General features: G+C 64.4%; 88 protein-coding genes. 51 read left to right on the top strand and 37 right to left on the bottom strand.

Going from position 1 to position 89,309, the window contains the following annotated elements; translation table 11 throughout:
* Window positions 1–222: 222 nt before the first annotated feature.
* Entirely contained in the window at window positions 223–612 is a 390-nt protein-coding gene (locus tag NR187_RS33130; RefSeq protein WP_211387114.1) for a hypothetical protein, read from the bottom strand.
* A gap of 289 nt (window positions 613–901) precedes the next feature.
* On the opposite strand from NR187_RS33130, the gene NR187_RS33125 reads away from it, so the two are divergent.
* A complete protein-coding gene (locus tag NR187_RS33125; protein WP_211387113.1) occupies window positions 902–1,159 on the top strand; it encodes a DUF2798 domain-containing protein in 258 nt (85 codons plus the stop codon).
* A gap of 53 nt (window positions 1,160–1,212) precedes the next feature.
* Here the strand turns inward: NR187_RS33125 and NR187_RS33120 are convergent, their stop codons facing one another.
* From NR187_RS33120 to NR187_RS33110, 3 genes are all read right to left on the bottom strand, one after another.
* Entirely contained in the window at window positions 1,213–3,000 is a 1,788-nt protein-coding gene (locus tag NR187_RS33120) for a chloride channel protein (RefSeq protein WP_211387112.1), read from the bottom strand.
* Window positions 3,001–3,011: 11 nt separating this feature from the next.
* Window positions 3,012–3,665: a class II aldolase/adducin family protein gene (locus NR187_RS33115; protein WP_211387111.1), complete on the bottom strand. Its 654-nt coding sequence runs from the start codon at window positions 3,663–3,665 to the stop codon at window positions 3,012–3,014.
* Between the two features lie 170 nt (window positions 3,666–3,835).
* A complete protein-coding gene (locus NR187_RS33110; protein WP_211387109.1) occupies window positions 3,836–4,462 on the bottom strand; it encodes a MarC family protein in 627 nt (208 codons plus the stop codon).
* A 143-nt stretch (window positions 4,463–4,605) separates the two neighbouring features.
* On the opposite strand from NR187_RS33110, the gene NR187_RS33105 reads away from it, so the two are divergent.
* From NR187_RS33105 to NR187_RS33090, 4 genes are all read left to right on the top strand, one after another.
* Entirely contained in the window at window positions 4,606–5,175 is a 570-nt protein-coding gene (locus NR187_RS33105; protein ID WP_256809224.1) for a ferritin-like domain-containing protein, read from the top strand.
* Between the two features lie 186 nt (window positions 5,176–5,361).
* A complete protein-coding gene (locus NR187_RS33100) occupies window positions 5,362–5,745 on the top strand; it encodes an Hsp20/alpha crystallin family protein (RefSeq protein ID WP_211387107.1) in 384 nt (127 codons plus the stop codon).
* Between the two features lie 8 nt (window positions 5,746–5,753).
* On the top strand, window positions 5,754–8,144 hold the full coding sequence (gene lon, locus NR187_RS33095; protein ID WP_256809222.1) for an endopeptidase La: 2,391 nt from the start codon (window positions 5,754–5,756) through the stop codon (window positions 8,142–8,144).
* Window positions 8,145–8,149: 5 nt separating this feature from the next.
* Complete coding sequence (locus NR187_RS33090; protein ID WP_211387105.1) at window positions 8,150–8,305, top strand: hypothetical protein; 156 nt, start codon at window positions 8,150–8,152, stop codon at window positions 8,303–8,305.
* A gap of 71 nt (window positions 8,306–8,376) precedes the next feature.
* Here NR187_RS33090 and NR187_RS33085 read toward each other — a convergent pair whose 3' ends face one another.
* From NR187_RS33085 to NR187_RS33055, 7 genes are all read right to left on the bottom strand, one after another.
* On the bottom strand, window positions 8,377–8,679 hold the full coding sequence (locus NR187_RS33085; RefSeq protein ID WP_200512102.1) for an HU family DNA-binding protein: 303 nt from the start codon (window positions 8,677–8,679) through the stop codon (window positions 8,377–8,379).
* A gap of 391 nt (window positions 8,680–9,070) precedes the next feature.
* The gene (locus NR187_RS33080; protein ID WP_256809218.1) at window positions 9,071–10,303 is read right to left on the bottom strand and encodes an acetyl-CoA C-acetyltransferase; all 1,233 of its coding nucleotides are present in this window, start codon (window positions 10,301–10,303) and stop codon (window positions 9,071–9,073) included.
* A gap of 124 nt (window positions 10,304–10,427) precedes the next feature.
* The gene (locus NR187_RS33075; RefSeq protein ID WP_211387103.1) at window positions 10,428–11,891 is read right to left on the bottom strand and encodes a GH1 family beta-glucosidase; all 1,464 of its coding nucleotides are present in this window, start codon (window positions 11,889–11,891) and stop codon (window positions 10,428–10,430) included.
* Window positions 11,892–12,016: 125 nt separating this feature from the next.
* On the bottom strand, window positions 12,017–12,994 hold the full coding sequence (locus NR187_RS33070) for a tripartite tricarboxylate transporter substrate binding protein (RefSeq protein ID WP_211387102.1): 978 nt from the start codon (window positions 12,992–12,994) through the stop codon (window positions 12,017–12,019).
* Between the two features lie 84 nt (window positions 12,995–13,078).
* The gene (locus tag NR187_RS33065) at window positions 13,079–13,924 is read right to left on the bottom strand and encodes a fumarylacetoacetate hydrolase family protein (protein ID WP_256809215.1); all 846 of its coding nucleotides are present in this window, start codon (window positions 13,922–13,924) and stop codon (window positions 13,079–13,081) included.
* Window positions 13,921–15,543: a bifunctional 3-(3-hydroxy-phenyl)propionate/3-hydroxycinnamic acid hydroxylase gene (locus NR187_RS33060; protein ID WP_256809213.1), complete on the bottom strand. Its 1,623-nt coding sequence runs from the start codon at window positions 15,541–15,543 to the stop codon at window positions 13,921–13,923. The genes NR187_RS33065 and NR187_RS33060 overlap by 4 nt, the downstream gene beginning before the upstream one ends.
* The gene (locus tag NR187_RS33055; RefSeq protein ID WP_211387099.1) at window positions 15,540–16,439 is read right to left on the bottom strand and encodes a VOC family protein; all 900 of its coding nucleotides are present in this window, start codon (window positions 16,437–16,439) and stop codon (window positions 15,540–15,542) included. Before NR187_RS33055 ends, NR187_RS33060 begins: the two co-directional genes overlap by 4 nt.
* A gap of 137 nt (window positions 16,440–16,576) precedes the next feature.
* On the opposite strand from NR187_RS33055, the gene NR187_RS33050 reads away from it, so the two are divergent.
* Entirely contained in the window at window positions 16,577–17,275 is a 699-nt protein-coding gene (locus NR187_RS33050; protein WP_256809208.1) for a GntR family transcriptional regulator, read from the top strand.
* 284 nt (window positions 17,276–17,559) lie between these two features.
* A complete protein-coding gene (locus NR187_RS33045) occupies window positions 17,560–17,976 on the top strand; it encodes an SRPBCC family protein (protein WP_256809206.1) in 417 nt (138 codons plus the stop codon).
* An 83-nt stretch (window positions 17,977–18,059) separates the two neighbouring features.
* Here NR187_RS33045 and NR187_RS33040 read toward each other — a convergent pair whose 3' ends face one another.
* Entirely contained in the window at window positions 18,060–18,467 is a 408-nt protein-coding gene (locus NR187_RS33040) for a hypothetical protein (protein WP_256809204.1), read from the bottom strand.
* A gap of 61 nt (window positions 18,468–18,528) precedes the next feature.
* Window positions 18,529–18,696, bottom strand: a complete 168-nt coding sequence (locus tag NR187_RS33035) for a hypothetical protein (RefSeq protein WP_211387095.1) — start codon at window positions 18,694–18,696, stop codon at window positions 18,529–18,531.
* Window positions 18,697–19,223: 527 nt separating this feature from the next.
* Between NR187_RS33035 and NR187_RS33030 the strand changes: the two genes are divergently transcribed.
* The 3 genes from NR187_RS33030 to NR187_RS33020 are packed head-to-tail and all read left to right on the top strand — an operon-like array spanning window position 19,224 to window position 22,749.
* Complete coding sequence (locus NR187_RS33030) at window positions 19,224–20,177, top strand: sugar-binding protein (RefSeq protein WP_211387094.1); 954 nt, start codon at window positions 19,224–19,226, stop codon at window positions 20,175–20,177.
* 32 nt (window positions 20,178–20,209) lie between these two features.
* Window positions 20,210–21,727 carry a sugar ABC transporter ATP-binding protein gene (locus NR187_RS33025; protein ID WP_256809200.1) on the top strand — a complete coding sequence of 506 codons (1,518 nt, stop codon included), beginning with the start codon at window positions 20,210–20,212 and terminating at the stop codon, window positions 21,725–21,727.
* The gene (locus tag NR187_RS33020) at window positions 21,724–22,749 is read left to right on the top strand and encodes an ABC transporter permease (RefSeq protein ID WP_211387092.1); all 1,026 of its coding nucleotides are present in this window, start codon (window positions 21,724–21,726) and stop codon (window positions 22,747–22,749) included. The genes NR187_RS33025 and NR187_RS33020 overlap by 4 nt, the downstream gene beginning before the upstream one ends.
* Window positions 22,750–22,786: 37 nt before the next feature.
* Here NR187_RS33020 and NR187_RS33015 read toward each other — a convergent pair whose 3' ends face one another.
* The 4 genes from NR187_RS33015 to NR187_RS33000 all read right to left on the bottom strand — a co-directional run bounded on the left by NR187_RS33015 (window position 22,787) and on the right by NR187_RS33000 (window position 27,484).
* Complete coding sequence (locus tag NR187_RS33015) at window positions 22,787–23,020, bottom strand: hypothetical protein (protein ID WP_211387091.1); 234 nt, start codon at window positions 23,018–23,020, stop codon at window positions 22,787–22,789.
* Window positions 23,017–23,316 (bottom strand): hypothetical protein, encoded by a 300-nt coding sequence (locus tag NR187_RS33010; protein WP_211387090.1) that lies wholly within the window; start codon window positions 23,314–23,316, stop codon window positions 23,017–23,019. Before NR187_RS33010 ends, NR187_RS33015 begins: the two co-directional genes overlap by 4 nt.
* A gap of 162 nt (window positions 23,317–23,478) precedes the next feature.
* Window positions 23,479–25,971: a TonB-dependent receptor gene (locus NR187_RS33005; protein WP_256809199.1), complete on the bottom strand. Its 2,493-nt coding sequence runs from the start codon at window positions 25,969–25,971 to the stop codon at window positions 23,479–23,481.
* 154 nt (window positions 25,972–26,125) lie between these two features.
* On the bottom strand, window positions 26,126–27,484 hold the full coding sequence (locus tag NR187_RS33000; protein ID WP_211387088.1) for a histidine kinase: 1,359 nt from the start codon (window positions 27,482–27,484) through the stop codon (window positions 26,126–26,128).
* Between the two features lie 192 nt (window positions 27,485–27,676).
* On the opposite strand from NR187_RS33000, the gene NR187_RS32995 reads away from it, so the two are divergent.
* The gene (locus NR187_RS32995) at window positions 27,677–28,297 is read left to right on the top strand and encodes a response regulator transcription factor (protein ID WP_211387087.1); all 621 of its coding nucleotides are present in this window, start codon (window positions 27,677–27,679) and stop codon (window positions 28,295–28,297) included.
* Window positions 28,298–28,375: 78 nt separating this feature from the next.
* Complete coding sequence (gene fghA / locus NR187_RS32990) at window positions 28,376–29,221, top strand: S-formylglutathione hydrolase (protein ID WP_211387086.1); 846 nt, start codon at window positions 28,376–28,378, stop codon at window positions 29,219–29,221.
* Between the two features lie 84 nt (window positions 29,222–29,305).
* On the opposite strand, the gene NR187_RS32985 is transcribed toward fghA, so the two are convergent.
* Window positions 29,306–29,788, bottom strand: coding sequence for a DUF3280 domain-containing protein (locus NR187_RS32985; protein WP_372703288.1), 483 nt, complete (start codon window positions 29,786–29,788; stop codon window positions 29,306–29,308).
* 159 nt (window positions 29,789–29,947) lie between these two features.
* Between NR187_RS32985 and NR187_RS32980 the strand changes: the two genes are divergently transcribed.
* From NR187_RS32980 to NR187_RS32955, 6 genes are all read left to right on the top strand, one after another.
* Window positions 29,948–31,129, top strand: coding sequence for an ABC transporter substrate-binding protein (locus NR187_RS32980; RefSeq protein ID WP_211387084.1), 1,182 nt, complete (start codon window positions 29,948–29,950; stop codon window positions 31,127–31,129).
* Between the two features lie 8 nt (window positions 31,130–31,137).
* Window positions 31,138–32,106, top strand: a complete 969-nt coding sequence (locus tag NR187_RS32975; protein WP_256809231.1) for a YVTN family beta-propeller repeat protein — start codon at window positions 31,138–31,140, stop codon at window positions 32,104–32,106.
* Window positions 32,103–32,909, top strand: coding sequence for an ABC transporter ATP-binding protein (locus tag NR187_RS32970; RefSeq protein WP_256809198.1), 807 nt, complete (start codon window positions 32,103–32,105; stop codon window positions 32,907–32,909). Before NR187_RS32975 ends, NR187_RS32970 begins: the two co-directional genes overlap by 4 nt.
* Window positions 32,906–33,754: an ABC transporter permease gene (locus tag NR187_RS32965; RefSeq protein ID WP_211387082.1), complete on the top strand. Its 849-nt coding sequence runs from the start codon at window positions 32,906–32,908 to the stop codon at window positions 33,752–33,754. Before NR187_RS32970 ends, NR187_RS32965 begins: the two co-directional genes overlap by 4 nt.
* Entirely contained in the window at window positions 33,751–34,365 is a 615-nt protein-coding gene (locus tag NR187_RS32960) for a hypothetical protein (protein WP_211387081.1), read from the top strand. Before NR187_RS32965 ends, NR187_RS32960 begins: the two co-directional genes overlap by 4 nt.
* Window positions 34,366–34,500: 135 nt before the next feature.
* Window positions 34,501–34,800, top strand: coding sequence for a copper-binding protein (locus NR187_RS32955; RefSeq protein ID WP_211387080.1), 300 nt, complete (start codon window positions 34,501–34,503; stop codon window positions 34,798–34,800).
* 160 nt (window positions 34,801–34,960) lie between these two features.
* On the opposite strand, the gene NR187_RS32950 is transcribed toward NR187_RS32955, so the two are convergent.
* Complete coding sequence (locus tag NR187_RS32950) at window positions 34,961–35,563, bottom strand: PQQ-dependent catabolism-associated CXXCW motif protein (protein WP_211387079.1); 603 nt, start codon at window positions 35,561–35,563, stop codon at window positions 34,961–34,963.
* Window positions 35,560–36,441, bottom strand: a complete 882-nt coding sequence (locus NR187_RS32945; RefSeq protein WP_211387078.1) for a substrate-binding domain-containing protein — start codon at window positions 36,439–36,441, stop codon at window positions 35,560–35,562. Before NR187_RS32945 ends, NR187_RS32950 begins: the two co-directional genes overlap by 4 nt.
* Window positions 36,442–36,568: 127 nt before the next feature.
* Here NR187_RS32945 and NR187_RS32940 point away from each other — a divergent pair, with 127 nt between their 5' ends.
* Window positions 36,569–37,495 carry a quinoprotein relay system zinc metallohydrolase 2 gene (locus NR187_RS32940; RefSeq protein ID WP_211387077.1) on the top strand — a complete coding sequence of 309 codons (927 nt, stop codon included), beginning with the start codon at window positions 36,569–36,571 and terminating at the stop codon, window positions 37,493–37,495.
* 53 nt (window positions 37,496–37,548) lie between these two features.
* The gene (locus NR187_RS32935) at window positions 37,549–38,367 is read left to right on the top strand and encodes a quinoprotein dehydrogenase-associated SoxYZ-like carrier (protein WP_211387076.1); all 819 of its coding nucleotides are present in this window, start codon (window positions 37,549–37,551) and stop codon (window positions 38,365–38,367) included.
* A gap of 20 nt (window positions 38,368–38,387) precedes the next feature.
* On the opposite strand, the gene NR187_RS32930 is transcribed toward NR187_RS32935, so the two are convergent.
* Together NR187_RS32930 and NR187_RS32925 are read right to left on the bottom strand one after the other, a co-directional pair.
* Window positions 38,388–39,395 (bottom strand): transporter, encoded by a 1,008-nt coding sequence (locus tag NR187_RS32930; RefSeq protein ID WP_211387075.1) that lies wholly within the window; start codon window positions 39,393–39,395, stop codon window positions 38,388–38,390.
* Window positions 39,396–39,487: 92 nt separating this feature from the next.
* A complete protein-coding gene (locus NR187_RS32925; protein WP_211387074.1) occupies window positions 39,488–39,847 on the bottom strand; it encodes a hypothetical protein in 360 nt (119 codons plus the stop codon).
* An 87-nt stretch (window positions 39,848–39,934) separates the two neighbouring features.
* Between NR187_RS32925 and NR187_RS32920 the strand changes: the two genes are divergently transcribed.
* Genes NR187_RS32920 through NR187_RS32900 form a run of 5 tightly spaced genes read left to right on the top strand, consistent with a single transcriptional unit; the run spans window position 39,935 to window position 43,601 of the window.
* Window positions 39,935–40,915 (top strand): ABC transporter substrate-binding protein, encoded by a 981-nt coding sequence (locus NR187_RS32920; protein ID WP_211387073.1) that lies wholly within the window; start codon window positions 39,935–39,937, stop codon window positions 40,913–40,915.
* Between the two features lies 1 nt (window position 40,916).
* On the top strand, window positions 40,917–41,654 hold the full coding sequence (locus tag NR187_RS32915) for an ABC transporter permease (RefSeq protein ID WP_211387072.1): 738 nt from the start codon (window positions 40,917–40,919) through the stop codon (window positions 41,652–41,654).
* On the top strand, window positions 41,644–42,384 hold the full coding sequence (locus NR187_RS32910) for an ABC transporter ATP-binding protein (RefSeq protein WP_211387071.1): 741 nt from the start codon (window positions 41,644–41,646) through the stop codon (window positions 42,382–42,384). The genes NR187_RS32915 and NR187_RS32910 overlap by 11 nt, the downstream gene beginning before the upstream one ends.
* Before the next feature lie 48 nt (window positions 42,385–42,432).
* On the top strand, window positions 42,433–43,227 hold the full coding sequence (locus tag NR187_RS32905; RefSeq protein WP_211387070.1) for a pentapeptide repeat-containing protein: 795 nt from the start codon (window positions 42,433–42,435) through the stop codon (window positions 43,225–43,227).
* A gap of 26 nt (window positions 43,228–43,253) precedes the next feature.
* Window positions 43,254–43,601 (top strand): hypothetical protein, encoded by a 348-nt coding sequence (locus tag NR187_RS32900; RefSeq protein WP_211387069.1) that lies wholly within the window; start codon window positions 43,254–43,256, stop codon window positions 43,599–43,601.
* Between the two features lie 129 nt (window positions 43,602–43,730).
* Here the strand turns inward: NR187_RS32900 and NR187_RS32895 are convergent, their stop codons facing one another.
* From NR187_RS32895 to NR187_RS32880, 4 genes are all read right to left on the bottom strand, one after another.
* On the bottom strand, window positions 43,731–43,940 hold the full coding sequence (locus tag NR187_RS32895; protein ID WP_211387068.1) for a hypothetical protein: 210 nt from the start codon (window positions 43,938–43,940) through the stop codon (window positions 43,731–43,733).
* 107 nt (window positions 43,941–44,047) lie between these two features.
* Entirely contained in the window at window positions 44,048–44,953 is a 906-nt protein-coding gene (locus NR187_RS32890; protein WP_211387067.1) for a hypothetical protein, read from the bottom strand.
* Window positions 44,954–44,977: 24 nt separating this feature from the next.
* Window positions 44,978–45,058: a pyrroloquinoline quinone precursor peptide PqqA gene (gene pqqA / locus NR187_RS32885; RefSeq protein ID WP_035663753.1), complete on the bottom strand. Its 81-nt coding sequence runs from the start codon at window positions 45,056–45,058 to the stop codon at window positions 44,978–44,980.
* Window positions 45,059–45,228: 170 nt separating this feature from the next.
* A complete protein-coding gene (locus NR187_RS32880) occupies window positions 45,229–45,621 on the bottom strand; it encodes a calcium-binding protein (protein WP_211387066.1) in 393 nt (130 codons plus the stop codon).
* Between the two features lie 330 nt (window positions 45,622–45,951).
* Between NR187_RS32880 and NR187_RS32875 the strand changes: the two genes are divergently transcribed.
* From NR187_RS32875 to NR187_RS32850, 6 genes are all read left to right on the top strand, one after another.
* A complete protein-coding gene (locus NR187_RS32875; RefSeq protein ID WP_211387065.1) occupies window positions 45,952–47,616 on the top strand; it encodes a methanol/ethanol family PQQ-dependent dehydrogenase in 1,665 nt (554 codons plus the stop codon).
* 10 nt (window positions 47,617–47,626) lie between these two features.
* The gene (locus NR187_RS32870) at window positions 47,627–47,983 is read left to right on the top strand and encodes a cytochrome c (RefSeq protein ID WP_256809190.1); all 357 of its coding nucleotides are present in this window, start codon (window positions 47,627–47,629) and stop codon (window positions 47,981–47,983) included.
* Entirely contained in the window at window positions 47,980–48,906 is a 927-nt protein-coding gene (locus tag NR187_RS32865; RefSeq protein ID WP_211387063.1) for an ABC transporter substrate-binding protein, read from the top strand. Before NR187_RS32870 ends, NR187_RS32865 begins: the two co-directional genes overlap by 4 nt.
* 94 nt (window positions 48,907–49,000) lie before the next feature.
* Window positions 49,001–50,026 (top strand): FUSC family protein, encoded by a 1,026-nt coding sequence (locus NR187_RS32860; RefSeq protein WP_256809188.1) that lies wholly within the window; start codon window positions 49,001–49,003, stop codon window positions 50,024–50,026.
* A 110-nt stretch (window positions 50,027–50,136) separates the two neighbouring features.
* Entirely contained in the window at window positions 50,137–51,126 is a 990-nt protein-coding gene (locus tag NR187_RS32855; RefSeq protein WP_256809186.1) for a tripartite tricarboxylate transporter substrate binding protein, read from the top strand.
* A 138-nt stretch (window positions 51,127–51,264) separates the two neighbouring features.
* A complete protein-coding gene (locus tag NR187_RS32850) occupies window positions 51,265–51,690 on the top strand; it encodes a hypothetical protein (RefSeq protein ID WP_211387060.1) in 426 nt (141 codons plus the stop codon).
* Between the two features lie 33 nt (window positions 51,691–51,723).
* Here the strand turns inward: NR187_RS32850 and NR187_RS32845 are convergent, their stop codons facing one another.
* Window positions 51,724–52,692: a helix-turn-helix domain-containing protein gene (locus NR187_RS32845; protein ID WP_211387059.1), complete on the bottom strand. Its 969-nt coding sequence runs from the start codon at window positions 52,690–52,692 to the stop codon at window positions 51,724–51,726.
* Window positions 52,693–53,205: 513 nt separating this feature from the next.
* Between NR187_RS32845 and xoxF5 the strand changes: the two genes are divergently transcribed.
* From xoxF5 to NR187_RS32810, 7 genes are all read left to right on the top strand, one after another.
* Window positions 53,206–55,008, top strand: a complete 1,803-nt coding sequence (gene xoxF5, locus NR187_RS32840; protein ID WP_211387058.1) for a lanthanide-dependent methanol dehydrogenase XoxF5 — start codon at window positions 53,206–53,208, stop codon at window positions 55,006–55,008.
* A gap of 110 nt (window positions 55,009–55,118) precedes the next feature.
* Window positions 55,119–55,607 (top strand): c-type cytochrome, methanol metabolism-related, encoded by a 489-nt coding sequence (locus NR187_RS32835; RefSeq protein ID WP_256809228.1) that lies wholly within the window; start codon window positions 55,119–55,121, stop codon window positions 55,605–55,607.
* Window positions 55,608–55,668: 61 nt separating this feature from the next.
* The gene (locus NR187_RS32830) at window positions 55,669–56,778 is read left to right on the top strand and encodes an S-(hydroxymethyl)glutathione dehydrogenase/class III alcohol dehydrogenase (RefSeq protein WP_256809185.1); all 1,110 of its coding nucleotides are present in this window, start codon (window positions 55,669–55,671) and stop codon (window positions 56,776–56,778) included.
* 33 nt (window positions 56,779–56,811) lie between these two features.
* The gene (gene gfa / locus NR187_RS32825) at window positions 56,812–57,375 is read left to right on the top strand and encodes an S-(hydroxymethyl)glutathione synthase (protein ID WP_211387056.1); all 564 of its coding nucleotides are present in this window, start codon (window positions 56,812–56,814) and stop codon (window positions 57,373–57,375) included.
* 627 nt (window positions 57,376–58,002) lie between these two features.
* Complete coding sequence (locus NR187_RS32820; RefSeq protein ID WP_211387055.1) at window positions 58,003–58,455, top strand: (2Fe-2S)-binding protein; 453 nt, start codon at window positions 58,003–58,005, stop codon at window positions 58,453–58,455.
* A 1-nt stretch (window position 58,456) separates the two neighbouring features.
* Window positions 58,457–60,769: a molybdopterin cofactor-binding domain-containing protein gene (locus NR187_RS32815; RefSeq protein ID WP_256809183.1), complete on the top strand. Its 2,313-nt coding sequence runs from the start codon at window positions 58,457–58,459 to the stop codon at window positions 60,767–60,769.
* Window positions 60,770–60,824: 55 nt separating this feature from the next.
* Window positions 60,825–61,085 (top strand): hypothetical protein, encoded by a 261-nt coding sequence (locus NR187_RS32810; RefSeq protein ID WP_211387053.1) that lies wholly within the window; start codon window positions 60,825–60,827, stop codon window positions 61,083–61,085.
* A 90-nt stretch (window positions 61,086–61,175) separates the two neighbouring features.
* Here the strand turns inward: NR187_RS32810 and NR187_RS32805 are convergent, their stop codons facing one another.
* The 5 genes from NR187_RS32805 to NR187_RS32785 all read right to left on the bottom strand — a co-directional run bounded on the left by NR187_RS32805 (window position 61,176) and on the right by NR187_RS32785 (window position 67,137).
* Window positions 61,176–62,903: a methanol/ethanol family PQQ-dependent dehydrogenase gene (locus NR187_RS32805; protein ID WP_256809226.1), complete on the bottom strand. Its 1,728-nt coding sequence runs from the start codon at window positions 62,901–62,903 to the stop codon at window positions 61,176–61,178.
* Between the two features lie 129 nt (window positions 62,904–63,032).
* Window positions 63,033–63,686, bottom strand: a complete 654-nt coding sequence (locus NR187_RS32800; RefSeq protein ID WP_256809181.1) for a ubiquinol-cytochrome c reductase iron-sulfur subunit — start codon at window positions 63,684–63,686, stop codon at window positions 63,033–63,035.
* Between the two features lie 265 nt (window positions 63,687–63,951).
* On the bottom strand, window positions 63,952–64,416 hold the full coding sequence (locus NR187_RS32795; protein ID WP_211387050.1) for a group III truncated hemoglobin: 465 nt from the start codon (window positions 64,414–64,416) through the stop codon (window positions 63,952–63,954).
* A 137-nt stretch (window positions 64,417–64,553) separates the two neighbouring features.
* Window positions 64,554–65,465, bottom strand: coding sequence for a 3-hydroxybutyryl-CoA dehydrogenase (locus NR187_RS32790; protein WP_211387049.1), 912 nt, complete (start codon window positions 65,463–65,465; stop codon window positions 64,554–64,556).
* 193 nt (window positions 65,466–65,658) lie between these two features.
* The gene (locus NR187_RS32785; protein WP_211387048.1) at window positions 65,659–67,137 is read right to left on the bottom strand and encodes an FAD-binding oxidoreductase; all 1,479 of its coding nucleotides are present in this window, start codon (window positions 67,135–67,137) and stop codon (window positions 65,659–65,661) included.
* A 614-nt stretch (window positions 67,138–67,751) separates the two neighbouring features.
* Here NR187_RS32785 and NR187_RS32780 point away from each other — a divergent pair.
* Entirely contained in the window at window positions 67,752–68,450 is a 699-nt protein-coding gene (locus tag NR187_RS32780; protein WP_256809177.1) for an ABC transporter permease, read from the top strand.
* Here NR187_RS32780 and NR187_RS32775 read toward each other — a convergent pair.
* A complete protein-coding gene (locus NR187_RS32775) occupies window positions 68,424–69,233 on the bottom strand; it encodes an extracellular solute-binding protein (RefSeq protein WP_256809176.1) in 810 nt (269 codons plus the stop codon). The genes NR187_RS32780 and NR187_RS32775 overlap by 27 nt on opposite strands.
* A 366-nt stretch (window positions 69,234–69,599) precedes the next feature.
* On the opposite strand from NR187_RS32775, the gene NR187_RS32770 reads away from it, so the two are divergent.
* Complete coding sequence (locus NR187_RS32770; RefSeq protein ID WP_256809175.1) at window positions 69,600–70,676, top strand: hypothetical protein; 1,077 nt, start codon at window positions 69,600–69,602, stop codon at window positions 70,674–70,676.
* Window positions 70,677–70,972: 296 nt separating this feature from the next.
* Window positions 70,973–71,857, top strand: a complete 885-nt coding sequence (gene blaBJP / locus NR187_RS32765; RefSeq protein WP_211387044.1) for a BJP family subclass B3 metallo-beta-lactamase — start codon at window positions 70,973–70,975, stop codon at window positions 71,855–71,857.
* A 153-nt stretch (window positions 71,858–72,010) separates the two neighbouring features.
* On the opposite strand, the gene hutU is transcribed toward blaBJP, so the two are convergent.
* The 3 genes from hutU to hutI are packed head-to-tail and all read right to left on the bottom strand — an operon-like array spanning window position 72,011 to window position 76,464.
* A complete protein-coding gene (hutU, locus tag NR187_RS32760; RefSeq protein WP_256809174.1) occupies window positions 72,011–73,681 on the bottom strand; it encodes a urocanate hydratase in 1,671 nt (556 codons plus the stop codon).
* Between the two features lie 12 nt (window positions 73,682–73,693).
* Window positions 73,694–75,253: a histidine ammonia-lyase gene (gene hutH, locus NR187_RS32755; RefSeq protein WP_211387042.1), complete on the bottom strand. Its 1,560-nt coding sequence runs from the start codon at window positions 75,251–75,253 to the stop codon at window positions 73,694–73,696.
* Window positions 75,250–76,464: an imidazolonepropionase gene (hutI, locus tag NR187_RS32750; protein ID WP_256809172.1), complete on the bottom strand. Its 1,215-nt coding sequence runs from the start codon at window positions 76,462–76,464 to the stop codon at window positions 75,250–75,252. The genes hutH and hutI overlap by 4 nt, the downstream gene beginning before the upstream one ends.
* A 100-nt stretch (window positions 76,465–76,564) precedes the next feature.
* Here hutI and NR187_RS32745 point away from each other — a divergent pair, with 100 nt between their 5' ends.
* The 8 genes from NR187_RS32745 (at window position 76,565) to NR187_RS32710 (ending at window position 83,063) form a co-directional block, all read left to right on the top strand.
* Window positions 76,565–77,923 carry a formimidoylglutamate deiminase gene (locus NR187_RS32745; RefSeq protein WP_256809171.1) on the top strand — a complete coding sequence of 453 codons (1,359 nt, stop codon included), beginning with the start codon at window positions 76,565–76,567 and terminating at the stop codon, window positions 77,921–77,923.
* Complete coding sequence (gene hutC, locus NR187_RS32740; RefSeq protein WP_256809169.1) at window positions 77,920–78,648, top strand: histidine utilization repressor; 729 nt, start codon at window positions 77,920–77,922, stop codon at window positions 78,646–78,648. The genes NR187_RS32745 and hutC overlap by 4 nt, the downstream gene beginning before the upstream one ends.
* Before the next feature lie 105 nt (window positions 78,649–78,753).
* Window positions 78,754–79,698 carry an ABC transporter substrate-binding protein gene (locus tag NR187_RS32735; RefSeq protein ID WP_256809167.1) on the top strand — a complete coding sequence of 315 codons (945 nt, stop codon included), beginning with the start codon at window positions 78,754–78,756 and terminating at the stop codon, window positions 79,696–79,698.
* 72 nt (window positions 79,699–79,770) lie between these two features.
* A complete protein-coding gene (locus NR187_RS32730) occupies window positions 79,771–80,544 on the top strand; it encodes an ABC transporter permease (RefSeq protein WP_211387115.1) in 774 nt (257 codons plus the stop codon).
* Window positions 80,541–81,326, top strand: coding sequence for an ABC transporter ATP-binding protein (locus tag NR187_RS32725; protein WP_211387037.1), 786 nt, complete (start codon window positions 80,541–80,543; stop codon window positions 81,324–81,326). The genes NR187_RS32730 and NR187_RS32725 overlap by 4 nt, the downstream gene beginning before the upstream one ends.
* Window positions 81,319–82,551, top strand: coding sequence for a Zn-dependent hydrolase (locus NR187_RS32720; protein WP_211387036.1), 1,233 nt, complete (start codon window positions 81,319–81,321; stop codon window positions 82,549–82,551). Before NR187_RS32725 ends, NR187_RS32720 begins: the two co-directional genes overlap by 8 nt.
* Window positions 82,552–82,576: 25 nt before the next feature.
* Complete coding sequence (locus NR187_RS32715; RefSeq protein WP_256809166.1) at window positions 82,577–82,834, top strand: hypothetical protein; 258 nt, start codon at window positions 82,577–82,579, stop codon at window positions 82,832–82,834.
* A gap of 85 nt (window positions 82,835–82,919) precedes the next feature.
* Window positions 82,920–83,063 (top strand): hypothetical protein, encoded by a 144-nt coding sequence (locus NR187_RS32710; protein ID WP_249129657.1) that lies wholly within the window; start codon window positions 82,920–82,922, stop codon window positions 83,061–83,063.
* On the opposite strand, the gene bamA is transcribed toward NR187_RS32710, so the two are convergent.
* Complete coding sequence (bamA, locus tag NR187_RS32705; RefSeq protein WP_372703289.1) at window positions 83,064–85,541, bottom strand: outer membrane protein assembly factor BamA; 2,478 nt, start codon at window positions 85,539–85,541, stop codon at window positions 83,064–83,066.
* A gap of 333 nt (window positions 85,542–85,874) precedes the next feature.
* On the opposite strand from bamA, the gene NR187_RS32700 reads away from it, so the two are divergent.
* Both NR187_RS32700 and NR187_RS32695 read left to right on the top strand, forming a co-directional pair.
* Window positions 85,875–86,243 carry a hypothetical protein gene (locus tag NR187_RS32700; RefSeq protein WP_249128837.1) on the top strand — a complete coding sequence of 123 codons (369 nt, stop codon included), beginning with the start codon at window positions 85,875–85,877 and terminating at the stop codon, window positions 86,241–86,243.
* Between the two features lie 604 nt (window positions 86,244–86,847).
* Window positions 86,848–88,881 carry a TonB-dependent siderophore receptor gene (locus NR187_RS32695; RefSeq protein ID WP_256809162.1) on the top strand — a complete coding sequence of 678 codons (2,034 nt, stop codon included), beginning with the start codon at window positions 86,848–86,850 and terminating at the stop codon, window positions 88,879–88,881.
* Window positions 88,882–89,309 lie beyond the last annotated feature (428 nt).

Here is an 89,309-nt window from a genome sequence, read left to right as displayed (position 1 = left end):
CCGGCTCGCGAACATGACGACCACAAGATCGCCCCTCAAGGATGAGCCGGGATGGCCGACACATACGCCAAAACCGAATTTCGATAAAGTGGAATATTTTTTTCAGAGAGGATTGACGCGCAGGCGACACAGGTCGGCAACGCTACGCCCGCGCGGAAGAAACAAGGGGCGGTGCAAAACACCGCCCCTTGGCGAGATCAAGACCGCGACGAGAACAGGCGCCTAATACGGCTGATAATAGCCACGCGGAGCGTAATAGGGACCGCCGCCATAATATCCCGGACTACCGTAGTAAGGACGCGGGCCATAATTGTAGTGGTCTTCATAGTATTCGCGGCGCTGGCTCTCCGCGATCGCACCTCCGATCAAGCCTGCCGCCACGCCCATGAAGGCGAGGCCTGCAGCGTTCGGGCCTCGCCGATAATAGCGGTGGCGGCGAGCGGCGCTGAAATCGGTGGCGTCCGATGAGGACTGGGCTGCGGCCGGTGCCTTTGTCGTCGCGGGTGACGCCGCAGACGAAGGCGGAACGGAAGCCGCAGACAAGGCGAGGCCTGCGAGCGCGGCAAGCGAGGCGCTGCGGACAAGTCTCAAACTTACGGTCCTATCACTCATTTCAATGTCCTCTGTTCTCACCAAAAGTGACCTAAGCAAACGAACCATAACGCGCAACCCACTGAAATGGTTTCGCGATCGCGGCAATCTGCCACGCTTTGAACGATTGTAAACCGAACGACCGGATGCAGCTTGAACCATCCAACCTGAGCGGATAATGAACAGCCGCGCCGTTTTTCGGTCGCCGTAAGCGTTTGACGTGAACCAACGCATCAACCGACGCCGTCGGGATCGATGCCATTTGCAGGGTTCAACGTGACTGACGCGTCCTTTTCCCAAGAGAAACCAGATGATTGCGGTTCGCAAACTGCCGGCGCGCTATGCGCCGATCGTGATGCCATTCGTGCTGTCCATCCTCATGACGGCCGTCGTGTCGATCATTTCCACGCTTCGGAGCCTCGGCGCTACGCCGGCGTTCCTCGCAACCTGGCCAGGCGCCTGGGCGCTGTCATGGCTGGTCGCCTTTCCGACGCTGCTGATGGTGCTGCCATTGGTCCGCCGGATCGTGGCTTGCCTCGTCGCCTCCCCATCTCAACCAGGCCGATAGCCGGCGCAGATTGCGGCGGCTGGCAAAGCCGACCTCGCCGGCCGGCGCGTCACTTACGACAGCGCGCCGAGCACGCCGCGCGTCGCCTTGTCGATCTCCTCGACATAGCGGCGGCGGGCGAAAGTCTCGGTAAGGAAGCCGACCACCTTGCGGCTGTCGGTGGAATCGACCACCGCCAGCATCTCGGCTTCCGCCTCGTCGAACACCGCCATCGCCGACTTCACGTTCATTTCCGGGATCAGCACGATCTCGGTCAGGCGCGCGAGTTCGATCACCTGGATTTCGTCGGCGATGCTGTCGAGATCGCCGGAGAACAGATCGGGCAGCAGGACGAGCCCGACATATTCGTCCGCATTGTTGACGATGACGATTCCAGGCCGCGAGCCCAGCGCGAATTCGCGGCGCACCGCGGCGATCGTCGTCGTCGACGGTACCTTGCCGACGTCGGAGCGCATCAGCCGCTCGACGGTGAGGTTGCGCAGCCAGCCGACGTCGTTGGCGCTGCGGATGGTCTCGCCGCGCAGGTGCAGACGCCAGGTCGAGAACGAGTGTCCGAACATGAAGCGAACGCAGATCGAGGTAACGATGCAGCCGGCCAGCACCACGGCGGTGACGTCGACGTTGCGGGTCATCTCGAGCACGAGGAACGACATGGTCAGGGGACCGCCGACGATGGCGACGCCGAGCGTCGCCATCCCCGTCAGCATCGCGACCAGCGGATCGATCACGAAGTTCGGGCTGACCAGCAACAGCACCGCTGCAAAGAACTTTCCGATCAGGCTCCCGACGAACAGCGAGGCAAAGAACAGCCCGCCGCGGAAGCCCGAAGCGAGCGAGATCAGGCAGGCCGTCACCTTCAAGGCGATGATCAGCGCGATCAGGCCGATCGTCATGTCGTGAAACAGATCGAGCACCATCGCGCCGTGGCCGGCCGCCAGCACCTGCGGCGTGAGAAGCGCAAAGCCGCCGACGACGAGCCCGCCGATCACCGGGCGCAGCCACACCGGCAGCCAGGCGAACAGGCGTTCGAACATCGATGACGAGCGCATCACCGCAATGCCGACGCCGCTGGTGACGAGCGCGAGCCCGATCAGCGCCAGATATTGCTCGACGCCGACGGCGCTGACCTTGGGTATTTCGAGCGAGTAGGGCGCACCGCCGAGCCATTGCGCGGTCAAGGCGCCGGCGAGCGAGGCGGCCAGGATCGGCGCGGCGCTGCCGACCGAATAGACGCCGACGATCAGCTCGCAGGCGTAGAAGGCCCCTGTGATCGGTGCTCCGAAGGCCGCCGCGATCGCCGCGGCGGCGCCGCAGCCGACGATCAGGCGAAGATCGTTGCGGCGAAGATTGAAGAACTTGCCGAGCAGCGAGGCGATGCCCGAGCCGATCTGGGTATAGCCGGCCTCGAGGCCGACGGAGGCGCCGCAGCCGTTCGAGATCAGCGTCTGGCTGGACACCACCACGCTGTCGCGCATCGACAGATTGCCGCCACGCAGCGCGTTCGCCTCGATCGGATCGACCGCGCTGGAAATCTTCAGCCGTCGCCGCCACCACTCCATGATGCCGAGCGCCAGGCCGCCCAGCGCGGGAGCGAGCAGCGCGGCCCAGGGGCTGATGCGCGTATTGGCGGACAGGCGGACGTCGATGGGAATGCCATAGATCACCACGTGCGCGATCTGCGCGATCTCGGCCATCAGGGTCACGATCGCGCCGGCAAGCGTGCCGATCACGAGGGCGAGCGGGATCAGATAGAATTCGTTGCTGCGCAGCAGCGCCCGCAGCCGAACCATGGTGCGGTTCGTCCCCTTGCGATCGACGAGATGTCTGATCCGCATGAACACCTGCTGCCGCCCTATCCTTCCGACATGCCGTAACCGGACATGCGCTGGCGGACCCGCTCGATCTCGGCGCTCGACAGCAGCGGCGGCTCTCCGATCTGGAGACAGCCGTGATATTGCCGCGCCAGCGTCTCGACCTCGACGGCGAGCCACATCGCCTTGTCCAGCGACTTGCCGATCGCGATCATGCCGTGATGGTCGAGCAGGCAGGCGAGCCGTCCCTCCAACGCCCGCACCGCATGGTCGGACAGCTCCACCGTTCCGAAGGTGGCATAGGGCGCGCAGCGGATGCTGTCTCCGCCGGCGGCTGCGATCATGTAGTGCACGGGCGGAATCTCCAGGCCCATGATCGCCAGGATGGTGCAGTAGGTCGGATGGGCGTGGACGACCGCGTTGACGTCGGGCCGGGCCTTGAGGATGTCGAGGTGGAAGCGCCACTCGCTGGACGGCTTCTGATCGGGCGCGTGCGAGCCGTCCATCGTCATCAGCACGATCTGGTCCGGCGTCATGGCCTCATAGGGCACGCTGGTGGGGGTGACCAGAAGCCCGCCCGCATGCCGGACACTGATATTGCCCGAGGTGCCCTGGTTGATGCCGAGCGCGTTCATGCGGCGGCAGGCGTCGATGATGGCCTGTCTCTTGACGAGTTCGTCCGCTGTCACCGACATCTCGATTTCATCTCGACTTCTTGGCGATGGGCGTTTGTGGGACGGGAAGTACGTCAAAGCAATGTGGCAGCGCAAGCGAAAGCGGACCGGATCGCCCGCGATCGCGCCAGCCGCCTCGAAGAATCATGAAATAATGATGAAAATCAACGCATTAGCAGATTGTCGCGGCCCTACGGCAAGCTTGCCCGGACGGCCGCGATCCCGTTGATCACGAACTGCACCGAATAGGCCGCGAGCAGCATGCCGAGCACGCGCGAAAGGACGGCGTTGCCGGTACGTCCGAGGGTGCGCGCGATCAGGTGAGCTGAGACAAAGCAGAGCATGCAGAGCAGGCACACGGAGAGCACGACCGCGATGATGATCGCGAGCCTCGGCCCGTAGCCGGCGTCGCCTGTCAGCAGCAGCGTGGTTGCGATCGCGCCGGGACCCGCCATCATGGGAATGGCCAGAGGGAACACTGCGACATCGGAGGCATGCTCCGAGCTTGCCTTGTCGGCCTCGCGGGCCTCGCGATGCGGACGGTCGCCGAAGATCATCTGGTAGGACACGCCGAACAGCAGCAAGCCGCCGGCGATCTGGAAGGCGGGGATGCCGATCCCGAGCTGGCGCAGCAGCCAGTTTCCGATCAGCGCGATCACCACCAGGATCGACGCCGCGATCAGCGGCGCGCGCAGCGCGATCGTGCGTTTGATCTTGTCGGGCATGCCTCCGGTCGCGGCGAGGAAGGCCGGCGCAAGGCCGACGGGATCGACCACGAGCAGCAGGGTCACGAAGGCCGACAGGGCGAAATCGAGCATGCGGATGGGTCTCACGCGAGGTGCAGCCGCAATCCATAACGGCTCGACTCGGCCTTCGCGAGGAACATTTGCCTCCGCAGAGGCTTGGTCGCGCGAGGATTGAGGACGGGAGCGCCTTCCCGTGCCCCTCAAGAGGAGGATTTATGGCTAAGCAAGCAAAGAAACGTGCGAACGCGAAAAAGACCGCGGCGCGCCGCCCGCGTCAGGCGCCGAAGATGCTGAGCGACCTGTTCCTGGAGACGCTGAAGGACATCTATTACGCCGAGAACAAGATCATCAAAACGTTGCCGAAGATGGCGAAGGCGGCTCACTCCAAGCAGCTCTCCGCAGCCTTCACCAAGCATCTGCGGGAGACGCAGGGCCAGGTCAAACGGCTGGACCAGATTTTCAAGATGCTGGGCAAGCCAGCCCGCGGCAAGCCCTGCGAAGCGATCAACGGCATCACCGACGAGGGTGCCGAGATCATGAAGGACTTCAAGAACGCTCCTGCCCTCGACGCCGGCCTGCTCGCCGCAGCCCAGGCCGTCGAGCACTACGAGATCTCCCGCTACGGCACACTGCGCACCTGGGCCGAGGAGCTCGGCATGCCGGACGCCGCCAGGCTGCTCCAGGCGACGCTGGACGAGGAAGAGGCGACCGACCACTCGCTGACCGAGCTCGCCATCTCCGTCATCAATCTCGAAGCGGAAGAGGACTACCGCGCCGCCGCCTGAACGCGCCGCGCCCAATTGTTGCCTTCGGCGCCGCGGAACATCTCCGCTGCGCCGAAGGCGTCTGACTGCAAGGGTCTCCTCCGGTTCGAGGGACAGGCATGCTCCAGACGCGCGATGCTGGAATTTCGGGGAACCGTCCCCATATCCCCGCTTTCCAACCGTAGCGCCTTCCCCCGAGTTTTTGCCATGCAACCCAAAAATCCCCTCGACTGGATGCTGTCCGAAGCCCTGGACTCGCTGACCCGCGCCGAACGGCTGCGCCAGCAGTTCGGCCGCCAGGAAGCCTGCTGGGAGCCGCCGATCGACGTACTCGAGACCGAGCATGAGCTCCTGATCCTGGTCGCGCTTCCCGGCGTCAATCCCGACAATGTCGAGACGGCGATCCACGACGGCGTGCTCGTCATCTCCGGTCAGCGCACGCTGCCGCCGGAGCTTCGCAACGCCCGCATCCACCGGCTCGAGCTGCCGCAGGGGCGTTTTGAGCGCCGCATTGCATTGCCCCTTGGCCGCTACGCCATCAGCCGCTTCGTGATGGACGGCTGCGTCGCGCTGCGCCTCGCCAAATCCTGAGGTCGATCATGGCCACCGAACAGATGAATACCGCACAGAGCAATTCCACCGAGTCCGACGTGAAGATCCCCGAAGACGCACTGATCATCATCCCCGTGCGCGAGATGGTGCTGTTCCCCGGCGCCATCGCGCCAATTGCGATCGCCCGGCCGAAGTCGGTCGCCGCCGCGCAGCAGGCGCTGCGCGAGCAGCGGCCGGTCGGCATCGTGCTGCAGCGCAGCCCCGAGACCGAAGAGCCGGGGCCGGACGACCTCTACCGGGTCGCGACCATCGCCAACATCGTGCGCTACATCACCGCGCCCGACGGCACCCATCACATCGTCTGCCAGGGCGTGCAGCGCGCGCGGATCCTCGACTTCCTGCCGGGGACGCCGTTTCCGGCCGCGCGGATCCAACAGATCCCGGAGCCGACCACGAGCTCGCCCGAGATCGAGGCGCGTGCGCTGAATTTGCAGCGCCAGGCGATCGAGGCGATCGAGCTGCTGCCGCAGGCGCCGCCGGAGCTGGCCGCGATGTTCCAGAGCACCACCGCGCCCGGCGCGCTGGCGGATCTGGCGACCTCGTTCATGGACATCAAGCCGCAGGACAAGCAGGAGGTGCTGGAAACCATCGACCTCGCCTTGCGGGTCGAGAAGGTGTCGAAGCATCTGGCCGAGCGGCTGGAGGTGCTGCGCATCAGCAACGAGATCGGCCAGAAGACCCGCGCCTCGTTCGACGAGCGGCAGCGCGAGGCGATCCTGCGCGAGCAGATGGCGACCATTCAGCGCCAGCTCGGCGAAGGCGACGGCAAGGCGGCCGAGGTCGCCGAGCTGACGGCTGCCATCGCCAAGGCCGGCATGCCGCCGGAGGCGGACGCGCATGCCAGGAAGGAGCTGCGCCGCTACGAGCGCATGCCGGAGGCCGCCGGCGAAGCCGGCATGGTCCGCACCTATCTGGACTGGCTGATCGAGCTGCCCTGGGCGCTGCCCGCGGAGAAGCCGATCGACATCAAGGAAGCGCGCCGCATCCTGGATGCCGACCATTTCGGCCTGGAGAAGATCAAGAGCCGGATCATCGAATATCTGGCGGTGCGCAAGCTGGCTCCGCAGGGCAAGGCGCCGATCCTGTGCTTCGTCGGCCCGCCCGGCGTCGGCAAGACCTCGCTCGGCCAGTCCATCGCACGCGCGATGGATCGCCCCTTCGTGCGCGTCAGCCTCGGCGGCGTGCATGACGAAGCCGAGATCCGCGGTCACCGGCGCACCTATATCGGCGCGCTGCCCGGCAACATCATCCAGGGCATCAAGAAGGCCGGCAGCCGCAACTGCGTCATGATGCTGGACGAGATCGACAAGATGGGCCGCGGCGTGCAGGGCGACCCTTCCGCCGCGATGCTGGAGGTGCTCGACCCCGAGCAGAACGGGACGTTCCGGGACAATTACCTGGGCGTGCCGTTCGACCTGTCGCGCGTGGTCTTCATTGCGACCGCCAATATGCTGGACCAGATCCCGGGCCCGCTGCTGGATCGCATGGAGCTGATCAGCCTCGCCGGCTACACCGAGGACGAGAAGCTGGAGATCGCGAAACGCTATCTGGTGCGGCGGCAGCTCGAGGCCAACGGCTTGACTTCAGACCAGTCCGAGATCGAGCCGGAGGCGCTGAAGCTGGTGGTCAAGGGCTACACCCGCGAGGCCGGCGTGCGTAACCTCGAGCGCGAGATCGGCAAGCTGTTCCGGCATGCCGCGGTGCAGGTCGCCGAAGGCACGGCGGCAAAGGTCGTGGTGACGGCAAAGGACATTGCCACCGTGCTCGGCCAGCCGCGTTTCGAGGGCGAGATCGCGCAGCGCACCAGCATTCCGGGCGTGGCCACCGGCCTTGCCTGGACGCCGGTCGGCGGCGACATCCTGTTCATCGAGGCCTCTCGCGTGCCCGGCCGGGGCGGAATGATCCTGACCGGCCAGCTCGGCGAGGTCATGCGCGAGAGCGTGCAGGCCGCACTGACGCTGGTGAAGAGCAAGGCCCCGCAGCTCGGGATCGATCCTCAGCTGTTCGAGAAGAGCGACATCCACGTTCACGTCCCGGCGGGCGCAACCCCGAAGGACGGGCCGAGCGCGGGCGTTGCGATGTTCACTGCGCTGACGTCCCTGCTCACCAATCGCACGGTGCGCAGCGACACCGCGATGACCGGCGAGATCTCGCTGCGCGGCCTGGTGCTGCCGGTCGGCGGCATCAAGGAGAAGGTGGTGGCGGCGGCGGCCGCAGGATTGAAGCGGGTGATGCTGCCGGCGCGCAACAAGCGGGACTATGACGACATCCCGAAGAGCGCGCGGGACAACCTCGAATTCATCTGGCTGGAGCGCGTCGACGAGGCCATCGCCGCAGCGCTCGAGCCGGCCGAAGCCAAGGTCGAAGCGGCGGAGTGAATGCGATGAAGAAACTACTGGAAAGAGCGAAGAAATCGCGGACAACGCAGCGGCTGCGCCGGCTGCTCGATCGCGCCATCGACGGGGTTCGCGATGGGCTCGCAGGACCCGGGCCGCGGCTTCAGCCGATCCCGGTCCGGGTGAAGCGCCGCAAAGGCTGAGCCCCTCCGCTTCAGCCCTCGCGGGTCATCGAACACAAAAGGCCCCCTCCTGCGAGGGGGCCTTTGCTTTATCAGGACACGGCGTCCTTGGCAGCCTTGACCGGGCGGGCGCGGACGATCTTCCGGGCCGGCTTGGCCTTGAACATCATCTCTTCACCCGTGAACGGGTTGGTGCCCTTGCGCGCCTTGGTCGCGGGCTTCTTGATGACCACGAACTTGGCGAAGCCCGGCACCAGGAACAGGCCGTTCTTCTTGAGCTCCTTGTGGCCGACGTCGGTCAGCGTCTCCATGACGCTCTTGACGTCGCGCTTGGAAAGCTCGGTGGCGGTCGCAATCTTTTCGATCAACTGCGATTTGGACATTTGGGCTGGCATCGTGTCTCCTCTGATTCGTTGCCGGTTGCATATTAGACCAACCGGCGAAGGCCTAGAGCCTTCTGCACAGTTTTGTCGCGGTTTTACGGGCTTTTTTGGCCCCCTGTGGCAAAAAACCCTGCTTTTTAGCTACTTCCTGAGCGGGAGGAGCCTCGGGCAGCGGATTTTACCTTGTTTCAAAGGCCCGCACGCAGCCTTGCTAAAGCTGATTCGATGCTTTCGACAAGCGACGACCGGCCTCTTTGTACGAGGAGGAGCGCGATTCACCCTGAAAAATAAGGCTAGATCGCATCGTGAGAGCTGGACTTGCGGAGAGCCCCCCTCACCCGGATCGCATCTGACGATGCAATCCGACCTCTCCCCGCAAGCGGGGAGAGGCGAAGAAGGAAGGCTAGACGCGCTCGATGATGACCGCCGGCGCCATGCCGCCGGCAGCGCACATGGTGACGAGCCCGCGCTTGAGGTCGCGCCGTTCGAGCTCGTCAAGCACGGTGCCGATCAGGATCGAGCCGGTGGCGCCGATGGGATGGCCGAGCGCGATCGAGCCGCCATTGACGTTGACCCTGGCGCGGTCGAGCTTGAGGTCGCGGATGTATTTTTCCGCGACCACCGCAAAGGCCTCGTTGATCTCGAACAGGTCGATGTCGTCGATGGTCAGCCCCGCCTTGGCCAGCACCTTGCGCGTCGCCGGCACCGGCGCGTTCAGCATCAGGGTCGGCGAGTCCCCTATGTTCGCCATCGCAACGACGCGGGCACGCGGCTTGAGGCCGTGCGCCCTGGTGTAAGCGGGCGAAGCGAGCAGGATCGCAGCGGCGCCGTCGACGACGCCGGACGAGTTGCCGGCGTGATGCATGAAGTCGATCTCGAGGTCCGGGTACTTCTGCAGGATCAGGCCGCGATAGGTCGTGCCCTTGTCGTCGAGCGCATGGTCGGCGATGGCGGGGAATGCCGGCTTCAGCGCGGAAAGCCCTTCCATCGTGGTCTGCGGCCGCGGATATTCCTCATGGTCGAGCGCGAGGCTGCCGTCCTCGCGATGCACCGGCACGAGGCTCTTCTTGAAGTGGCCGTTCGCCATCGCATGCGCGGCGCGCTTCTGGCTTTCGAGCCCGAGCGCATCGACGTCCCGTCGCGTGATGCCTTCGAGCGTTGCGATCGCATCGGCGCAGACGCCCTGGTGCGACTGCGGATGCCGCGCACGCAGGCGCAGATTGCCGCCGTCCATCATCATCGGACCGCCGCCGCGGCGTCCTTCCATCGACATCATCTCGCAGCCGCCGGCGATGACGAGGTCTTCCGCGCCCGCCATGATCGAGCTTGCAGCCATGTTGACGCTGGTGATGCCGGAGCCGCAGAAGCGGTCGAGCGTCACTGCGCTGGCGCGCACGTCGTAGCCGGCATCGAGCGCCGACATGCGGCCGAGATCGCCGCTTTGCGTGGCGACCTGCGCGCTGCAGCCCCAGACGATGTCGTCGACATCGGCGGTATTGATGCCGGTGCGCTCGGCGAGCGCGCGTAGCACCGTTGCGCCCAGCTGCTGCGGATGAATGCCGGAAAGTGCTCCCTTGCCGGCCTTGCCGACACCGCGCGGTGTCCGGCAGGCATCGATGATCAGCGCGTCAGCCATCGGCGTGTCCTCTTGTTATGAGTGTTGATGTGGTTTTGAATCAGGGCGAGAGGGGAGTCAATGCGCGGCTTTTATGCTACTGAGGGCGGATTTTCCGCTGCGCGTAAAATCGGGCACTGCGCGCTTACGCTCCCGCCGCGTTCTTCGCGATCACGTTGCGATAGAAGCTGGCGCTGAGCTTGGGCGTGCGGACCTGGGTGTCGAAATTGACGTGATAGAGCCCGAAGCGCTTGTTGAGCCCGAACACCCATTCGAAATTGTCCATCAGGCTCCAGAGGAAGTAGCCGCGCACCGGCACGCCCTCGGCGGCGGCGCGCTGGAGCTGGGCGAGGTAGTTGCGCAGATACATGATGCGGTCAGTGTCGTAGATCTTGCCGTCGGGCGTGACGACATCCTCGCCGGAGGTGCCGTTCTCGCTGATATAGATCGCATCCGCCTTCCAGATCCTTGCCGCCAGCTTCGGCACCCAGTAGATCGTCTCGGGCCCGACGCGCAGCCAGTCCGAGTTCATGTGCGGGAACGATTTCGGGATCGGCAGCGGCATGAAGCCGGCGCCCTGGTCGGAGGCCACCACGTAGTGCTGCGGCGCGTAGATGTTGAGGCCGAGGAAATCGACCGGCGAGGAGATGATCTTCAGCTCCGCATCGGTGTATTTCGGCGCGTCACGCCCGGCGAATTTCAGAAAGGCGTCGGTGTACTCGCCCGTCATGATGACGTTGAGATAGCCGGCGTTCAGCTCGCGCAGCGCGATCTCGGCGGCGCGGACATTCTCCGGCGTGTCGATCGCGGGCGCGCAGGCATCTATGTTCTCGGCCGGCCCGACGCGGGTGCTGCGCCGGCCGTGGGCGCGCACCGCCTGCACCGCGAGCCCGTGCGCCAGCGCGCTGTTGTGCCTGATCTGGTTGACCTCGGCCTGCGGCAGCGTCAAGCCCGGCGCGTCGATGCCGATGCCGTAGCCGAAATAGACGAAGCGGCCGCTCTCGTTCAGCGTGAACACGTTCTTGACGCGGTCGGTCAGATGCTTGGCGACATAGGCGGCGTAGTCGCCGAAGATCTTGCAGGTTTCCGTCGAGCGCCAACCGCCGAAGCGATCCTGCAGCGATTGCGGCAGGTCCCAGTGATAGAGCGTCAGCCACGGCTCGATGCCGTTCTTCAGGAGCTCGTCGACGAGCCGGTTGTAGAAGTCGAGCCCCTTCGGGTTGGGCTTGCCGTCGCCGTCCGGAAACAGCCGCGGCCAGGCGACCGAGAAGCGATAGGCCTTGCAGCCGAGCGCCTTGATGAGCGCGACGTCCTCCTTGTAGCGGTGATAGTGCTCGTTGGCGCGGTCGCCAGTGGTGCCGTCCTCGATCTTGCCGGGGATGCGGACGAAGCTGTCCCAGATCGAGGCCCCTCGCCCGTCCTCGTTGACCGCGCCCTCGACCTGATAGGACGAAGTCGCCGTGCCCCAGACGAAGCCCGCCGGAAAGCCGTTTCCGCCGCGTGGCGCTGCGGCCGGCTTCGCGTCAGCGCCTTCCACGGAATTTGCGACTCCGGCCACGGACAATCCCGCCAGCTTGGCAAACTGGCGACGCGAGACCTTGTCCGACATTGAATCTGCCTCCCGAGATGGTTGTTGCGGCCGCACAATGGCCGGTCACGGGCGATATGGGAAGCAGTGGAGCCGAGAGCTGACGATGCAAAAATGCGGAAGGACGCTCCCCGCTGCGCGGGTCCCTATTCAGGTTCGATGCCAAGCCCCTGAATGATCTTGCCGGAAGAGGCGAGCTGGTTTTCGAGGAAACGCTTTGCGCCCCCAGGCGTCACCGCATCACCGATACGGACGTCGAAGCCGAGGGTGGGAGCTCGCTCGCGCACGTCAGGCGATTCCAGAGCACGCGCAATCTCGGCGCTCAGCTTTTCAACGATGTCGGCGGGCGTGCCAACCGGCGCCATGAACATGAACCAGCCCTGGAGATCGACGCTTTGCAGCGCCTCCGCGATCGCGGGAACGTCCGGCAGGGAGTCGATCCGTTTGGCTCCGGCAACGGCAACCGGTCGAAGCGTACCTGCCTTGATGAAAGCCTCGGCGATGGACGCCGATTGGATTGTTACCTGGACACGGCCCGTGATGGCGTCCTGGACCGCATTCGTGGTCGTATTGTAGGGGATAAGGACAAAGCTGGTTCCGGCGCTCTTGTTGATGGCTTGGGCAATCAGACCAGAAAGGTTGCGTGCCCCGTCGACGGCCAGGCTCAACGAACCAGGCGCCGATTTCTCCAGCTTGATCAATTCCGGCAACGTATTGGCCTTCAGCTCGGGATTGACGAGAAGGACGTGATTGCTTCTGGCCGCCATGGCAACCGGCACGAAATCCTTCATGGGATCGTAGGGGAGCTTCTTGAAGGTGTAGGGGTTGGTCACGAGCGCGGCGGATGTAGCAAACAGGAACGTATAGCCGTCTGGAGCTGCGCGGGCGACCGACTGCGTGCCGACAAGGTTTGCGGCACCCGCACGATTCTCGACGATGAACTGCTGTCCGAGGGTCCGCGAGAGCTTTTCCGTGATGACGCGGCACATCACGTCCGGGCTGTTGCCCGCCGGCTGCGGCACGACGATTGTCACGGGCCTCTCCGGCCACGACTGCGCGAAGGCCGGAAGGGAAAAGCAAAGCACAGCGCCGGCAAGCAGCAGACGACGGGATAGTCCGGACATGATGTTCCTCCCTGGAGATCCCGCTTTGCGGGCTTTTATTGGTCGGTAGCGCCCCGCACGCCGTCGCCGGCGGCGGGCTTTCGATCAGGCTTCGTCTGCGACGACATTCCGCAGCACGCCGAGTCGTTCGACCTCGATCTCGACGACATCGCCGGGCTTCATCCAGAGCGGCGGCTCGCGCCGCGCACCGACGCCCCCCGGCGTTCCGCTGACGATGACGTCGCCGGGCTCAAGCCGCGTAAACGTGGAGCAGTATTCGATCTGGCGCGGGATATCGAAGATCATCTGCTTGATCCGCGCCTCCTGCATGACCTGTCCGTTCAGGCGGGTCTCCAGCTTGAGCTCGCCAAGCGGACCGAGCTCGTCCGGCGTCATCATCCACGGCCCGAATGCGCCGGTATCAGGAAAATTCTTGCCCGGCGTGAACTGATGGGTGTGACGCTGGAAATCGCGGATGCTGACGTCATTGTAGCAGGAATAGCCGGCGATGTAGCTCATGGCGTCGGCGCGGGAGATGTAGCGGCCGGCCTTGCCGATGATGACCGCAAGCTCGCCTTCGAAGTCGAGGTCGGCAGAGACGCGCGGCCGCACGATCGGCTGCAAATGTCCGGTCTGGCTGTTGGCATAGCGCGAAAAGATGGTGGGATGCTCGACCTCGGCCCGGCCGGTTTCCTTGCGGTGGGTCTCGTAGTTCAGGCCCACGCACAGGATCTTGTCCGGGTTCGGGATGACGGGCAGCCATTTGACCTTGGAGACCGGAACGGCAGCCGCCGCGGATTTTGCATCCGCAACGCCGGCCAGCGACGAACCGATGGCAGCCTTGAGGTCGGCGTAACGCGCCTTGAGCCCAGCACCGGCATCGAAAAAAGTCTCGGCTTCGACCAAGCCCCAGGTGGTGCGGCCGTCGATCGCTACAGTTGCCAGTTTCACGGCGTTCTCTCCATTGTCGGATCAAAATTGTGACTGTCTCGCCCGGCCGGGACGTCGTGCAGACGCGCCTCGATCTCGCGCAGGAGATCGCCGAGTTCGGCGGCGGTGCGCGCCGTGCCGAAAACGTAATGATCGGGCCGCACGATCGTGGCGATGGCATCGTGACGGTCGAACCAGCTCGCGAGCACGCCCTCGGTCTCCTGGAGCACATCGGGTGCGCCGGAGCCGGCGGGTGCGACGGCCGCTGCAAACAGGTACGGGCGCGCGGTGCAGAGAGCCAGGAGGTCGGCGGCGTCGGAGCGGCGGCCGTCGATGAACGCGCGCAAGCCTGGTCCCGTCACCTCATCGAGCAGGCGGACCGTGCCGGCGCTTGCGATGCGCGGCTGTGGAAACAGACTGCCACGTGCCGGCCCTTCGTGATTGGCAAGAAGGCCCGCGCGCAGCGGCGGAATGATCTCTTGCCGCGTGATCTGGAGCGGCTTGCCGCCGCCTTCGGCCAGAATGCGCGCATCACGCCGCCGCGCCGCGACGGGATCGCGTTCGCAGATCGACTGGCCGATCGCCTTGATCTTGCCGGTCAGCTCGATCACGTGGGCTTTGCGTTCCACCGTGTAGCTGTCGAGCAGCCTGTCGGAAGACACGCCCCTGAGCACCCGATCCAGCTTCCAGACGAGGTTAGTGGCATCGCGCACGCCCTGGCACATGCCCTGGCCGATGAAGGGCGGCTGCTGATGTGCGGCGTCGCCGGCGATCAGGATTCTGCCGTTGCGCCAGACGTCTGCAACGAGGGCGTGGAAACGATAGGAGGCCGCCCGCCACAACTCGCCGTCCTGTGGGGTGAGCCAGGGCGCGAGCAGCTTCCAGACATTCTCCGGCCGCTCCATCTGCCGCGCGTCCTCGCCCGGCAGCAGCATGATTTCCCAGCGGCGGTGGTTCTTCGGGCCAATCAGGAAGCTAACGGGGCGCGCCGGATTGCAGAATTGCGCGGAGCATAGCGGCAATTTGTGCAGCGCGCTCTCGTTCACGCGCACGTCGACCACGAGCCAGGGTTCGTCGAAGATGAGATCCTCGAGCCCAAGCCCTGCGATCTCGCGCACCGTGCTCGAGGCGCCGTCGCAGCCAAGCACATAGCGCGCGGTCACGGAGCGGCGCTTTCCGTTGGTCTCCTTCAACTTTGCTTCGACGCGATCGGAGGCTTGAACGAGATCGATCAGCTCGACGCCGAGCTCGGCGCGCACATTGGAAAAGCTTTTCGCGTGGCGGCGCAGCTCGGCCTCGACCGCGGGCTGGCTGAACACCATGCTCGGCGTGTAGCCGAGTGGATAGGGCTTTGCGACCATGTCGACGCGGCGGATCAGCCGGCCGTCGACGCCAAAATGCTCCGACGCGGTGAAGGGCTCGACATGGGGTGCGATCGCCTCAGCGAGGCCCATATTGTCGAACTGTCGAAAAATCTCGTGATCGAGCGCAATCGCGCGCGGCTTGTCATAGACGTCAGCGAGACGGTCGATCACCAGTGTGCGATGACCGAGGCGGCCGAGCTGGCCCGCGGCAACGGCGCCGGTCGGCCCGAAGCCGACGACGAGCACGTCATGGTCGGTGGCGGCCGCTTCCGTCATGCGCGCGCCGTCGTGAAGGGAACGGCAAGCTGTGCCGTCTTGCAGGCGTCGGACTTGGGCGGGGCAATGCCCCACTGATCCGTTCGTCCTGGCGGCCAGACCCAATCGTCTGGACCTTTCGCGACGTAGCTGTCGTCGATCTGCAGGACTTCGGCGGTGTATTCGATGACTGCGCCGGTCGGATCGACGAAATAGGCGAACACATTATCGCCCGGGCCGTGACGGCCGACGCCCCAACCGATCGGATGGCCATGGTCCACCATGCGGCCGGAGCCGCGCATGACCGACTCCAGATCAGGCATCAGGAAGGCAATGTGATTGAGGCCATTGCGAGGGGCTTCCGCGAGCACGACCGCGTGGTGGTCGCTGTTGCAGCACAGGAACGCCATCAGTTTTGACCGATCCGACAGGCGGAAACCGAGCGTCTCCTGGTAGAATGCCGAGAGTTTTTCGACATCGACGCTGTTGATGTTGACATGCGCGAGCCGCTCCGGCCGGTCCGCCACCACGCGCGCCGCCCTGGTGCGGTCGCCATGGACGAACTCCATGGCGCAGCCTTGCGGCTCCCGAACCATAAAACTTTCGCCGCCCGACGGTACCGGCGATGGCGCGGGCACACTGACCACCTCACAGCCAGCCCGCCGCGCGCGTTCGAACAGGCGGTGCAGGTCTTCGCGCGACCGGGTGCGGAAGCTGACTTTCCGCAGCGAGGTGGTCTCGCCGGGCGTGAGCTCGAGAACGTGGAAATCGCCGCCCGTCGCCGCGAGGTAGACCGTGCCGTCCGCTTCCGCCGCGACGGCGAGACCCCAGACCCCAGTGTAGAAATCGAGCGAAGCTGTAGGGTGCGGCGTCGTGATCTCGACGCTGCGCAGGGCCGCCACCGGAAAATCGGACATTGGGCTTCCTCGCCAGACGCGCGAACAGTGGCAAGTCCATAATATGTAAAAAAGCGACAGTAAAGTATAAAATTTATAAATTACTGGCTGGAAGCCTGCTAATGTACAGAATGAGTTGACGATTTTGATGGACGCTCATGAACTCTGACCTGCAGACCCCGAGGGCGGACCAGCCGGCCACACTGGCGACGACGATCTATGCGCGCCTGAAAGCCGACATCCTGACCACGCGGCTGGAGCCCGGACGCAAGCTGCAGTCGCGCTTCCTCATGGAGCAGTACAATGTCGGGCAGACCCCACTGCGCGAGGCCCTCAATCGCCTGACCACGGAAGAGTTCGTCGTCGGCATGGAGCAGCGCGGCTTCTATGTGAAGGAGGTCAGCAAGGACGAGCTTCAGGAACTGACCAAGACGCGGTGCTGGGTCGAAGGCCTGGCGCTGCGCGAGTCCATGCAGAATGCGACCCAGACCTGGGAAGAGGCTCTGCTGGTTGCGCATCACCGGCTCGATCGTACGCCGCGTTCGCTCAAGCCCGATACATTCGAGAACAATCCGGATTGGGAGAAGGTGCACCGCGCGTTCCACGCGACGCTGATCGGTCTTTGCGGTTCACGGCCGCTGCTCGGCTTTTGCGAGCAACTCGCCGACCGGCTCTATCGCTATCGCATGATGTCGATTGCAAAGGCGTATCCGGCACGCAAGGTCGGTGCTGAGCACAGTCACATCCTTCAGGCAGTGCTCGCCAAGAATAGCGAGCAGGCCGTGCACCTGCTTCAGCAGCACTATCAGCGCACCGCCGACGTCATCTATTCCGACTTCGACGGATTACTGGCGTAGCTCGGCGGCGGCACAATGGCGGCTGTCCAGCGGTTTCGAAAGAGCCGGCGGGCCGGGCCGCCCGTCAGGTTAGGACCCGCCGCTCGAGTCGCAGCATGTCGCTGCGCTCCCCACGGACATTCGGACGACGCATTTTTCATATGTTCAACGGCTCGACCTTGTCGGCACGGACCGGTTTCGATCGTCCTTGGATGGACGCATCCAGGACGTGCCGTAGATGGCCCCCGCGCACTGACGTGACGCGTCACCTTGAACCGTCGAAATCGAACCAGGAGCAATGCCCCATGAGGATCACCGTCGAAACCAGCGTCGCAGCCCCCATCAATCAGGTCTGGCGTGCCTATACAACGCCTTCCGACATCATGCAGTGGAACGCCGCGTCGAACGACTGGCACACCACCAGGGCGACGGTCGATCTGCGCGAAGGCGGCGCCTTCTCGTCACGCATGGAGGCCAAGGACGGCAGCATCGGCTTCGACTTCGCCGGCACCTACACGAAAATCGACGAGCACAAGCGGATCGAATACGCGTTCGGCGATCGCAAGGCCGAAGTCGAGTTCGTGCCCGGCCCGAAGGGCATTGTCGTCCGCATCACCTTCGACAGCGAAGCGACGCACTCGGTCGAGCAGCAGCAAGGCGGCTGGCAGGCGATCCTCGACAATTTCGCACGACACGTGGAGGCAAGGAAGAAGACATCGTGACGGCGTGTGGGGCAGACGACCACCGCGTCCCTCAAGGTCGGGGCGACGCGCGGCAGCAGCCATCAACCAAATGGTTTCCGCGATCAGCGCGAGCGCTTCGGCAATTTCGGCAGCTTGTCGGGATTGAACGAAGCGGCCTGCCCGGTTCGTTCAGGTGCGGGCGGCTGCTGCTCCGTGCGAATGAGGGTACCCTGGAGGATCATTCCCGGCACCTGCACGGCCGTCGCCGTGTAGGTCGCGACCTTGCCCGGGCAGCTTCCCTCGATCTCCAGCGTGAGCTCATCGTCGACGCCGAAGACCGTTGCACGTCCGTCGGTGTGGCGCTTCGTCGATACGGTGGCGGTGAAGCGATCGCCGTCGACCTTGCAGAAGCCGTGATACGTCATCAGGCTGTCGCAGCCCCAGATCTGTCCGTCTGGGACATGGACTATGCCGGTGCCTTGATCGAGCGGCGTCTTGTACCACGCCGTGTAGCTGCCGTCCTTGAGCATGGGAGCTGTCTCCCCTGGCATTCCCGCGTGCATCATCCGCATGATCAGCGCTAACAAAGCGTTAATCGCGCGGCCCGTGCCAATCCGGTCTGTCCCTGCGCAGCTCGGCTTCAAGGTCCTCGATGATGCCATGAAGCAGACATGCGGCAAGCGGATCGGTCACCTCCCGCTCCAAGCGCCTGTAGCGCGCGATCTGGAATTCCTGCTCTCTCAACTGGTGCTCTGTCATCGGACGGGCCCTCCGACGAACCGACGCAGAGACAGCCGAACAGTTTCGTTAAAGTTTTCGGATCATTTGCCATGGTTTCCGAGCGGTTAAGGCGCGAGGGGTGCCCCGGCGCTCGAAAAGGCGCGCAGGGGCAAACGCTGGTGCGATGTCCGAGTCAATCTCCGATGCTCCACCCAAGGCGGGTAGCTGAGAGTGGACCAGCTTGATAAGCCTCCTGCTTCTGCATGTTGCGCCGCAACCGTCGGCAGCGCACGCCGCCGCCTTGCTTGCAGGATGGCGGCGATGCCGAGCCAAGCACCGCTTAGAATTGCGATGAACCTCGCTTTCAATTGCACGCTCGGCGTGCTTCTGCTACGTTGAGGTACGTGCCTCATTTCACCTCGCGAGGTAGCCGGTGACCCGCCTCTGCCGCGAAGTCGCGGATGGCGGCTGATCTGCACGCATCTCGGGGACGGAGGCATGCGCTCAATTCGAGCTCAAGCAGAGTTGGCCGTCATCAAAGGCCGACCGCCTAAGGGGAGGATGATATGCAGCGTCTCTTGGTTGCAGGTGTGTCTGTTGCGTTCGCGATAGCGCTGGGCGTCGGCTCGGCTGATGCGGCGGACAAGAAGGTTCTGGCTTTCGTCGTCAACGGCGCATCCGACTTCTGGAAGATCGCCGAGGCCGGAATGAAGAAGGCGCAGGGCGAACTGCCCAACTACGAACTCCAGTTCAAATATCCGGAACAGGCTGCCGCCGCCGTGCAGCAGCGCGTGATGGATGACCTCGTCGCCGCCGGTGCCGCTGGCATCATGGTCAGCGCGGTCGATCCGAAGAACCAGACCGAACAGCTCAACAAGGTTGCGTCCCAGACGGTGCTGTTCACCACCGACAGCGACGCGCCGCAATCCAAGCGCGTGGCCTATATCGGCTCCTCCAACACCGATCTCGGCAAGGAGGCGGGAAAGCTGATGGTCAAGGCGCTTCCTAACGGCGGCAAATGCGTCGGCTTCGTGGGCCTGCCCGGCGCCGACAATGCGCGCGAGCGCATCGAAGGCGTGAAGGAGACGATCAAAGGCTCGAAGGTCGAGCTCGTCGACGTCCGCGGCGACGAGATCGACCAGACCCGTGCCAAGCGCAATGTCGAGGACATCCTCGCAGCCATGCCCGATGTGAGCTGCCTCGTAGGCTTCTACTCCTACAACACGCCGCGCATCTACGAGGTACTCAAGGAGGCAGGCAAGCTCAACAAGATCAAGATCATCGGCTTCGACGAGGATCCGATCACCCTCGGCGGCGTCAAGGAAGGCACCATCGTGGGCACGGTGGTGCAGCAGCCGTTCGAATGGGGCTATCAGGGCATGAAGCTGATGGCGAATTACATCGGCGGCAACAAGTCGGGCATTCCGGCCAACGGCATCATCATCGTGCCGGGCAAGGTCATCGAAAAGGCGAACGTCGACGACTTCATGAGCTCGATGAAGCAGATGCTGAAGAAGTAGGAGGATCGGTGCTGCGCGCAGCGCGGCCTGCCATGCCAGAGCCTTTTCTCGAGCTGGTCGATATCAGCAAGATCTATCCCGGCGTGGTCGCTCTCGACCACGTCGGGCTAGAGGTGTCGGCCGGCGAGGTGATTGCCCTGGTCGGCGAGAACGGGGCAGGCAAATCCACACTGATGCGCGTGCTCGGCGGAATCGTGGAGCCGAGCGGCGGCGTGATCCGCGTCGACGGCATCGAGCGAAGCTCGCTCGCCGTGGCGGATGCGATCAAGGCGGGCATCGCCTTCGTCCATCAGGAATTGAACCTCTTTGACAATCTCGATGTCGCCGGCAATGTCTTCATCGGCCGCGAGCCCGTGCACGGCGGGCCCTTGCGGCTGATCGACCGCAAACGGCTCTATGCCGATGTCGCTCCGCTGCTCGAGCGGCTGGGCTGCGATTTCGCACCGGACGCGCCGCTCGCCGAATTGTCGCTGGCGCAGCGCCAACTCGTCGAGATCATGAAGGCGCTCTCGCTCGATGCCCGTCTCGTCATCATGGACGAGCCGACCTCGAGCCTGACGCTCACCGAGACGGACCGCTTGATGCGGGTCGTCGCCGGCCTGAAAGCTCACGGCGTCAGCATCATCTTCATCACACATCGCCTCAACGAGGTGATGCAGTGCGCCGACCGCGCGGTCGTGTTGCGCGACGGGCGCATGGTCGGCGCGCTCACGCGCGCGGAGCTCTCGCCGGCGGCGATGATCAGGCTGATGATCGGCCGTGATCTGAAATCGCTCTACGTTCCGCCGGCTGCACCGCCCGGCGACAGCGCGATCGAGATCATCAATGCCGTCACCGACACCTATCCGGACCGTACCGTGAGCCTGTCCGTCCGCCGCGGCGAGATTCTTGGACTGGCCGGGCTCGTCGGCTCTGGACGCACGGAGCTTGCGCGCGCCGTCTTCGGCATCGACCGATTGCGTGGCGGCACGATGAGACTCGATGGCGAGCCGATCCGCATCGCCAGCCCGCGCGCCGCCATCGATCGGGGCATCTATCTGGTTCCGGAGGACCGCAAGATCTCGGGCCTGCTGCTCGACGTCTCGATCGCCGAAAACATCTCGCTGCCCGATCTGGCGTCCTACTCGCGCTTCTGGCTGGTCGATACGGCGCGCGAAAACGAGAATGCCTCGCGCCAGCGCGAGCGTCTCAATATCCGCGCGCCCGACGTCGCCACCGCGGTCCGCTCTCTGTCGGGAGGCAACCAGCAGAAGGTTGTGCTCGCCAAATGGCTGTCGATGCGGCCGAAGGTTCTGATCTTTGACGAGCCGACGCGCGGCGTCGATGTCGGCGCCAAGCAGGAGATCTACGACATGCTGCGCCGCCTGGCCGACGCCGGCGTCGCGATCCTGATGATCTCCAGCGACATGGAGGAGGTGATCGGGGTCAGCGACCGGATCGCAGTCATGCACGAGGGCGCGATCTCGGGTTTCCTTGATCGCAGCCAGTTCAGCGAGCACAATGTGCTCCAGCTCGCAGTCGGCCACTCAGTTGAGGCGGAGGGAATTTGACAAAGAAAGACCTCAGCCTTCTGGTTCTGATCCTCGTGGTTGGAACCGTCGTCGCCCTCATCAATCCGAGATTCCTGTTCGTAGGCAATCTCTCCAACACCGCCAACCAGGTCGGACTGTTCGGCATCTTTTCCATCGCGGAAGCTTTTGTGATCATCATCGGCGGAATCGAGCTGTCGGTTGGTTCCGTGATCGCGCTGCTCGGCGTCCTCTTCATCGACCTCATCGTCAATCATGACATCAACTGGATCGCCGCAGTCGCGATGATCGTCGCGGCTGGGCTCGCGATCGGCCTGATACATGGCACCCTGGTAACCAGGATGCGGATCCAGCCTTTTGTCGTGACGCTGTGCGGTCTTCTGATCTATCGCGGCGCGGCGCGCTACTACACCGAGGACGCGACGGCGGGCTTCGGCTTCGGTGCGAGCTTTCCCATGCTGGAATGGCTGACCGCCGGCCGCACCAACGTGCTGGGCTTCCCGCTGCCGCACAGCGTGGTGGCGCTCGCGGTGGTAACCGTCATCGCCTGGGTGGCGCTGCACCGCTCCGTGTTCGGCCGCTATCTCTATGCCGTCGGCAAAAACGAAGAAGCGGCGCGCTACTCCGGCATTAGCTCAAACCGGGTGACCATCTCGGCCTATATCATCTGCGGCGGCCTGACCGCGTTTTCCGCAATCTTGATCGCGATGTACACCCGCTCGATCTCGCCTGCCGTGCATGGCTCGTTCTACGAGCTCTACGCCATCGCCGCCGCCGTGCTCGGCGGCTGCTCCTTGCGCGGCGGCGAAGGTTCGATTATCGGCGTCGTGCTCGGCACCGTGCTGCTCCAGATGCTGCAGAATCTCGTCAACCTCCTCGGCATTCCGAGCTCGCTCAATTTCGCGGTGATGGGAACGGTGATCCTGGCCGGGGTGCTCGGCGATCAGTATCTGGTCCAGCGGCGGCATCGCGCGAGTGCGGCCAAAGGCCTGGGGCAAACGAGCGTCGCGGCCGCACCGCTGGGGCGGGCGAAGGCGGAGTAGGCGGCGGACAGCGTGGCACCGGGACGGGTCCTCGATGTCACGGCACGTCGCCGTTGCTGCGACTTCCGCCGATGCTGTGCGGCTTGTTGAGGAAGAACTCCCGATTGCCGAGAGCTGCTTCCGCGTACTGGTCGATCGCGACCTGGATGGCCTCGATGTGCATGCGGCACCAACCCTCGAGGCAGGACAGGCGCCGCGCATGATCGAGCGCCTTCAAAAATTCCGGCGGCTCCTGCATGTCGGAGAAATAGGTCGGCCTCTGTCCTTTCATGCCCGTGCCGCCTCTCGCGGCGGGACGAGACGACGCCGCTCGATACGGAGGCGCGGCGGCGTCGGCTTTCGGCGGGGAACGAACAGGCTGGCGACGACGATCGGGTCGGTGTCTCCGAGCGCGGCCCGCTCCTGGACGAGCCCGCTCATTACCGTACGCATCTTCATGACCTCGTTGGCCACGAAAGTGCAGTCCTCGTCCCGGTTGATCTGTTCATGCATGATCGCTTCAGCCTCACGCATGCTGATACGTAACGCCCTGATGATCTTACGGATTTCATTGATGCGGTTGTCCATGGCTCGCTCCCTTGGCTGGACGACCAGCATAAGAACAAAACATGAACAATGAGTCAATCGGCCTGAGGTAGAACACAGCCGTGGCGACACGCCGCGCCGGCGCACCGACGAAGCCCCCCCCTCCTCGTTACCCACACCGGCCCCGGGCTTGCCGGGCCGGGCTCAGAACGTCACCCTCATCCCCGCATAGAACGCGCGCGGCCTTGCCGGGCTGAGCGAACGCGGGTCGTTGAAGTCGGCGCCGCCGTTGGTGAAGTTGGGCACGGCTCCCGTGTCGAAGAACTGTCCGTAGGTCGCGTAGCGTTTGTCGAAGATGTTGTCGACCTTGCCGTAGAGCTGGAAATTCTTGGTCACCTGGTAGGAGGTGTGGAGATTGAACACGGTATAGGACGGCAGCTTCGCATATTGATTGGACTCGTCGCCGACCAGATATTGGCTGGAGACGAAGATCGCGTTGCCGCCGACCTTCCAGACGTCGGTCACGGCATAGTCCACGCCGACCTTGACGCGGTGACGCGGGATCGCCGGAAGCTGGTTGCCGGGCGAGACCTGGATGTTGCCGTCGGCGTCGGCGAACGGGCTGTTCGAGCCGATGGTCAGTGCGTCGAGGAAGCGCGCATCGACGAAGGCGTAGCTCGCCTGGAACTGAAGCGTCGACGACTTGATGTTGATTTCGGCCTCGAGCCCCTGCCGCCGGGTCCGGCCGACATTGGAGAAATAGCCAAAGCCGGTGCGGCCGGGAACGGGGATAGCGACGATGTCGTCGTAATTGGTGGCGCGGAAGCCGCCGACTTTCCAGCCGAGCGTGCCGATGTTCAGCTCCCTGCTGCCGCGCAGGCCCGCTTCCACGGTCTTGGACACGACCTGCTTCAATGGCGGATCGGAGACGAGAAACGCGGCAATGAGACAGGGACGGGCCGGATCGGAGCAGCCGAGTTCCAGCGGCGTCGGCACGCGGTTGGCCTCAGAATAGCCGGCATAGGCGGTCAGCTCCGGCGTGATTTTGTAGGTGCCGCCGATCACCGGATTGAAGCGGGTGAAGGTGTGATCGCCGTTTAGATCGGTGCCGAGTTGATCCTCCAGCGAGATGCGCGCCACGTTGAAACGGCCGCCGCCGGTGACGGCAAAGGCGTCGGTGATATTGAACGTGTCCATCGCGTAGAGACCGTTATATTGGTTGACGGTCCGCAGCGAGACGGGACCGGCAACGGTATCAGGTACGCCGGTCGGCCCCAGGAAGAGTCCGCTGCCGCTGACGACGTAGTTTTCTCCGATCGAGCCGATCTCGGCGGTGGCGTTGTAGCGCGTGACGCTGGCGTCATAGGTCGCGCCCATCACGAAGCGGTTGTCGTGCCCGAGCAGCTGATCGGTGTTGGTGGCCTGCCCCGACACGCCGAAGGTGGTCGACCGTATCGAGCTGCGGTCGATCTCGCCGAGGATGGTCCCGGAAGGATACGGATTGGCAAGCTGCACGCCGCTCGTGCCATTCGCCGGTGTCGTGTCGTCGCCGAAGCACAGCAGCCCGGCGATGGCGCATTCCTGCGCGTCGGTCGGGTTGCCGTCGACGAGCTTCTGCTCGTAGCGGCGCACATGCGCGGTGCCTTCGAGCGTCCAGGTCGGCGTCGCATCGACCTTGCCGGTCAGGTTGAGATAGCCGACGCGGTTGGAGGTGGTCTGCGGGGTCGTGTAGGTCGCGCCCCAATATTTGTCGAGCAGCTCGGCGGGAACGGTGGCGCTGGCGCCGAAATCGTTCTTGGCGACGCCCATGTTGGCGTGGAATTCGCTGTCACCGGCCTTGTAGCCGACGTCGCCGTAGAAGCGCCGCACGTCCGACTGGGAGAAGTTGCGGAAACCGTTGTCGTGCAGGCCCTCGAGCGCGGCATAGACGGCGTAATTCTTGTCGACCGTCTTGCCCCATTGCGCCGAGCCCTGGATGCGGCCGAACGAGCCGCCCATCAGATCGAGCTCCGCGCCCTGATAGGTAAAGCCGTCCTTCATCTGCAGATTGATCGCGCCGCCCAGCGCGTTGAGGCCGAAGGCGGGGTTGTTGGTCACGAGCGTCACCGACCTGATCGCAGCGGTCGGGATCAGATCCCAGTTGACGGCGTCGGAGAACGCTTCGTTGATGCGGACGCCGTTCTGGTAGACCGCAAGGCCTTGCGGCGTGCCGGTCACGGGCGAGGCGACGAAGCCGCGGAATTCGACATCCGGCTGAAACGGATTGCCGGTGACTTCGGTGATGTTCACGCCGGCGATGTTGTCGCGGAGCGCATCGGTGACGTTCAGCGAGCCGGTGCGCCTGATCTGGCTGGCATCCACGGCGTTGATCGCCGACGGGACCTTGTCGACGTCGAGACCCCGGCCGGTGCCCGGCGAGGTCGGGTAGACGTAAAGGCGCGTCTTCGGGCTGGCGGATGACGCCGCCCCGACACGCGCGACCGGCCGCGTTGGCGCGCTGCGCCTCACGCTCGCCGGCGGCGGCGCGGTCACCTCGACCGGCGGAAGGTTCTGGACGTTGGTCTCCTCGTCCTGTGCCGCCCACACGGGGGCCGCGAAGACCAGCCCGGACACCAGCCCGCTCGAAACCGACGCCATCAACAAACGACGCTTGCACCCAAGACGCTTGAATCCAACACGCCAAAGACGATTGCCCATCCCTGCCTTCCCATCCGTGACCACCGGCTGTTTTGATTTTCGCCGGTTGGTCGAGGGCGAGTGTAATCGGCAGCAAGGCGTGCGCCAGCCACAAAAGGTCGGGCCATATCCGCACCAATTTTCCCGACAAAATCGGGAATTCTTCCCGACGCGATCAGGCCACCGCCGTCGGAACCAGCGCTTCGACGGTCAGACCGCCATCGCCGGAGACGACGTTGAGTGTGCCGCCCAGCGCCAGGATCCGCTCGCGCATGCCGACGAGGCCGAAGCCGAGCTTCTGGCCCGGCTCCATGCCGCGGCCATTGTCGCTGACCCGCACCCGTGCGCAGAAGCGACCATCGCCCGATACCTGCTCCACCGGCTCGATGACGACGTTGACCGAGGTCGCGCCGGCGTGGCGGAACACGTTGGTCAGCGCCTCCTGCACGATGCGGTAGATGGTAAGGTCGGCGGTCTCGCCGGTGACGCCAAGCGCCGGCGAGATCACGGTCTCGATCGCGACATCGGGATGCGATTCCCGCCACAGCCGCGACAGCGATTCCAGCGCCTGACGCAGGCCGAGCTCGGCAAGGCCGACGGGGCGCAGACGCTCCAGCACCCGGCGATTGAACTGCTGGAGCGCGTTGATCTGCTCCAGCATGGCGCTGCCGTGTCTTCGCACGGCCTCGGCATTCGGGGCGCGTCCGTCCGCCTGCTTCGCCAGCGCACTGGCATGGGCGCGCAGCGAGAACAGGTAGGGGCCGAACTCGTCATGGAGCTCGCGCGCGATCTCCTTGCGCTCGACGTCCTGAAGCGACACCGTGCGTTCGGCGAGGCGCCGCTTGTCCTCGATCGCCTCGCTGAGCGTCGCCGCAAGATGGTTGAGCTTGGTGCAGATCGCTGCGAGTTCCGGCGCGCCGCCCGGCACGACGCGCGCCTGATAGCGTCCGCCCTCGAGCTCGGCCATCACATCCGCCAGGGACTGCAGCGGCGCCAGCGCCCGCCCGACCACATTCATCATCACCAGGAACAGCGCCAGCGCGATCACCGAGCCGACCTCGAGCTGGGTCACGATGCCGTCCCAGATCTCGGCGATCTCGTCGTCGGGGTGCGAGGTGATCAGCAGCGAGCCCGGCTTGCCGTGGATCGAGACCGGCACGCTCACCGCGGTCTGCTCGGGATGAACCAGACCGACGAACCAGGCCGGAGGCCCGCGCGTGTCGTCATCGGCGTCGCTCCGGGGCGGCGTCAGCGGACGACCGTCGCCGTCCCGAAGCGCGATGCTGACATGGCGCAGGCGGCTGAGGTCGCGCGCGATCTGGTTCAACCGCGCGTCAGGATCCGGCGCCTCGTTGAGGTCCGCAACGATCATCTCGATGAATTCGCGCGCCAGCCGGATCACGCTCTGGTCCTCGGCCTGCACGCGCGGCCCGGCTTCCGCGACCTGGCGGCCGATATTGACCGCGAGCCCCAGCGCCAGCAGCAGCGCCAGCAGCAGGTTGATGCGCGCGCGCAAGGATAGATTTTGCCACATTGGTGCCGCCTGTCGCCCCGCGAAGGTTGGCCCGCGCCTGTCCGGTGACGTTGACAGAGGCGAAGCGCCCGATATCTAATCGAAACCGTACAGCAATCCCGGCCGGGTTGCATGAGGCGACATGAGACGCGCATTTGTCTCGTCCGGTATCATGCGGCGGAAAACAGGTCGGCGCTGTCGCGAGGAGCGTCCATGCGCATTCTGATCGTCGACGATCATCCCATCGTGGCTTCCGGCTGCCGTGCCGTGCTCGCCGACGAAGGCGAGATCGAGATTTTGGAGGCCGCCGACGCCGAGGACGGCGAATGCGTCTTCATCGTCGAGCGCCCCGACCTCTCGATCATCGACATCAACCTGCCGACCGTCTCCGGCTTCGAGCTGGCGCGCCGCATCCTAGAGCGCGCGCCCGAGGCCCGCATCATCATGTTCAGCATGAACGACGACCCCGCCTTCGCCGCGCGCGCGATCGAATGCGGCGCCAAGGGCTATGTCTCCAAGACCGGCGACCCCGACGACCTCGTCGAGGCGATCCGCACCGTCGGAGGCGGCGGCACCTATCTGCCGAGCGCGATCGCGCGCAGCATCGCCTTCGCAGGGCCGACGCTGGCGCAAAGCCCGCTGTCGAAGCTGAACGCGCGCGAGATGGAGATCCTGCGGCTGCTCAGCGCCGGAAAGAGCCTGTCCGAGATCGCCTGGCTGGTGCAATCGTCCTACAAGACGGTCGCCAACACCTCCTCCATCATGCGCCAGAAACTCGGCGTCAAAACCTCGGTCGAGCTGGTGCGGCTGGCGATCGACAGTGGCGTCGCCTGACGCGCCGGCAGCCGCCGCAAATTCGGTCACACAAGCGTTGCAATCATGATGTGGTTAGATGCCACGGAGCCCAAAGCCATGACGATTCAGACTGTCTCGACCAATACATCCTATGGCGGCGTGCAGGGCGTGTATCGCCACGCAAGCCAGGCGACCGGAACCGACATGGTGTTCTCGGTCTATGTTCCCCCGCATGCAGCCGGCGCCAAGCTTCCAATGGTCTGGTATCTGTCCGGCCTCACCTGCACGCATGCCAACGTCACCGAGAAGGGCGAATTCCGCAAGGCCTGCGCCGAGCTCGGCCTGATCTTCGTCGCGCCCGACACCAGCCCGCGCGGGCCCGACGTGCCGGGCGACGCCAACAATGCCTATGATTTTGGCCTCGGCGCCGGCTTCTATGTCGATGCCACGCAAGAGCCGTTTGCGCGCAATTATCGCATGTGGAGCTACGTCACCGACGAGCTGCCGAAGCTGGTCGCCGAGAATTTTCCGGTCGATGCCAAGCGGCAATCGGTGATGGGCCATTCCATGGGCGGCCACGGCGCGCTGACGGTGGCGCTGCGCAACCCGCACCGTTTTCGCGCCGCCAGCGCGTTCGCGCCGATCGTGGCGCCGTCGCTCGTGCCCTGGGGCATCAAGGCGCTGACCGGCTATCTCGGGCCGAACAAGGATACGTGGCGCAGCCACGACACGGTGGCGCTGATCGAGGACGGCGCGAAGTTTTCCGGCTTCCTCGTCGATGTCGGCGAGGCCGACAATTTCCTGAAGGAGCAGCTGAGGCCAGAGCTGCTGCAGGCCGCCTGCACCAAGGCCAACATCCCGCTGACGCTGCAGCGGCAGGCGGGCTACGACCACAGCTATTATTTCATCTCGACCTTCATGGGCGATCACCTGCATTGGCATGCGGAGCGATTGAAAGGGTGATGCTCTGCACGCCAAGCGCACGCTGCCTTCCCTTCTCCCCTTGTTGTGGGAGAAGGTGGCAGCGGCGCACGCGGAGAGAAGAATCTACTCCGGCTTGCCGTAATTCGGTGCCAGCAAGCGGTTGCGGATGAGGTAGTTCATCGTGCGGGTCCAGGATTCATCCGTGTTGCCGCGCATGTCGGCGCTGGCGGCGGTGATCATGTTGCCGGTCTTCACGTCGCGCAGATAGATGTTGAGGTTGATGATCAGGTTCGAGACCTTCTGCACCATGCCGGTGATCTCCAGCTCGGCGCCGAGTTCTCCGGCAAGCTTGAGGTCGCAGCCGCCGCAGGCCTGCAGATTGGCGTGACGGGCGGCGTCCCTGACCGGCGCGATATCGAGCACCTGGAACCTGCCTGACTCAGTCAGTTCCTTGCGCAGCTGCTCGCCGATGCGATCGAGCCGCGCCTCCTCCGGCTTGGAGCCGTAGAACTCGCCCGGCAGGCTGGTGTCGATCAACTCGAAATCGAACACCGCGAGCTTCGGCGGATCGGCGCGCGCGCCCGATGCCGTCAACAGCAAAGCCATGAAACATATCAGCAAACATATCGGCGCTCGCATGATCGTGATTCCAGGCCTCCTGCGCGGGGACGAAATGCGGGGTTGCATGGCCCGGCAAATCGGTCATGCTTTAGCAGAGACAATTCTCGACCGGCGGTCAAGCCGGGGAGAACCTCTGGAGGAAACATGATCCGATGGTTGGTCGGCCTGATCGGCTTGGGTGTCACCGCGACGAGTGCGCTCGCGGCTGACCCTGTCATGATCGGCGTCGGCTATCTCGGTATCGCCGGCACCAGATCGACGCTGTCGCTGGTCGAGCAGCCCGCGGACAATGACGGCGTCGCCGGCGCGCGCCTCGCCATCGAGGACAACAACACCACCGGCAAATTCCTGGGCCAGCGTTTTGCGCTGGAGGAGCGGCGTATCAAGGAGGGCGAGGATGCCGTGCAGGCCGCGACCGATCTTGCCGCGCGCAACGGCTTCATCATCGCCGATCTGCCGGCCGATGCGCTGCTGAAAGTATCGGACGCCCTGCGCGAGCGCGGCACGCTGTTGTTCAATGCGGGGGCGATCGACGAGCGGCTGCGCGAGGCCGATTGCCGCGCCAACGTCATCCATACCGCGCCGACGCGGTCGATGCTCGCCGACGCGCTCGGCCAGTACCTGGTGTGGAAGCAGTGGAAGCGCTGGCTGCTCGTGGTCGGCTCGCATGACGAGGACAAGCTGTTCGCCGATGCGCTGCGGCGCACCGCCACACGGTTCGGCGCCAAGATCGTACAGGAGCGCAATTTCGAGGACAAAGGCGGCGCGCGGCGCACCGATTCAGGCGTGACGCTGATCCAGCGCCAGATGCCGGTGTTCACGCAACAGGCGCCGGCCTACGACGTGCTGGTCGCCGCCGACGAGAGCGAGGTGTTCGGCGCCTACCTGCCCTATCGCACCTGGGATCCCCGCCCCGTCGCGGGCTCGGCCGGTCTCGTGCCGCGGAGCTGGGACGCTTCACAGGACCAGTGGGGCGCGATCCAGATGCAAAACCGCTTCGTCAAGCTGAACTCGCGGCGGATGACCGCGCTCGACATGCAGGCATGGACGGCCGTACGCATGATCGGCGAAGCCACCTCGCGCACCAATTCCGGCGATGTCAAAAAAGTCACCGATTTCATCAAGGGTCCGGATTTCTCGGTCGCCGCCTTCAAAGGCACGAAGCTGACCTTGCGCGACTGGAACCTGCAGCTGCGCCAGCCGATCCTGCTCGTCGACGGCCGCATGGTGGTGTCGGTGTCGCCGCAGGAGGGTTTTCTGCACCAGGTCTCCGAGCTCGACACGCTCGGCTACGATCGCCCGGAGAGCAAATGCAAGTTGAAGTAAGGATACGGATGTCGCGCATGTGGCGCGTTGGGCTTCTTTCCGGGCTGGCGCTGACAGCCGCGCCGGCGCATGCGTTCATCGCCTATGTCTCGAACGAGAAGAGCAACACGGTGTCGGTGATCGACACCGAGAGCTGGACCGTAACCAAGACCATCAAGGTCGGCCAACGCCCCCGCGGCATCGATTTCACGCGCGACGGCAAGTTCGTGATGGTCGCAGTCGGCGACGACGACACCATCCAGATGATCGACGCCAAGTCGCAAACCGTGGTGGACAGTTTGCCTTCCGGGCCCGACCCGGAATTGTTCGCTCAGGATGCCGCCGGAAAGATCCTTTACGTCGCCAACGAGAACGACAACACGGTGACCGTGATCGATCTCGAGAAGCGCGCCCGGGTCGGCGACATCCAGGTCGGCGTCGAGCCCGAGGGCATGACCATCAGTCCGGACGGCAAGACGCTGATCAACACGTCCGAGACGACCAACATGGCGCACTTCATCGACACCAGCTCGCGCCAGATCGTCGCCAACGTGCTGGTCGACGCGCGGCCGCGCTTTGCCGAGTTCAAGCACGACGCGTCGGAATTGTGGATCTCCTCCGAGATCGGCGGCACGGTGTCGATCATCGACCCCGGAAAGCACGAGGTGATCGGCAAGGTCAATTTCGAGATTCCGGGCCTGAGGAAAGAAGCGATCCAGCCGGTCGGCATCGGCATGACCCGGGACGACAAGACCGCCTTCATCGCGCTCGGCCCCGCCAACCGCATCGCCGTGGTCGACACGGCCACCCGCAAGGTGATGAAATATCTGCTGGTCGGACAACGGGTCTGGCACATGGCGTTCACGCCGGACGAGAAATACCTGCTCACCACCAACGGCGTGTCGAACGATGTCTCCGTCATCGACGTCGCCGCGCAAAAAGTGATCAAGACCATTCAGGTGGGCGAGCTGCCCTGGGGCATCACGATCGCGCCATGACCAGCCCCGCCCCCATCGCCGACCAACGCGAGACGCAGAGGCCCGATCCGGCCGCGGTGCCGGCGCTGTCGATCGACGGCGTCAGCCATTCCTATGGCCCGCGGCGCGCGCTGCTGGACGTCTCCTTCAACGTGCAGCCCGCGAGCTTCACCGCGCTGCTCGGCCTCAACGGCGCGGGCAAGAGCACGTTGTTCTCACTGATCACGCGGCTGTTCGGCATCCAGTCCGGCCGGGTCGGCATTTTCGGTCATGACGTCGGCAAAAGCGCCGGCGAGGCGCTGCGGCTGCTCGGTGTCGTGTTCCAGCCGCGCACGCTCGATCTCGATCTGTCGCTGACGCAGAACCTGCTCTATCACGCCGCCCTCCATGGCATCAGCCGCCGCGACGCCGCCGCGCGCAGCGCCGAGTTGCTCGGGCGCATCGGGCTGACCGAGCGCGCCGGCAGCAAGGTGCGCGATCTCTCCGGCGGACAGATGCGGCGGCTGGAGATCGCGCGGGCGCTGCTGCACCGGCCGCAACTGCTGTTGCTGGACGAGCCGACCGTCGGCCTCGACGTCAAGGCGCGCGCCGACATCATCAGCCATGTCCGCCAGCTCGTGACCGAGCAAGGCATCGGCGTGCTCTGGGCCACGCATCTGTTCGACGAGATCATGCCGGGCGACGATCTCGTGGTGCTGCACCAGGGCAAGGTGCTGGCGCAGGGGCCGATGAGCCGGGTCATCACGGAAGCCGGCGCGCAGGACGTCAACACCGCCTTCATGCGCCTGACAGGCGCGCAGACGATGCCGGGAGGCGGCGGATGAGCAGCATCACCACGCGCGAGGCCCCACGCGGATTCTCGACGTCCGAGTACATGACCTGCCTCACCGGCATCGTCTGGCGCGAGGGGCTGCGCTTCCTGCATCAGCGCGAGCGCTTCGTCTCCGCGCTGGTGCGGCCGCTGGTGTGGCTGTTCATCTTCGCCGCCGGCTTCCGCCAGGTGCTCGGCATCTCCATCATCCCGCCCTACGAGACCTATATCCTCTACGAAGTCTATATCGCGCCCGGGTTGATGGCGATGATCCAGCTCTTCAACGGCATGCAATCCTCGCTGTCGATGGTCTATGACCGCGAGATGGGCAACATGCGCACGCTGCTGGTGAGCCCGCTGCCGCGCGGCTTCCTCTTGTTCTGCAAGCTGCTCGCGGGCACGGCGGTGTCGCTGCTCCAGGTCTATGCGTTCCTCTTGATCGCCTGGTTCTGGGACATCACCCCACCGCCATCGGGTTATCTCACCGTGCTCCCGGCGTTGATCCTGTCCGGGCTGATGCTTGGTTCGCTCGGCATGCTGATCTCCTCCGGCATCAAGCAGCTGGAGAATTTTGCCGGCGTCATGAACTTCGTGATTTTCCCGATGTTCTTCGCATCCTCCGCGCTCTACCCGCTGTGGCGGGTGCAGGAGGGCAGCCCCTATCTCTATTATCTCTGCGAGGCCAATCCGTTCACCCATGCGGTCGAACTGATACGTTTCGCACTGTACGGACAGGTCAACTGGATCTCGCTGGCGGTGGTCGCGACGTGCACAATCGTCTTCATGATCGGCGCTATTCTGGCCTATGATCCCTCGCGCGGGCTGGCGCGACGGGGCCCTGCGGGAGGCGAAGGATGACGGTTCGGATCTTGGCGATGGCGGTTCTCGCGCTCGCGCTGTCGGGCACGGCCGCACGCGCGGCCGATCCGCGCTATCCAAACTGGCCGTGCACACAGGCAAAAGTACCGGAGATTTCGCTCGCGGCCGTCTGGGCCGGCCCGGCGCTCGACGACGTCCAGAACAAGTGGAAGGACGACACCAAGGTCAGCGCGCTGGTCTCGAAGCTGTCGGCGCGCAAGACGCCGCTGGACGAGGCCGAGAAGTCAGTGAAGGAATTCCTGGCGGGCTCCGGCGCCGACAAGGCCGCGAATGCGAAACTGCTGTTCGCCGGCCTGTTCGATACGCTGAACGCCCAGCGCTCCCAGGTGATGATCGGGCTCGAACGCGTCAGCCGCAAGCAGCGCGAGGCGGCCGACAATATCCGCGAGGAGTCGGTTCAGCTCCAGGCGCTCCAGGGCGCAACGCCGCGCGACGACGCCAAGGTCGACGCGCTCAGCAACGAGCTGATCTGGAAGACCCGCATCTTCGAGGACCGCCACAAGGTGGTGCGGTTCGTCTGCGAGGTTCCCACCACGATCGACCAGCGGCTGTTTGCCCTCGGGCGCCTGATCCAGCAGGAGATGGAATAGCGTCAGCCTCACTGACCGCTTACGGAGGGTTCCCGCGGCCGCGGGCGATCGTTAACCTATTGCCACGCTATCTGCCGGAACCAAATCGATCTAGGATGTCTTGTCGATGGTAATCCAAGGCATCGGGAGGCCTCGATGGGAACCACTAGATTCATCCTCGCGGGCGCGGCAGTCGTCGGCATGCTCGCCACCAGCGCTTTCGCCGACGACATGACCGGAATGGTCACCAGGATCGATCGGCTCAACAGCACGATCTCGATCCAGCAGACCCAGAAGGGCACGGTCGGAGGCAGCGCAGGCGGTGCCGGCACGCTCCAAGAGTACAAGGCCAAGGACGCCGCGATGCTCGATGCCGTGCATGCCGGCGACAGGGTGAGCTACTCTGCGACCGACACGAGCGGTACGGGCACGCTGACGAAGCTGCAGAAGCAGTAGGCCGGGGTCTTTGCGGCCATCCTTCGAGACGCCCGCTTTGGCGGGTTCCTCAGCATGAGGTCTGGCTTCGTCGTGAGATGTTGAATCGTCATCGTGAGGAGACCGCGAAGCGGTCGTCTCGAACCACGAGGCCACCGCTACAGCACGCGATTTAGGTCGACTACTGCTCCGGCCGCGGCTCCGGCTGCGCCTCGTCGGTCGGAAGCTTGGCGCGTTCCCAGCCGTCGGTGCCGTCGGGGTACCAGGCGACGTTGGAATAGCCGTACGCCAACGCGCGCTTGGCGGCATTCCAGGACATCCAGCAGTCGGCCAGGCAATAGATCACGAGCAGCGCGGCCTTGTCGCCGCGCGAGGCGCGTGCGAGGCCGCGCTGGAAATAGTCGTCCATGGCGGGCGGCAGCGTGCCGTAGCCGGTGTCGGGCAGCCAGATGCTGTCCGGGATGTTCTTGCGCGGTGCATCGCGCCAGACGGTCCCCGCAGGAAGGTTCTTCGGCTTCGGCGGACGCGGCAGCACGTCGACGAAGGCGCCGCTCTTGGCGCGCCAGATCGCCTCGGCTTCCGACGTCGACAGCACCCGCGCACGCTCCAGCGTCGCCGGCACCGGCGCGCGGTAATTGTCGGCGCGATAACCCTCGGGCTCGAACGGCTCCTGCTGCTGCGCCAAACTCTGCTGCGCCACGTGCTGCTGCGCAAAGTGCTGCTGCGCAAAGCCGGGCGCCGCCAGGACGGCGGCAACCAGCGCAGCGGCAAGCTGTCGCCTCATGGCGTCTTCTTGGCCGTCTCCGCGCCGAGCGGCCGATCGCTCTCGTCGAGCAGCGGGACTCCGAAGTCGAGCAGGATCTTGTTGATCTCGCCCTGGTTCTCCTGGATCAGCTTGTTGAGCTGCCGCTTCCAGTTCTGGTCGGCGGGACGCACGCCCATGCCGATGCGATAGACCAGCTTCGGCCCGGTGGTCTCCTTCACCAGCGGCGTGACGTGCAGCGAGCCGGCCTTCTTGGCATAGAATCCCGCCATCGGTCCCCACAGCACACCGGCGTCGATCTTGCCGGCCGTGAGATCGTCGATCATCGCCTGCGCCGAATTGTCGTAGCGGGTGTCGATCATCAGCGGATAGGGTTTTGCATCAGCCATCAGGCCGGCAATCGCCATGTTGGTTGCGGGCGGCGTGCCCGCGACGATGCCGACATGCTTGCCCTTCAGTCTCGGATCTTCGAGCTTGTCGACATCCTCGAGTCCGCTGCCGGATTTCGCGACCAGCGCATAGGTCGTGCGGTAATAGGGATTGGTACCCTGCACGATGTCATCGCCTTGCGGAAAGCCCATGATCACGTCGCAGCGATGCGCGCCCAGCGTCATTCGCACGAAGCCCGTCGCCTGCGGGAAGAAGACATAGTCGAGCTTCTTCTGGAGCTTGTCCGCGAACAGTTCCGCAAGCTTGTTCTCGAATCCCTCGCCCTTCTCGTTCGAGAACGGCAGGTTGCGCGGATCGGCGCAGACGCGCAGCACCTTGGGATCGACCAGTTCGAAAGAAAGGTCGCCGGTTTCGCTGGTCTGCGCGACGGCGACGTCGCCGAACGCGCAGGAAGCAACCAGGATACTCAGTGAAAACAACCAGCGACGATGTCGTCCGGCCTCCGTCATCGCGCTTCCTCCTCGTTTTGATTGAATGTTATCCATGCAACGCACGACGCGCCATGTTTGCCAACTTCGTGCTGGCTTTGCTTTGCTGCAGTGCAATACGGCAAACTCTTTGAACTGAGGCGGAAAAGTGTCTCGCATCGCGCCAATGATCGCAGCCTTGTCCCTGCTGGGGACAGTGACGCTAGCACGCACTGAAGCGGCCGAATTGCCTGTGAGCGAAGTCGCGCCCGGAATCTTCGTACACTCCGGGGCCATCGCCCTGATGACGCGCGAGAACGAGGGCGACATCGCCAATGTCGGTTTCATTGTCGGCGCGGATGCGGTGGCCGTCATCGATACCGGCGGCAGCCTTCGCGAGGGCGAGGCGCTGCTCGCGGCTGTGCGGGCCCGCACCAGCAAGCCGATCCGCTACGTCATCAACACCCACGGTCATCCCGACCATGTCTTCGGCAACGCGGCCTTCGCCACCGGGGACACGCGCTTCGTCGGCCATAGCAGGCTGCCGCAGGCGCTAGCGACGCGCGGTCCCTATTATCTCGATAATTTCAGACGCATCATGGGCGACGAATTGATCTCACCTGTGAGGATCGTGCCGCCCACCCTGCTCGTGCAGGACACGCTGACGCTCGACCTCGGTTCGCGCCGACTCACCTTGCGGGCCTGGCCGGCGGGACACAGCGACAATGACCTGACCGTGTTCGACGAGACGAGCAGAACATTGTTTGCCGGCGACCTCGTCTTCCTCCGCCACATTCCGGTGATGGACGGCAGCATCCGCGGCTGGCTCGGCACCCTCAGGGAACTCGAGACCATTCCGGCGCAGCGCGTCGTTCCAGGTCACGGGCCCGTGAGCGAATGGCCTGCAGCGCTGACCGATGAACGGCGTTATCTGATGGCGCTGCTGGCGGACGTCCGGGCCTCGAACAGGAAGGGCGAAACGCTGCGGACCGCAGCTGACAAGGCGGCCGCGTCGGAACGGTCGCAATGGCAGCTGTTCGACGACTACAACGCCCGCAACGCAACCGCAGCATTCTCGGAAATTGAATGGGAGTAGCAGGCGCGCTACGCTATGTTCGAAGACTGCTTCGTCCGCGCGGGACCATGACCATGACCGGATGCACACGTCGCCTGCCCCTGATCGCCCTCCTCCTCGGCATCGGCTTCGCCGTGCCGGCGCTGGCCGAAGAGGCTGACGATCCCTGGCCGGGCCTGGTGCAGGACATCTTCAACAATCGTCCGATGAATGACGGCAACAACGTCATCGGCATCGAGATGCCGTACCGCGCCGAGGACGCGGCGATCGTGCCGGTGACCCTGCGCAGCAAGCTCTCGCCTGGCGATGCGCGCCGCATCCGTTCGATCACGCTGGTGATCGACCGCAACCCCGCGCCGATGGCGGCGAAGTTCGAGCTGGGGCCTGACGCCAACGTCAGCGAAATTTCGACGCGCGTGCGCGTCAACAACTACACCGACGTGCATGCGGTGGCCGAACTCAGCGATGGCCAGCTCTACGTCTCGAAAGTATACGTGAAGGCCTCCGGCGGCTGCTCGGCGCCGGCGGGAAAGAATATCGAGGAAGCCAGGAACCGGCTCGGCCAGATGCGCTACCGACAGTTTGCGCGCGGCGACGCACCGGCGAGCCGTATCCGCGAAGCGCAAATCATGATCGGCCATCCCAACAATTCCGGGCTGCAGATGGACCAGGTCACGCAGCTCTACATTCCCGCATTCTTCGTCAACCAGCTCAAGCTGACGCAGGACGACAGCCCCGTGCTGTCGATGGAAGGCGGCATCTCGATCTCGGAAGATCCCAATCTGCGCTTCACCTACGTCTCCAACGGCGCCAAGCGCTTTCGCGCGGAGGCCAAGGATACCGATGGGCATTTGTTCCGGAACGAGTGGGATGTGGAGAAGCCGGGGACGTGAAGGGCGTTCATCATCCTCCTTCAATATCCCTCGCCCCAACGATACTGCCATGCGATACCAACAGCCGTCAGTTCGCTTCCCGTGCGACTGGTCATGCCGGTACTGGCAGAGAGCTTGATAGAGTTCTGTCGATCGATCGGCAACGCGACCGTCAAGCCGGCTCGCGAGATCGCCTGCTCGTTGTCGCTTTTGACGCCGTTGAGGGTCGTGCGGCCGCCCGCGAAATACAGTCCGTCCAGCGCCATCCATATGCCGGACTGGAACGTATAGATGAGATGTCCCTGCACGGCATAGATCGGAGCTTGCGAGAACGTCTTGCCGCCGAAGAAGTCGGTGTTGTCGCTGAAGAAGGTCACGCTGGGGGAGAGTTCGACCGTCCATGGTCCCCATGCCTTTGAAATCCCGAGCTCGGGCCGGAACGACCAGCGATTGCCGCCGAGGTTCAGCAGCTTTGTGCTGTCATACTGCCCGAAGGGCGCGGAGACCTGCAGGCTTACTCCCACGATCAGATCCTGGTGATAGCTGGCGAAGTCCTTCGCCGAGAGCGCGGGTGCCCCAAACAGATTGACCGAGACACGAAATCGCGGATCGCCCAGGCCGGACATCTCTCGCTCGCGTGGCTCGCCGTTTACGAGCCCATGCGCGGCGAATGACGATATCGGCACGATCACGTCGAATTTGGCCGACTGGCCAGCGAGTTCAAAGGACCGAACATAGGCCGCCACGCCGGTGTCTGAGCGGAACGTGGCGTCTGCGATCGCGGTACTGGGATCGAACGCGAGCTTGCCTTGAGCGTAAACGTAGCCCGAGATCAGGAAATTCAATCCAACAGGCGTATTCGAATACGATCGCGGCTCGGCCTCCTGTGCGCTCGCATTCGAGACCGCCGACAATGCGGCGATCATTCCCAATGCCGGGCCAAGCGGGAGCCGTCTTGCGAGACGCGCTTGAGGCGCATCGGCATTTGCATCGACGATGACGGGCGCATCATCAACCGCCCGGTGCACTCCAACGCCATGCCGGTCCATCGGGATATCCTACCAAGCAAGCCCGTCGGATCATATCATCGAAGCTCCACCGGTGACCCTGGCTAGAGGAAGCGAAAGCAGCGCGGCAAGCGTCAAAAACACCTCACCTCGGCTTCCGCCTGCGCGCGCCTCAGGTCATTAACTGCGGAATTCGCCTGCTCTGACGTGCGGAACTGGACGCCGAGATTGCCGCGGACCTGGGACATGCTGAGCGCGGTCTCGGCGGTAACGTAGCGCTCATAGGGCACAATCGAGGCCACCACGTCGATCGAGCAGGAACATTGCTCGATCGCCTGCCGGCTCTCGCCATTGGCCTTCATGCAGCCATAGACGTATTCGGCGCGCGCCGACGTCGGAAAATCATTGGCCTCCTCGGCTCGCGCCGCGAGCGCGGTCGCCGCCAGCACCGTCAATGCGGCGACAATCGGTCGTAGCTGTCCGGCCAGGTTCATGAGCGTCCTCCCGCTGGTTGCGACCAAAGCTATGCTATGCGTATTGTGCTGAAAAGCACTCTATCAGAGGAAACGGCTCACAAGGTGATGAGAGTACTTGGTCGATCATTGGCGCTTGCGGCGACGCTGGTGCTGACATTAGCCGGACCCGGCCGCGCCGCGGATACCATCCGTCTCGCGGTGCAGAAGACCGGAACATTCTCCTGGGAGCTGGCCGCGATCCGCGCCGGTGGCCTCGACAAGGAGGCCGAGCTGTCGCTCGAAGTCACCGAGCTTGCGAGCCCCGAGGCCGGCAAGATCGCGCTGCGCGCCGGCAGCGCCGACATCATCCTGTCCGACTGGCTGTGGGTATCGCGCGAGCGCGCGCTCGGCGCCAAGCTCACGTTCTATCCCTATTCCAGCGCGCTCGGCGCGGTGATGGTACAGGCATCCTCGCCGATCAAGTCGCTCGCCGACTTGAAGGGCCGCAAGCTCGCCGTCGGCGGTGGTCCCATCGACAAGAGCTGGCTGCTGCTCCAGGCGCGCCTGAAGCAGGGCGGCATCGACCTGAAGTCGGAAGCGACCATTGTCTATGGCGCACCGCCCCTGATCGCGGCCAAGGCGCTCGATGGCGAGATGGATGCGAGCCTCAACTTCTGGAATTTCTGCGCCCAGCTCGAAGCCAAGGGTTTCCGCCGCCTGACCGGCATCGAAGACATCCTGCCGAAGCTCGGCGCCAAGGGTGCGGTCTCCGCGGTCGGCTATGTCTTCGACGAAAGCTGGGCCGCGAGCCATCGCGACGCCGTGGCGCGCTTCATCGCAATGACCCGCAAGGCCAAGCAGCTGCTGGTGACTTCGGATATGGCCTGGGACAAGATCGCCCCGCTCACCGGCACGACCGATCCGGTCCTGCTCAAGGTCTATCGCGACCGCTATCGCGACGGCATTCCGCGCCGGAGCATCGACGACGAGGAAAAGGACGCGCGCGTGCTCTACCATGTGCTGGCCGAGACCGGCGGCCGCGATCTGGTTGGGCCGGCGGCCGAGCTCGATCCCGGCACGTTCTATCACGCAGTCCCCGGAGATTGAGGTGCTGCGTCTTCTGTCATTTGCACTGTTTCTCGCGATCTGGTGGATTGCCGCGCTGTTCGTCGGCGGCGCAAAGCTGCCCTCTCCGCCTGCCGTGCTCCAGGTGATGATCGCGGAAGCATCGAGCGGCGCCCTGTTCCTGCATCTCGGCGCCACGCTCGCCCGTGTCATTCTCGCCTTCGTGCTGGCGATGTCGCTCGGCAGCGCGATCGGCTATCTGATGGGACGGGTCAAGCTCGCGGACCGCCTCGGCGATCCCTGGCTGATCCTGTTGCTCAACCTGCCCGCATTGGTCGTGATCGTGCTGGCCTATATCTGGGCCGGGCTCACCGAGGCCGCCGCGATCGCGGCGATCGCCATCAACAAGCTGCCGACAGCCATCGTCACCCTGCGTGAGGGCACGCGCGCGCTCGACCGTTCACTCGACGAGATGGCGAGCGTGTTCGCGATGCCGCGCTGGCGCGCGTTCCGCCACGTCGTGCTGCCGCAGCTGGCGCCCTATATCGCAGCCTCGGCCCGCTCCGGATTGTCGCTGGTGTGGAAGATCGTGCTGGTCGCCGAACTGCTGGGCCGGCCGAACGGCGTCGGCTTCGAGATCGGAATCGCCTTCCAGTTGTTCGACACGCCGCGGCTGCTGGCCTATTCCCTGACATTCGCCGCCGTCGTGCTCGTGATCGAGATGGCGCTGGTGCAACCGTTCGAAGCCCGCGCAACACGGTGGCGGCCCCGTGCGGCTTGAGGTCGAGATCACAGGCAAGACGTTCAGGAATACCGCGGGCGGAACCCAGGACGTCCTCGCGCCGGTGAAATTCGCGCTTCAGTCCGGCGAGGTCGGCGTGCTGATCGGGCCGTCCGGCTGCGGCAAGAGCACGATGCTGCGCATCATCCTCGGGCTCGACCGCGATTTCGAGGGCCGGGTGTCGCGCCCCGCGGAGGCGCGGATCGGGATGGTGTTCCAGGAGCCGCGGCTGCTGCCATGGCGCTCGGTCGAGCAGAACGTGCGGCTTGCGGCACCCGATGTCACTGACGCAAAGCTTGCCGAGCTGTTCAGGATCCTCGAGCTGGAGCAGCACCGCAGCCACTTCCCCGGCGAACTGTCACTGGGGCTGGCCCGCCGCGTCGCACTCGCCCGCGCCTTTGCGGTCGAGCCGGATATTCTGGTGCTCGACGAGCCCCTGGCCTCGCTCGACGACGCGCTGGCCGGCCGATTGCGCGACGAGATCGCAGCGCTGGTCGCCAGCCGACCCGTCACGACGCTGCTCGTGACGCACAGCCTGGACGATGCGGTGCGCCTCGGCGATCGCCTGTTCTTCCTGTCGCCGCGCCCGGCGCGCATCCTGGCCGAGGTACCCATCGGCATCCCGCGCGAGGCACGCAGCGACGCCGCGATTGCCGCGATCAAGGGCGGGCTTCCGCGGCGAGCCCCGGGTGAACAGGGCGGCGAACGCGCCGGGCGGGATGTCTCATAGGCAGCCGCGCGGCACGTGTGCTAAACAGGCCGATAGCGGAGCCTGACGATGAGACGAACCGTTGCTCTGACGACGCTTGGCTTTGCGCTCGTCGCGACCATGGCGAGCGCCCAGGATATGATGCGTGACGTCGACCTCACCTCACCCGCCATGGTCTCCGCTGAAATGAGCCGACAGGAGGTCGAGGCCGTACTGGCCAAAGCGAGCGCCGGCGCGCCCGCCGACTTCACCGGCACGCGCTTGTCGGGGCTCGATCTCTCGGGGCTCGACCTTTCCAGGGCGGTGCTTCGCACGGCACGGCTCAACAAGACAAAACTCGGCGGCGCCCGTCTTGATCGAGCGATCCTCGATCAGGCGTGGCTTCTCGACGCGGATCTCACGGGCGCGAGCCTGAGGGGCGCCAGCCTGTTCGCCGCGCAGATGGCGCGCGCTCACCTCGACGGCGCTGATCTGACCGGCGCGCGCATCGCAGCCGATCTCAGCGGCGCGAGCCTGGTCGGCGCCTCGATCGCCGACGCGCATCTCGGCGCCGACATGCGCAACCAGTCGATGGGGTTGATGCGCGCCGTGCTCCGATCGGCCAATCTGGAACGGTTGAACGCGCGCAACGCCGACCTGTCGCGCGTCGATCTCGAGTTTGCCTCCCTCAGGGGAGCCGACCTGACCGGGGCGTCGCTCCGGAACGCCCAGCTCGGCGGCGCCGACCTGACCGGGGCGACCGTCATCGACACCGATTTCGAGGGCACCGATCTCACCTCCGCCAGGCTGATTGCACCGATCGGCCTTGACCGCGCCAAAAATTTCGACAAGGCAAAGAACCGCGAGCGCCTGATCAGGCAATAACGGCGTCGCCTTGGGAGGACGATTTGATGCGTTGGGGTCTGGTGTTGATCACGTTGCTGGCGTTTGCCGGCGAAGCCGCCGCGCAGACCAAGGGCAAGGGCATCCGGCTCTGGAATCTCACGACGGAGACGATCTCCGGCTTCCAGCTCTCGCCGGTCGGCAAGACCGAGTGGGGACCGAACCAGTGCCTGAACGACAAGGACAAGGAGGTCGACCACGACGAGCGGCTGCGCATCACCGGCGTCGAGCCCGGCCGCTACGACGCCAAGGTCAGCTATGCCAATGCGCGGCAGTGCATCGTGCGCGACATCGAGGTCAGGGCGGACGCGGTGTTCTCGATCGCCGACAAGGACCTGAAGGACTGCAGCAAGTAGCTGTCCAACCCTCATCCCGAGGAGCCGCGAAGCGGCGTCTCGAAGGATGAAAGGCCCGGCTGCAGCAGTGGGGCCTGCATGGTTCGAGACGCGCGTTCCGCGCTGCTCACCATGAGGGTCTGCTACCTCTCACGCCCTGTCGTTCGGGTGCGGATACTCGCAGCGCCACCGCACCGCCTGCCACTTCGGATGGTCGCCGACCCATTGCGCGATATAGGGCGGCGCGGCCATCGCGCATTGCCGCGGCGACCCCGCAAAGTTGAACACCAGATGCTGCTCCTCGCAGGTCGCAGGCGAGAGCACCGCACACACAGTTACCACCAGGTCGATCGGGCTCATGCCGGGATCCTCTCGCAAGGCCATCAAGGTTAGCACAACAGTTTACGGTCCAGGCCTGTCGGGGTTTCAAACCGGCGTGAGAGAGCCAGGGTCCGGAACTCGCCCTCCTAGAAGTTGACCCCAAATACCAGCCTTGCCTGATGCCGCTCGAAATTGACGAGGTCGAGATTGGCGGCGGACCCGGCCGGACGACCCCAGGCCTGCATGCTCCAGCTCATGGTCAGCCGTGAGCGCTCGGAGAGCTGGAAATAGGCGGTCGGACCGACGAACAGGGCCTGGCCCGAGAACTCGCCGAGGCCGATGCCTTCATATTGCCGGAAGTAGCGCAGCTCGCCGCCGAGCAGCACATCGGGCCGCACGCGGACGAGGCCGGCGAAGGCCGCGCCGATGGTGGAGCTCTTTTCGGACAGTCCCGCCACCTCGAAGCGCGCCCATTCGGGCTGGTAGATCAGGTTGAGCGCGCCGATGGCGAAGTTCGGGATCAGCTCGCGATCGAAGGCGAGCGTAAAGTCGGTGCCGTACATCCGGCCTTTTGCGCCGGAGGTCTCGTCAATGCGGTCGCCGTGGAGCTCGGCGCCGATAGTCAACCCAAACGGCGCGCGCTGGCGATCGAGCAGGCGATAGCGCAGGTCGAGCGAAGCGCCCTGGAAGTTGAACTGGCGGCGGTCGTCGATGTCGGGGACGCCGGCGATGTCGTGCAGCGTGGCGGTGCCGCCGACCTCGACGCGGAAATTCGGCAGCGGCACGACCTCGATCTCGACCTCCTGCGAAAGGGCGCGATAGGTCCCGCCGCCCTTGCCGAAGCGTCCCGTCGTCTGGCTCTGGAATTCACGCTCGCCCGGATTGCCGACGTCGGTGCCGATCATGAAGCCGAAGATGTGCTCGGTATCGAAGCCCTCTTCAGCGCTGACGCATGCCGGTGCAAGTGCGAACGTGCAGGCAGCTATGGTCCAGAAGGTATGGGCTCTCGCGCGCATCCCCGACACTACCACGGCTTCGACGGCGTTTGCCATCGAAGCCGCGGCAGGTCGTCCGTCTTACTTGCGCGAAGCGCAGGCGTACATGTTGATTTCCATGCCGACCGACACTTCCACGATCTTCGGAGCTTTCCAAGCCATTCGGGGTCTCCCAAGGGATCAGCGCGACATCGCGCCGGGCAAAACCTAGGGCTGCGTCTGGCACAGCGCAAGCAGGGAATCGAACTGCCAACACAGCGAACTGTCGCATCGCGCTCGCAAATTTCCCTCTCGGGCAAACCGCCTTCGCTCCCAGTCAAGCGGCGTGCCTCTCACCGCAACAAGCGCAGCAGCGCGCGGCCGGCGCGCGAACTCAGCTCCTTCGCATCCAGCGTTCCATCCTTGTCGGGATTCGCCGCGTTGAAGCGCAGCTCGACGACGGAGAGATATTCGTCGACCGTGAGAGTCCCGTCGCGATCGGGATCGGCGGCGGCGAGTTCTTTCGCCGTCAACCGTCCGCGCAATTCGCGGGCGTCGAGCGTGCCGTCGCGATCGGGATCGAGCCTGGCGAACAGCACGCTGGCGGCCTTCTTCACCTCGGCGAGATCGAGCGTGCCGTCATTGTCGGTATCGAACATTTTTACGGCGTTGCCGGATGCAGACCACGCCGGGCCGGACAGCAGTGCGATCGTGAGTGCAAGCGCAACAGAGCGACGCGATATCATCAAAACCTCCCTGACCAAGAGCTCCGCTTCGAGCCGGACCGAAACGAGATAAGTCCACAAGCAGGCCCCGGTTCAAGTCCGCAATTGCAACCAATGCGCCGCACAACTGCCGGCACCCAATGGCCCGAGCGGGCTGCATTGCCTCATGCGGCGGAATTTTTTCAGCGTCTGCGCACAAGTCAGAGTCGACTGTAAGGTATCCGTCAGGTGACCGACATCCGGTGCCCAGCATATCGGCGTCGTAATTACGACTTTCGTATTGACGCGTTTTGCATTCGGGCGGAGTGTTGCTGCCGCAGCGTCAAAAGACGCGCATATTGGGAGGAACGGATGAAACGCCTTGCGATGGCCGCGAGCCTCGTCATGTTTGCACCGATTTGTGCAAATGCACAGACCACCGATCAGCTGGTCAAGGGTGCAACCGATACTTCGAACGTTCTCAACTACGGGATGGGCTACAATCTGCAGCGCTTCTCGACGCTGAACCAGATCAACAAGGATACCGTCAAGAACCTCGTCCCGGTCTGGAACTACTCATTCAACGACGATCGCAGCGAGGAATCCCAGCCGCTGGTGTACCAGGGCGTGATCTACGTGACCTCGCACAACGCGACCATGGCGGTCGACGCCAAGACCGGCAAGCAGATCTGGAAGAGCAAGATCGAATATCCCGCCGAGACCCCGCGCATCGTCTGCTGCGGCATCATCAATCGCGGCGCGGCGCTCTATGACGGCAAGGTCTTCCGCACCACGCTCGACGCCAACGTGATCGCGCTCGACGCCAAGGACGGCAAGGAGCTGTGGCGGCAGAAGGCGGCCGACATCAAGGAAGGCTATTCGATGACGGTGGCCCCGCTGGTCGCCGACGGCGTCGTCATCACCGGCATCTCCGGCGCCGAGTTCGGCACCCGCGGCTTCATCGACGGCTGGGATCCGGCGACGGGCAAGCACCTCTGGCGCACCCATTCGATCCCCTCCCCCGACGAGCCCGGCGGCGACACCTGGAAGGGCGACACCTGGAAGCTCGGTGGCGGCTCGACCTGGATCACGGGCTCCTACGATCCCGAGCTGAATACGGTCTATTGGGGCATCGGCAATCCCGGGCCGTTCAACTCGGCGGTGCGTCCCGGCGACAACCTCTACACCTGCTCCGTGCTGGCGATGGATCCCAAGACCGGCAAGATCAAGTGGCACTACCAGTTCTCGCCGAACAACCCGTTCGACTACGATTCGGTGGCCGAGATGGTCCTCGCCGACATGAATGTCGAGGGCAAGCCGACCAAGGTGCTGATGGATGCCAACCGCAACGGCTTCTTCTACGTGCTCGACCGCACCAACGGAAAGCTGCTCGCGGCCAACCCTTACGTGAAGGTGAATTGGGCGACCGGCATCGACATGAAGACCGGCAAGCCGATCGAGACCGACGTCTCGAAGGACGCACGCGACGGCAAGAAGGTGACGGTCTATCCGTCGATCCTCGGCGGCAAGAACTGGGAGCCGATGTCGTTCAATCCGCAGACCGGCCTTGCCTACGCCAATACGCTCGCCTTCGGCGGCAGGTACAAGACCGAGCCCGTCACCTTCAAGCAGGGTGAATGGTATCTCGGCATGGACCTCACCGACCTCTGGGAATGGGGTGACGGTCCGCGCGGTCACCTGAAGGCGATCGATCCCATGACCGGCAAGGCGAAGTGGGAAGCACCAAGCGATATCCCGCGCTTCTCCGGCGTGCTGTCGACCGCGGGCGGCGTCGTGTTCTCGGGCGCGCTGACCGGCGAGTTCGAGGCCTTCGATGCCGACACCGGCAAGAAGCTCTGGCAGTTCCAGACCGGCTCGGGCATCGAGGGCCAGCCGGTGACATGGCAGCAGGACGGCGTGCAATACGTTGCCGTCACCTCCGGCTATGGCGGCGTCTATTCGCTGTTCTCCGGCGACGAGCGGCTGGCGAAGGTGCCACCCGGCGGCTCGCTGTGGGTCTTTGCGGTCAAGCAATAACCACGGCACGATGCTGAGAAAAGTATCTCACAAGACGGTGGCGATCCTCGCCACCGTCGCGGTGCTGACGGTCGCGCTTGCGGCGACCGCTCGTGCCGCGGATGACGCAACCGCCAATCCCGTGCAGGCACAGATCGACCACGGCAAGTCGACCTATGCTTCGAAATGCTCGCACTGCCACGGCCCCAATATGATGAATTCCGGCACGATCACGCCGGACCTGCGCGCCTTTCCCGACGACAAGACGCGCTTCGTCACCACGGTGAAGAACGGCAAGAACAACAAGATGCCGCCCTGGGCCGACATCCTCAGCGACGATGAGATCGGCGATCTCTGGGCCTTCATCTCGAGCCGGAGGAAGCCATGAGGGCTTGGCTCGCCGCTTGGAGCATTGCCGCGACCCTCGCTGCGGCCACGGTCGCCCGCGCGGCCGACGATCCGCTGACGATCTGTCTCGACGAGGACCGGCCGCCGCTCTCGGTGCATCACAAGGGCAAGCCGGACTCCGGCTTCGACGTGCTGCTGGCGCAGGCGATCGCGGAGCGGATGGGACGGCCGCTCAGGATCCAATGGTTCGAAAGCAAGCTCGATGAGGATTCGAGCCCGCAGCTCGAGGCCAACGCGTTGCTCTCCGACGGGCGCTGCTCGCTGGTCGGCGGCTACGCGCTGACGACCGATTCCCTCGTCAAGCCCGGCATGAAGACGGCACGCCTGCCCGATTTCGCCGGCGCCACGCGCGACGACCGGCGTCGCCGTGTCGCGCTGGGAGTGCTCGCGCCGAGCCAGCCCTATGTTTACTCGCCGATGACGGTGGTGCTCGGGCCGAAGGCGCAGGGCCGCAAGATCGGCGATATCGGCGGCCTTGCGGGGCTTCGCCTCGTCATCGAGAGCGGCTCGCTCGGCGATGCCATCCTGATGACCTTCGATAAGGGACGCCTGATCGACGACATCACCCATCTCGTCCCGGGCCGCGACGACCTCCTCGGCGCACTTGCCCGTGGCGACTACGACGCGACGTTGATCGACCTCGGCCGCTTCGATGCCCATCGCGCCGCGCATCCCGACACGGCGATCACCGCGTCCGGCTATTACTATCCGATCGGGGCCAATCGCGGCTATGTCGGGCTCGCCAGCGATCCCGCGTTGATCGACGCCGCCAACAAGGCGCTCACCGGGCTCGCTGCCGAGGGCAGGATCGCCGAGTTCGGCAGGCAGGCCGGCCTCACCTATCTGCCGCCGCGCGAGCCCGCGATCCTGGGCGACGTCTGGATGAAGATCATCCAGCGGTGAGAGGCAGCGAGAGCGTGGCGGCCGGCGCCACGCTCGAGTAGCGACGTCATTTCCGTGCTATAGGTGGTGCTTCACGCGACCCCTTTGGTGCCCTGTGAACTCCCCGACCATCCCCTCAGCCGCAGGTCTGCGCGATCTGCTCTCCCGGGAAATCAAATCCGGCGAACTCGTGCGGGCGCTGATCGTCGTCGGTCCGATGGTCGCCGCCTACTTTATCGCGCGCGAGACGGCGCTGCTGAATCTTGGGTTGATCGCGGTCTCGCTGCTCATCCCCGCGCTCAGGCTGCACCTGCCGCCAAAGGTCATAGCGTGGCATTATCTCGCCGTCCTCGTCACCTTTGCCGTGGTGTTCCTCGCAGGCCCCGTCAAGCCGCTGTTCGCAGTTCTGACGGGGCTCGCGGGATTCCTCGCGGTCGCGGTGACGCGCCATGGCGAACATTTCCGCACGCTCGGAAATTGGGTGTTCATTCCCGCCGTGTATCTTGCCTGCGAGGTGCGGGAGGGCGTGAGCGTCTCCGAAGCGATGCGCCATGCCGGCTTGATCATCGTGTCCTCTCCGATCGCGCTGGGGCTGGTCTGCGGCATCCGGATTTACGACCAGCGCCAGCGCAGGGACGCCGCGGCGACGTCGTTCGGAGCGCCCGCCGCAGAGTGGTTTCTGCCTGCAACGGCAACCGCCATGGCGGTGTTCGCCGCGGCGGCGTTGGTCGAGATCCTCGATCTCGCGCAGGGACAATGGGTGATGTGGTCGGCCGCAAGCGTCGTGGTCGGCGATCTCGCGGCGTCCACCGGCAAGCTGAAGCAGCGGGCGATCGGCGCGGTCGTCGGCGTGCCGCTCGGCTTCCTCGCCGGTGCCGTGCTGCCGCAAAGCCGGGTCGGTTATGCGCTTGCGGTGCTTGCGGCCACCCTCACGCTGATCTCGTTCTCGCGTTACATCGTCGGCTTCGGCCTGCGCTGCTTCTTCATCGCGCTGGCCGCTTCCTTCGCCGGCGGCGCCAGCGGCATCGCGGAGGAGCGCATCGTCAACGTGCTGATCGGCGGCGCCTTCGGCCTCATTGCGGTGGCCCTGACCGAGATCGTCTGGCCATGGATCGCGCCAAAGGCACGCTCGCCCGGGTGACGGGCAAACGGGCACCGCACCGCCTCGTCCAATGCGCCAATCTGTCTCGCCTGCCGACCATGGCAGGGACGACCTGATGCAGTAGGTTCGGCAAAAATCAGGAGGGAAACATGTCCGCAAAATTCGACCGCCGCCACTTCATCGCCGCCGGTACCAGCGCACTCGCGATGCCTTTCGTCGCACGCAGCGCCTCGGCGCAGGCGGCGTGGCCGTCGCGGCAAATTCGCATGATCTGTAGCTATCCCGCCGGCGGACAGACCGACCTGCTCGCGCGCGCCTACGGCGAATTCATCTCCAAGCAGGTCGGCAAGACCGTCGTCGTCGAGAACAAGCCCGGCGCCTCGGGCGCGATCGGCACGGCGGAGGTCGCCCGCGCAGAGCCCGACGGCCACACCATGCTGTGCTCGATCTCGACCACCTACATCATGAACCGCGTGGTAATGAAGAATCCGGGCTACGACATGGACAAGGATCTGACGCTCGTCAGCGTCATTCCGGGCGCCGGCCTGCTGCTGGTGGCGAACCCCAAGACCGGCGTCAAGACGCTGGAGGATTTCGTCGCCTTCGCGCGCAAGAGCGGCAAGGTCAATTTCGGCACCTATAGCGTGGGCTCGTCTCCGCACATGACGATCCACGAGCTCAACAGGCAGTACGGCCTCTCGATCGAGCCGGTCCACTACCGCGGCGAAGCTCCGATGTGGACGGGCATGCTGGAGGGCACGCTCGATGCGGCGATGGGCAGCTTCACTGCTGCGCAGTCGGTCCTGCAAAGCGACCGCGGCACCGTCTTCGCGGTCCATTCGAAAAAGGTCGATGCGATCCCGAACGTGAAGACGTTGCCCGAACAGGGCGCGACGGCGAAGTTCTTCACCGTCAGCGGCTTTTCCGGCTGGGCCGTGGCGAAGGCGACGCCGCAACCGGTCGTCGACCGCCTGGCGGAGCTTTGCGTTGCCGCCAACAACGATCCGAAGGTGAAGGACGTCCTCGCGACCTTCGTGCTCGAACCCGCGATCGGCTTCAAGGAGACCAATGCGTTGTATCAACGCGAGCTGCCGATCTGGATCGAGAGCGCGCAGTCGCTCGGTCTCGAGCCGGCCTGAACCTCGGGTGACGCCGCCGGGCCCCCTCCTGCGTTGCCCGGCGTCCAACCAAAGCCTAGTGTCGAAAGCCCATTCTTCCGCTATGATTTGGCAGCGCTGGCGTGAGATATCAGCGCACGGACGAGAAAGGCCGCTCGCATGACACCGGATGGCGTCGCCGTAGCCGTCATGATCATTCTGCTGTTTCCGATGGGCTATTTCACGCTGGCTTCGCCCGCTTTCCTGCTGGTGAAGCTGGACATCCAGCCCGTCGCCCAGTTGCTGCGCGGAATGTTCAATGCCCATTTTCTGGTGATGCGCGTCGCCGGAATCATCGGAACGGCAGCGTTCCTGCTCGACGGTCGCCTGGTCGCAGCGATCGGCGTCGGCCTGATTGCAGCCCTGGCAATCTGGGGACGCCGCTGGTTCATGCCGCGGATGGACGATCAGCTCAGCGCGAGTGACGCAGGCGATGCCGAAGCCCCGCGTCGGTTGCGGCGGCTGCATTGGAGCGGGATGTTGGGTAACGCGGTCCTGCTCGTCGCTCTGCTCGCCAGCATTCCCTACATCGCCGTATCGGCGTGAGCGAGTCGGCGGGCGGCCACAGCGAGCGCTCGCCTAAAGCTCGCCCGAGGCCGCAGCACCCTGCTGCGCCTTGTGGATCGAGGACGGCACCACGCCGAAATATTTCCGGAACACCCGGCTGAAATGCGATGAGCTGGAGAAGCCCCAGGAGAACGCGACGTCGGTGATGGTCTTGCCGGCGTGGGCCTCGAGCTCCTGACGGCAGTTCTGCAGGCGCGCCTGCCAGATGTAATCGCTCACCGTGGTGCCGCGCTCGGAGAACAGCATGTGCAGATAGCGCTTGGAGCAGCCGAGCTCGGCGGAAATCTGGTCGATGCACAGGTCCGGATCGCGCAGGTGCTCCCGGATGAAAAATTGGGCACGCACATACATCGCCTCCGGCCCGACGCGATCGAGCATCGTGTCGGCCTCGCGCAGCGGCAGCAGCAAGAGATCGATCAGCGAATCGGCAACGCCGACCGCGCTGTTGGCCGACAGCTTCGCCGCTTCGTCGAAGGTGGCATGAACGAAATCATGCGCAATCCGCCCCGTCCCCGTCCGCGAGGACAGCTTGCAGGCGGGCATCCGCTGCGACGGGAATCCGCGGTCGCGGAGCAGCGCCTTCGGCACGATCACCACGTCATGGCGCGTGAAGGCGGGGCTGATGATCGAATGTGGGCATGAGACGTCATAGGCGATGATGTCGCCCGGGTTCAGCTCGATGTGACGACCTTCCTGCTCGAAATAAGACACTCCGTAAGTCTGGAAATGAATCTTGATATACGGGTGTTCATTGGTCTTGGCGCGCGCCAGCGTGTGCGCGATGCGGTGCTGGCTCACCTCGATCTGGCAAAGCTTCAGGCGCGACACGGAGGTGTAGTCGATGCGGCCTTCGAGCGAGGACGCTTCCAGCGGATCGACGTCGAAATGCCCACACAGGCTCGTCAGCCCGTCGATCCAGCTCTGGATCTGCCGCTTCGGCGTCATGCCGGTCGTCGAGAGCTTGTGAATTGTGTCGGACATTAATCCAGCCACTGGTTTGATCCGGAGATTCTCCGCGAATCGCGACCAGCGCTGCCGGAGCCCTCAGCCGAGATTGCGTGACGTTTACCTCGATTTTGAGCGATCTTCTAGAACGAGCGCCATCGTTCCATTGCCACCCTTGAAACTTAATCCTCCGCCTTAGTGGCAGCGCCGTCAAGGGGAACCTGAGCGTTGAAGGTAGTCCCAACGCGATGCAGAAGCCGCTGAATTCGCTACTGCAAAATCAAAATCTTCGCGTCCGTGCGCTGTCAAGCAAACCGGCTTCTCTCTTGGGCAAGTTTCCCGATGACGAAGTCGTTAGGGATTGCGGCAGGAACAACAAGAACGGGCCGCCCTGCACGTGGACCCGTGGCTCTCATCAGGAGGACAAAACACCACAGCATCGTTTCTGGTCCCAATCGTGACCGCCCTGCACGAGCAGACGCCGGACGAGAAGCCCGGTGATTGAGCAATGCTTCGGAAACAATAAACAATACCAACGGAGGAATAACTATGCGCAAGGTGCTACTGGCGACCCTTCTTGGCTCCGCGGCGGCTCTCGCCGTCGGCGGCGCTTCAGCCAACGACGAGCTGATCAAGATGTCGCAGAACCCAAAAGACTGGGTGATGCCCACGGGCGACTACGCCAATACCCGCTTTTCCAAGCTGAACCAGATCAACGCACAAAACGTCGGCAAGCTCCAGGTCGCCTGGACCTTCTCGACCGGCGTGCTGCGCGGCCATGAAGGCGGCCCGCTGATCATCGGCAACATGATGTACGTCCACACGCCGTTCCCGAACAAGGTCTACGCTATTGACCTTTCAAACGAGAACAAGATCGTCTGGAGGTACGAGCCGAAGCAGGATCCGAACGTCATCCCGGTGATGTGCTGCGACACGGTCAACCGCGGCCTGTCTTACGGCGACGGAAAGATCTTCCTGCATCAGGCCGACACCACCCTGGTCGCGCTCGACGCCAAGACCGGTCAGGTTGCATGGTCCGCGAAGAACGGCGATCCCAGCAAGGGCGAGACGGGCACGTCGGCACCGATGGTCGTCAAGGACAAGGTGCTGGTCGGCATCTCCGGCGGCGAATTCGGCGTTCAGGCCCACATGACCGCTTACGACATCAAGACTGGCAAGGAGGTCTGGCGCGGGTACTCGGAAGGACCGGACAACCAGATCCTGGTCGACGACAAGACCACCGCGCTCGGCAAGCCGATCGGCAAGGACTCGAGCCTCAAGACCTGGCAAGGCGATCAGTGGAAGATCGGCGGTGGTGCCACCTGGGGCTGGATCTCCTACGATCCCGAGCTGAACCTCGTCTATTACGGGTCGGGCAATCCCTCGACTTGGAATCCGAAGCAGCGTCCCGGCGACAACAAATGGTCGATGACGATCTGGGCGCGTAACCCGGACACCGGCGTTGCCAAGTGGGTCTATCAAATGACCCCCCACGACGAGTGGGACTACGACGGCGTCAACGAGATGATCCTGTCGGATCAGTCGATCAACGGCCAGCCGCGCAAGCTGCTGACGCACTTCGATCGTAACGGTCTCGGCTATACGCTCGATCGTGCCACCGGTGAACTCCTGGTCGCCGAAAAGTACGATCCGAAGGTGAACTGGACCTCCGGCGTCGACATGGACAAGAACTCGCCGACCTATGGTCGTCCGAAGGTGCTGGACGCAGCTTCGACCGACAAGGCGGGCGAGGACCACAACGTGAAGGGCATCTGTCCGGCCGCGCTCGGCACCAAGGACGAGCAGCCGGCAGCCTACTCGCCGGACACGCAGCTGTTCTACGTTCCGACCAACCACGTCTGCATGGACTACGAGCCGTTCAAGGTGAGCTACACCGCGGGCCAGCCCTATGTGGGTGCGACGCTCTCGATGTATCCGCCGCAGGGTGAAACCCACATGGGCAACTTCATCGCCTGGGACGGCAAGACCGGCAAGATCGTCTGGTCGAACAAGGAGCAGTTCTCGGTCTGGTCGGGTGCGCTCGCAACCGCCGGCGGCGTGGTGTTCTACGGCACGCTCGAAGGCTACCTCAAGGCAGTCGATGCCAAGTCCGGCAAGGAGCTCTACAAGTTCAAGACTCCCTCCGGCATCATCGGCAACGTCACGACCTATGAGAACGGCGGCAAGCAGTATGTCGCAGTGCTCTCCGGCGTGGGCGGCTGGGCCGGCATCGGTCTGGCGGCAGGTCTGACCGATCCGAACGCCGGTCTCGGCGCCGTCGGCGGCTACGCGGCCCTCAGCAACTACACGGCACTCGGCGGTACGCTGACCGTGTTCTCGCTGCCCAACTAGGCCTGTTCAGCATCGCTCCGGCGCGTGGATCAACTCCACGCGCCGGCTCGTCTCACCGAACGCCTTCCGAGGAAAATCTCTTGCGTAAAATCTGCTCTGCCATTGCCGTGATGTTCTTGGTCGCGTCCGGGGGAATCGCCGTCGCGGACGGCTCCGGTGACCCGACTGCCGTCAAGCAGAACGAAACCGGCGAATGGCTCGATAAGGAAGGCAACCCGACCTACAAGGTCACCGACGGATCCGTCGACTGGTACACTTATTCCGGATACCGCCGCTATCACTCGGACTGCCATGTGTGTCACGGCCCGGATGGAATGGGTTCGACCTACGCCCCGGCACTGAAGGATTCGCTGAAGACGATGAGCTACGCCGATTTTCTCGGCGTCGTCGCCTCCGGCCGCAAGAACATCTCGACCGCCGCAGAGAACGTGATGCCGGCCTTCGGCGATAACCCGAACGTCGCCTGCTACATGGACGATCTCTACGTCTATCTGCGCGCCCGCTCCAACGAGGCCTGGGGCCGCGCCCGACCGAGCAAGCACGAGGAAAAGTTGGACACCTATACCAAGAACGAAGATTCGTGCATGGGCAAGAAGTGAACGTGCGGAGCCCGACCGGGACCCGGGTCCTGGCGCCCTGCGAGAATTCAAGGAGTTTACGATGAAGACACGTGCCGCCGTCGCTTTCGAAGCCAAGAAGCCGCTCGAGATCATCGAGGTCGATCTGGAAGGACCGAAGGCCGGCGAAGTCCTGGTCGAGATCAAGGCGACGGGCATCTGCCACACCGACGCCTACACGCTCGACGGCTTCGACAGCGAAGGAATTTTCCCGTCGATCCTGGGCCACGAGGGCGCGGGCATCATCCGCGAGATCGGTCCCGGCGTGACCTCGGTGAAGCCGGGCGACCACGTCATCCCGCTCTACACGCCGGAATGCCGGCAGTGCAAAAGCTGCCTCAGCCAGAAGACCAATCTCTGCACCGCGATCCGCGCGACGCAGGGCAAGGGCGTGATGCCCGACGGCACCAGCCGCTTCTCCTACAAGGGCAAGCCGGTCTACCACTACATGGGCTGCTCGACCTTCTCGAACTTCACGGTGCTGCCGGAGATCGCGGTCGCCAAGATCCGCGAGGACGCGCCGTTCGACAAGAGCTGCTACATCGGCTGCGGCGTCACCACCGGCGTCGGCGCCGTCGTCAATACCGCCAAGGTCACGCCTGGCTCCAACGTGGTCGTGTTCGGCCTCGGCGGCATCGGCCTCAACGTGATCCAGGGTGCCAAGATGGCCGGCGCCGACAAGATCATCGGCGTCGACATCAACGATTCCAAGGAGGATTGGGGCCGCAGGTTCGGCATGACCGAATTCGTCAATCCCAAAAAGATCACGGGCGACATCGTCCCGCATCTCGTCGCCCTCACCGACGGTGGCGCCGACTACACCTTCGACTGCACCGGCAACACCACGGTGATGCGCCAGGCGCTGGAAGCCTGCCATCGCGGCTGGGGCACCTCGATCATCATCGGCGTCGCCGAATCCGGCAAGGAGATCGCCACCCGCCCGTTCCAGCTCGTCACCGGGCGCAACTGGCGCGGCACCGCCTTCGGCGGCGCGCGCGGCCGCACCGACGTGCCGAAGATCGTCGACTGGTACATGAACGGAAAGATCCAGATCGATCCGATGATCACCCACGTGCTCAAGCTCGAGGAGATCAACAAGGGCTTTGACCTCATGCACGAGGGCAAATCCATCCGTTCAGTCGTCGTGTTCTAACTCGAAAGCGTCACCCCCAAGGAGGATCGACCCATGACTGTTGCACTCCATCCCTCGATCGATAACGGCCTCAAACAGGGCAGCGGCAGCTTTGCCGGCGGCACGCTCGCCTGCAAATGCAAGGACCACCAGGTCAAGATCGGCATCAAGGGCGACGTCGCGCACAACCACGCGTGCGGCTGCACCAAGTGCTGGAAGCCGCAGGGGGCGACGTTCTCCGTCGTCGCCGTGGTGCCACGCCAGAACGTCACCGTGCTCGAGAACGGGGACAAGCTCCAGATCGTCGATCCGTCGGCGGTGATCCAGCGCCACGCCTGCAAGGCCTGCGGTACGCACATGTACGGCCGCATCGAGAACAAGGGCCACCCGTTCTACGGCCTCGACTTCATCCATCCCGAACTGTTCCAGGAACAGGGCTCGCAGGCGCCGCAATTCGCCGCCTTCGTGTCCTCGGTGATCGAAGCGGGCGTGAAGCCGGAGCAGATGTCCGGTATTCGTTCGCGCCTGAAGGAAATCGGTCTCGAGCCCTATGACTGCCTGTCGCCGGCGCTGATGGACGCGATCGCGACGCATGTGGCGAAAGCCAAAGCCGCCTGAGCCAGGCCGCCTGACGTTTGCCGCGCCCGTCCGGCTCGCTGGTCCGCCAGCGAGCCGGACGGGTCCGGTCCCGGGACAATCGCGGCGCGGTGCCGCCGCTTCTCCACTCTGCGCATGCGAGGGCCCATTGGTTCCCTCAGTGGCTCCCTCAGTCCTGGTCCCTGAATGACTACGCAGGGCCGCCGGCTTCCTGCTTGAAGTCCGCGGCGCTTGCGTTTCTCCCTCCCTCGACTGAGGCATCCTGCTTCGTCCGCACAGGTCTTCTGGCGGACGAAGCTTTTTTTGTTGTGCCCATTGCGACCGGCGCGCGCGGAGCGAAGCCGCGCCCTGCTTTTGACAAACCTTCGTTGCAATCTTTTCCATCGAAAACACCCGGCTGTGAACGCCGGACCGAGGCGGTCTCTGCTACGACCGCGTCGTGACGATGCCGCGCGAAATTCAATAATCAAGAACAAGACGGGAGGTATCGAGCACATCCAACATCGCGATTCGCATTCCTTTTTCCTGCCGGGGTCTGCCCACGCGGGATGACGGCCGGAATGCGCGCGCCACGACGCAGCAGGCATCGAACCGACCGACGTCGGAGAACATCGAAATCGGCAAGCTTATGAAGAGCGAGGGACGATCATGATCAAGGTGAAGATCAACGGCCAGGAACAGAGCTGGGACGGCGACCCGGATCTCCCGCTACTCTGGTTCCTGCGCGACGAGGCCGGACTTACCGGCACGAAGTTCGGCTGCGGCCAGGCCCTGTGCGGCGCCTGCACCGTCATCGTCGACAAGGAGGCCGTACGCTCCTGCATCACGTCGATCAACGACGTCGCCGGGCGCGAGGTCACGACGATCGAAGGACTGCATCCGAACGGCGATCACCCGGTGCAGAAGGCCTGGCGCCAAGTCAACGTTCCCCAATGCGGCTTCTGCCAGGCCGGCCAGATCATGCAGGCGGCGGCGCTGCTGATGGACAACCCGAAGCCGTCGCACGACCAGATCCGCGAAGCGATGTCCGGCAACATCTGCCGTTGCGGCTGCTACCAGCGCATCGAGAATGCGGTCCATCTCGCATCGACGGGAGTGTGACATGAATTTCATCGACAACCCCGGGAAGCTTCGTGGCTTCGAAAAGAATATCCGTGTCGAAAAGGTCTCGCGCCGCAGCATCCTGAAGGGGCTCGGCATCACCGGCGGCTTCGTGCTCGCGGCGCCCGTGATGTCGCGCCAGGCGTTCGCCTATGAGACCGGCGCCGGCAAGATGCCGCACGGCGTCGTGATCGATCCTCGCGTGTTCGTCGCCGTTGCGCCCGACGGCACCGTCACCATCCTCGCGCACCGTGCCGAGATGGGCACCGGCGTGCGCACCAGCCTGCCGCTGATCGTTGCCGAGGAGATGGAGGCCGACTGGGCCAGGGTGAAGGTGGAGCAGGCCCACGGCGACGAGGTCAAGTTCGGCAACCAGGACACCGACGGCTCGCGCAGCACGCGGCATTATCTGATACCGATGCGCCAGATCGGCGCCTCCGCCCGCACCATGCTGGAGCAGGCCGCCGCCAAGCGCTGGGGCGTGCCGGCGACCGAGGTCAAGGCCGTCAATCACGAGGTCGTCCATGGCGCCAGCGGCCGCAAGCTCGGCTTCGGCGAACTCGCAGCCGACGCCGCCAAGGAATCGGTGCCGAGCATCGAAGGCCTCAAGCTGAAGGACCCCAAGGACTTCCGCTATCTCGGCAAGGGCCAGGTCGGCATCGTCGATCTCCACGACATCACCACCGGCAAGGCGCGTTACGGTGCCGACGTGCGTCTCCCCGGCATGAAATACGCGGTGATCGCGCGTCCCCCGGTGACCGGCGGCAAGCTCGTCAAGTTCGATCCTGATGCCGCATTGAAGGTTCCGGGGGTCGAGAAGGTGATGCAGGTCCGCGGCTGGCCGTGGCCGTCGAAATTCCAGCCGCTCGGCGGCGTTGCCGTGATCGCGCGCAACACCGGCGCAGCGATCAAGGGCCGCGACGCGCTGAAGCTGACCTGGGACGACGGTGCCAACGGCAAATACGATTCCGTCGCCTATCGCAAGGAGCTCGAGGAAGCCTCGCGCAAGCCGGGCCTCGTGGTGCGCCAGGAAGGCGACGCCGAGGCGGCCCTGAAGGGCGCGGACAAGGTGGTCGTCGGCGAATATTATCTGCCGCATCTCGCCCATGTCAGCATGGAGCCGCCGGTGGCGGTCGCCGACGTCAAGGGTGACAAGGCGGAGATCTGGGCGCCGGTGCAGAGTCCCGGCGGCACCCGCGAGGACGTCGCAAAAACCCTCGGCATTCCCGAGGGCAATGTCACGGTCAACGTCACCCTGCTCGGTGGCGGTTTCGGCCGCAAGTCGAAATGCGACTTCGCGCTCGAGGCCGCACTGCTGTCGAAGGAGCTCGGCGCGCCCGTCAAGGTGCAATGGACGCGCGAGGACGACGTCCGCCACGACTTCCTGCACACGGTCTCGGTCGAGCGCATCGAGGCGGGGCTCGACAAGAGCGGCAAGGTGATCGCCTGGCGTCACCGCAGCGTGGCCCCGAGCATCGCCTCGACCTTTGCCGCGGGTGAAAAGCACGAGGCGCCCTTCGAGCTCGGCATGGGTCTGGTCGACATGCCGTTCGAGATCGCCAACATCTCTTGCGAGAACCCGGAAGCTGCGGCGTTCACCCGCATCGGCTGGTTCCGCTCGGTCTCGAACATCCCCCGCGCCTTCGCGGTGCAGTCGATGGTGGGCGAGATCGCGCATGCGACCGGCCGCGACCAGAAGGAGACGCTGCTCGCGCTGATCGGCAGCCCGCGCATCGTCAAGCCGGCCGTGAAGGACATGTGGAACTACGGCGAGCCCTTCGACAGCTATCCGATCGACACCGCGCGCCTTCGCAAGGTGGTCGAGCTGGTCGCCGAAAAGGGCGAATGGGGCCGTCAGGTGCCCAAGGGCCATGGCCTCGGCATCGCCGTGCACCGCAGCTTCGTCAGCTACATCGCGACCATCGTCGAGGTGGCCGTCGACGACAAGGGCAAGCTCACGGTGCCACGGGTGGACACCGCGATCGACTGCGGGACCTATGTCAACCCCGAGCGCATCGCCTCGCAGATCGAGGGCGCGGCGATCATGGGGTTGAGCGTTGCCAAATACGGCGAGATCACCTTCAAGGACGGCAAGGTGGAGCAGAAGAATTTTGACGACTTCCAGGTCGTCAGGATCGACGAATCCCCTGCGGTGACCAACGTCCACATCGTGCCGCCCGGACCCGACACGCCGCCGAGCGGCGTTGGCGAGCCCGGAGTTCCGCCGTTCGCGCCCGCGCTGATGAATGCGATCTTCGCAGCGACCGGAAAACGCATCCGCTCGCTTCCGCTCGGCAAGCAATTGGAGGCCTAAGACGGAACATAGAACGGCCTCGCGCCGTTTCCATCGATCTGACAGGAGCAGATCGATGACCAACACCTCAAAGGCGCTCGCAGTCTCATTGCTGTCGGGCGCCTTTTTCATGACGACCGCAGGCGCATTCGCCCAGAGCAGCACGACGCCCCCGACGACGGCAACGCGCCCGACCGCGCCGGACCAGACCTCGGTACCCAACGCCGCCGCCCCGCCCGCCTCGACCACCCAGACCACCGGGCAGAGCAGCACCGATCCGAAGGTTCAGGAGATGAACCAGAAGGAGAAAGACAAGGTCGACCGCCAGGGCAAATGAACCACGGTCGCGCAAAGCAAAATGCGGCGGACGTTGCCGTCCGCCGCATTTGCCCCCAGATGCTCCGCCGTCTTCGATCCGCCGCGGAGCTTATTTCTTCAGCGCGAACACCCAGACCACACCGCCCTGCGGCACGTTGGCTTCGATGCCGATATTGTTGGTCACGAGCGCATCCTGGATACGCTGCGCGTCCACGCCCCAGCCCGACTGGATCGCGATGTACTGGGTGCCGTCGATCTCATAGGACACCGGCATGCCCATGATGCCGGAGTTGGTCTTCTGCTCCCACAACAGCTCGCCGGTCTTGGCGTTGAAGGCGCGGAAGTTGCGGTCGTTGGTGCCGCCGACGAAGACGAGATCGCCCGCCGTCGCCGTCACCGATCCGAACAGCTGCGACTTCGGGAAGTTATGCTGCCACACCTTCTTGCCGGTGGCGGGATCCCAAGCCTGGAGCTCGCCGAAATGATCGGCGCCGGGCTTCACCTTCAGACCGATGTCCTCCGGCTTGGTACCGAGCCAGAGCTCACCCGCCTTGAGCGGGACCTTCTCGCCGGTGAAGCCGCCACAGAAATTCTCGTTGGCGGGTACATAGACGAGGCCGGTCTTCTGGCTGTAGGCCGCCGAAGGCCAGTCCTTGCCGCCCCACAGTGAGGGGCAGAACTCGACGCGCTTGCCGATGACCGGCTTGTGCGCGGGATCGACGATCGGCCTGCCGGTCTCGGCATCGATGCCCTTCCAGACATCGGTCGAGACGAACGGCCAGCCGGCGACGTAGTTGATCTTGGTCGGCGTGCGCTCGAGCACCCAGAAGATCGCGTCGCGGCCGGGATGGACCAGGCTCTTGATGCTGCGGCCATCGCGCTGCAGGTCGATCAGCATCGGCGCATCGACCTCGTCCCAGTCCCAGGAATCGTTCTGGTGATACTGGTGATAGGTCTTGATCTTGCCGTTGCTCGGATCGAGCGCGAGCACCGAGGAGGTGTAGAGATTGTCGCCGGGATGCGTCTCGCCGGGCCATGGCGCGGCGTTGCCGACGCCCCAATAGATCGTCTTGGTGTCCTTGTCGTAATTGCCGGTCATCCAGGCCGATCCGCCACCGGTCTTCCAGTCGTCACCCTGCCAGGTGTCGTGACCGGGCTCACCTTCGCCGGGAATGGTATAGGTCCGCCACAGTTCCTTGCCTTCCTTGGCATCGAAGGCGGCGACATAGCCGCGCACGCCGAGTTCACCGCCGGAGCCGCCGACGATGACCTTGCCGTCGACGATCAGCGGCATCAAGGTCATGTACTGACCCTTCTTGTAGTCCTGCACCTTGGTGTCCCACACCACCTTGCCGGTCTTGGCGTCGAGCGCGACCACGTGGTCGTCGGTGGTGGCGAGATAGAGCTTGTCCTCCCACAGACCCACACCGCGATTGGTCGGATGCAGCTGGAACAGGTCGTCGGGGAGCTGCCGCTTGTAGCGCCAGTATTCATCGCCCGTCCTGGCGTTGATCGCGATCACCTGCCCCATCGGGGTCGTCACGAACATCACGCCGTTGTTGACGATCGGCGGCGCCTCGTGACCTTCGACGACGCCGGTGGCGAAGGTCCAGACCGGCGTCAAGTTCTTCACGTTGGAGGTGTTGATCTGGTCGAGCGGGCTGTAGCCCTGCCCGTCATAGGTCCGCCGGTAAAGCATCCAGTTGGCGGGCTCGGGATTTTCCAACCGCTGCGCCGTGACCGGAGAATAATTCTCGATCGGGCCTGACATGGCAGCGGTCGAGGCAAAACACGTGAAGGCGACGAAGCCGGACAGTAACCACTGCTTCCTGGTCATGGACGTTTTCATGGACGTTCCCCTTTTTCATCCGCGTGAATTCTTGTTTTGAATTCTTGTCGTTCGTCCCGTCGTCCGCCCCTCGGCGGATGCGGCCTCTCGTGACGCGGGCACAACCCGCACCGTCCATCATCCCGGCTGCGCGCCACCTACCTTTCCGATGAAGTTGCCGGCGACGCTGAGCGAGCCGTCAGCCAGCGCCAGCGGCAGCGCCGCGAGCCGTCGCGGCGCCGGCCCGAAGACGACCTGCGCGCCCGCGCGAGGATCGTATTCGGAGTTGTGGCACATGCACTTGAACACCTCCTTGTCGCCGACATCGCTCTTCACCCAGGCCGTGACGGGACAGCCGGCATGCGAGCAGATTGCCGAATAGGCGATGACGCCGTCGACAGCGCGCGCTTTCGTCTGCTCGTCGAGCTCGGCGGGATCGAGCCGGATGATCAGGATCTCGTTGAGGCGCGAGGCGCTGCGCACGACCGATGTCTTCGGGTCTTTCGGCCAGGCATGTACCGGCGGTCCGCCGGCCGACAGATCGGCCGCGGTGACGAGCTTTCCCTCCTGATCGCCTTCGGAGAAGACGAGCAGATCGCCTTTCTGGGGCCGTTCGTCGGAACCGGGCGGATCCTCGCCCGCACGGACTTGCGGGGCACAGCCAAGGCAAGCGGTGGTGGCCAGCGCACCAATCAGGAGCGCCCGCCGCGTTTGCTCCGCGCAGGCGTCAGCTTTGGTTTCCGCTGTGTCGTCGGAGGATGAAGAGGATGTGTTGAACGATGCACTCGACATGCCTGCAAGCAGGCGCTGGAACTCTGCCGAAAAAAAGGCGGAGATTTTTCGCCGCAGTGCATCAATACGACTTTGCTCGCGCTGATTGAATGCGAACACGCGCATTCACGCGCTTATTTTCAATTGCAACGTCACGCTGCGCGACCGGCATGATGATTTTGCAGATCAGACCGATGCTCTCGGCATTGGTGCAATGCGCCACCACGCATCGCGATGTCGGCGACAACAATACGGCTGCGCGTTTCTCAGGCAGGCATTTTGTATTCTAGGAGCGGAGCACGTGACGCGGCGAAGCGATGCGACCGGCAACGGTTGCCGATGCCATCTCGAAACTGTCGGCGATGCGGCGCGCCCTGTCGATGAACAGTGCGGCCGCCGGAGGCGGACAGATCTCGCGCGCAGTCTGTTCGAACAGATCGAGCCAGCGGTCGAAATGCTCCCCGACTAGGCTCAGCGGCATATGCGCACGCATCGGCGAGCCGTGGTAGCGGCCGCTCATCAGCACGACCGACGACCAGAAATCCCTGAGCTTGGCCAGATGCTCGTCCCAATTCTGCACGATCGCGAAGACCGGCCCCAGCAGCGCATCCTCGCGGACGCGACCATAGAAGCGGGTCACGAGCTCTCCGATCATCTCTTCGGTGATCCCGGTGCGCTCGATCGCGTTCTGGGTCAACAGGTTGCGGCGCGCGGCCGCCGCCTCGCGCTCGGCCTTCAGTCGATCCGACATGTTCTTTGTTGTCCGTTCCGTTGTTCCGCAAGCCGCCCACTCGACATTGTCGGGCCAATTGCGCGCGGCGTCCTTGTCGCAGCGCAAATTGCGGGATCAGGCGGCGGGCACAAAGCGCCCCGCCGCCTGCGCCATCGTCAGGCGCTGTAGGTGTAAAAACCCTGCCCGGTCTTGCGGCCGAGATGGCCGGCATCGACCATTTCCTTGAGCAAGGGGGCTGGACGGTATTTGGGGTCGTTGAAGCCTTTGTAAAAGACCTCCATCACCGACAACATGGTGTCGAGCCCGACGAGATCGGCCAGCGCCAATGGCCCGATCGGGTGGTTACAGCCGAGCTTCATGCCGGCGTCGATCTCTTCGGCGGTCGCGATCCCTTCCTGGAGCGCGAAGATCGCTTCGTTGATCATCGGGCACAGAATGCGGTTGACGGCGAAGCCGGGGCTGTTCTTGGCCGTGATCGCCACCTTGCCGACGCGCTGGGCGAAATCGAGCGCCTTGGCGTGGGTGTCGTCGGAGGTCTGCAGGCCGCGGATAAGCTCCAGCAGCGCCATCACCGGAACCGGGTTGAAGAAATGCATGCCGATGAAGCGGTCAGGGCGATCGGTCGCTGCGGCGAGCTTGGTGATCGAGATCGACGACGTGTTGGTCGCGAGCAGCGTGCGCGGCGACAGCGTGGCGCAGAGGTCTTTCAGGATCTTGACCTTGAGCTCCTCGTTCTCGGTCGCGGCCTCGATGACGAGGTCGCAATCGGCGAGCTTGGCACGGTCGGTGGTGCCGGTGATGCGCTTGAGGGTCGCATCGCGGTCGGCCGCCGACATCTTCTCCTTCTTGACCAAGCGCTCCAGGCTGCCGCCGACGGTCGAAATCCCGCGGTTCACCGCCGCATCGGAAATATCGACCATCACGACCGGGAGCCCGGCCGCGGCACAAATTTGCGCGATCCCATTTCCCATGGTCCCTGCCCCGATGATGCCAACGGTCTGGATCATTGCCTCATATCCCTTCTCATCCTTGCGGCCGTGCCTGCACCGGCCCCATTGTTCCTGCATCAGGGTCTAACACCGCCGCCGGGCGGGTGCGACCTGATCCTGCCCCTTCCTTAAAGCATCCGGGACGGGAATAAAGCGGCCCTTCGGTCGTGAACGGCCATGATTTGGCGCCCTTGCGGACCGGTTACGGGCCGTATCACGCCCCCAAAGGGCGCCAGGGATGGGGGACCAGCGGGGACCCTGCCGGCTCACCTCAGGTGAGACGGAGCACCTTGCCTGGATTCATGATGTTCTTGGGGTCGAGCGCCCGTTTGATCGTGCGCATGACATCGAGTTCGGTCCTGGAGCGATAGTGCTGGAGCTCGTCGAGCTTCTCGATGCCGATGCCGTGCTCCGCCGAGATCGACCCGCCCATGGAGGTGATGAGGTCGTTGACCACCCGTGTGATCGCCGCGGAATACTGGGTGAGGGTATCGCGATCCATGCCCTTCGGGCCCATGAAGGAAAAATGCAAATTGCCGTCCCCGATGTGGCCGAGCGGATAGGGGCGGATCGTCGGCAGGATTTCGAGCACGGCGCGGAGACCCTTGCCGATGAACTCGGGAACCCTGGAGACCGCGATCGACACGTCGTAGCTCAGGCCCGGCCCCTCGGCGCGCGATGCCTCGGCCACGCTCTCGCGGATGCGCCACATGTTGCGCGACTGGGCTTCGGTTTGCGCGATCACCGCATCCAGCACCCGGCCCGCCTCGATCTGGTCGGCCAGGAATTGCTCCATCCTGTCCGACATGCCCGCGCCGCCGTCCTGCCGCGACCGCGCCGACGACCATTCGAGAAGAAGATACCATTCGGTCTCTGCCTTGAGAGGATCCTGGATGCCGGGAACGTGGCGAAGCACCATGTCGGTGCAGGCGCGGTTCATGAGTTCGCACGAGCCGACGTTATCGTCGGAGGCAGCATGTGCCTCCGACAGGAGCTCGATCGCCGCGCTGGGATCGCGGATCGCGAGCCATGCGGTGCACACGTCCTTCGGCGCGGGCCAGAGCTTGAGCACCGCCTTGGTGATGATGCCGAGCGTACCTTCCGCGCCCATGAACAGATGCTTGAGATCGTAACCGGTGTTGTCCTTCTTGAGCGCGCGCAGGCCATCCCAGACATCGCCGTTGGCCAGCACGACCTCGAGACCCAGCACCAGATTGCGCGCGTTGCCATAGCGCAGCACCTGCACGCCACCCGCATTAGTGGACAGATTCCCTCCGATCATGCATGAGCCCTGGGCACCCAGGCTGAGCGGAAACAAGCGGTCATGGTGCGCGGCGGTGTCCTGAAGCGTCTGGAGGATGCAGCCCGCCTCCACGGTCATGGCGTAGCCGACGGGATCGACGTTCAGCACGTGGTTCATGCGACCGAGCGACAGGAGTATCCCGCGGTGCGCGGGCCATGGCGTGGCACCACCCATCAGGCCGGTGTTGCCGCCCTGCGGCACGATGGCAATGCCGTTGTCGTAGCAGAGCTTGACGACAGCGGAGACTTCCGCGGTGCTGGCTGGTCGCACGACCGCCCCTGCCTGCCCCACCAGTTCGCCGCGCCAGTCGGTCACGAAGGGCTTCTTGTCGTGCTCGTCCAGGACCAGGCCCTTGTCGCCCACGATGGCCCGCAAGCGGTCGAGGACGGCTGGCGTCACGGGCACGGTCGGAATGGAGGGAGCGATGGGAAGGACTGCACCCGGCATGTGTTCCTCTCTTTGCGGCTCTTCTGCGCAGCCTTTCGGCGCGTCGGCCTTCAATCTTGTTTTAATTCTAGGCGTTGCACGATGAGCCTATCACGAAGATCGCCCTGGCGGGAACGTCGCCGACCGCAGTGCATATGCGGATCTGCTTCGAATGCCGAACGCAAGCGCGCTCCGAAATTTCAGGAACGGTCGGCCCCCGCCATCGACTTCGTCCGCTGGTCGGCGGAGAACGGAAGGCCGCAGGCGGAGACGCTCAACTACGTGCCGCTGCCGACTGCCTTGATCGACCAGATCGAACGCTATTGGCAGCAGAGCATCGGGGCAGCCCCGACGGTCTCGGCATCGGCCAGCGTCGAGCGCTGAGGCGCAAGCCGGACGCTGCCCTCTGCGGACTCTGATTTCCGGCTAAATTCGGTTTCCAAACCGCGCCACGCGAGTATTCTGTGATTGGCCTGCTGCAGGGAAGGCAGGCGGAGCCGCAAAGGGCCTGCGGAATGCGACCGCACCGCCGCTTTGCACCAGGATACCCGCAAGGAATTAGACGTGAAACATCTCCGCAGTCCCGAAATCGACGCCCCCAAGATGGTCTGGCGGGCGCCGACGTTCAGACACGGATGAACGACTTCGCACGCTCCATCGCTGCCGCCTTCACGCTGATTGGCGAGGCCGACGCCGAGCTTCTGGGCATCGTCGGGCTGTCGGTCCGCGTCAGCCTGACCGCTAGCATCGTCGCGCTCTTGATCGGCGCGCCGTTCGGGGCCCTGCTTGCGATCGCTCGTTTTCGCGGGCGGCAGGTCATCATCGTGCTGACCAATGCCCTGCTTGGTCTTCCGCCCGTGGTGGTCGGGCTTGCGCTTTATCTTCTGCTGACGCGGTCAGGCCCGCTCGGGGCAGCCGGGCTGTTGTTCACGCCGGCGGCCATGGCGATCGCGCAGACGCTGCTCGCCACACCAATCGTGGTGGCGCTGGTGCACCGGCCGGCGAGCCTGCTGTGGGCGGAGTATGGCGACCTGGCGCGGATCGACGGACTGTCGACGCTGCGCAGCATGGCGCTGCTGCTCGCGCTGGGCCGGACCTCGCTGCTGACGGCCTTTCTCGCAGCCTTCGGGCGCGCGATCGCCGAGGTCGGCGCCATCATCATCGTCGGCGGCAACATCCGCGGCTTCACGCGCACGATGACGACCGCGATCGCTCTGGAGACCAGCAAGGGGGACCTGCCGCTGGCGCTGGGGCTCGGATTGATCCTGCTCGCGCTCAGCGTTGCCGTGTCGACCGTCGCCTTCCTGCTAGTGGGACGCGTTGGGGAAAAATAGCTGCTCGCCGCCGACCTTGTAGCCGGCGATCGCCTCCTGCCCCTTCGGCGAGACCAGCCAGTCGATGAAAGCCTGCCCGTCCTGCGCCTTCACGTTCGAATGCTTCGCGGGCTTCACCAGCATGACCCCGTACTGGTTGAACAGCCGCTTGTCGCCCTCGGTCAGGACGGCAAGCTCGCCTCGATTCTTGAATGACAGCCAGGTGCCGCGATCCGACAGGAGATAGGCATTCGACGACGACGCCATGTTCAGTGCCGGCCCCATGCCCTGGCCGATCTCGCGATACCAGCCGTCCTTGCCCGCACCGAGGTCGACACCAGCCTCCTTCCACAGCCTCAGCTCGGCAGCATGCGTGCCGGATTTGTCCCCCCGCGAGATGAACGTCGCCTTCGCCGCCGCGATCTTGCGCAACGCCTCGGCAACATCCTTGCCGCCGGCGATCTTTGCAGGATCGCTCTTCGGCCCGACAATGATGAAGTCGTTGTACATGACGTCGAAGCGCTTCACGCCATGCCCTTCGGACATGAACTTGTCTTCGGCCGGCCTGTCATGAACGAACACCACGTCGGCGTCACCACGCCGCCCGATGTCTAGCGCCTGGCCGGTGCCGACGGCAACCACCTTCACATCGATGCCCCCGGCTTTCGAGAACAGCGGCAGCAGGTAGCCGAACAGGCCCGACTGTTCCGTCGACGTCGTCGAGGCCACGGTGATGGTGCGATCCTGCGCGGATGCGATCGTAGACCAGAGCAGAACCGCCCCGAGGGTGATTATCCTATTCATGCCTCGTCCTTACCCCAGATGCCCGATGTTCCAAACCCTATCGTCGACAGAGGCGTGCGGGAAACCCCGACATTCGCCGCAACGCGCCTGGTCATGATCCTCGCGACGCTCCCTTACCAGGAACGTCCGCCCCGCGCGCAAGTTGTCACAAGGTCATTCGCGTCGGCGGCACTGCACCGTGGTCGCAGTCGCACGGGAGAAGACAAGCCTGCGCGCGATGTAGGCGTCGATGTTCTGCAATTGGTCCCACCTACATTGACATCAGTGTGACGGCCGGGGCAGTTTTTTGTATTGTTGGCGAATCAGCGATTGCCTCACGCCCGAGTACCTCTTGGACAACTGCCAGTGCTTTCGAGACTGATATCGTTGCTGCGCCGCATCCCTGCGGTGAAATGGGCGTTCACGAAGCTACGGCCGTTGCCGCACGGCGGCAGCATCGACACCGGGCAGATCGCGGCAGGCGATTCGCCCGCCATCGTTGCCGACATTACGATCGTGACTCCGGTTGCCGAGGACGGCACTGCGATCTCTCTCGTCGCGGAGATCCCGTCGGCAGCGCCAATCCAATTCAGCGTCAGCGGCGATTCATCCGTGGAGACACCGACAGAGGTCGAGAGGGTCGTCGCGGAAAAGCTGTCTGTCACGCCGGTCGAGGTCGCGAGCGAGCCGGTCGAAGCCACTGAACCCACAAGCAACGATCCGCCTGTGGAACTCTCGACATGCGTTGCCCCCGTCGTCGCGGAGGAGGCACCGGTCTCGTTGATCGACCTCGAACACGCAGTGGACGATGCTCCCGTTGTCACCGTCAACGACGATCTCTCCTCCGACGTCGTCGTGGATGTCGAGCCCATCGTCGTCGATCACTCGCGTGTCGCGCATGCAGGCAGCGAGGTCTCTCCGATCGGGCACGGTTCAGACAGTGTCGATGGTTCCCCGTCCCCCCTCGTCGCAGCAGAGATCGAACCGGTCCCCGCAAATGATCTTGCGCCGGTCGCTGCCACCACGGAGAACTCTTCTGCCGACACGCCGGACGTCATCACGAATATCGTGCCGGAGCCGGTCCTTGAGTCTTCCGCTCCCGAGATTCGCAGTGCGCCGAAAGCTCGCGCGAGAACCGCAGAACCCGCCGACCGCGCCGCGCTGATCCGGCAGCGCTGGGCGGAGACCGGGATCAGAATGTGGAATCCGCGGCTTCACGGCGCAGGCGATGCCACGCTGAACATCCAGGGCAGCGTCGGGCTGCTGCCGCCCGCGCCCGGCGAGACCATGCCGCGCTACGACAAGCTCGAATTCAGGATGCTCGGCGGGCAGATCGTCTGCGAGGGCGTCATCGTCGAGGCTCCCACGCAGGCGAGCCATCGCAGCTTCACCCACCTCGCCGGGCCCGCGAAGCTCGAGCGGGCCCGCGAACCGATACGGGAGCGCCAGGCCGCTCTCGCCTGATCCTTCTTTTCCTCGGTGATGATGCGCGCGATGCTCCAGGCTTCCCGGTGCTGACGAGTCTTCCTTGGCTCGCCTTTGGCGCAAACTATGGCCAGCCGCCTGCCCGCGGTCAAACGCCAACCGGCTGAGTGGCCGCAATGGCCGCCATGCTCAAATCGTAGAGGCACCGTTATTCCGCGCATGCCGTGAACTTTTCCGGACATGTGGGGCGTTGCTGCCGAACCTCGCGCGACGTAGCTTGCGCCCCGGTCGAACCACGGCCGGTCAAAACGACAAGAACACTTTTGGAGGAAACCATGAGAAAGCTCACGGCCGCGCTATGCGCATTGGCGCTATCGGCAACCGGCGCGCAGGCGCAAACCATCAAGGACTTCCTGGCGGTAGCCATGAAGAAATGGACGGCGCCGTTCGACCCGTTCCAGCTGATCGACAACATCTACTATGTCGGCACCGACGGCATCGCCGTCTACGTCATCAAGACCTCACAGGGCCTGATCCTGATGGACACGGCGATGCCCCAGTCGACCGGAATGATCAAGGACAACATCGCAAAGCTCGGGTTCAAGGTCGCCGACATCAAAATCATCCTGAACACGCACGCGCATCTCGACCACACCGGCGGCTTTGCCGAGATCAAGAAGGAGACCGGGGCGCAGCTCATCGCGGGCGAGCGCGACAGGCCTCTGCTCGAAGGCGGCTATTATCCAGGCGACGAGAAGAACGAGGACCTCGCCTTCCCGGCGGTGAAGGTCGATCGCGCCGTCAACGAAGGCGACAAGGTCACGCTCGGCGACACCACGCTGACGGCACATGCAACGCCCGGCCATTCCCCGGGCTGCACCAGCTGGGAAATGACCGTCAAGGACGGTGGCCAGGACCGCGAGGTGCTGTTCTTCTGCAGCGGCACGGTGGCGCTGAACCGGCTGGTCGGCCAGCCGACCTATGCCGGCATCGTCGACGACTACCGCACGACCTTCGCCAAGGTCAAGGCGATGAAGATCGACGTGCTGCTCGGGCCGCATCCGGAAGTCTATGGCATGCAGGCCAAACGCGCCGAGATGAAGGATGGTGCGCCGAACCCGTTCGTCAAGCCCGGCGAGCTCGCAACCTACGCCACCGGCCTGTCGGAGACTTTCGACAAGCAGCTCGCCAAGCAGACGGCGGCGCTGGAGAAGAAATAGCATTCATCGGGAAGGCGCACACCTTGCCTCGACGAGGAGAGGTGTGCGAGCACGGCGGCTCGGACCGTTGGCCATGCGATAGTATATTGCGCCCCTCGACGGCGCCGGGACGCCTGCTGCAAAGGTCGTGGCCTGAGGCCAGGAACGGGCGCGCTACTTCGTCAGGCTCGGCAGATCGAGACCCTTGTCACGGGCGCAGTCGATCGCGGTCTCGTAGCCGGCGTCCGCATGGCGCATGACGCCGCTGGCTGGATCATTCCAGAGCACGCGCTCGATCCGCTTTGCGGCCTCCGGCGTGCCATCGGCGACGATCACCATGCCGGCATGCTGGGAATAACCGATGCCGACGCCACCGCCATGGTGCAGCGAGACCCAGGTCGCGCCGCTGGCGCAATTGAGCAGCGCGTTGAGCAGCGGCCAATCGGACACCGCGTCCGATCCGTCTTTCATCGCCTCGGTCTCACGGTTCGGGCTCGCCACCGAGCCGCTGTCGAGATGATCGCGGCCGATCACGATCGGCGCTTTCAATTCGCCGCGCGCGACCATCTCGTTGAAGGCAAGGCCAAGGCGATGACGATCGCCAAGACCGACCCAGCAGATCCGCGCGGGCAGGCCCTGGAACTTGATGCGCTCCCTGGCCATGTCGAGCCAGTTGTGCAGATGCTTGTCATCAGGCATCAGCTCTTTCACTTTGGCATCGGTCTTGAAGATGTCCTCGGGATCGCCCGACAGCGCGGCCCAGCGGAACGGCCCGACGCCGCGGCAGAACAGGGGACGAATATAGGCGGGAACGAAGCCCGGAAAATCGAAGGCGTTCTTCAGGCCCATGTCCAGCGCCATCTGGCGGATGTTGTTGCCGTAGTCCAACGTCGGGATACCCTGCGCGTGGAAATCCAGCATGGCCTGGACGTGCTCGACCATCGAAGTTTTTGAGGCACGCTCCACCGCCTTCGGATCGAAGGCACGCTTGTTTTCCCAATCGGCGAGCGTCCAGCCCTTCGGCAGATACCCGTTGATCGGGTCGTGCGCGCTGGTCTGGTCGGTGACGATGTCCGGCTTGACGCCGCGCCGGACCAGTTCGGGGAAAATCTCCGCGGCATTGCCGAGCAGGCCGACCGAGACCGCTTTCCTGGTCTTCGCCGCCTCGGCCATGATCGCGAGCGCCTCGTCGAGTGTCGCAGCCTGCCGATCGAGATAGCCCGTGCGCAGCCGCATCTCGATGCGGCTCGGGTGGCATTCGACCGCGAGCATCGAGGCGCCGGCCATGGTCGCGGCCAGCGGCTGCGCGCCGCCCATGCCGCCAAGGCCAGCGGTGAGAATCCATTTGCCGGCGAGGCTGCCGCCGTAGTGGCGTCGGCCGACCTCGACAAAAGTCTCGTAAGTGCCCTGCACGATGCCCTGGCTGCCGATATATATCCACGAGCCCGCAGTCATCTGGCCGAACATCATCAGGCCCTTGCAATCGAGCTCGTTGAAATGGTCGAGCGTCGCCCAATGCGGCACGAGATTCGAATTCGCGATCAGCACGCGCGGCGCATCCGCATGGGTGCGGAAGACGCCGACCGGCTTGCCGGACTGGACCAGCAGCGTCTGGTCGCCTTCGAGCTCGCGCAGCGAGGCGACGATCCGGTCGAAACTCTCCCAGTCGCGGGCGGCGCGGCCGATGCCGCCGTAGACGACGAGCTCGCTCGGACGTTCCGCCACATCAGGATCGAGATTGTTCATCAGCATGCGCAAGGGCGCTTCCGTCAGCCAGCTCTTGGCGCTGATCTCGCTGCCGCGGGGCGCGCGGATGGTGCGGTCATTGTCCAGTCGGCGGTTCATGCGGAAACCTCTTCAGTCAAGCTTCGGGAACGGATCGGTCGGAAGCGCCGTGAGTGCCACGGCCGGCAGCGCATCGGCCTCGACGAGCGCGGCGGCCTTGGCGAGATCCCCGGCCATGTACCGATCGGCACCGAGCGCCGGCACATGTTCGCGAAGCGCGGCAATGACGGCGACTAGCGGCGCGCTGGTCGCGTGCGGCGCGCGCAGCGTGATGCCTTGGGCGGCGACCAGAAGCTCGATGCCGAGGATGGCGGCGAGATTGTCGGCCATGTCCGACAGGCGCCGTGCAGCATGCGCGGCCATCGAGACGTGGTCTTCCTGATTGGCGCTCGTCGGCGTCGAGTCGATCGAGCAGGCCGCCGCGCGCTGCTTGTTCTCGGCATAGAGCGCGGCCGCCGTCACCTCGGCGATCATGAAGCCGGAATTGATGCCGGGATCAGGCGTCAGGAATGGCGGCAGGCCAAAATTGAGCGCGGGATCGACCAGCGTCGCGATCCGCCGTTCGCTGATCGCGCCAATTTCCGACAGCGCAAGCGCAATTGTATCGGCCGCAAACGCCACCGGCTCTGCGTGGAAATTGCCGCCCGAGACGATCTCACCGGTCTCGACCAGGACGAGCGGATTGTCGGTGACGGCATTGGCCTCGACGATCAGCGTGCGCGCGGCCTGCGTGATCAGATCGAGAGCGGCACCGGCGACCTGTGGCTGGCAGCGCAGGCAATAGGGATCCTGCACGCGCTCGTCGCCTTCGAGATGCGACAGGCGGATGTCGCTGCCGTCGAGCAGCGCCATCAGGGCTGCCGCCGCCGCGATCTGCCCGGCATGGCCGCGCAGCGCCTGAATTTCCGGACGGAACGGGGCTGTCGAGGCCATTGCCGCGTCCACGGACAGCGCGCCGGTGACGAGCGCCGCGCGCGCCAGGCGAAATGCGCGCAGCCCGCCGGCCATGGCATAGGCGGTCGAGAACTGCGTTCCGTTGATCAGCGCGAGCCCCTCCTTGGGGCCGAGCGTCAGCGGCGCGAGGCCGGCGGCGGTGAGCGCTTCGCTGCCCGATACTGTCCTGCCATCGACGATCGCCTGCCCTTCACCGATCATCACCGCCGTCATGTGCGCAAGCGGCGCGAGATCGCCGGAGGCGCCGACCGAACCCTGCTGCGGCACCAGCGGCGAGACGCGCCGCGCCAGCATGTCCTGCAACTGCTCGATCACCTCGCGGCGGACGCCGGAGGCACCACGCCCGAGCGAGACGATCTTCAGCGCCATCATCAGCCGAACGATCGGCTGCGGCGTCGCCGGACCGACGCCGCAGCAATGCGAGACGATGAGATTGCGCTGAAGCAGCGCGGTCTGATCGGGCGGAATCCGCTTCGAGGCCAGCTTCCCGAAGCCGGTATTGATTCCGTAGACAGGCGCTGCGGCCTGAGCGGCCTTCGCGACGATCGCCGCAGCCGCCTCGACGCGCGGCCAGAACGAGGCATCGAGCACGACGGGCGCGCCCTCCAGCACGCGCACGAGTTCGTCGAGGCTGACCGCTCCAGGCTTGACGACGACCGCTGCGTCCTGCTCCGTCACTGTCCCCTCCACACCCGGCGATGCAGCGGATTGAAGCCGATGCGATAGACCAGCTCGGCGGGCCGCTCGATGTCCCAGATCGCGAGGTCGCACCATTTGCTGGCTTCCAGCGTGCCGGTCTCCTGGAGCACGCCAAGAGCACGCGCGCCTTCGCGGGTGACACCAGCGAGGCATTCGGCGACTGTCATCCGGAACAGCGTCGCGCCCATGTTCATCCCGAGCAGGAGCGAGGTCATCGGTGAGCTGCCGGGATTGCAGTCGGTTGCCAGCGCCATAGGCACGCCGTGCTTGCGGAACGCTTCGATTGGCGGCTTCTGCGTCTCGCGGATGAAGTAGAAGGCGCCGGGCAGCAGCACAGCCACCGTGCCGGCCTTCGCCATCGCGGCAACGCCGGCCTCGTCCGTGTGCTCGAGATGATCGGCCGAAAGCGCCGAGAATTTTGCAGCAAGCGCAGCACCGCCGAGATTCGACAGCTGGTCGGCGTGAAGCTTGACCGGCAGCCCAAGTCCCCTCGCCGTCTCGAAGACCCGCGCGGTCTGCTCGCCTGAAAAAGCGATGCCCTCCATGAAGGCGTCGACGGCATCGGCGAGACCGGCCTTTGCCACCGCGGGCAGCATCTCGTTGCAGACCAGATCGATGTAACGATCCTTATCACCCTCTGCTTCGACCGGCAGCGCATGTGCGCCGAGAAAGGACGTACGGATCGCAACCGGCCGCTGTCGGCCGAGGCTGCGCGCGGCCGCCAGCTGCCTCATCTCGGTCCCGGCATCGAGACCATAGCCGGACTTGACCTCGACCGTGGTGGCGCCCTCGCCGATCAACGCATCGAGCCGCGGCAGCGCGCCTGCCACGAGCTCGGCCTCGCTTGCCTTGCGCGTCGCGGCTACCGTCGAGACGATGCCGCCGCCGGCGCGCGCGACCTCCTCGTAGCTCGCGCCCTTCAGGCGCAGTTCGAATTCATGCGCGCGATTGCCGCCATAGACGAGATGGGTGTGACAATCGACGAGGCCCGGCGTGATCCAGCGCCCCTCGCAATCGATCCGCTCGATCGCGTCCGCATCCGCCGGAAAGTCAGCTTTTGCGCCGGCATGGACGATGTGGCCGCCGCGCGTGGCGATGACGCCGCGCTCGATCTCGCCGAGATCGGGACGGTCGGCCCGCATCGTGGCGAGGCGGGCATTATGCCAGATCCGGTCGAAACGTTCTGCCATGCAATCGTCCCTTCCGCGGCTATCCGTGCGCCCTGGGATGCTTGACTTATATGTCTAGACATATAATCGTGGGGCGGTTCTGTCCAGCCGGCATGGAAACATGACACGACTGCATTTCGCCTCCGCGCTCCTGCCTTCGGGCTGGGCCAATGACGTGCAGGTGGTGATCACCGCCGGCGCGATTGCCGAGGTAACGCCGGGCGTGGCGCCGTCCGTCGGCGACGAGCGCCACGAAATCGCGCTGCCGGGATTGGCGAGCCTGCACAGCCACGCATTCCAGCGCGGCATGGCGGGACTTGCGGAGCTGCGCGGCGACAGCACCGACACCTTCTGGACCTGGCGCGAGACGATGTACCGTTTCGCGCTGGCGATTACGCCGGATGACGTCGTCGCCGTCGCGACACTGCTGTATGTCGAGATGCTGGAGCAGGGCTTTACCCGCGTCGGCGAGTTCCATTATCTGCACCATGATCGCGACGGCTCGCACTACGCGGACCTCGGCGAGATGGCCGCGCGCATCGCGCAGGCCGCCGAATCGTCGGGCATTGGGCTGACCCTGCTGCCGAGTTTCTATGCGCATGGCTCGTTCGGCGGCGCGGCGGCGCATGACGGCCAGCGCCGTTTCATCTGCTCGGTCGATCAATTCGCCGATTTGATGAGCGCATCGCGCAAGGCGATCGCAGCATTGCCGGGCGCGAATATCGGCATCGCCCCGCACAGTTTGCGCGCGGTGACGCCGGAGGAACTTGCAGCCATCATTCCGCTCGCAGACGGCGGGCCCGTGCACATTCATGCCGCCGAGCAGGTGAAAGAGGTCGAGGATTGCCTGGCCTGGTCGGGACGGCGGCCGGTGCAATGGCTCCTGGAGCATGCGCCCGTCGATCAACGCTGGTGCCTCATCCACGCGACCCACACCACCAATGAGGAAGTGGCCGCCTTCGCCAAGACAGGCGCGGTCGCCGGCCTCTGCCCCATCACCGAGGCGAGCCTCGGCGACGGCATCTTTCCGGCCCGCGAATTCCTCGATGCCAGCGGCGCCTTCGGTGTAGGTACCGATTCCAATGTGCTCGTGGGCGTCGCCGACGAGTTGCGCCAGCTCGAATACGGTCAGCGGCTCAAGCACCGCGAGCGCAACGTGCTCTCCGCGGGAGCGGGCCGCTCGACAGGACGCACGCTGTTCGATCATGCGCTCGCTGGTGGTGCGCAGGCATTGGCACAAGGGACGGTCGGACTTATGCCCGGTGCATGCGCCGACATCGTTACGCTCGACATAGATCATCCGTCGCTTGCGGGGCGCCAGCGCGATGCGGCCATCGACGGCTGGATCTTTGCGGCGGGCAGTGGCGCGATCGATTGCGTCTGGGCCGGCGGCCGCAAGGTCGTCGAAGCTGGCCGGCACAGACAACGACAGCGCGCGCGCGAAGACTTCAACGCATCGGTGCGGAGGCTCATTGCATGAGTCTCGCCACTGCTGCTCCTGACCAGCCGACGCTCTACAAGCGGATCCGGGCTGACATCGAGAAGCGCATCCTGACCGGCGAGTGGCCGCCTGGACATCGCATCCCGTTCGAGCACGAACTGGTCGCGCGCTACGGCTGCTCGCGCATGACCGTGAACAAGGCATTGTCTGAGCTCGCGCAAGCCGACCTGATCGAGCGGCGGCGGCGCGCGGGCTCTTTCGTCCGCCGGCCGCAACACCAGTCTGCCGTGCTCAAGATCGCCGACATTCGCGCCGAGATTACCGCGCTCGGCCGCGGCTACGGCTACGAACTGATCGGCCGCAAGCTCCGCACTGCGACCGCTGCCGACCGCGAGCGTCTCGGCGTCAGGAAGGCCGGCAAGGTGGTTGCGATCACCTGCCGGCACAGTGCGGATAAGGTGCCATTTGCCGTCGAGGACAGGCTGATCGATTTGTCGTCGGTGCCGGATGCCGCGACCGCGGATTTCTCGCGCGAGCCGCCCGGCTCGTGGCTGCTTCATCATGTCCCATGGACGGAAGCCGAGCATACGATCAGCGCCATCGTCGCGGATGATCGCACGGCGGAAGCGCTCGACATCGCCGTCGGCGCACCCTGCCTGGTGATCGATCGCTATACCTGGCGCAGCGCACGCACCATCACCGCGGTGCGGCTACTTTATCCCGGTGACTCTCACCGCCTTGTCGCCCGATTCAAGGGAGGCTGAGAGGATATGTCGGCACAAATCGTGCAACGATTCGGGCAACGGTCCATTGGGACCGACAATGATCAACAGGACGTCAATCCATCGATCGGCAAGAGGACGACAATCATGCGTAGTTCGAAAGTTTTTGCGACAATCATTGCCCTCGCGGCTTCCACTCCGGTGCTCGCCGACGACGTCAAGGTAGGTGTCGGCATCTCCGGATGGACCGGCTTTGCGCCGCTGACGCTGGCAAAAGAAGCCGGCATCTTCAAGAAGAACGGCCTCGACGTCACCATTAAGAAGATCCCGCAGAAGGACCGCCACCTCGCGATCGCCTCCGGCGACGTCCAGTGCGCGGCGACGACGGTCGAGACCTGGATTTCCTGGAACGCCAATGGCGTTGCGACCAAGCAGATCTTCCAGCTCGACAAGAGCTATGGTGCCGACGGCATGGCGGTGCGCAACGATCTCGCCGCGATCAAGGACCTGAAAGGCAAGACGGTTGCGGCCTCCGCGCCCGGCACCTCGCCCTATTTCGCGCTGGCCTGGATGCTGAAGAAGAATGGCTTGTCGGTGAAGGACGTCACTGTCGTGAACCTTGAGCCGGCGGCTGCAGCGCAGGCCTTCGTGTCCGGCCAGAACGATGCCGCCATGACCTATGAGCCGTATCTCTCCACGGTTCGTGCCGCGCCCGACAAGGGCAAGATCATCGCGACCACGCTCGACTATCCGATGGTCATGGACACGTTCGGCTGCACGCCGAAATTCCTCACCGAGAATCCCAAGGCGGCCAAGGCGCTCGCCGACAGCTATTTCGAGGCCCTCGACATGATCGCCAAGGATCAGGTCAAGGCCTATGAGATCATGGGCGCCGACGTGAAGCAGACCGGCGAGGCTTTCGGCAACTCGGCAAAGTATCTGCGCTGGCAGGACAAGGCCGCGAACCAAAAGTTCTTCGCCGGCGACTTCCTGACCTTCAACAAGGAAGCAGCCGACCTCCTGCTCGAGATCGGCATCATCAAGGCCGCGCCGAAGGTCGAGGACCTCTTCGACGCGAGCTACATCAAGTAGATCTGCAAGAAGCCGCCGGCCTCGTCCCGCGACGGGGCCGGCAAATCTGTTCACCGCCCGGATAGACCCTTGATGCGTCCCCTGGATCCCGTGACGTCGAAGCAGCGCGTTGCCTATGGGCTTGCGTTCTTCGCGGTGTTCGTCGCCCTCTGGTCGTGGGCGACCTTCGGCGGCCATGTGTCGAAAGTGTTCCTCGCCAACCCGCTGACCATGGTGCAGGAAGGCGTCGACCTGATCACCAAGCAGGGCTTCCTGTTCGACATCGGCATGACGATCTGGCGCGTCGTCGGCGGATTTGTGCTCGCCGCGATCATCGCGGTGCCGCTCGGCGTGTTGATGGGTGCCTACAAGCCGGTCGAAGCCTTTCTCGAACCCTTTGTTTCCTTCGCGCGCTATTTGCCCGCCTCGGCCTTTATCCCACTCCTGATCCTGTGGGCCGGCATCGGCGAGTTGCAGAAACTGCTCGTCATCTTCATCGGGTCGGTGTTCCAGGTCATTCTGATGGTCGCGGTCACCGTGGGTACCACCCGGCGCGATCTGGTCGAGGCGGCCTATACGCTGGGGGCCAACGACCGCGGCATCATCCGCCGCGTGCTGCTGCCCTCCTCCGCGCCCGAGATCGCGGAAATCCTGCGGCTGGTGCTGGGCTGGGCCTGGACCTATGTCATCGTCGCCGAGCTGATCGGCTCGTCCTCGGGCATCGGCCACATGATCACCGACAGCCAGGCGCTACTCAACACCGGCCAGATCATCTTCGGCATCATCGTGATAGGGCTGATCGGCCTGCTCTCGGACTTCCTGTTCAAGGCGTTCAACGCCTGGCTGTTTCCGTGGAGGCTGGCATGACCACGCTCAAGATCGAGCAGGTCTCGCGGACCTTCCCCGCGCGCCACGGCAACGCGCCGACCAGGGCGCTGGAGCCGACAGATCTCACCATCGGCAATAACGACTTCGTCACCATCCTCGGCCCCTCCGGCTGCGGCAAGTCCACGCTGCTGCGCATCGTTGCCGGCCTCGATCGTCCGACCGGCGGCCGTGTGGTGCTCGACGGTCGCGAGGTGACCGGCCCGGGCGCCGATCGCGGCATGGTGTTCCAGTCCTACACGCTGTTCCCCTGGCTGACCGTGCGCGAGAACATCGCCTTCGGCCTGCGCGAGCGCGGCGTGCCGCAGGACCAGCGGAACAAGATCGCTGACGCCTTCATCCGCCAGGTCGGATTGTCCGGCTTCGAGAACCACTGGCCAAAGCAGCTCTCCGGCGGCATGCAGCAGCGCACCGCAATCGCCCGCGCGCTCGCCAACGATCCGAAGATCCTGCTGCTCGACGAGCCCTTCGGCGCGCTCGACAACCAGACCCGCGCCCTGATGCAGGAGATGCTGCTGGGGATCTGGGAGCGCGACCAGAAGACCGTGCTGTTCGTCACCCACGACATCGAGGAAGCGATCTTCCTCGGCAGCCGCGTCATCGTCATGAGCGCCCGTCCCGGTCGGATCAAGGCCGAGATCAATGTGGACCTGCCGCATCCGCGCTCCTACAAGATCAAGACCACAGCCGAATTCGTCCAGCTCAAGGAACGGCTGGTCGAGGAGATCCGTACCGAGGCGTTGAAGGTTGCCGAACATGCCTGACACTTTTCCGCGCGCAAACGGGATGCGGGTTCTTGCCGATCTCAATGCCCTCCGCGCCATCGGCGCCTACAAGACCGGCGTGCACAAGCCGACCTTCTCCGAACCGCACAAGCAATCGCTGGACTGGCTGGTACACAAGCTGCCCGAGGCCGGCCTCGCGGCCGCGATCGACGGGATCGGCAACGTCTTCGGCACCAGCGCGAAGGCCGCACCGAAGCTGCTGGCGGGCTCGCACCTGGAAAGCCAGAATTACGCCGGCTGGCTCGATGGCCCGCTCGGTGTCGTCTATGCACTTGAGGCCGCCCGCGCGCTCAATGCCGATGCTTCGCTCAATGGCGCCGTCGAGGTCGCCGCCTGGTGCGACGAGGAAGGACATTTTGGGCACTTCCTCGGCTCGCGCTCCTACGTCGGGCAGGTGACCGAAGCCGACATCGACGCCGCCCGCGACCGCACCAGCGGTCGCACCATGCGCGCGGCGCTCGCCGACATGGGGCTCGCAGGACGACCGCGCACCAACGCCGAGCCGGGCCGTCACGTCGGATATCTGGAGGCACATATCGAGCAGGGCGACACGCTTGAGAGCGAAGGCCTTGCGGTCGGCGTCGTGACCTCCATCGTCGGCATTTGGCAATACCAGATCAATTTTGTCGGCGCGCAGAACCACGCCGGCACCACGCGCATGGCGGCGCGCAAGGATGCCGGGCTAGCGCTGGCCAAATTCTGCGTTGCGATCGACGAGCGCTTCCCGGCCGCGTGCGGTCCGCGCACTGTCTGGACCACCGGTCGCATCACGCTCGATCCGGGCGCGCCCAGCATCATCCCCGGCGGGGCAGAGATGCTGTTCCAGATCCGCGACGACGATCCGACCGTCATTGCGCGGCTGGAGGGGTTGCTGAAGGCCATGGCGGCCGATGTCAGCGCGCAGGGCCCCTGCACCGTCACCGTGGAGAAACTCCGTACCGGCGCGCCCGCCATGATGAACGCGGGTATCCAGGATGCGATCGAAGCCGCCAGCAAGGCCCTGGCCGGCGGACGATCCGTTCGCATGCCCAGTGGCGCCGGCCACGATGCGCAGATGCTCGCGACGATCATGCCCGCGGGCATGCTGTTCGTGCCGTCGATCGGCGGCATCAGCCATCACTGGACCGAGAACACCGCCGACGCCGATATCGTCACCGGCGCGCAGGTGTTCGTGGACGCCTGCCGGCGGATACTGACGGGCTGACGGATCCAATCTGTGTGCGAGGGTCATGACCGCGAGTGAACCTTATACGGAGCCTACGACCGGCTATTGGCAGGATCTGACGCGGGAGATCCCCGCACGCTTCCCGGCGACGTCACTCTATCGCTTCGGCTATCCCTTGACACTGCCGTGCGGCAGCATCCTCGTCCTGCCCCTGCGTCAGCTTCCCGATGGCGATCGCGCCGTCGCTTCGCTCATCGCGAACCAGGCCTCAAATCGCGTTGTCGCAGCGCTGGCGGACCATATGGCGACACAGGCGCGATGATGCGATCTCGACCGGCGCAACCGCGATCGCAGCCGTGCGTCTGTTGCAGTGAATTGGCGCCGACATTGCCGGCATGGTCGTTGCGATGAAGCAAACCAATCGCTGGGAGGCCGCGACCGCAATGCTGTCCGTGCCCTTCCCGGTTCGGGCGGTATACGGCTGCCCGCTGTTCCAGCGCGATGAATCCGGCTGGATACCGCTGACCGAGACGCAGCCCGCCATTCCCTGATCAGAACGACGTGCCGCCGCCGAACCTGAATTCCTGGACGGTATCGTATTTGCCCTTCGTGATCGGCACGGCATAGTCGAAGCGCAGCGGCCCGAACGGCGAGGCCCAGATCAGGCCGACGCCGACCGACGATCGCACCGTGTTGCCGTCGTCATATTGCAATCCGCAGGTCGGGCAGGCCTTGGTGTTGACCTCGCCGGTGGCCGTCCAGGACGTCGGCCCCTGATAACCCCAGAGCGAGCCGGCATCGGCGTAGACCGCGCCCTTCAGGCCGACCTCCTTGGGCAGGAACCAGAACGGCATCTGCAGTTCCATCGACGCGCCCCAATATTTCGTGCCGCCGAGGGCATCGCCGCTGACACCTAGGCTTGCGTAGGTGATGTCGCGCGGACCTATGCCGTTTGAGGCAAAGCCGCGCACGAGGTTCGGCCCCATCTGGAAGTGATCCAGCATGCGCAAGTCCTGGTCGCCGAGCTTGCTGAGGATGCCGCCCTGGAAGTGGATCACGCTGACGATCTCGGAGACCAGCGGCGTGTAGTACTTGGCGTCCATCGCAGTCTTCAGATAGGTCACGTCGCCGCCGACCCCCGCGAAGTCTTGTTTGAAATCGATCAGCAGACCGTCGGTCGGGTTCTTGGTGTTGTCGAGCGTGTTGTAGGTCAGCGTGTAGCCGAGCGCCGAGGTCCAGGTCCGGCCGTTCGCCAGCTCCTTTCGGACCGGCAGGCTCGACTCGCCGTCGCCGTAGCAACCGTATCCGTAGACGCCAGAATCCGTGGAATTGGTCGGGTCCACGCCGCCGAGGACGTTCTTGATGTAGGCCGGTGTCGGGTTGTACGCCAGCGACGAGTTGGCCGCGTTGTTGTTGCAGTTGTTATAGGCGCTGGCGAGCGTGATGCTCTGCTGGTAGAGCGAGTAGCGCAGCTGGAGCGAGAGATCTTCGCGCAGCGCAAAGCCCAGGCGCGGCGAGAATCCTAGCGTCGTCACGCCGTAGCTGGTGTAGCTGTTCGACAATTGCTGGCGCCAGGTGACATCCATTCCGAGTGCAAGGCGGTAATCGAGCAGATACGGCTCGACGAACGACAGCGATATGCCGCGCGAATACTGGCCATAGCTGACCGACGCCTTGGCGTAGAGCCCCTTGCCGAACAGGTTGCGTTCGGAAATCGAGACTTCGGCCAGCGCGCCGTCGGTCGTGGAGTAACCGCCGGAGACTGAGAAGTCACCGGTCGATTTCTCTTCCATGTCGACGATCAGGATCACGCGGTCGCTCGACGAGCCCGGCTCGGTGACGATCTTGACGCTCTTGAAGTAGTCGAGGTTCTTCAGGCGCCGCTCGGCACGGTCGACCAGGGCGCGGTTGTAGGCGTCGCCCTCGGAGATATCGAATTCCCGACGGATGACGTAGTCGCGCGTGCGGGTGTTGCCGCGAAGGTTGATGCGCTCGATATAGGTGCGCGGGCCCTCGTCGACGTTGAACACGACCGACACGGTGTGCGCCTCGAAGTTGCGGTCGCCGCCGGGACGAACCACGGCGAAGGCATAACCGCGGCGCGAGGCCTCCACCTGCATCTCTTCGGTAGACTTCTCGACCGATTCGACGTTGTAGAGCGAGCCGACGTTGACGCGGGAAAAGCTCCGCAACGAACTGGGATCGAAGTTCGGAATGCTGGAGCGGAAGTCGACGCTGCCGACGCGGTACTGGGAGCCTTCCTCGATCTTGAAGGTGACGAGAAAGCCCTTCTTCTCCGGATCGTATTCGGTGAGCGCGGCCACGACCTGGACGTCGGCAAAGCCGTTCTTGAGATAGAAGCGGCGGAGCAGGTCGCGGTCGGCTTCGACGCGGTCGGGATCATAGATGTCGTTGTTGCCGAGGAAGCTGAGCAGATTGCTCTCACGCGTCTTGATCACGTCGCGCAGACGCGAAGCCGAGTAGGCGCTGTTGCCGATGAACTCGACCGATTTGACGCCGGTCTTGACGCCTTCCTGGACCGTGAAGATGAGGTCGACGCGATTGCTCGGCTGCTCGATGATTTCGGGCGTGACGCGCACGTCGTAGCGGCCCGAACGGCGGTAGATCTCGGCGATGCGCAGCGTGTCCGACTGCACCAGGGCCCGCGAGAAAGTCCCGCGCGACTTGGACTGGATTTCGGCCGAGAGCTGCTCGTCCTTGATCTTCTTGTTGCCCTCGAAGGCAATGCGGCCGATCACGGCATTTTCCACCACCGACACCACGAGATGGCCGCCGGCCTGGCCGATCTTCACGTCCTGAAACAGGCCGGTCCCGACCAGCGCCTTGAGACCCGCATCGATCGCGGGCTGATCGAGGCGGCCGCCTGCGCCCGGCCTGAAGTAGGAACGAACCGTCTCGGCCTCGACGCGGCGGTTACCTTCGACCACGATCGCCTCCGCCGCCTGCGCGGCGGCCGGTTGCGGCAACAGGGCAAGCGGAAGTGAGCTTGCAATCGTTACGCCGCACATCACCACAACGATCAGCCAGGTCCGCAAAAACGACATTCCACACCTCAAGAACACTCACCTGCTCTGAAACGAAACGGCTGTGGCCGCGGTGTGGCTTTGAGATTGCTGCACTGTTTCCGGTCGTTGAATTTGATGGGGTGAGCGGCCGCGCGGGCGTCGCGGCCGCGACGACCACGCGCGCTGTCGGCGGCGAATGGCCGACGTCGAAGCTGCCCCGCATGGGGCCCGCCCATGCAGGCGTCCGGAAACATCGCGCAACGTCCGAATTCTTTACAGACCTCCAGGCGGGTGCGAGAGGCGACGGCATCAGGAACTCGCATGGGGTATTTGCCGATGAACGCGCTTGTCATGACCGGAACGGCGCTGGTCGCCATCTTCGCCTCGACCCTCTCCGCTCATGCCGCGACGGCAGGCAAGCGCGACCGACAACAGACGCCACAAGGCGCGGTCTATGACTACGGTCCGCGCGGCCCCAACCGTTCGTACCAGTCCGGTCCGGGCACCCGTATCTATGTGAGCAAACGGTCCTGGCTGGATGGCGGGACCGAGGTGCTGCCGGGCGAGCGCAAATTCACCGACTACGCGTTGCCGCCAGGCACCTCCTTCGCCCGTGGCAACAACAACCGGCCGCTCGACCGCCAGCCTCTGAGTCCCGACACCGATCTCGGCGGATTTGCGCAGCGAATCCCGATTTCCTGGTGACCGGCTTGCGACATGCTCGGCGATCGCCTCGATAAGCGAGACGACCGACAACGCCCCGCCACATTCGGCAACTCCATCGATCGGAGCGCCAAGATCGCGCGAACGGAGAGGCCGTACGCGCATCTGCCGCACGCGGCTTGATTTGGTCGTCGAACGAAAACTCGCGCGAACATCTCGCCTATTCCACACGCATCTTGAATCATTCCAAAATCGCTCACACGCAGCTTCAAGCAATTCCATTTTGCGCGTGTGGAATTCCGACTGCTTCACCAATAGAACTCCGCGTCGATCGACGCGCGTCTGCATGCAGCAGCGCGTTCGCGCGATATCAGTTCGGCGAAATTGGGAAGCATCATCCGTGGGCATGGCTTTGTCGGAGAGGAAACATCGTTGGCTTGGAACGACAGCTGCGATCGAGGCGACGATGTTGGGTTCGATCGCATTCGTAGCTGTCGAAGCATTGTCTTCCCAGGCACAGGCCCAGACCAGCAACCTGCCGCCGGTCACCGTCGAAGCGCCGGACCCAGCGAAAAAGCGCAGCAACGTCGCATCCAATCAGCGTACGTGGTCTTTGCGTCCTGTTTCGGCGAGCCGGCGCAACAACGTGGCGGCCAATCAGAATCGGACCCCACAGGCGACTGGACTCGTCACAGCCGGAGCGACAACCGGTTATGTCGCGACCAGCAGCTCCGCCGGCACCAAGACCAACACGCCGTTGATCGAAACGCCACAGTCTCTCACGGTCGTGACCAAAAAGGAGCTGGAGGATCGCAACGTTCAGACGCTGAAGGACGCCATCAACTACACGCCCGGCGTCACGACCTCGGCCTTCGGCTACGATCCACGCTTCGACAGCTTCTACATTCGCGGTTTCGACGCGACCTACACCGGCATCTATCGCGACGGCCTGCGTCAGGGCGGCGGCAACTTCGTGATCCCCAAGATCGAGCCCTATGGGCTCGACAGCGTGACGATTCTCCGGGGACCGGCCTCGGGCCTTTATGGCCTTGGCTCTCCGGGCGGCATCGTCGACGTCACGACGAAGCGGCCACCAATGACTGCGTTCGGCGAGGTGCAGTTGCAGGCGGGCAATTACGATCGCTACCAGGGCAGTTTCGACGTCGGCGGACCGGTTCCCGGCAGCGATCAACTGTACTACCGGCTCACGGGCTTGCTGCGCGACGCAAGAACCTGGTTTCCCGGCAATGACGACGACCGGGCCTATATTGCGCCGGCCCTGACCTGGAAGCCGAACCTCGATACGGCGTTCACGATCCTCGGAGAATATCAGACCAGCCGCACTGCCGCGAGCATCGGAAACGCGCGCACGGCCGACGGGAAGCTGACCAACATCTATTCGAACGATCCGGCGTTCAGTGCCATGGACCAGAAGCAGTTCCGCATTGGTTATGCGTTCGAGCACAACGTCAACGACACCTGGACGGTACGGCAGAATTTCCGGTTCTATCAGGTCGGCGTGGACGCGAAATACACCCAGATCGATTCTCTCGACACCACGACCCAGACCGCGTCGCGTTCGGCCTGGCGCATCGTGGACAATCTCAAGACGGCGACCCTCGACAATCAGGCCGAGGCCAAGTTCATGCTTGGCGCGGTCAGGAACACCGTCCTGTTCGGCCTGGACTACAGTCACCAGCATTACGACGACAAGATCGGGTACGGGCCGGCGCCAGATCTCAATCTCCTGACCATGAACTACGGCGCCCAGGCGAAATCCTCGCCGCCATTCTCGATCTTCACCAAGCAGTCGACCGACGAAGTCGGAGTCTACGTGCAGGAGCAAGCCAAGTTCGGGGGCTTCATTCTGACGCTCAATGGTCGTCAGAGCTGGGTCTCGCAGAGCACGACGACGACGCTGGACGGAACGCCGGAGACCCAGAAACCTTCGGCCTTCATTGGCCGCGCGGGCCTGAGCTATCTCTTCGACAACGGAATTGCGCCCTATGTCAGCTATGCCACGTCGTTCAGCCCGCAAACCGGCGTCGACGTGACAGGGGCCACGTTCAAGCCCACCACCGGCGAGCAGACCGAAGCGGGCATCAAGTATCAGATGCCGAACGTTCCGCTGCTGTTGACGGCCGCCGTGTTCGACATCAAGCAGGACAATGTTCTGCGCACCAATCCCGACAACATTGCATTCCAGGCCGCAACCGGACAGATCGAGTCCAAGGGACTGGAGCTCGAGGCCGGGCTGACACTCAAGCCAGGCTTCGATTTCACCGCTGCCTACACCCATCTCAACGTCGTGATCACGCGAGGCAATGCCGATACCACGGGCAATCAGTATTCCGGCATCCCGAGGGACTCGTTTGCGACGTTCGGCAAATACACGTTCCAGTCCGGCACGCCTTTCGAAGGACTGGGACTGGGCCTCGGTGCGCGCTACATCGGCGCCAATTTCGGCGACGACCAGAATACGTTCGAGAATGCGGCGAAGACATTGTTCGATGCCGTGATCGATTACGATGTCGGCAAGCTCGACCGGAGATTCCAGGGCGCCTATATGCGCGTGAACGCGACCAATCTGTTCGACAAGCAGTACCAGACTTGCCAGGCCGGTTATTGCTATGCCGGCGAGCGGCGCCAGGTATTCGGCACGTTGAGCTATCGGTGGTAGCCGAATTCGTCCCACATCGTCATTGCCCACTCCCGTCTCCCGGACGCGCTGCAACGCGAAGCGTTGCCGCTCAGAGCCGGGACCCGGAAGTTGCATGGCGGAATGCGGAGACATGGGCCCCGGCTCAGCAGCGCACCGCACCGGACGAAGCTGCGCATCGCCGGGGAAGTTGCGCTGCGTCCGGGGCACGAGAGTGAGGGAGACGCTCGATCTCTCGACATCGCCACGGCGGACAAGTCGCTGCGCTCGCAATGACGGAGCAAGGGGCGGCATCGCGTTCCTCCGATACGCATTTCGACTTGCAGGCACGGCTTCGCATCCTCGCGGCACAATTCGCCCGAGCTTTGCTTCGTTTCTCCACCCTCTTTAAGCCAAGAGGGCGCAGGGAAGGCCGGGTGCCGGCTGGCACCCGCGGTCCGCTGCGCGAA

It is taken from the genome of Bradyrhizobium sp. Bra64 (assembly GCF_024519875.1).
Classification (GTDB): domain Bacteria; phylum Pseudomonadota; class Alphaproteobacteria; order Rhizobiales; family Xanthobacteraceae; genus Bradyrhizobium; species Bradyrhizobium japonicum_G.
The sequence above is the reverse complement of the archived record's forward strand: the minus strand, read 5'-3'. Positions and strand labels throughout refer to the sequence as shown.

Coding starts and splice junctions, on each gene's coding strand:
- NR187_RS33130 (WP_211387114.1), bottom strand. CDS start 612: ATGAGTGATAGGACCGTAAGTTTGAGACTTGTCCGCAGCGCCTCGCTT.
- NR187_RS33125 (WP_211387113.1), top strand. CDS start 902: ATGATTGCGGTTCGCAAACTGCCGGCGCGCTATGCGCCGATCGTGATG.
- NR187_RS33115 (WP_211387111.1), bottom strand. CDS start 3,665: ATGTCGGTGACAGCGGACGAACTCGTCAAGAGACAGGCCATCATCGAC.
- NR187_RS33110 (WP_211387109.1), bottom strand. CDS start 4,462: ATGCTCGATTTCGCCCTGTCGGCCTTCGTGACCCTGCTGCTCGTGGTC.
- NR187_RS33105 (WP_256809224.1), top strand. CDS start 4,606: ATGGCTAAGCAAGCAAAGAAACGTGCGAACGCGAAAAAGACCGCGGCG.
- NR187_RS33100 (WP_211387107.1), top strand. CDS start 5,362: ATGCAACCCAAAAATCCCCTCGACTGGATGCTGTCCGAAGCCCTGGAC.
- lon (WP_256809222.1), top strand. CDS start 5,754: ATGGCCACCGAACAGATGAATACCGCACAGAGCAATTCCACCGAGTCC.
- NR187_RS33090 (WP_211387105.1), top strand. CDS start 8,150: ATGAAGAAACTACTGGAAAGAGCGAAGAAATCGCGGACAACGCAGCGG.
- NR187_RS33085 (WP_200512102.1), bottom strand. CDS start 8,679: ATGCCAGCCCAAATGTCCAAATCGCAGTTGATCGAAAAGATTGCGACC.
- NR187_RS33080 (WP_256809218.1), bottom strand. CDS start 10,303: ATGGCTGACGCGCTGATCATCGATGCCTGCCGGACACCGCGCGGTGTC.
- NR187_RS33075 (WP_211387103.1), bottom strand. CDS start 11,891: ATGTCGGACAAGGTCTCGCGTCGCCAGTTTGCCAAGCTGGCGGGATTG.
- NR187_RS33070 (WP_211387102.1), bottom strand. CDS start 12,994: ATGTCCGGACTATCCCGTCGTCTGCTGCTTGCCGGCGCTGTGCTTTGC.
- NR187_RS33060 (WP_256809213.1), bottom strand. CDS start 15,543: ATGACGGAAGCGGCCGCCACCGACCATGACGTGCTCGTCGTCGGCTTC.
- NR187_RS33055 (WP_211387099.1), bottom strand. CDS start 16,439: ATGTCCGATTTTCCGGTGGCGGCCCTGCGCAGCGTCGAGATCACGACG.
- NR187_RS33050 (WP_256809208.1), top strand. CDS start 16,577: ATGAACTCTGACCTGCAGACCCCGAGGGCGGACCAGCCGGCCACACTG.
- NR187_RS33045 (WP_256809206.1), top strand. CDS start 17,560: ATGAGGATCACCGTCGAAACCAGCGTCGCAGCCCCCATCAATCAGGTC.
- NR187_RS33040 (WP_256809204.1), bottom strand. CDS start 18,467: ATGCTCAAGGACGGCAGCTACACGGCGTGGTACAAGACGCCGCTCGAT.
- NR187_RS33035 (WP_211387095.1), bottom strand. CDS start 18,696: ATGACAGAGCACCAGTTGAGAGAGCAGGAATTCCAGATCGCGCGCTAC.
- NR187_RS33030 (WP_211387094.1), top strand. CDS start 19,224: ATGCAGCGTCTCTTGGTTGCAGGTGTGTCTGTTGCGTTCGCGATAGCG.
- NR187_RS33025 (WP_256809200.1), top strand. CDS start 20,210: ATGCCAGAGCCTTTTCTCGAGCTGGTCGATATCAGCAAGATCTATCCC.
- NR187_RS33015 (WP_211387091.1), bottom strand. CDS start 23,020: ATGAAAGGACAGAGGCCGACCTATTTCTCCGACATGCAGGAGCCGCCG.
- NR187_RS33010 (WP_211387090.1), bottom strand. CDS start 23,316: ATGGACAACCGCATCAATGAAATCCGTAAGATCATCAGGGCGTTACGT.
- NR187_RS33005 (WP_256809199.1), bottom strand. CDS start 25,971: ATGGGCAATCGTCTTTGGCGTGTTGGATTCAAGCGTCTTGGGTGCAAG.
- NR187_RS33000 (WP_211387088.1), bottom strand. CDS start 27,484: ATGTGGCAAAATCTATCCTTGCGCGCGCGCATCAACCTGCTGCTGGCG.
- NR187_RS32995 (WP_211387087.1), top strand. CDS start 27,677: ATGCGCATTCTGATCGTCGACGATCATCCCATCGTGGCTTCCGGCTGC.
- fghA (WP_211387086.1), top strand. CDS start 28,376: ATGACGATTCAGACTGTCTCGACCAATACATCCTATGGCGGCGTGCAG.
- NR187_RS32985 (WP_372703288.1), bottom strand. CDS start 29,788: ATGGCTTTGCTGTTGACGGCATCGGGCGCGCGCGCCGATCCGCCGAAG.
- NR187_RS32980 (WP_211387084.1), top strand. CDS start 29,948: ATGATCCGATGGTTGGTCGGCCTGATCGGCTTGGGTGTCACCGCGACG.
- NR187_RS32975 (WP_256809231.1), top strand. CDS start 31,138: ATGTCGCGCATGTGGCGCGTTGGGCTTCTTTCCGGGCTGGCGCTGACA.
- NR187_RS32970 (WP_256809198.1), top strand. CDS start 32,103: ATGACCAGCCCCGCCCCCATCGCCGACCAACGCGAGACGCAGAGGCCC.
- NR187_RS32965 (WP_211387082.1), top strand. CDS start 32,906: ATGAGCAGCATCACCACGCGCGAGGCCCCACGCGGATTCTCGACGTCC.
- NR187_RS32960 (WP_211387081.1), top strand. CDS start 33,751: ATGACGGTTCGGATCTTGGCGATGGCGGTTCTCGCGCTCGCGCTGTCG.
- NR187_RS32955 (WP_211387080.1), top strand. CDS start 34,501: ATGGGAACCACTAGATTCATCCTCGCGGGCGCGGCAGTCGTCGGCATG.
- NR187_RS32950 (WP_211387079.1), bottom strand. CDS start 35,563: ATGAGGCGACAGCTTGCCGCTGCGCTGGTTGCCGCCGTCCTGGCGGCG.
- NR187_RS32945 (WP_211387078.1), bottom strand. CDS start 36,441: ATGACGGAGGCCGGACGACATCGTCGCTGGTTGTTTTCACTGAGTATC.
- NR187_RS32935 (WP_211387076.1), top strand. CDS start 37,549: ATGACCGGATGCACACGTCGCCTGCCCCTGATCGCCCTCCTCCTCGGC.
- NR187_RS32930 (WP_211387075.1), bottom strand. CDS start 39,395: ATGGACCGGCATGGCGTTGGAGTGCACCGGGCGGTTGATGATGCGCCC.
- NR187_RS32925 (WP_211387074.1), bottom strand. CDS start 39,847: ATGAACCTGGCCGGACAGCTACGACCGATTGTCGCCGCATTGACGGTG.
- NR187_RS32920 (WP_211387073.1), top strand. CDS start 39,935: ATGAGAGTACTTGGTCGATCATTGGCGCTTGCGGCGACGCTGGTGCTG.
- NR187_RS32905 (WP_211387070.1), top strand. CDS start 42,433: ATGAGACGAACCGTTGCTCTGACGACGCTTGGCTTTGCGCTCGTCGCG.
- NR187_RS32900 (WP_211387069.1), top strand. CDS start 43,254: ATGCGTTGGGGTCTGGTGTTGATCACGTTGCTGGCGTTTGCCGGCGAA.
- NR187_RS32895 (WP_211387068.1), bottom strand. CDS start 43,940: ATGAGCCCGATCGACCTGGTGGTAACTGTGTGTGCGGTGCTCTCGCCT.
- NR187_RS32890 (WP_211387067.1), bottom strand. CDS start 44,953: ATGGCAAACGCCGTCGAAGCCGTGGTAGTGTCGGGGATGCGCGCGAGA.
- pqqA (WP_035663753.1), bottom strand. CDS start 45,058: ATGGCTTGGAAAGCTCCGAAGATCGTGGAAGTGTCGGTCGGCATGGAA.
- NR187_RS32880 (WP_211387066.1), bottom strand. CDS start 45,621: ATGATATCGCGTCGCTCTGTTGCGCTTGCACTCACGATCGCACTGCTG.
- NR187_RS32875 (WP_211387065.1), top strand. CDS start 45,952: ATGAAACGCCTTGCGATGGCCGCGAGCCTCGTCATGTTTGCACCGATT.
- NR187_RS32870 (WP_256809190.1), top strand. CDS start 47,627: ATGCTGAGAAAAGTATCTCACAAGACGGTGGCGATCCTCGCCACCGTC.
- NR187_RS32865 (WP_211387063.1), top strand. CDS start 47,980: ATGAGGGCTTGGCTCGCCGCTTGGAGCATTGCCGCGACCCTCGCTGCG.
- NR187_RS32855 (WP_256809186.1), top strand. CDS start 50,137: ATGTCCGCAAAATTCGACCGCCGCCACTTCATCGCCGCCGGTACCAGC.
- NR187_RS32850 (WP_211387060.1), top strand. CDS start 51,265: ATGACACCGGATGGCGTCGCCGTAGCCGTCATGATCATTCTGCTGTTT.
- NR187_RS32845 (WP_211387059.1), bottom strand. CDS start 52,692: ATGTCCGACACAATTCACAAGCTCTCGACGACCGGCATGACGCCGAAG.
- xoxF5 (WP_211387058.1), top strand. CDS start 53,206: ATGCGCAAGGTGCTACTGGCGACCCTTCTTGGCTCCGCGGCGGCTCTC.
- NR187_RS32835 (WP_256809228.1), top strand. CDS start 55,119: ATGTTCTTGGTCGCGTCCGGGGGAATCGCCGTCGCGGACGGCTCCGGT.
- NR187_RS32830 (WP_256809185.1), top strand. CDS start 55,669: ATGAAGACACGTGCCGCCGTCGCTTTCGAAGCCAAGAAGCCGCTCGAG.
- gfa (WP_211387056.1), top strand. CDS start 56,812: ATGACTGTTGCACTCCATCCCTCGATCGATAACGGCCTCAAACAGGGC.
- NR187_RS32820 (WP_211387055.1), top strand. CDS start 58,003: ATGATCAAGGTGAAGATCAACGGCCAGGAACAGAGCTGGGACGGCGAC.
- NR187_RS32815 (WP_256809183.1), top strand. CDS start 58,457: ATGAATTTCATCGACAACCCCGGGAAGCTTCGTGGCTTCGAAAAGAAT.
- NR187_RS32810 (WP_211387053.1), top strand. CDS start 60,825: ATGACCAACACCTCAAAGGCGCTCGCAGTCTCATTGCTGTCGGGCGCC.
- NR187_RS32805 (WP_256809226.1), bottom strand. CDS start 62,903: ATGACCAGGAAGCAGTGGTTACTGTCCGGCTTCGTCGCCTTCACGTGT.
- NR187_RS32800 (WP_256809181.1), bottom strand. CDS start 63,686: ATGTCGAGTGCATCGTTCAACACATCCTCTTCATCCTCCGACGACACA.
- NR187_RS32795 (WP_211387050.1), bottom strand. CDS start 64,416: ATGTCGGATCGACTGAAGGCCGAGCGCGAGGCGGCGGCCGCGCGCCGC.
- NR187_RS32790 (WP_211387049.1), bottom strand. CDS start 65,465: ATGCAGGAACAATGGGGCCGGTGCAGGCACGGCCGCAAGGATGAGAAG.
- NR187_RS32785 (WP_211387048.1), bottom strand. CDS start 67,137: ATGCCGGGTGCAGTCCTTCCCATCGCTCCCTCCATTCCGACCGTGCCC.
- NR187_RS32780 (WP_256809177.1), top strand. CDS start 67,752: ATGAACGACTTCGCACGCTCCATCGCTGCCGCCTTCACGCTGATTGGC.
- NR187_RS32775 (WP_256809176.1), bottom strand. CDS start 69,233: ATGAATAGGATAATCACCCTCGGGGCGGTTCTGCTCTGGTCTACGATC.
- blaBJP (WP_211387044.1), top strand. CDS start 70,973: ATGAGAAAGCTCACGGCCGCGCTATGCGCATTGGCGCTATCGGCAACC.
- hutU (WP_256809174.1), bottom strand. CDS start 73,681: ATGAACCGCCGACTGGACAATGACCGCACCATCCGCGCGCCCCGCGGC.
- hutI (WP_256809172.1), bottom strand. CDS start 76,464: ATGGCAGAACGTTTCGACCGGATCTGGCATAATGCCCGCCTCGCCACG.
- NR187_RS32745 (WP_256809171.1), top strand. CDS start 76,565: ATGACACGACTGCATTTCGCCTCCGCGCTCCTGCCTTCGGGCTGGGCC.
- hutC (WP_256809169.1), top strand. CDS start 77,920: ATGAGTCTCGCCACTGCTGCTCCTGACCAGCCGACGCTCTACAAGCGG.
- NR187_RS32735 (WP_256809167.1), top strand. CDS start 78,754: ATGCGTAGTTCGAAAGTTTTTGCGACAATCATTGCCCTCGCGGCTTCC.
- NR187_RS32730 (WP_211387115.1), top strand. CDS start 79,771: ATGCGTCCCCTGGATCCCGTGACGTCGAAGCAGCGCGTTGCCTATGGG.
- NR187_RS32725 (WP_211387037.1), top strand. CDS start 80,541: ATGACCACGCTCAAGATCGAGCAGGTCTCGCGGACCTTCCCCGCGCGC.
- NR187_RS32720 (WP_211387036.1), top strand. CDS start 81,319: ATGCCTGACACTTTTCCGCGCGCAAACGGGATGCGGGTTCTTGCCGAT.
- NR187_RS32715 (WP_256809166.1), top strand. CDS start 82,577: ATGACCGCGAGTGAACCTTATACGGAGCCTACGACCGGCTATTGGCAG.
- NR187_RS32710 (WP_249129657.1), top strand. CDS start 82,920: ATGAAGCAAACCAATCGCTGGGAGGCCGCGACCGCAATGCTGTCCGTG.
- bamA (WP_372703289.1), bottom strand. CDS start 85,541: ATGTGCGGCGTAACGATTGCAAGCTCACTTCCGCTTGCCCTGTTGCCG.
- NR187_RS32700 (WP_249128837.1), top strand. CDS start 85,875: ATGAACGCGCTTGTCATGACCGGAACGGCGCTGGTCGCCATCTTCGCC.